This is a genomic window from Sphingobium sp. UBA5915 (assembly GCF_002431195.1).
GTDB classification, from domain to species: Bacteria; Pseudomonadota; Alphaproteobacteria; order Sphingomonadales; family Sphingomonadaceae; genus Sphingobium; species Sphingobium soli.
Genome location: NZ_DJDV01000057.1, coordinates 122,780 through 205,954 on the forward strand (window position 1 = coordinate 122,780; position 83,175 = coordinate 205,954).

The 83,175-nt window shown below is 63.0% G+C and carries 66 protein-coding genes and 1 tRNA gene; 35 read left to right on the forward strand and 32 right to left on the reverse strand.

What is annotated here, in order from left to right; all coding sequences use genetic code 11:
- From B2V90_RS09680 to B2V90_RS09700, 5 genes are all read right to left on the reverse strand, one after another.
- Window positions 1-1,205: exopolysaccharide biosynthesis polyprenyl glycosylphosphotransferase (locus tag B2V90_RS09680; protein ID WP_293921001.1), on the reverse strand; the 1,205-nt coding region annotated here is incomplete at its 3' end.
- 151 nt (window positions 1,206-1,356) lie between these two features.
- Window positions 1,357-1,596, reverse strand: coding sequence for a hypothetical protein (locus B2V90_RS09685; protein WP_228222164.1), 240 nt, complete (start codon window positions 1,594-1,596; stop codon window positions 1,357-1,359).
- Window positions 1,597-1,656: 60 nt separating this feature from the next.
- Window positions 1,657-2,352, reverse strand: coding sequence for a sigma-70 family RNA polymerase sigma factor (locus B2V90_RS09690; RefSeq protein WP_414711593.1), 696 nt, complete (start codon window positions 2,350-2,352; stop codon window positions 1,657-1,659).
- A 56-nt stretch (window positions 2,353-2,408) separates the two neighbouring features.
- A complete protein-coding gene (locus B2V90_RS09695) occupies window positions 2,409-2,540 on the reverse strand; it encodes a hypothetical protein (RefSeq protein ID WP_009821999.1) in 132 nt (43 codons plus the stop codon).
- Between the two features lie 86 nt (window positions 2,541-2,626).
- Entirely contained in the window at window positions 2,627-3,418 is a 792-nt protein-coding gene (locus B2V90_RS09700; RefSeq protein ID WP_009822000.1) for a response regulator, read from the reverse strand.
- 280 nt (window positions 3,419-3,698) lie between these two features.
- Between B2V90_RS09700 and B2V90_RS09705 the strand changes: the two genes are divergently transcribed.
- Together B2V90_RS09705 and B2V90_RS09710 are read left to right on the forward strand one after the other, a co-directional pair.
- Window positions 3,699-3,923 carry a NepR family anti-sigma factor gene (locus B2V90_RS09705; RefSeq protein WP_228222162.1) on the forward strand — a complete coding sequence of 75 codons (225 nt, stop codon included), beginning with the start codon at window positions 3,699-3,701 and terminating at the stop codon, window positions 3,921-3,923.
- A gap of 7 nt (window positions 3,924-3,930) precedes the next feature.
- The gene (locus tag B2V90_RS09710; RefSeq protein ID WP_228222161.1) at window positions 3,931-5,511 is read left to right on the forward strand and encodes a sensor histidine kinase; all 1,581 of its coding nucleotides are present in this window, start codon (window positions 3,931-3,933) and stop codon (window positions 5,509-5,511) included.
- A gap of 3 nt (window positions 5,512-5,514) precedes the next feature.
- Here the strand turns inward: B2V90_RS09710 and tgt are convergent, their stop codons facing one another.
- A complete protein-coding gene (gene tgt, locus B2V90_RS09715; RefSeq protein WP_228222160.1) occupies window positions 5,515-6,645 on the reverse strand; it encodes a tRNA guanosine(34) transglycosylase Tgt in 1,131 nt (376 codons plus the stop codon).
- Window positions 6,646-7,105: 460 nt separating this feature from the next.
- On the opposite strand from tgt, the gene B2V90_RS09720 reads away from it, so the two are divergent.
- A complete protein-coding gene (locus B2V90_RS09720) occupies window positions 7,106-8,059 on the forward strand; it encodes a crotonase/enoyl-CoA hydratase family protein (protein WP_228222159.1) in 954 nt (317 codons plus the stop codon).
- A 9-nt stretch (window positions 8,060-8,068) separates the two neighbouring features.
- Here B2V90_RS09720 and B2V90_RS09725 read toward each other — a convergent pair whose 3' ends face one another.
- Together B2V90_RS09725 and putA are read right to left on the reverse strand one after the other, a co-directional pair.
- Window positions 8,069-9,895 (reverse strand): putative bifunctional diguanylate cyclase/phosphodiesterase, encoded by a 1,827-nt coding sequence (locus B2V90_RS09725; RefSeq protein WP_293921007.1) that lies wholly within the window; start codon window positions 9,893-9,895, stop codon window positions 8,069-8,071.
- 265 nt (window positions 9,896-10,160) lie between these two features.
- Window positions 10,161-13,760: a trifunctional transcriptional regulator/proline dehydrogenase/L-glutamate gamma-semialdehyde dehydrogenase gene (gene putA, locus B2V90_RS09730; protein ID WP_228222157.1), complete on the reverse strand. Its 3,600-nt coding sequence runs from the start codon at window positions 13,758-13,760 to the stop codon at window positions 10,161-10,163.
- Between the two features lie 98 nt (window positions 13,761-13,858).
- On the opposite strand from putA, the gene B2V90_RS09735 reads away from it, so the two are divergent.
- Complete coding sequence (locus B2V90_RS09735; protein ID WP_228222156.1) at window positions 13,859-14,350, forward strand: Lrp/AsnC family transcriptional regulator; 492 nt, start codon at window positions 13,859-13,861, stop codon at window positions 14,348-14,350.
- Window positions 14,351-14,398: 48 nt separating this feature from the next.
- On the opposite strand, the gene B2V90_RS09740 is transcribed toward B2V90_RS09735, so the two are convergent.
- Window positions 14,399-15,013, reverse strand: coding sequence for a PAS domain-containing protein (locus tag B2V90_RS09740; RefSeq protein WP_228222155.1), 615 nt, complete (start codon window positions 15,011-15,013; stop codon window positions 14,399-14,401).
- Between the two features lie 208 nt (window positions 15,014-15,221).
- Between B2V90_RS09740 and B2V90_RS09745 the strand changes: the two genes are divergently transcribed.
- From B2V90_RS09745 to B2V90_RS09760, 4 genes are all read left to right on the forward strand, one after another.
- Window positions 15,222-16,454: a Hint domain-containing protein gene (locus B2V90_RS09745; RefSeq protein ID WP_228222154.1), complete on the forward strand. Its 1,233-nt coding sequence runs from the start codon at window positions 15,222-15,224 to the stop codon at window positions 16,452-16,454.
- A gap of 75 nt (window positions 16,455-16,529) precedes the next feature.
- On the forward strand, window positions 16,530-20,894 hold the full coding sequence (locus tag B2V90_RS09750) for a glycosyltransferase (RefSeq protein ID WP_228222153.1): 4,365 nt from the start codon (window positions 16,530-16,532) through the stop codon (window positions 20,892-20,894).
- A gap of 77 nt (window positions 20,895-20,971) precedes the next feature.
- Window positions 20,972-22,243, forward strand: a complete 1,272-nt coding sequence (locus tag B2V90_RS09755) for an ammonium transporter (RefSeq protein ID WP_228222152.1) — start codon at window positions 20,972-20,974, stop codon at window positions 22,241-22,243.
- A 4-nt stretch (window positions 22,244-22,247) separates the two neighbouring features.
- Entirely contained in the window at window positions 22,248-23,099 is an 852-nt protein-coding gene (locus B2V90_RS09760) for a glycosyltransferase family A protein (protein ID WP_228222151.1), read from the forward strand.
- A gap of 70 nt (window positions 23,100-23,169) precedes the next feature.
- On the opposite strand, the gene B2V90_RS09765 is transcribed toward B2V90_RS09760, so the two are convergent.
- Window positions 23,170-24,501 (reverse strand): MFS transporter, encoded by a 1,332-nt coding sequence (locus tag B2V90_RS09765; RefSeq protein WP_009822016.1) that lies wholly within the window; start codon window positions 24,499-24,501, stop codon window positions 23,170-23,172.
- Between the two features lie 187 nt (window positions 24,502-24,688).
- Here B2V90_RS09765 and cyoA point away from each other — a divergent pair, with 187 nt between their 5' ends.
- The 14 genes from cyoA (at window position 24,689) to B2V90_RS09835 (ending at window position 39,810) form a co-directional block, all read left to right on the forward strand.
- A complete protein-coding gene (gene cyoA, locus B2V90_RS09770; RefSeq protein ID WP_228222150.1) occupies window positions 24,689-25,816 on the forward strand; it encodes a ubiquinol oxidase subunit II in 1,128 nt (375 codons plus the stop codon).
- Between the two features lie 5 nt (window positions 25,817-25,821).
- Window positions 25,822-27,822, forward strand: a complete 2,001-nt coding sequence (cyoB, locus tag B2V90_RS09775; RefSeq protein ID WP_037542334.1) for a cytochrome o ubiquinol oxidase subunit I — start codon at window positions 25,822-25,824, stop codon at window positions 27,820-27,822.
- 5 nt (window positions 27,823-27,827) lie between these two features.
- Complete coding sequence (cyoC, locus tag B2V90_RS09780) at window positions 27,828-28,457, forward strand: cytochrome o ubiquinol oxidase subunit III (RefSeq protein WP_021224799.1); 630 nt, start codon at window positions 27,828-27,830, stop codon at window positions 28,455-28,457.
- A complete protein-coding gene (cyoD, locus tag B2V90_RS09785; protein WP_228222149.1) occupies window positions 28,454-28,900 on the forward strand; it encodes a cytochrome o ubiquinol oxidase subunit IV in 447 nt (148 codons plus the stop codon). Before cyoC ends, cyoD begins: the two co-directional genes overlap by 4 nt.
- Window positions 28,897-29,622, forward strand: a complete 726-nt coding sequence (locus B2V90_RS09790) for an SURF1 family protein (RefSeq protein WP_228222148.1) — start codon at window positions 28,897-28,899, stop codon at window positions 29,620-29,622. Before cyoD ends, B2V90_RS09790 begins: the two co-directional genes overlap by 4 nt.
- Window positions 29,619-30,944, forward strand: a complete 1,326-nt coding sequence (locus B2V90_RS09795) for an ATP-binding protein (RefSeq protein ID WP_228222147.1) — start codon at window positions 29,619-29,621, stop codon at window positions 30,942-30,944. Before B2V90_RS09790 ends, B2V90_RS09795 begins: the two co-directional genes overlap by 4 nt.
- Window positions 30,934-31,470, forward strand: a complete 537-nt coding sequence (locus B2V90_RS09800) for a response regulator transcription factor (RefSeq protein ID WP_228222146.1) — start codon at window positions 30,934-30,936, stop codon at window positions 31,468-31,470. The genes B2V90_RS09795 and B2V90_RS09800 overlap by 11 nt, the downstream gene beginning before the upstream one ends.
- 68 nt (window positions 31,471-31,538) lie before the next feature.
- Window positions 31,539-32,558, forward strand: coding sequence for a PHB depolymerase family esterase (locus B2V90_RS09805; protein WP_228222145.1), 1,020 nt, complete (start codon window positions 31,539-31,541; stop codon window positions 32,556-32,558).
- A 426-nt stretch (window positions 32,559-32,984) separates the two neighbouring features.
- Complete coding sequence (locus tag B2V90_RS09810; RefSeq protein WP_293921050.1) at window positions 32,985-34,211, forward strand: tyrosine-type recombinase/integrase; 1,227 nt, start codon at window positions 32,985-32,987, stop codon at window positions 34,209-34,211.
- Window positions 34,208-35,449 (forward strand): tyrosine-type recombinase/integrase, encoded by a 1,242-nt coding sequence (locus B2V90_RS09815; protein ID WP_228222143.1) that lies wholly within the window; start codon window positions 34,208-34,210, stop codon window positions 35,447-35,449. The genes B2V90_RS09810 and B2V90_RS09815 overlap by 4 nt, the downstream gene beginning before the upstream one ends.
- Window positions 35,442-35,840, forward strand: coding sequence for a type II toxin-antitoxin system RelE/ParE family toxin (locus tag B2V90_RS09820; RefSeq protein WP_228222142.1), 399 nt, complete (start codon window positions 35,442-35,444; stop codon window positions 35,838-35,840). Before B2V90_RS09815 ends, B2V90_RS09820 begins: the two co-directional genes overlap by 8 nt.
- The gene (locus B2V90_RS09825; protein ID WP_228222141.1) at window positions 35,827-36,156 is read left to right on the forward strand and encodes a helix-turn-helix domain-containing protein; all 330 of its coding nucleotides are present in this window, start codon (window positions 35,827-35,829) and stop codon (window positions 36,154-36,156) included. Before B2V90_RS09820 ends, B2V90_RS09825 begins: the two co-directional genes overlap by 14 nt.
- A gap of 532 nt (window positions 36,157-36,688) precedes the next feature.
- The gene (locus B2V90_RS09830) at window positions 36,689-37,090 is read left to right on the forward strand and encodes a hypothetical protein (protein ID WP_293921018.1); all 402 of its coding nucleotides are present in this window, start codon (window positions 36,689-36,691) and stop codon (window positions 37,088-37,090) included.
- 176 nt (window positions 37,091-37,266) lie between these two features.
- Window positions 37,267-39,810: a hypothetical protein gene (locus tag B2V90_RS09835; RefSeq protein WP_228222139.1), complete on the forward strand. Its 2,544-nt coding sequence runs from the start codon at window positions 37,267-37,269 to the stop codon at window positions 39,808-39,810.
- A gap of 92 nt (window positions 39,811-39,902) precedes the next feature.
- Here the strand turns inward: B2V90_RS09835 and B2V90_RS09840 are convergent, their stop codons facing one another.
- The 4 genes from B2V90_RS09840 to B2V90_RS09855 all read right to left on the reverse strand — a co-directional run bounded on the left by B2V90_RS09840 (window position 39,903) and on the right by B2V90_RS09855 (window position 43,049).
- The gene (locus B2V90_RS09840) at window positions 39,903-40,403 is read right to left on the reverse strand and encodes a hypothetical protein (RefSeq protein WP_228222138.1); all 501 of its coding nucleotides are present in this window, start codon (window positions 40,401-40,403) and stop codon (window positions 39,903-39,905) included.
- Window positions 40,404-40,569: 166 nt separating this feature from the next.
- On the reverse strand, window positions 40,570-41,802 hold the full coding sequence (locus tag B2V90_RS09845; RefSeq protein WP_228222137.1) for a tyrosine-type recombinase/integrase: 1,233 nt from the start codon (window positions 41,800-41,802) through the stop codon (window positions 40,570-40,572).
- A gap of 213 nt (window positions 41,803-42,015) precedes the next feature.
- Window positions 42,016-42,089, reverse strand: a tRNA-Gly gene (locus B2V90_RS09850).
- A gap of 36 nt (window positions 42,090-42,125) precedes the next feature.
- On the reverse strand, window positions 42,126-43,049 hold the full coding sequence (locus B2V90_RS09855) for a sugar kinase (protein WP_293921021.1): 924 nt from the start codon (window positions 43,047-43,049) through the stop codon (window positions 42,126-42,128).
- 167 nt (window positions 43,050-43,216) lie between these two features.
- On the opposite strand from B2V90_RS09855, the gene B2V90_RS09860 reads away from it, so the two are divergent.
- Both B2V90_RS09860 and B2V90_RS09865 read left to right on the forward strand, forming a co-directional pair.
- Window positions 43,217-45,178 carry a hybrid sensor histidine kinase/response regulator gene (locus B2V90_RS09860; protein ID WP_228222135.1) on the forward strand — a complete coding sequence of 654 codons (1,962 nt, stop codon included), beginning with the start codon at window positions 43,217-43,219 and terminating at the stop codon, window positions 45,176-45,178.
- Between the two features lie 162 nt (window positions 45,179-45,340).
- Entirely contained in the window at window positions 45,341-46,255 is a 915-nt protein-coding gene (locus B2V90_RS09865; protein ID WP_228222134.1) for an alpha/beta fold hydrolase, read from the forward strand.
- On the opposite strand, the gene B2V90_RS09870 is transcribed toward B2V90_RS09865, so the two are convergent.
- A complete protein-coding gene (locus tag B2V90_RS09870; protein ID WP_228222133.1) occupies window positions 46,245-47,177 on the reverse strand; it encodes an NAD(P)H-dependent flavin oxidoreductase in 933 nt (310 codons plus the stop codon). The genes B2V90_RS09865 and B2V90_RS09870 overlap by 11 nt on opposite strands.
- Window positions 47,178-47,313: 136 nt before the next feature.
- Between B2V90_RS09870 and B2V90_RS09875 the strand changes: the two genes are divergently transcribed.
- Complete coding sequence (locus B2V90_RS09875; protein WP_228222132.1) at window positions 47,314-48,372, forward strand: hypothetical protein; 1,059 nt, start codon at window positions 47,314-47,316, stop codon at window positions 48,370-48,372.
- Window positions 48,373-48,414: 42 nt separating this feature from the next.
- Here the strand turns inward: B2V90_RS09875 and B2V90_RS09880 are convergent, their stop codons facing one another.
- Window positions 48,415-50,010, reverse strand: coding sequence for a M28 family metallopeptidase (locus tag B2V90_RS09880; protein ID WP_228222131.1), 1,596 nt, complete (start codon window positions 50,008-50,010; stop codon window positions 48,415-48,417).
- Between the two features lie 115 nt (window positions 50,011-50,125).
- Here B2V90_RS09880 and B2V90_RS09885 point away from each other — a divergent pair, with 115 nt between their 5' ends.
- Window positions 50,126-50,869: a head GIN domain-containing protein gene (locus tag B2V90_RS09885; protein ID WP_228222130.1), complete on the forward strand. Its 744-nt coding sequence runs from the start codon at window positions 50,126-50,128 to the stop codon at window positions 50,867-50,869.
- Complete coding sequence (locus B2V90_RS09890) at window positions 50,821-51,543, forward strand: GIN domain-containing protein (RefSeq protein WP_228222129.1); 723 nt, start codon at window positions 50,821-50,823, stop codon at window positions 51,541-51,543. Before B2V90_RS09885 ends, B2V90_RS09890 begins: the two co-directional genes overlap by 49 nt.
- A gap of 47 nt (window positions 51,544-51,590) precedes the next feature.
- On the opposite strand, the gene alaS is transcribed toward B2V90_RS09890, so the two are convergent.
- On the reverse strand, window positions 51,591-54,245 hold the full coding sequence (gene alaS / locus B2V90_RS09895; RefSeq protein WP_228222128.1) for an alanine--tRNA ligase: 2,655 nt from the start codon (window positions 54,243-54,245) through the stop codon (window positions 51,591-51,593).
- Between the two features lie 44 nt (window positions 54,246-54,289).
- Between alaS and B2V90_RS09900 the strand changes: the two genes are divergently transcribed.
- Window positions 54,290-55,450 (forward strand): glycosyltransferase family 61 protein, encoded by a 1,161-nt coding sequence (locus B2V90_RS09900; protein ID WP_228222127.1) that lies wholly within the window; start codon window positions 54,290-54,292, stop codon window positions 55,448-55,450.
- Between the two features lie 402 nt (window positions 55,451-55,852).
- On the opposite strand, the gene B2V90_RS23140 is transcribed toward B2V90_RS09900, so the two are convergent.
- The 4 genes from B2V90_RS23140 to B2V90_RS09920 form a co-directional block, all read right to left on the reverse strand.
- A complete protein-coding gene (locus B2V90_RS23140) occupies window positions 55,853-56,131 on the reverse strand; it encodes a CPCC family cysteine-rich protein (RefSeq protein ID WP_414711594.1) in 279 nt (92 codons plus the stop codon).
- 78 nt (window positions 56,132-56,209) lie between these two features.
- Window positions 56,210-57,469 (reverse strand): M24 family metallopeptidase, encoded by a 1,260-nt coding sequence (locus B2V90_RS09910; RefSeq protein ID WP_228222928.1) that lies wholly within the window; start codon window positions 57,467-57,469, stop codon window positions 56,210-56,212.
- On the reverse strand, window positions 57,456-58,082 hold the full coding sequence (locus B2V90_RS09915; RefSeq protein WP_228222927.1) for a glutathione S-transferase family protein: 627 nt from the start codon (window positions 58,080-58,082) through the stop codon (window positions 57,456-57,458). Before B2V90_RS09915 ends, B2V90_RS09910 begins: the two co-directional genes overlap by 14 nt.
- Window positions 58,083-58,175: 93 nt before the next feature.
- The gene (locus tag B2V90_RS09920; RefSeq protein WP_228222926.1) at window positions 58,176-60,287 is read right to left on the reverse strand and encodes a malate synthase G; all 2,112 of its coding nucleotides are present in this window, start codon (window positions 60,285-60,287) and stop codon (window positions 58,176-58,178) included.
- A 104-nt stretch (window positions 60,288-60,391) separates the two neighbouring features.
- On the opposite strand from B2V90_RS09920, the gene B2V90_RS09925 reads away from it, so the two are divergent.
- Genes B2V90_RS09925 through B2V90_RS09935 form a run of 3 tightly spaced genes read left to right on the forward strand, consistent with a single transcriptional unit; the run spans window position 60,392 to window position 64,340 of the window.
- Window positions 60,392-61,315 (forward strand): LysR family transcriptional regulator, encoded by a 924-nt coding sequence (locus B2V90_RS09925; protein ID WP_228222925.1) that lies wholly within the window; start codon window positions 60,392-60,394, stop codon window positions 61,313-61,315.
- A gap of 10 nt (window positions 61,316-61,325) precedes the next feature.
- Complete coding sequence (locus B2V90_RS09930; RefSeq protein ID WP_228222924.1) at window positions 61,326-63,599, forward strand: NADP-dependent malic enzyme; 2,274 nt, start codon at window positions 61,326-61,328, stop codon at window positions 63,597-63,599.
- A 39-nt stretch (window positions 63,600-63,638) separates the two neighbouring features.
- On the forward strand, window positions 63,639-64,340 hold the full coding sequence (locus tag B2V90_RS09935; RefSeq protein WP_228222923.1) for a L,D-transpeptidase family protein: 702 nt from the start codon (window positions 63,639-63,641) through the stop codon (window positions 64,338-64,340).
- Here B2V90_RS09935 and B2V90_RS09940 read toward each other — a convergent pair.
- Complete coding sequence (locus tag B2V90_RS09940; RefSeq protein WP_228222922.1) at window positions 64,337-65,224, reverse strand: EamA family transporter; 888 nt, start codon at window positions 65,222-65,224, stop codon at window positions 64,337-64,339. The genes B2V90_RS09935 and B2V90_RS09940 overlap by 4 nt on opposite strands.
- Window positions 65,225-65,396: 172 nt before the next feature.
- Between B2V90_RS09940 and B2V90_RS09945 the strand changes: the two genes are divergently transcribed.
- A complete protein-coding gene (locus tag B2V90_RS09945) occupies window positions 65,397-66,593 on the forward strand; it encodes an MFS transporter (RefSeq protein WP_228222921.1) in 1,197 nt (398 codons plus the stop codon).
- Window positions 66,594-66,634: 41 nt separating this feature from the next.
- Window positions 66,635-67,777: an aspartyl/asparaginyl beta-hydroxylase domain-containing protein gene (locus B2V90_RS09950; RefSeq protein WP_228222920.1), complete on the forward strand. Its 1,143-nt coding sequence runs from the start codon at window positions 66,635-66,637 to the stop codon at window positions 67,775-67,777.
- 50 nt (window positions 67,778-67,827) lie between these two features.
- Here B2V90_RS09950 and B2V90_RS09955 read toward each other — a convergent pair whose 3' ends face one another.
- The 3 genes from B2V90_RS09955 to B2V90_RS09965 all read right to left on the reverse strand — a co-directional run bounded on the left by B2V90_RS09955 (window position 67,828) and on the right by B2V90_RS09965 (window position 72,625).
- A complete protein-coding gene (locus tag B2V90_RS09955; protein WP_414711595.1) occupies window positions 67,828-70,335 on the reverse strand; it encodes a putative bifunctional diguanylate cyclase/phosphodiesterase in 2,508 nt (835 codons plus the stop codon).
- A gap of 112 nt (window positions 70,336-70,447) precedes the next feature.
- The gene (locus B2V90_RS09960) at window positions 70,448-71,263 is read right to left on the reverse strand and encodes an arginyltransferase (protein WP_228222919.1); all 816 of its coding nucleotides are present in this window, start codon (window positions 71,261-71,263) and stop codon (window positions 70,448-70,450) included.
- 114 nt (window positions 71,264-71,377) lie between these two features.
- The gene (locus B2V90_RS09965) at window positions 71,378-72,625 is read right to left on the reverse strand and encodes a threonine ammonia-lyase (RefSeq protein WP_228222918.1); all 1,248 of its coding nucleotides are present in this window, start codon (window positions 72,623-72,625) and stop codon (window positions 71,378-71,380) included.
- A 98-nt stretch (window positions 72,626-72,723) separates the two neighbouring features.
- Between B2V90_RS09965 and B2V90_RS09970 the strand changes: the two genes are divergently transcribed.
- Window positions 72,724-73,593 carry an NAD(P)-dependent oxidoreductase gene (locus B2V90_RS09970; RefSeq protein ID WP_228222917.1) on the forward strand — a complete coding sequence of 290 codons (870 nt, stop codon included), beginning with the start codon at window positions 72,724-72,726 and terminating at the stop codon, window positions 73,591-73,593.
- Window positions 73,590-75,296 carry an amidohydrolase gene (locus B2V90_RS09975; RefSeq protein ID WP_228222916.1) on the forward strand — a complete coding sequence of 569 codons (1,707 nt, stop codon included), beginning with the start codon at window positions 73,590-73,592 and terminating at the stop codon, window positions 75,294-75,296. Before B2V90_RS09970 ends, B2V90_RS09975 begins: the two co-directional genes overlap by 4 nt.
- 18 nt (window positions 75,297-75,314) lie before the next feature.
- Here the strand turns inward: B2V90_RS09975 and B2V90_RS09980 are convergent, their stop codons facing one another.
- From B2V90_RS09980 to B2V90_RS10010, 7 genes are all read right to left on the reverse strand, one after another.
- Entirely contained in the window at window positions 75,315-77,057 is a 1,743-nt protein-coding gene (locus B2V90_RS09980) for an MFS transporter (RefSeq protein ID WP_293921032.1), read from the reverse strand.
- Between the two features lie 2 nt (window positions 77,058-77,059).
- Complete coding sequence (locus tag B2V90_RS09985; protein ID WP_228222914.1) at window positions 77,060-77,806, reverse strand: FkbM family methyltransferase; 747 nt, start codon at window positions 77,804-77,806, stop codon at window positions 77,060-77,062.
- The gene (locus tag B2V90_RS09990; RefSeq protein WP_228222913.1) at window positions 77,803-78,948 is read right to left on the reverse strand and encodes a glycosyltransferase family 4 protein; all 1,146 of its coding nucleotides are present in this window, start codon (window positions 78,946-78,948) and stop codon (window positions 77,803-77,805) included. The genes B2V90_RS09985 and B2V90_RS09990 overlap by 4 nt, the downstream gene beginning before the upstream one ends.
- Complete coding sequence (locus tag B2V90_RS09995; protein WP_228222912.1) at window positions 78,945-80,246, reverse strand: hypothetical protein; 1,302 nt, start codon at window positions 80,244-80,246, stop codon at window positions 78,945-78,947. The genes B2V90_RS09990 and B2V90_RS09995 overlap by 4 nt, the downstream gene beginning before the upstream one ends.
- Window positions 80,243-80,980: a class I SAM-dependent methyltransferase gene (locus B2V90_RS10000; RefSeq protein WP_228222911.1), complete on the reverse strand. Its 738-nt coding sequence runs from the start codon at window positions 80,978-80,980 to the stop codon at window positions 80,243-80,245. Before B2V90_RS10000 ends, B2V90_RS09995 begins: the two co-directional genes overlap by 4 nt.
- Window positions 80,981-81,042: 62 nt before the next feature.
- Window positions 81,043-82,167: a glycosyltransferase family 2 protein gene (locus tag B2V90_RS10005; protein WP_228222932.1), complete on the reverse strand. Its 1,125-nt coding sequence runs from the start codon at window positions 82,165-82,167 to the stop codon at window positions 81,043-81,045.
- Window positions 82,168-82,175: 8 nt separating this feature from the next.
- A partial coding sequence (locus B2V90_RS10010) for an exopolysaccharide biosynthesis polyprenyl glycosylphosphotransferase (RefSeq protein WP_293921035.1) occupies window positions 82,176-83,175 on the reverse strand: 1,000 nt, incomplete at its 5' end.

The window sequence follows — 83,175 nt, forward strand, 5'->3', positions numbered from 1 at the left end:
TGCCGTTCGGCATAATAGCGCAGATGCTGCTCCAGATCCTCGACGAACTGGCGGCGTTCCGGGCGCGGCCCAACGAAGCTCATTTCTCCCTTCAGCACGGTCCAGGTCTGCGGCAGTTCATCGATGCGCAATTTTCGCAGCCAGTAACCAAGGCGGGTAATGCGAGGATCGTCCTTTTCCGCCCAGACCGCCTGCCCCGCCACTTCGGCGTCCTGCCGCATGGTGCGCAGCTTCACGATCCAGAATTCCTGGCCATAAAGGCCGACGCGTTGCTGACGATAAAAGGCCGGCCCCTTGCTATCCAGCTTCACCAGCAGCGCGCCCAGCAGGATGATCGGTCCGGTCAGGATCAGCAGGATCAAGCTGGCCACGATGTCGAAAATGCGCTTGGCGATGCTGGACAGTCGGCGCCCGGCCGAAAATCCATCCGAAAAGATCAGCCAGCTGGGATTGACGCTGGCAAGGTCGACGCGGCCGGTTTCCCGCTCCAGGAAGCTCGACAGGTCGTTGACATGGACGCCCGTCGTCTTGATGCGCAGCAGGTCCGTCATCGGAATGGCGTTCCGCCGTTCTTCCAGGGCAAGCACGACCTCGCTGGCATTCAGGCGCACGACGAAATCGGCCAGATTATAGACGGCGTCGCGGTTAATGGCTTCGGCAATTACCTGCTCGCCATCGTTCATTGCAATATAGCCGACCACCAAAAATCCCGATCCGCGGCGGCGTTCCAGCTCGCGGATGCGATTGGCGCGATTGCCTGCCCCCAGCACCACCAGCCGTCGCTTGAATGCTTCACCGCCCAGCATCGACCCCAGCAGCAGACGGATCAGCAGCAGCACCGCAACCGCCAGCCCCATCGCGTAAAGCGAATTGGACCGCCACAGGGTGATGGATGGCAGCAGAAAATAGAGAACGGACAGGAAAATGACGCCCAGCGATACAGCCACAAGCAGCCGGGCCAATGCAAATCGGATCGACTGGAGCGATTCAGGGCCATAGACCCCTACAGCGATCATCGCGGTCTGAATGGAAAAGGCGAAGCTCAGGAGTGGTGCCAGGCGCGAGGCCATAGGCTCTACATCCATGCCGATCTGATGCGCACGCAATACCCAGCCAGCTTCGGCCGCAGCGATCAGGAGCAGGAAATCCAGCAGCCCCAGCAGAAGTACCGCATGCGGTACATAATGTTTGAACAGCCTGATCATCGTTGTGCCTCACCCAGCCATCGCCACTAGCGGCTTGGCCCGTCGGAAGCTCCTTACACCCTCTGTAAGAAAATCCGACGCTTGGAAGAGGCTTGGACCAAAATCACAAAAAAAGACTGAATCTGATCAGTTTCAGGGCGAATTTGTTCTTTCAGCGCGCACGGTCCAGGTCATCGGCGGCATTTCGCGCCGCATCGCCCATGGCTTGCACCGCTTCGTCGGCCGACGCCGCTGCCTGCGTAACAGCTTCCGCGCGGCGATCCCGCCGATCATCGTTCGTCAGATAAAAAAAGCCTACAGCCAGCACCAGGGCCAGGGCAACCAGACCCAGCACCACGCCACTATTAGGTCGCGGTGGTCCTGGGGGTTCGGGCGTTTCCGGGTCGTCCATCTCAGCTCTCCATCTCAGGAGACCGGGACAACGGGTAAAATATTCGAGCCGTGTTCCCGATCAACTGTCAGAATTGCGGTCTTCGCCACCGCGGCTCAGGCGATCGACGTCATCCATGATCTCATCGAGCACAGCGGTTTCGGTCGTTTCCTGACTGCGCCGGGAGGGCAGATCGCCATTTTCCAATATCTGTTCCAAAGCCGCGCGCCCGCGCGCGACACGGCTCTTGATCGTTCCGACTGCGACGCCGCAAATCTCGGCCGCCTCTTCATAGGCGAAGCCGCCCGCGCCCACCAAAATCAGCGCTTCACGCTGCGGCTGGGGCAGTTGCAACAATGCGCGCTGCATGTCGCTCAGTTCGACATGCTTATCCTGCCCTGCGGGTGCCGCCAAAATCCGGTCGGCCGTCAGATCGTCCCAATCACCGCGAAAGCGGGACCGGCGCATTTGCGAGAGATAATGGTTGCGCAGAATGATGAACGTCCAAGCGCGCATGTTCGTCCCCGCCTGGAACCGGGCGCGGGCCGCCCATGCCTTGAGCAGGGTTTCCTGCACAAGGTCATCGGCAACGTCGCGATTGCCCGAAAGGGACCTGCCAAACGCACGTAGATGCGGAATAACGGCCGCCAGTTCGCGCTTGAAATCGCTATCCGACAGTGCAGCGCGCTCTTCCGACGCAACGATTTCTTCATTCACGAGAACGACCCCCTTGCTGGCCGCCACTCCTGTCGTCTGAGCCGACATCGTCAAAGCCATACTGCGCCCATATCCTAACTCTTATGTCCCTTAAGACAAATCCTGATTGCTGAGAATCACAGCAACAGCAGAATGATCATGACGATCACGGCGAGGGCGAGCGATGCACCCAGCACGTAACGCACGGTATGCTCGGTCGAACCCCCGCGCGCTTCGTCTGTGGCGACATGCTTTTCCTGATCCACCATGTCTCTCTCCCGATCGTTACGCTTCACTAACGCGAGGTACGGCGGGGAGTTCCGTTGGAGGGCAAACAGATAACCGGACTACCCCATCAGGCCGGGGCTGTGGCCTGATCGAAGAACAGCGCCTGCGAAATCGCAGCTTTGACCGTAGAGCGCTGGAAAGGCTTGGTGATAAGGAAAGTCGGCTCGGGCCGTTCACCGGTAAGCAGCCGCTCGGGGAATGCGGTGATGAAGATGACCGGGACCGAGATTTCCGACAGAATATCCTTCACAGCGTCAATGCCGCTCGAATCGTCTGCCAATTGAATGTCGGCAAGCACCAGGCCCGGCCGCTCCGCCATGGCTTCGCGCACGGCATCCTCGCGCGTTACGGCTATGGCCGTGACATCATGACCAAGGTCACGCACGATCGTCTCGATATCCATGGCGATGATCGGCTCATCCTCGATGATCAGCACCTTCGCGCGCGTTTGGGCCTCAATCTCCGCCAGCGCCTCTTCCACCAGCGCCTCGACGTCGGCTGGGTCCATCGCGATCAGATAGGCGACATCATCGACGGTAAACCCTTCAAGCGCCGTCAGCAGCAGCGCCTGCCGCGGCAAGGGGGTCAGTCTTGCGAGACGCGCCTGCGCGATCGCCTCACGATCATCGCCGCCGCCGGTCGGTTCGTCTTCCAGATGGGAGGACGACCAGATGGCATGAAAGGTGCGGTAAAGCCCAAGTCGGGGATCCACGTCGGCGGGGAATTCTTCAGGAGCGGCGACGATCGCTTCGAGGGTAGCGCGCACATAGGCGTCGCCATGCGTCTGGCTGCCCGTCAAAGCGCGGGCGTAGCGCCGCAGAAACGGAAGATGAGGGTGCAGTTTCTGTCCAAGCGACATGTATAGTCTTCTCCCTGCCCGATCAAAGGCATCGTGTATCCCGGCCCATCATGGCGGGAACAAGAAGAATGGAATGTCCATGCCGCATTGGCAAGCCCGCCCCACTTCGTCCCGCCCGAACCGGCAGCGTCAAAAAAACGCCTCGAAGCCCGGAACCATCGAGTTTGCAATTTGTTTCGCTGCCATATGGATTTTTTGACGATATCGTGATTTTCAACCGGACGACGCGGAACGATGAATTGACGATCCGCGCAATTCCCGCAAATACGGGCAGGCTGGCGTGACACAGATTGCTTCAGAGGGGCAGATTTTGGTTTCTTCGACAACGGAAAAGCAGCCGACGGAAACGGGACGTGACCAGGATTCCTCTCCTGCGCAAAAGCGCGGCGGCAGCAGCCGCAAGGAGGAAGGTCAGGTCTCGCAGGCGCTTCGCACCGTCTATCAGCGCGCCGTTGACGAGGACATTCCCGCGGAAATGCTGGATCTTCTAAGCAAGCTGGACTGAGTTCGTCATGAGCGGGGGCAGCCATCCTCCGGCAGCCCAATCGCTGACCGCATCATTTTTCGGCTCGACCGGCGTCAAGATGTTCCTGATCTTGACCCTGGCGCTCCTGCCGCTCGGCCTGATCGCCCTTGTCGCGTCGCTCCAGGCCATTCAAACCGCCGATCTGGAAAAAGAGGCATTGCTCCGGGTGGCCGTGAGCCAGAGTGCGCGGAAACTCACAGCCGATCTGGAATCCGACCGCACGGCGCTGCAACTGACCGTCAACAATCTGTCAACGAGCCCATCCGACACCGGCATCTGCGCGCGCCTGCAACTGTTTTTGGCGTCCAATGACCGGGAAGGCGGACGATATGCCGTCTATGATCGCGCTGGCCGACGCCTGTGCGCATCGGACCCCGCGCAAGTGCCAATCCTCGGCCCGGCCGAACGCTTCACTGGTCCCGCGGCGCAATTGCTCGATAAAGCCCCCTATCTCCTGGTGCGCGTACGCAGCAGCAACGGGGCGCTCGTCGGGTTCATCTATTATTCCAGGGCGCATCTTGAACGGGCGGCTGACCCGGCGACCGCGCTTCAGAATCGGCGGCTGACGCTCTACGAAGGGCATCGCCGGCTTGACCTCACACAATCGCAGCCGCCCCTTGCCGCAGGGGATGGCATCACCAGCCTTTCAGCCCCGCTGGAACCGCCCAATATCGTGCTGACGATGACGGTGCGCGATCCGCCCGAAACATTGGCGCGCACCCTGTCTCTCTTCCTCCCGCTGGTCATGTGGTTCGCCGCTGCCGCGATCGGGTGGTTCGTGGTCAACCGCCTGCTCATCCGGCCCCTCGTGCTCTTGCGTCGCGCCGTGGCCGCCTACCATCCCGGCGAAGTGTTGGAGCCGATGCAAAGGGTGCGCACGCCGGCGCGGGAAATCATTGCACTGGGCGAAACCTTCCGCGAAATCAGCGAAGATGTCGCCACGCATGAGGCCGAACTGGCCGAAGGACTGGACACACAGCGCAAACTGACCCGCGAAGTCCATCATCGCGTCAAGAACAACCTACAGATCATCGCCAGCCTCATCAACCTGCATGCCCGCTCCGCCCATGAGCCAGAAGCCGTGGAGGCCTATGCCTCGATCCAGCGGCGCGTCGACGCGCTGTCTGTCGTGCATCGCAATCATTTTGCGGAACTGGAGGAAAATCGCGGCGTCGGCGTGCGCGCGCTGATCAGCGAATTGTCAGCCAGTCTGAGAAGCACGGCACCCGTTGCAGCACGCCGCTTCGGCATTCAGATTGACAGCGACGATCTGCATATCAGTCAGGATGTCGCCGTGCCGATCGCCTTTCTGGTGACCGAACTGGTAGAATTGGCGATGCGGCTCGATCCGGCGGGCCGGATGCGCATATCGGTCAAGGCCCAGGGCGATGATCGGGCGCTGGTGACCGTCCTGTCCTCGGGCCTTCACGATACGCCGGACATGAAGGCCTATATGAACGAACGCTATGGCCGGGTCCTGACCGGCCTGTCACGCCAACTTCGCCAGCCGCTTGATCATGACGGGGACGCCGGCCGGTTCACCATCGCGATCACCATCGTTCCCTGACAGTCACACCCGCTGATAATCGCGCCTGAACTGGGCAGCAAAGGCCGCGAAACGGCCAGCCGCGATGGCTTCACGGATCCCTTGCATCAATTCCTGATAAAAATGGATATTGTGCTGCGTCATCAGCATGGCGCCCAGCATTTCGCCGGTCTTGACCAGATGGTGCAGATAGGCGCGGCTCCAGGTCGCACAGACGGGGCAGCCGCAGCGCGGATCGAGCGGCCCCATATCCTCGTTGAATTTCGCGTTTCGGATATTGAGCGGCCCGCCCCAGGTGAAAGCCTGCCCATTGCGTCCCGATCGCGTGGGCAGGACGCAATCGAACATATCGATGCCCCGCTCGACCGCCCCGACAATGTCGTCCGGCTTGCCGACCCCCATCAGATAGCGCGGTTTATCGACAGGAAGCATATCCGGCGCGAAATCCAGGGTGGCAAACATCGCTTCCTGCCCCTCCCCGACCGCCAGACCGCCGACAGCGTAACCATCGAAGCCGATGTCGATCAGCTTGTCGGCCGAAACCCGTCTCAGCGCCTCATTCAGCGACCCTTGCTGGATGCCGAACAGCGCCGCGCGCTCCGCATGGTCGCCGCCAGCATCAAATTGATCGCGCGACCGCTTGGCCCAGCGCATCGAACGCTCCATCGACTGCGCCGCCTCGTCATGGGTGCATCCGTTTTTCGTGCATTCGTCAAAGGCCATAACGATGTCGCTGTCGAGCAGGCGCTGAATGTCCATCGAGCGTTCGGGCGTCAGCATGTGCTTCGACCCGTCGATATGGCTGGAAAAAGCGACACCGTCCTCGCTCATCTTGGTAAGCGCCGACAGGCTCATTACCTGATAGCCGCCGCTGTCCGTCAGGATCGGCCGGTCCCACCCCATGAAACCATGCAGGCCGCCCAGTCGCGCCATGCGTTCAGCGCCCGGCCGCAGCATGAGATGATAGGTGTTTCCCAACAGGATGTCGGCGCCGGCCGCGCGGACCTCGGCCGGTCGCATCGCCTTCACCGTGGCGGCAGTGCCGACCGGCATGAAGGCGGGCGTGCGAATGTCGCCGCGCCGCATCTGGATCGTACCGGCGCGGGCCTTGGCATCAGTGGCGGAAATGGAAAAGGAAAATCGGGGCTTCGTCATGCGCGCGCTCTAGGATCGAATGGATCGGCGCACAAGGATAGCGCGGATCACCCGGCCTTGCGGACCCCGTCAAAGAGCAGCATCGCGTCGATGTTGAACCCTTCGATCCGCCGATAGGCACCGACGAAGCGCAGACAGTCGCGCGATAATCGCAAGGGCCAGGAACGGCCCTGCGAATCCTGGAGAGCCAATGTCACACATTGGGAAGGGTCGGACTGTCTCGCCATGCGCAAATGGTAAATGTCAAAGATTAACAAAGCCCTCCTTGCAGACGGCGAAGGGGAGAACCACCGACTGATGCGACATTTTTGCAACATGTCTTTTAGGACACGAGGATTTGGGGCGGCAAGGAGGCAACACCTGCCAACAAAAATGGTTAAACCTCTATCAATCATGATGCTGCTGACGGCATCATTGCGGCGAACCTGATCCTATCATCATCATAAAAGTGGGGCCGCAAATGATTGATTCGGGACGCTTTGTCGTGACACACAACGAGACAGAAGCCGTGAACGACGATCCGATGGAGGACCACAGCCTCACCGATGCGGCAAATGCCGGTACGGAATGGGGACTTTCGCAGGCGTTCAGCCAATCGACCTTATTCGACCTGGGGCAGATCGACGTTCGCTGGGATGAAGACCTGGCCACCTTGTGGGCCTTCATGACGCCGCTCGAAAGGCCCAATTCGAATCTCGGCCTGATGCGTGACACCATGGCTTGGCAAAGGGAAAGCCGCCGCGTCTTCGGCGACAATGGCCCGCTCAAATTCATGGTGCTGGGGTCACGCTTTCCCGGCGTGTTCAATCTGGGCGGCGATCTGGAAATGTTTGCCGAATGCATCCAGCGGCGCGATCGCGAAACGCTGCTGAAATATGGCGTCGCCTGTTGTGAGATCGTCGATCGTATCTGGCATTGCAACGATATGAACATCATCAATATCGGCTTGGCCCAGGGCGACGCACTGGGCGGCGGGCTTGAGGCGCTGCTGTGTTTCGACGTCATCATCGCCGAGCGGCAGGCGCGCTTCGGCCTGCCGGAGGTATTGTTCGGCCTCTTCCCCGGCATGGGCGCCTGGTCCATTTTGCAGCGCCGGGTCGGCCCTGTTCTGGCGCGTCAGATGCTGTCGGAAGGTCGCATCTACACCGCTGATGAAATGTTCGACATGGGCATCGTCAATCAGGTTGTGGAAACCGGAGAAGGTGAAGCAGCAACAATCCAGTGGATCCGCGATCATCGGGCGCATCATCCCGGTTATGTCGGCATCAACAAGGCCGCGCGGCGCGTCCATCCTCTGACGCTGACCGAATTGACCGACATCGTGGAAATGTGGACCGAAACCGCTCTGTCCCTGTCGGATCGCGATTTGCGCATGATGCGACGCCTGGCGGCCGCGCAAACGAAGCTGCGCTGATTTGACCCGTCAGGCCCTGCGACGGCGTGACTTGATCGCGGGGTCGGGCCGTCCCGTCCCTTGTAGCGGGCCTGCGGCGATCATATCCGCAATCTGGTCGGCCGGAACCGGCCGGCTGAACAGATACCCCTGGACGTTGGTGAAGCCCGCTTCGCGGGCGTGGCCTAACTGGTCGACCGTCTCGATGCCTTCCGCCACCGTGTCCATGGACAGGTCCCGCGCCAGACTGCCGATCGCCTTGACGATGGCGCGATCTTCTGCATTGGCGCTGACGCCGGCCATGAAGCTCTGGTCGACCTTGAGCGTATCGAACCGGTAAGATCGCAGATACGCCAGCGACGAATAGCCGGTGCCGAAATCATCCAGTGCCAGCCGCAGCCCGATCCGTTGCAATTCACGCAGGATCGCATTGGTCTGCCCGCTGTCGTCCAGGAAAATGGACTCGGTCACTTCCAGTTCCAGCCGGCGGGCCGAAACGCCGGTTTCCAGCAACGCGGCGATGACATTGCCGGGCAGTTCGGGCGATTTGAGCGATGCCGGCGATATGTTGATCGCCACCCGCACATGCTCGGGCCATTGGGCAGCCACTTCGCATGCCCGGCGCAGCACCCAGCCAGTCATCGCTTCGATCAGGCCCATATTCTCGGCGATCGGTATGAATTCGGAAGGCGGGATCGGCCCCAGCACCGGATGTTCCCAGCGAAGCAGGGCTTCGCAAGCCTCTATATGTCCGCTATTCAGGTCGACGATCGGTTGGAACATAAGGTTGAGCTCTCCGCCCGAAAGCGCCCGGCGCAGGCCGGTTTCAATCTCGTGCAACCGGTTGAAGCGCTCCTTGAGCGACCAGTTGAAACTGGCCGACCGGTTCCTTCCCTGCCCCTTCGCCTCATACAGCGCCAGGTCGGCATGTTGCATCAGTTCGTCCATGTCGCGACCGTCCTGTGGCCCGACGGCATAGCCGACCGAAGCCGTCACCTGGAGGTGGTTTTCACCGATTTCGAAACCATGGGCGAAATAAGACACGATTTCCTGGGCGATGCCGGCGGCGGTCACCCGATCTGTGTCGGAGCAGATCAGGACGAACTCGTCCCCGCCGAACCGCGCGATCTTGCCACGCCCCTGGACCACTTCGGTCAGGCGTTCGGCCACCGCGCGCAGCAGTTGATCGCCGACCATATGACCCAGCGAGTCATTGATCTCCTTGAACCTGTCCAGATCCATCCACAGGATCGCGACCGCGTCGTTGCGCTTTTCATTCGTCTGGAAAATGTCCCGCAAACGCATCTGCATCGCCATGCGGTTTTCAAGGCCGGTCAGGCTGTCGAAACGCGCCAGCCGCTCGAATTTTTCGGCCAGCAGCGACTTGTCGCGCTTCCCGATCAGCGCCTGAACCACAATCCTGTGCGTCGTGGCGCTGATTTCCGCCAAGCCCAGCACCATCATCACCATCGCGACGGACAGGACGCGATAGCCTGTCGATCCTTCCAGCCACAGCCCCGTCGCGGTCGGCAGCAAAGCGAGGCACACCTGCCCGATGGCGATTTGCACCCGCCCCGCGTTCCGGCCCGAAATGCCGCCTGCATAGCCCGTGGCCATCGATACGGTCAGCATATGGATGATGCTGTTCCCCGAATTGATGAGCGACACGAACGCCATGAGACCCAGCAGGCCTGCGTAGACCCAAGCGCCAAGTTCATAAGCCAGTTCCCAGCCGCGCGAAGCGACGGCCGTGCCCCGCACCAACTGCCTATGAAAGAATATGGCGGACACGACCCGCAGGGTGGCGACCAGGCAAAGCATGGCCACGACCGCGTGAATGGCCCCGCGATCCGTCATACTGGCGACCACCAAACCGACAGCGACGCCCGTTATCGCACCGATGGTCAGGGAAGCGGGCGACGCGTACAGCGATTCAATCAAGCTGGCATGGACGTCAGCATCCTGCGACCGCTTTCCGACGCGTCGTTCCAACAAAGATTTCAAAACGCGCAAAATGGCGGGTCTCCGATTTGGGTCGCCTTTTCGCAATTTCCCTTTATTTTTTGGTTAATCCGGCATCTGGCCTGGATGATTATTCCTGATCCCGATCAAATTTTCCCGGTCATCCGATCATCATCAGGCTGGCATTCCCCCCCGCCGCGGTGGTGTTGATCGACGTCGACACTTCTTCCAGCAGCCAGTCCAGGCAATAGCCTTGACCATGTACATCGACATGGACCGGGACAATGGGTCCGGGCATGTCGGCGACGCATTGCGCGGTAGCCGCAATCTTGGCGCTGTCGCCTTCGACCAGCGCCGCCGCGAAGGGACCGCTTTCGTTCGTCGAAAAGCATGCGGCCACGTCCTGCGGGAGGTCGGCGGGCAACGTCATCCCCTGTACCACGCCGTGATTGCCGGTCGCCAATATCGCCGCCATCTGCCGGAACAGGCCCTGCCGCGTAGCCGGGCGCATCAACACCCGGCCGCGCGGATGCAACGCGTAAAGATTGCGCTCACCCACTGGGCCTGGCAGCGACAATTCGACGCCCAGGGCCGAAGCATCGCCGGTCCGCCGCGCCTGAGCCGCTGCTTCCCCCTCACCCTGGCGGTCCAGCCAGTCGGCAAAGCCATGCAGCGGCGATCGTAGATGCGTTACCCGCTCGGCAAAGACGGGCGGCTTGGTGGTCAGCCGGCCCAGATAGAGCGGGCCACCGGCCTTTGGCCCGGTGCCCGACAAGCCCCGCCCGCCAAAGGGCTGAACCCCGACGATGGCGCCGATGACGTTGCGGTTCACATAGATATTGCCGACCTTTGCCCGGCTTGTGACGCGGGCGATCGTTTCGTCCAGCCGTGTGTGCAGACCGAAGGTCAGGCCATAGCCGGTCGCATTGATCTGATCGACCAGCGCATCCAGTCCTTCCCGCTTGAAGCGCAGCACGTGAAGAACCGGACCGAAGACTTCGCGCTCCAGATCGGCGATGCCGTCGATCTCGATGATCGTTGGCGCGACGAACGTGCCATGCGCGGTTTCAGGCGGCAGGACGCTTTGTTCAACCCCCCGCCCCTTCGCGCGCATCGCGTCGATATGAGCGATAATGCCGTCGCGCGCCTCCGCTGTGATCACCGGCCCGATATCCACGTTCAGCGCATCGGTGCGCCCGATGCGCAATTCGGCCAGCGCGCCCTTCAACATGGTCAGCGTCCGGTCCGCGACATCCTCCTGCAGGCACAAGATGCGCAGCGCCGAACACCGTTGCCCTGCACTGTCGAAGGCAGAGGCTATGACGTCCGCCACCACCTGTTCGGCCAGCGCCGAACTGTCGACGATCATGGCATTCTGGCCGCCCGTTTCAGCGATCAGGGGGATCGGCCGGCCGGCGCGCGACAGACGCGGCGCAAGCTGGCGCTGGATCAGGCGGGCGACCTCGGTCGACCCGGTGAACATCACCGCCGCCGTTTCCGGGGCCGCGACCAGGGCCGCGCCGATCCGGCCTTCGCCGGGCAGCAGTTGCAGCGCATCGGCGGGAACGCCCGCGTCATGCAGCAATCGCACCGACTCCGCCGCGATCAGGGGCGTTTCCTCGGCAGGCTTGGCCAGCACCGGATTGCCCGCCATCAGTGCGGCGGCAACCTGACCCGTGAATATCGCCAACGGGAAATTCCACGGGCTGATGCACACGACCGGTCCCAGCGACTGCTGCTGTGCGCCAAAGGTCGCGTGCGCCTGCCGAGCGTAATAGCGCAGAAAATCGATCGCCTCCCGCACTTCGGCAATGGCATTGGGCAGCGACTTGCCCGCTTCCCGCACGATGAGGCCGAGCAGGATCGGCATGCGCGCCTGCATCGCGTCGGCCGCCGCTTCCAGCATGGCGGCGCGATCGGACACCGCGCTATTGGGCCAGCGCGACTCTGCGGCGCGGATCACCGCGGCACGCGCATCTGCTTCAGTCGCATCCGTGACCCGGCCGACCACGTCCCGATGATCGGCCGGGTTGAACACGGTCCGCGCTGGCCCGGACGCCTTTTCTGGCGCAGCCGTCCATGCGATTTGCGCGCTTTCCCGCAACGCATCGCCAAGCTGCGCCAATTCGGCCTCGTCGCTCAGGTCCAGTCCGTCGGAATTGCGCCGGTCTGGATACAGATCCGCCGGCAGCGCGATCTGGTCGTGCCGCGCGCCCGGATGGAGCATCGCCTTCACCACCTCCGCCGGGTCGGCAATCAGATCGTCGATCGACACGGCCGGATCGGCGATGCGGTTGACGAAACTGCTGTTTGCGCCATTTTCCAGCAAGCGCCGCACCAGATAGGCCAGCAATGTCTCATGCGTGCCGACCGGGGCGTAAATGCGGCAGGGGCGGTTCAGCTTCTCTGCCCCGACCACCTGCTCATACAGCGGCTCGCCCATGCCGTGCAGGCATTGAAACTCATAATCGCCAACCGAAAAGTCCGGTCCGGCCAGATGATAGATGCTGCTCAGCGTCTGGGCATTATGCGTCGCAAATTGCGGAAACACCACGTCGCGCGCCGCCAGCAGCTTGCGGGCACAGGCGATATAGGCGACGTCGGTATGAACCTTGCGCGTATAGACGGGGAAGTCGGGCAGGCCGTCAACCTGCGCCCGCTTGATTTCCGCATCCCAATAGGCCCCCTTGACCAACCGCACCATGATGCGCCGGTCGCTGCGCCGCGCCAGGTCGATGATCCAGTCGATCACGAAGGGGCAGCGCTTGCCATAGCCCTGCACCACAAAGCCAAGGCCATTCCAGCCGGCAAGATCGGGATCGCCCGCCAGGCTTTCGAGCAGGTCGAGCGACAATTCCAGCCGGTCGGCTTCTTCCGCATCGATATTGAAACCGATGTCATACCGCTTGGACAGCAGCGCCAATTGCTTCACCGCCGGCAGCAATTCGCCCATCACCCGGTCCGCCTGGGCACGGACATAGCGCGGATGCAGCGCCGACAATTTGATCGAAATGCCCGGCCCGGCATAAATGCCGCGTCCGGCCGACGCCTTGCCAATGGCGTGGATCGCCCGTTCATAATCGGCAAAATAGCGCCTGGCGTCGGCGGCCGTGGTCGCGGCTTCGCCCAGCATATCATAGCTGTAGGCGAAGCCCTTGGCCTCCATCTCCTTCGCGCGCTTCAGCGCCTGCTGGATCGTCTCGCCCGTTACGAATTGTTCGCCCATCATCCGCATGGCCAGATCAACCCCGCGCCGGATCACGGGTTCGCCCGCACGCGCGACCAGCCGCGTCAGCGCTGCGCCCAGTCCCCGATCGTCAACACTGCCGACCAACTTGCCAGTGACCACCAGACCCCATGTCGCGGCATTGACGAACAGCGATTTTTCACCACCCAGATGCGCGCCCCAATCACCGTCTGCGATCTTGTCGCGGATCAACGCGTCGCGCGTCGCCGTATCGGGAATACGCAGCAATGCCTCGGCAAGGCACATCAGCGCCACGCCTTCCTGGCTGGACAGCGCATATTCCTGCACCAGGCCCTCGACACCGCTCCCCTTGCGATTGGCGCGCAATGCGGTGACGAGCTTGCGGGTCGTGTCGGCAATCGCATCGCGCATCGCATCGGGCACCGTCGCGGCCGCGATCAATGGCTCCAGCGCCTCCGCCTCGTCGCGCCGGTAGGCAGCGGTGATCGCCTGTCGCAACGGCGTAGGCTGGCGGACGGCGGGGGCGAACTGGGCGAAGGGCTTATCGGTCATGACACCATCATATTCCTGGAATGAACATCATTCCGACTTATGAAATGCTAACTTTTAGGGGAATGGACTTATTCAATTGGCCGTTCTAGGCAATATGGATGGCCAACCTGCCCCAAACAGTCGATCTGGATGAATTTGATCGTCGAATCATCGCCGCGCTGGTGGAAGACGGCCGCATGACGGTTACGGACCTTGCCGAAGCGGTTGGTCTGTCGAAAACACCGTGTCAGGTCAGGCTGAAGCGGCTCCAGCAAGCCGGCGTCATACGCGGTTTTCGCGCGATCATCGACCCCGCAAAGCTTGGCCTCGACCACATCGCCTTCACCGAAGTCAAATTATCGGATACGCGCGAAGCGGCCCTTTGCGAATTCAACGCCGCTGTCCGCCGTATTGCGGAGGTGGAGGAATGCCACATGCTGGCCAGCAATTTCGATTATCTGCTCAAAGTGCGGACGGCCGATATCCGCCGCTATCGCATCGTGCTGGGCGAAAAGATCAGCGCCTTGCCCCATGTCGCCAGCACGTCCACCTTCGTGGCGATGGAAACCGTGATGGAGGCCGGGCATCGTCGGACGAAAAGCGGCCGGTAAGGCGCGGTCGCTTTACAATATGCCATGCAAAGGTCGCAGAGCTGAACGTCAATAGCCCGCTTCCACCGCGATCCGGATGGCGTCGGCGGATGTCGAAACACCCAGCCCCTTCTGCAAAGCCGCCTTGTGCATCTTCACCGTCCGTTCCGACAGGCCCAGCGTAAAGGCGATCTGCTTGTTCAGTTGACCGGCCGCCATCTGCACCAGCACCTGTTGCTGGCGCCGCGTCAACGCCGCGACGCGGTCGCGCGCCATCATCTGACGGGTCGGCCCCAGCCCCGGATCAGTCACTTCCATCAGAGAGCCCAGGAAATATTTGAGCGTCCCGGAATCATCGAAAATGGGGGCAATCAGAACCGCATTGCGAAAAGGCGCGCCGCCTTTCTTGTAATTCAAAATCTCGACCAAGATCGGTCGCCTGTCGCTGATCGCCGCGCGAATTTGACTCGTGAGTTCCGGTTCGGTGCCCGCGCCGCGCATAAAGCGGCAATTGCGGCCTATCACCTCTTCGCGCCTATAGCCCGTCAACGCAAGAAAGGCGGAATTGCACTCGATCACGGGCGTATCGGCGGTGGACGGATCGCAAATCAACGCCGCGATCGGGCTTGCCGCGATCAAGTCGGACAGGGGCGTCCCATGCGCTATCAGTTCCGTTCCCGTCATGACGACACCGACATAAAGCAAACACGGGCCCCATTTCAACTGAACTCCGTCGGCCGCGCGGAGCGCCTTGGAGGTCGCTGGACGGCCGGGCGGAAAGTCCATTTCGGACCATCATCAATATTCCCGGACTGCAATTTCCTAATACTCTTCACGGACCAGATGCGTCGTCGAAAACATCGACAGGCACACCGGCCCCAGTGGGAGATATATGATGGCGATCCTCAATCTCGACCTTCTGAACAGCGATCAGACGATCAACAGTGACAATGCGGACGACACCAATACTGTCAATATTGTGGCGCTTGGCACGCATACTCTGACCGTAGACGGAGTCAGTGCGACCGTCTCCGGGCTGGCGGGAGTCCAGGCGGCCTCTTCGCCGACCTTTTCGGCGGTGAATGACGGCAATCTCACGATCGATTATGGCGCGCTGGGCGCCAATACCCTGTCTGGCGTCACTTATAACGTCGGCGACACATCAAACATATCGGTCCAAGGGCCGTCGGTTCTGGGGCTCAACCTTGGCGCTCAGACCATTAATTTCTCCGGCAATGGCGCCGGGTCGTTCACCTATGACAAGGGGCTGATCGACAGCGTCTCGTCCTTCGACGTGAACGGCTTCGACTGGGGGGACAGTGTTGGCGTCGATGGGTATGAATTTGACAGTTTCGACTATGATTCCGTTTCGGGCAGCGCGACGCTCGTGCTGACGAACGGCGCATTGATCGGCGAACAGACTGTCACCTTCAATATGACCGGCGTCGATCCTGAACTGGCGGCGGCAATCCTCGCCGATCCGGCGAGCTTCGTGGACAGCACCGGCCAGTTCGTGGCCCCCGTCTGCTTCCTGCGCGGAACGATGATCGACACCGATCAGGGCGAGGTCGCGGTGGAGGACATCAAGGCCGGCGATCACGTCCTTTGCCGCGGCGGCCTGCGCACAGTGCGCTGGGTAGGCCACCGCCATGATTGGGTCGATCGCATCCCGCAGGCGCATCTTGACGATATGTGGCCCATCCTGATCGAAGCCAATGCCATCAGCGACGCCGTGCCCAGCAGGGATATCCGTGTTTCGCCATGGCATCATCTTTATGTCGATGGTCTGCTGGTACGGGCAAAGGATCTGGTCAATGGCGCCACCATCCGCCCGGACAAGAGCCTCAAACGCATATCCTATCATCACATTGAATTGGACCAGTTCGATGTGATCCGCGCGCACGGCATCTATTCGGAAAGCTATACCGATGGCGGCAATCGGGACTTTTTCCACAATGCGTCCGTCACCCGTATGACGGTGCAGCCACAGCCCCGGCGGGATGGCAGCCGCCCGGGATTCCATGCGGTGCGCGACGCCAGGACCATAAGCGCGATGCAGAAGCGCCTCGCCGACCGGGCATCGCTTATCGCCGCCGAAACCAAACAGGCGCGCCGCGTCGCCTGACCCCGGGTGCCCGCGCCGCCGTCGTGGCGCGGGCATCCCCTGACCTGCGCCTGCGGGCTGCAAAGGCCAATCCTCATGTATCAGCCCGCTGCGGACCAGTTTGACGATCAGACAACGGCCGAAGCCGACCCCACCGCCCACGCGCGTCGCGCTGGCACGTCGTCCAAACGGCTGATCGCAGGGACGACGCTGGTCGCCTATCCCGACTACCGCGCCACCAATCCTTACCAGGATGGGTTGTACCACTCCTTCGGGGCTGACCTGCGCGTTGAATATGGTCCGATCCAGCACGCCATCGACTTGATCGAGCGCTCCTCTGGCAGCCAGCCCGTATTATTTCACCTGCACTGGCCCGACCCGCTTTTCGCCGACTGCACCGATCGGTTCGACTACCAGATCCGCGCGAGTGAGTTCCTGCACGCCATCCGCCTCTTTCAGGCGCGTGGCGGCGCGTTCCTATGGACGGTGCACAACAGCCTGCCGCATGAACCCATTTTCGAGGATCTGGCGCTGCATTTCCACGCGCGTCTGGCGGCCGCCGCGAACGTCATCCATGTGCATAGTGACGCAGCCATTGCCGAATTGCGCCGCCACTATGCGGTCGACGAAAACAAATGCATCGTTGCCCCCCACGGCAGCTATGAAGGCTGTTATGGCCGCGCCTTCGACACCCATCAAAGCCGTCAGCTGTTGGGATTGGAAAAGGTCGAAACGCTGATCCTTTGCTTCGGTCAAATCCGTTCCTACAAGGGCGTTGACCGGCTGGTCCGGGCCTTTCATGGGCTTGCCGCCCGATCAGGACACGACCATGTCCACCTGCTGATCGCGGGCAAGGTCATGGGCGACTTTACCCCCGCCCACGCCCGCCTTCTGGAGGAAGCGCATCCCCAAATCCATGTGATGGACGGCTTTGCGCCCGACGCCAAATTGCCGCTGCTCTTCGGCGCCGCCGATGTCATCGCCCTGCCCTATCGGCAAACGCTGACCTCCGGTGCGCTGATGCTTGCGGCGCTCTATGGCAAGCCTGTGGTTGCGCCCCGTCTCCCGGCGCTGGACGCAGTCGACGCGATCGGGCTGGGCGTCCGATATGATCCTGAAGCCCCCGACGCGCTGGAAAGCGCCCTTGATCGCGCATTGCGCCTGGGCGATCGCCAAAGAGGGGCGATACGTCGCGCCGGTCGCACCTGGTCGAAGGCAATGTCGTGGGACCAGGTCAGTACCGACTTTCACAATGCCATTGCAGAGCGGCTCACGCCCGATTCTCGGCCTGTCGAGATAGACGGCGAGCCACGAACCCTGTCGGTGTTGCGTCGGCCCCAACCGGAAAGGTCTTTGCTGGCGATCGGCCTGGTCAGCAATGATGGCCAAGACAATCTTGCCGCGCAGCTGACAGCATTGGCGAAGCTGCAAGCCGGGCGTCCGCACGTCTATGTGTTCGACTGCAATCCCCGGCATCGTCCCGATTTTGGGCTGCATGCGCGGGTCGATACCCTGCTGTCGATCGACGCACCTATCGGGTTTGCCGCCGCGGCCAATAGGATGCTGGCACTCATGCGCGCGGACGGATGCGAACAGGCGTTGCTGCTCGATCCCACGCTGCATCTGGATGGCGATGCGCTGGACCATCTCCTGGCGCATCCCCGCCCGGACGCGATGGTGGCGCCCCTGACGCTCGGCGACAATGGCCACGTCGCCGCCGGCGGCTATCGTTGCTGCACCCAGTCCGATGGCCATGTGCATTTGGAGCCAATATTGGTTGGCGAAGATCCCCTGCTGAATCGCAGAGCCTATAAGGCGCAGGCGTCCCCCGCCCCGCTGCTGATACCACTTACCCTGCTCGATCGCGTCGGCTTCCTCCCGGAAAATGCGGTCACGGCGCAGGCGATCATGGACTGGACCCTGCGCGCCACGCGCCAGGGCATTCCCCTCGTCATAGAGCCATCAAGTCAGACGCGGCCGGCCGTTGCCGACAATGCGTCACTCTTCCCCGGCATCGAAACCCTCTATCATGATGTCCGTGCGCAGGTTCAGCGGGCCTTGGCCCTCGGCTCACCGGCCGCGCGCGCAAGTCCCCGACTGGTCGCCGATCATGTCGAGCGGCGGCATATCGCGCCACTGCGCAAAGGCCTCGCCAAATCCCATGCCGACCTGCTCGCGCTTTTCGATCGCTGCGTTCGGGCAGGCGTCGAGGACGGCATGGCCGGGGTCACGGAAATGGTTGACGTGCCGGCACGGATCGATGCGGTCGCGCTGGCGAACGAGGCGGCGTGCGAAGGTCGCATCGACCGAAAAAATGCTGCGCACCTGACCGGCTGGGCCGTAGAGCGTGGCGAAGAAGGGGCCCCCTGGCGTCCTGCCGCACTTTGGCTGTTTCAAAATGGTCGGCCGCTCAAGCGCATCCTGCCACATCTGGACAGGGCCGATCTGGTCGCGGCAGGCTATGGAAGCGCGGCGGGCTTCGACTTTGCGATTCCGCGATCCCGTGATGGAGAACCCGAGCGCTTCGATCTTCGCTACGCCGCCAACGGCCGGCGCGTGCCCGTTTCGACAAGTCTCAAGGGCGATATTTGGCATATGCCGCCGCCTGCCACGACGGGCGTGAAGCCACGATTGAAGGCGATGCTGGAAAGCGTCGGCGATGGCCAACTCAAGGGCTGGGCGCTCGACCTTGCCCATCCCGACATTGCCCTTGCGCTCGACATATTCGTCGACAACGAACTGGCCGCGCGCGACGTCATGGCCGAAATTGACCGTCCTGACCTTCGCCGCGCGGGTCTGGGGGATGGTCGCCACGGCTTCAGCCTTCACCTTCCCAATCGCTTTCTGCTACGCGAAAGCCTGTCGATCGAACTGCGCCTGGCGGGAACCGCGACCAGCCTGACAAAGAAAAGTCTGGCGGTCGCCAATGATCCCCGCGGTTTTTCGCCCTATTCCTGGCTTGGCGACCATCTGCGGTGGGGCTTTTGTGAAGACAGAATGGGCGCGGGTCATGCAGACCATGCGCTGACGCTGCTCAGCCAGTTGGAATTGCAAAAACGTTTGCTGGTGGCGCGGGCGCAGGAGGCACAGGCCGACACATTCGTTTCGATCATCATGCCGGCGCTGAACCGCGCGGCCATCATCGGCGACGCGATCGCATCGGTATTGGCCCAGAGCCACGCGCATTTCGAACTCATCATCATCGATGACGGCAGCACCGACGACCTTCCCGCCGTTCTCGAACGATATCCCGATCCGCGCATCCTGCTGATTTCGAACGCCCGTAACGAAGGCGTATCCGCCGCCCGCAACCGAGGGCTGGACCGGGCATCTGGTGAGATCATCGCCTATCTCGATTCCGACAATAGCTGGGACCCCGACTATCTGGCCGTCATGGTCAACGCCCTGGCTGACCATCGCGGCCATGCCTGCGCCTATGCCGGGCAATCCATATTCCAGGCCGTGACCAGCGCGGATGGCGCCGGACGGGAAGAACGCCGGGCCATCCGCCTTTGCCCCTTCAACCGCAGCCGCCTGGAAGAACGCAATTATATCGACCTTAATATCTTCGTGCATCGCCGCCATCTGGTGGCACTGCATGGCGGCTTTGACAAATCCCTGCGCCGGCTGGTCGATTGGGACCTGATCCTGCGGTATACGTCCGAGAGCCCGCCGTTGATGGTGCCAGCACTGCTCGGCACCTATCGCGCAGGGGCGGCCGACAACCAGATTACCGCGACGGAAGATTTCGCCCGCAACCGCCGCCGGCTTCGCATCGCCAGTCCGGCCAGCCGGATTGCGGGCAGCACGCAGGAACCAAGGCCGCTGGACATGCTCGTAAACGCCCGGTCATCGGCGGATCTGTCGGCCTGGGCGGTCGCCAACGCACGGCTGCGCGCGTCGGCCACCGGCATGGTCGCGGGCGTCTGGATGGAGGACGGCCGTACATTTGGCGCGTGGATCGATCCGCAAACGGGACAACTGGGTGATGCAACAATAGTCGAAAGGATCGGCGCCCTGCTTCGCGACAATGAAATGGACAGGCCGATGCTCATCATCGATAGCGCGCATGTGCTCAGTGCCGACTGGGCGAGCGCACTCGATCGCATATCGCCCGCGCGCAGCTATGCCGCAGCGACGGGCAGGCTTTACGGCCCATCGCGGCCGGGACGGTTTGGTAGCCTCTATCACGACATGACCCCCGAACGGATCAGCGCCGCCATTATCGAATGGAGCCTTGGCCCAGCGCTGCACGGCCAGTCCGTCGACCGCCCCCCAAAAGAATATGTCTTCATTCCAGTCGAACATATAAACCGCCTGAAGCTGTCCGCTTCGCTGTCCCGGTCCACTCCAGACATGCTGGACCATTATTTCGACTCCTTCGCGACGGAGCCGGTGTCCAGCCTTTATCTGCCCGACCTCATCGCCTGTCATCGCGATGATATTCCGCCCTGGGCCTGACGCCCCCGGTTAGCTTATTGAAGTCTTTACCCCGCCAGGGGTAGGGAGAACGCAATCCTCCTTCACCGGAACCTGCGATGCGTCTTCTGCCTGCCCTGCCCTTGCTGCTGCTAGTCGCCCTGCCCCAGCCGGCCTTTGCTCAGGTCGCAGCGGCAGACAGCGGCGACACGGCATGGACACTGACCTGTTCCATCCTTGTGCTGGCCGCGGCGCTGCCGGGCGTGATGCTGCGTCATGCCGGGCTTGTGAATGTCCGCAACGCACTGTCGGTGATGGCGCAGGGAACTGCGGTAGTGGCGATCGTTTCGCTGGCCTGGGCGATCGCGGGCTATAGCCTGATCTATGCACCCGGCGGCGGATGGATCGGCGGGACTACCAATCTGATGCTCGCTAATCTTGCGGCGCTGCGCGACGGGCTGACCATCCCGGAATCGGCGTTCGTCCTCTTCCAGATGGCCGCCGCATTGATTGCCGTATCGCTGCTGGTTGGCGCCGTTGCGGAACGCACACGTCTGGCCTGGTTCATGGGCTTTGCCCCTTTATGGTTGCTGATGGTCTATGTGCCCATCACCCATGCGATTTGGGCGGGCGGCTGGCTCGCGCAACTGGGCGTCATGGACTTTGCCGGCAGCCTCGTCGTCCACGCTTCGGCAGGCTGGTCCGCGCTGGCCCTTGCACTGATCGTCGGCGCTCGGCGGCAGCCTCCCGCCGCTGGCCACAGCCCGGTGCTGGCACTGGCGGGCGGCGGGTTGCTGTGGATCGGTCTGTCTGGACTGGTCGGCGGCTGGGCGCTGGGCGCAACCGATGATGCGGCCACCGCACTCCTCAACCATCATTTCGCCGCCTGCGCCGGCGCGCTGCTCTGGATCGCGACTGATCGCCTGCTTGGCGCGCGCAGCAGCGCCACAGGCGCGATGGCGGGCGCGCTTGCCGGCATCGCCGCCATCGCCGCCTCGGCCGCATTGGTGGGAAGCGGCGGCGCAATGCTCATCGGCGGGATCGCCGCTCTCCTATCCCGCCTGGGCTTGGCTGTTACGCAACGCTGGATCGACGATGCGGCGCAGATTTTCGTCATCCACGGCGTTGGCGGCCTGGCCGGGGCGCTTTTGCTGCCGCTTGGCGTCCTGCCGCTACTGGGGGGCGTGGGTTTCGAAGCGGGCATCAGCCTTACCGACGCGATCGTCGGCCAGCTCATCGGCATCATCGTCGTCGCGTTCTGGGCCATGGCGGGGAGCGCAATCGTCGCTCTGGCCATATCGGTGATCATCCCGATGCGCGTTGCCGAACCGGTCGAGAATGAGGGGCTGGACGCTGCACATCATGGCGAACAGAGCTGGGACTTCCGCTAAAGTCATGCCCATCGCGGTCGGCATCTTCGCGCATCAGGAGGAGCGGCGGATCACCGCCTGTCTCGCATCGCTGCCGCTGGACCGACCGGACACGATTTTTCATGTCCTTATCAATGGCACGACCGACATGACGGTCGATCGCGCGAAGGCTGCGGCCCGGGGCCGGAGCTGCGTCATCGTCCACGACATTGCGCGGGGCGGCAAATCCCGGACGTGGAATCACTTCGTTCATGACCTGCTGACTGGCAGGGAAACAACCGTCATCTTCATGGATGGCGATGCCGAAATCGCATCTGGCTCAATCGACGCGCTCGTCGCTGCTCTTGCAAGTCATCCTTCTGCCAATGCAGCCGCCGGCATGCCGATGAACGGCCGCAAAGTGGAAATGTATCGCGCAGGCCTGCGCGCCGAAGGCGGCCTGTTCGGGGATCTTTATGCCCTGTCGGGTCGCTTCGTCGCGGCTATTCGGGCCAAGGATATTCGCCTGCCCGATGACCTCATTGGCGACGATGGGATGGTCGCGGCCTGGGCGCACACCGACCTGGAGGCAGACAGCCAATGGGAGCATGACCGGGTCATTGCCTGCGAAGAAGCAGGGTTTGTAGCGGAACAGGTCAGCCTCTGGCGACCATCGACTTGGATCATGCAATATAAGCGGCTGATCAACTATTCGGTGCGCTTCTATCAGAACCGGATCGTGTCCGACATCATGGCGCGTGAAGGCCCCGGCGGCCTGCCCCGCAGACTTGCAAGCCTCTATGGCCAATGGCTGCCACGCTGGCGGCCGCGGCCCGGTTTGACGGGCTGGTTCGATCGCAAGGCGCTCGCGCGGATGCGCAACGCAGTGCAAGGCTGAAACGGATCGCGCCGCTCGGACCCGGTGATCCGAGCGGCGCGCACAGCCCCTGCCGCTTTGGCTTTACGCTTTAGCGGTCGCGGCCTGCCAGTTCCTTGTTGATATACAGCGCCACCATGGTCGCGATCGCGCCCGAAAGCAGGTACACGCCAGAAGCGGCCAGGCCGAACTTGACCGAGAGCAGCAAGGCCACGAGCGGGGCAAAGCCCGCACCGACCAGCCATGCCAGGTCGGACGTCAGCGCGGAGCTGGTATAGCGCGCCTCCGTCGCGAAGTTGGACGCGACCACGCCGGAAGACTGGCCAAATGCCAGGCCAAGCAGCATGAAACCCAGGATCATGAAGGCGACTTCGCCCAGATCACCCCCGTTGAGCAACAGCGGCGCCATGAGCGCGAAGACCGCGATCCCGCCGGCCGACCAGCCCAGCAGCGAACGCCGCCCGATCTGGTCGGCAACGAAACCCGAAACGACGATCGCCAACAGCCCCACCGCAGCCCCGATCATCTCGATCACCAGGAAGCGCTCGATCGGCTGATCGGTATAGAGCGCGATCCAGGACAGCGGAAACACTGTCACCATATGGAACAGGGCGAAACTGGCGAGCGGCGCAAAGGCGCCGATGACGATGTTGCGGCCTTCGCGCTTGACAGTCGGGAGAACCGGCGATGGAACCAGATCGCGCTGCTCGAACAAGCGTTCAAACTCATGGGTCACGACGATGCGCAGGCGCGCAAAAAGGGCCACCACGTTGATCGCGAACGCGACGAAGAAGGGGTAGCGCCAGCCCCAGCTGAGGAAATCGGCTTTCGACAGGGTGAGCAGGAAGAAGGCGAACAGGCCGCTCGCCACCAGCAGCGCCAGGGGCGCGCCTAGCTGCGGCACCATGGCGTACCATCCGCGCTGATGCTGCGGCGCGTTGAGCGAAAGGAGCGAGGCGAGGCCATCCCATGTGCCGCCAAGCGCAAGGCCCTGCGCCGCCCGTAAAATGACAAGGACGACCGCGGCATAATGGCCAATCGTCTCATATCCTGGTAGGAAGGCGATCGCCACGGTGGAGCTGCCAAGCAGGAACAAGGCGGCGGTAAGCTTCGTGCCGCGACCATAGCGACGGTCGATCGCCATGAAGATCAGCGATCCGATCGGCCGTGTGATGAAAGCGACCGCAAAGATAGCGAAGGAATAGAGCGTCCCGGTCAGCGCATCGACATAAGGGAAGACCAGGCTGGGGAACACGATCACCGAAGCGATGGCGTAAACGAAGAAGTCGAAAAATTCGGAGGTGCGACCGATGATCACACCGATGGAAATATCCCCCGGCGCAACCTTGTGGTCGCGCGCATTGATCCTGCGCGCGTCATCCTCAAGTGACGTGGAGGTGAAGGCTATGGCCCCTGAACTCATCTACATCCGCTCCTTGGCTGGGCCGCCGGTGCGGTATGCTCGTCTTCCAGCGGCCAGGGAATGGCAACATAACAGAAAACCGACAGAGTCTAAGCAGTATCCCAGGCCAGACAGAATTTTTGCGCCTGCACAGCTTTGGACAAATTGCCCACTGGCCGACTCAGACATGAAAGGCTAGGCGCGCGCCATGTCACAGCCACACTCTCCGCTAAGGATCAGGCTTTTGCGCTGGTCCGTTCCGATTCTGGCAGCGCCGCTCGCGGGCTGTAACTGGGTCGTGATGAACCCGTCGGGCGATATTGCACTGCAACAGCGCGACCTGATCCTGATTTCGACGGCGCTGATGCTGCTGATCGTGCTGCCGGTCATGGCGCTCGTCGTCGTCTTCGCCATGCGCTATCGCGCGACCAACAAGGCGACCGATGCCGACTATGATCCCGATTGGGATCACAGCACCAAGCTGGAATTGCTGATCTGGTCGGCGCCGCTGCTGATCATCATCGCGCTGGGCGCACTGACCTGGGTCAGCACGCACAAGCTGGACCCCTATCGGCCGCTCGACCGGATCGACGCGAAGACCGCCGTCGACCCCAAGGTCAAGCCGATGACGGTGGAAGTCGTCGCGCTCGACTGGAAATGGCTGTTTATCTATCCCGACCTTGGCGTTGCGACCGTCAACGAGCTGGTTCTGCCCACCAATGTGCCGGTGCGTTTCGACATCACCGCATCGACCGTCATGAACAGCTTTTACGTTCCTGAACTGGCGGGCCAGATCTACGCGATGCCGGGGATGAAGACGCAGTTGCATGCCGTCGCCAACAAGCCCGTCACGGGCACCGGCTTTTCCGCCAATTATTCGGGCGCGGGCTTCACCCATATGCGCTTCGCGTACAAGGCAATGGACCAGGCCGGGTTCGACGCCTGGGCGGCGCAGGTCAGGGCCAGCAAGGTCTCGCTCGATCGCAATGTCTATCTGGCCCTCGCCAGGCCCAGCGAAAAGGCGCCGGTCGCCTATTTCGGCGCGACCGACCCCAAGCTGTTCGATGCCATCGTCAACCTGTGCCCCAAGCCCGGCCAGCGTTGCATGAGCGAGCTTATGCACGTCGACATGATGGGCGGTGCAGGCAAGGAATCGGCGCACGACACGCAGGGCCTGCAATATGACTTCCCCAACAGCCATGTGATCGAACAGAGCGACCAGAATAAGGGGCAGGAAACCGCCCCCGACGCGCCTGGCGCACCCGGTCCGCACCACGAACCGGCGAACGACCACAGCAACCACAGCGGCGCTGACGCGCACGCGCAGCATCGGTAAGGCCCATGACTGGTACACTCACAACAACCCAGATGATCTTCGGTCGTCTGACCTGGGACAGTTTCCCATGGCATGAACCGATCGTCGTCGCGACCTTCTGCGCCGTCGTCCTGGGCGGCGCGGCGGTGGTCGGCGCGCTCACTTATTTCCGCCTGTGGGGCTATCTCTGGAAGGAATGGTTCACCAGCGTCGATCACAAGAAGATCGGCATCATGTACATGGTGCTGGGCCTCATCATGTTCCTGCGCGGCTTTGCCGACGCCATCATGATGCGCCTGCAACAGGCCTGGGCCTTCAACGGTTCCGAAGGCTATCTGAACGCCCACCATTATGACCAGGTGTTCACCGCGCACGGCGTCATCATGATCTTCTTCGTGGCCATGCCCTTCATCACGGGCCTCATGAACTATATCGTCCCGCTCCAGATCGGCGCGCGCGACGTCAGCTTCCCCTTCCTCAACAATTTCAGCTTCTGGATGACGACGGGCGGCGCGGTGCTGGTGATGTGTTCGCTGTTCCTGGGCGAATTCGCCCAGACCGGGTGGCTCGCCTATCCCCCCCTGTCGGGCATAGACTACAGCCCGGCCACCGGCGTCGACTATTATATCTGGGCGCTGCAGGTGGCGGGCGTCGGCACGACATTATCGGGCATCAACCTGATCGCGACCATCGTCAAGATGCGCGCGCCGGGCATGAGCCTCATGAAGATGCCCGTCTTCACCTGGACGTCGCTGTGCGCGAACGTGCTGATCGTCGCATCCTTCCCGATCCTGACCGCCACCCTGGTCCTGCTCTCGCTCGACCGCTATGTTGGCACAAACTTCTTCACGAACGACTTCGGCGGCAACCCGATGATGTACGTGAACCTGATCTGGATCTGGGGTCATCCCGAAGTCTACATCCTCATCCTGCCGCTCTTCGGCGTCTTCTCGGAAGTCGTGTCGACCTTCTGTAGCAAGCGCCTGTTCGGCTATACCTCCATGGTCTACGCCACCTGCACGATCATGGTGCTCTCCTACCTTGTCTGGCTGCACCACTTCTTCACCATGGGATCGGGCGCCAGCGTCAACAGCTTCTTCGGCATCACGACGATGATCATCTCGATCCCGACGGGCGCGAAGCTGTTCAACTGGCTCTTCACCATGTATCGAGGCCGCATCCGGTTCGAATTGCCGATGATGTGGGCGGTTGCCTTCATGCTGACCTTCACGGTCGGTGGCATGACCGGCGTCCTGCTCGCGGTGCCGCCTGCGGACTTCGTGCTCCACAATTCGCTGTTCCTGATCGCGCACTTCCATAATGTGATCATCGGCGGCGTGCTGTTCGGCCTGTTCGCGGCGATCAACTATTGGTGGCCCAAGGCGTTCGGTTTCCGCTTGAACCAGTTCTGGGGCAAGGTCAGCTTCTGGTGCTGGAACATCGGGTTCTGGCTGGCCTTCGGTCCGCTCTATGTCCTGGGCCTGATGGGCGTCACCCGCCGCATGCGCGTGTTCGACGATCCGTCGCTGCAAATCTGGTTCGTCATCGCCGCGATCGGCGCCGCCATCATCGCAGCGGGCATCGGCGCCATGCTCATCCAGTTCGCCTGGTCGATCTGGAAGCGCAAGGAACTGGCGGTCGAGGGCGATCCCTGGGATGGGCGCACGCTCGAATGGGCGACCAGCTCGCCACCGCCGGAATATAATTTCGCCTTCACGCCGGTCGTCCACGACGCCGACAGCTGGGCGGATATGAAGAAGCACGGCTATCAGCGCCCGGTCACCGGCTTCAAGGCGATCCACATGCCCAGCAGCACCGGCACCGGCGTCATCCTCGCCGCCCTGTCGACGCTCTGCGGCTTTGCCCTCATCTGGTACATCTGGTGGCTGGCAGGGCTTGGCTTCATCGGCATCGTGGCGGTCGCGATCGCCCATACCTTCAACTACAAGCGCGACTTCTACATTCCCGTAGAGGAAGTGACGCGCACCGAGGAAGAGCGTACGCGCATCCTCGCGGCGGGAGTCTGATCCATATGAGCAGCGCAACTGCAAACGCGCCAGCGGAGCCTCGGGCCTATCATCTGCCCGAGGAACCCCACCTCCACGAAGGCCACAGCACCATGCTGGGCTTCTGGATGTATCTGATGAGCGACTGCCTCATCTTCGCCATCCTGTTCGCCACCTATGCGGTGCTCGGCGGCAGCTATGCCGGCGGGCCGGGTCCCAAGGACCTGTTCGATCTCAACCTCATCGCGCTCAACACCGCGATGCTGCTGTTTTCATCCATCACCTACGGCTTTGCCATGCTGGCGATGGAAAAGAACCGCATCAGCGCGACGCAGGGCTGGCTGTTCGTCACCCTGTTGTTCGGCGGCGCCTTCCTCTTCATCGAACTCTATGAATTTTCGCACCTGATCCATGAAGGCGCGGGTCCGACGCGATCGGCCTTCCTGTCGTCCTTCTTCACGCTGGTCGGCACGCACGGCCTGCACGTCACCTTCGGATCGATCTGGCTGGTGACATTGATGGTCCAGGTCGCGAAGAAAGGCCTCATTCCCGCCAACAAGCGCCGCCTGATGTGCCTGTCGATGTTCTGGCACTTTCTCGACGTCATCTGGATCGGCGTCTTCACCTTTGTCTATCTGATGGGAGTCCTGCGGTGAGCGACGCTGTCCATAGCCACAACGCCCATGGACATGGGCATGATCATCATGACGATCATCATGAAGAAGGCGCGCATGGCAGCTTTCGCAGCTACATGATCGGCTTTGCCCTGTCGGTCATCCTGACGGCCATCCCCTTCTGGCTGGTGATGACCGGGACGCTGGCCGATGCGCAGGTCACCGGCTTCATCATCCTGGCCTTCGCGGCGGTCCAGGTGGTCGTGCACATGATCTACTTCCTGCACATGAACAGCCGCGTCGAAGGCGGCTGGTCGTTCATGGCGATGATGCTGACCATCGTGCTGGTCGTCATCGTCCTGTCGGGCTCGATGTGGGTCATGTATCACCTCAATGCGAACATGATGCCGCATGCCGACATGCAGATGGATATGGGTTCGACGCAGGAAATGCGTATGTCCAACGAAATGAGCGAGATGCCGTGACATCGCCCGAGACCGGGGAGCGCCGCCGGCGGTCCCCGGGCTTCCTGATCGGCCTGACGCTGATCGCCCTGCTTCTCTTTTCCGGATTCTGCGCCCTGGGCGCGTGGCAGGTCCAGCGCCTCGGCTGGAAACGGGACCTCATCGCCCGGGTGGATACCCGGATCCATGCCACGCCCGTGCCCGCTCCCGCCAAAGCCGATCCATCCGACGAATATCGGCATATATTCGCGACCGGCACCTTCCTTCATGATCGCAGCACATTGGTTCAGGCGGCGACGGTCCGCGGCGCGGGCTATTGGGTCCTGACCCCGTTGCGGCAGCGGAACGGCGCGCTTCTGATGATCAATCGCGGCTTTGTGCCGCCCGATGCGAAGACCCGCTATGATCGTCCCGCAGGGCAAGTGACGGTGACGGGCCTGCTGCGCCTGTCCGAACCGGGCGGTGGTTTCCTGCGCGCCAATGATCCATCCAACGATCGCTGGTATTCGCGCGACATTGCCGCGATCGCCACCGCGCGGCGGCTGGCGCCAGCCGTCACCAGCTATTTCATCGATGCGCAGGCTGGCCCCTTCCCCGACCGGTTGCCCGTTGGGGGGCTGACCGTGGTCCGCTTTCCCAACAACCACCTGCAATATGCAATCACCTGGTTCGCTCTGGCGGTCATGACGGTTGCAGCCTACATCATCGTCATGCGGCACACGGCAACCGACAAGCGCCCATGACCAGCCCCGCGCCGACCCGCGCGCGCTGGCTTCCCAGCCGCTGGCCGGCCGACGCCGCCGGGCGCAAGAATATGGTCCTGCTGGTCCAGCTGCGCTGGATCGCCATTGCGGGGCAAATCGCCACCATCCTGCTGGTACATTTTGGCATGGGCATCCGCCTGCCGATCCTGCCCATGCTCGTCGTCCCCTGCATCGCGGCGGCCATGAATTTGGGCAGCATATTGGTTGTGCGCGGGCGCACCGATATCAGCCATGCCGAATTGTTCCTCGCCCTCCTCTTCGATGTCGTGGCTTTGACGACGCAGCTTTATCTCAGCGGCGGGGCGACCAATCCCTTCATCTCCCTCTATCTGGTGCAGGTGGCGCTCGGCGCCATGCTGCTGCATCATTGGAGCGCGTGGGGCATCGTGGCCATGTCGGCGCTCTGCGCTGCCGGGCTGACCTTCGTCTACCGGCCGCTCGACCTTACCGAAATGCTCGAAGGCCATTTGTTCGACCTGCATATCCTTGGCACCTGGGTCTGCTTCGTGATGATCGCGGTGCTGCTGGTGCTGTTCATGACCCGCATCAACCGCAATCTGCAGGATCGCGAAACCTATATGGCCAAGATGCGGCAACACGCGGCGGAAGAAGAGCATATCGTTCGCATGGGGCTGCTCGCGTCGGGCGCTGCACATGAACTGGGCACGCCGCTCGCGCAACTAGCTGTCGTGCTGGGCGACTGGCGGCACATGCCCGAAATCAACCGCCATCCGACCCTTATGGAAGAGGTCAGCGAAATGCAGGCCGCCGTCCAGCGTTGCAAAACGATCCTCAGCGGCATCCTTCTGTCCGCGGGCGAAGCGCGCGGCGAGGCGCCGATGGTAACCGACGTGCGCGCGTTCATCGACCACATCGCCCAGCAATGGCGTGATGCTAATCCTGACCTGCCGCTGCGGTGCGATTTCGGCCCGCATGATTATCCGCGCATCATCGCCGATCCGGTCATCCGCCAAGCCGTGACCAATCTTCTCGACAATGCGCGCGAAGCCGGGGCGACCTATATCAATCTGATGGTCAGCCGGGACAGGGAATGGCTCCACATGGCGGTCCGCGACAATGGTCGGGGGTTCAGCCCAGACATGCTGGCCGATTTCGGCAAACCCTATCGATCGAGCAAGGATCGGCAGGGCAGCGGCCTTGGCCTGTTTCTGGTCGTGAATGTCGTGCGCAAACTGGGCGGCCGCGTGGACGCCAGCAATGGCGCGGACGGCGGCGCGATGGTCCAGATGCGTCTACCGCTTTCGACCGTCGCTCTGGAGGAGGATGGCGATGTCGACTGACAAGCAATTGCTGATCGTGGAGGATGACGAAGGATTTGCGCGCACGCTGAAGCGCTCCTTTGAGCGGCGGGGCTACGACGTCTTGTCGGCCAACAGCCTGGAGAGCGTGACGGCCCTGCTGGCGTCACACCGCCGCCCTGGCTTTGCTGTCGTCGATCTCAAGCTTGGCTCGCAATCGGGCCTTGCCTGCGTCCAGGCGCTGCACGCGCATGACCCTGCCACGGTGATCGTGGTCCTGACAGGCTTTGCCAGCATTGCGACGGCTGTCGAAGCAATCAAGCTGGGTGCCACCAACTATCTCGCCAAACCCTCCAACAGCGACGATATAGAGGCCGCTTTCGCGCGTTCGGACGGAAACCCGGATGCGCCGCTCGCCCCTCGGCCAACCAGTATCAAGACGCTGGAATGGGAGCATATCCACGAAGTGCTCAAGGATAGCGACTTCAACATATCGGAGGCGGCCCGGCGCCTGGGCATGCATCGCCGCACACTCGCGCGCAAGCTCGCCAAGCGTCAGGTCGGCTAGACAAGGCCGGATCGTTGTTCCGCCACTGACGTTATGGTTGGATGCCGACAGGCGCAAAGGGGGACAGCATGGCCGACATGTTCAAGACATGGCGCAAGGCGACACGGCTGGCGCAGAAGCGGCGCCCGATTTCAGCAGCTTTGGCCTTACAGGATTTGTTCAAGCCCGCCGCTTCGGCGCGCGTTCGCAAGCGGTCCAAGCCGCAACCAGGCCCCCAGGAAACGCGGCCGAACCCAGGCAGTTTTATCACCGCAAAGCATAAGAGCCGATATGGCGTCATCGCCTACCGTCTTTACACTCCGGTCGGCTCGTCCCGGCGTCGCATGCCGCTGCTCGTCATGCTGCACGGCTGCACCCAGACGGCGGAAGACTTTGCGACAGGCACGCGCATGAATCAGCTCGCCGACGAGCTTGGCGTGCTGGTGCTCTATCCCGAACAGTCGCAGAAGGCCAATTTCGCGCGCTGCTGGAATTGGCACACACCCGAAAATCAAAGTGCAGGCGCTGGTGAAGCCGGCATGATCGCTTCGCTGACGCGCCACGTCATCGGCCTTTGCAACGCTAATCCTGCCCGCATCTATATTGCCGGCATATCGGCGGGCGGCGCGGCCGCGGCGATCATCGGCGCCGCCTATCCTCGGCTATATGTCGCGATCGGCGTCCATTCCGGCGTTGCTGTGGGAGATATCCAGACCCTGCGATCGGCGCTGACGGCCATGCAGGGCAAGGGGGGCGCGCGGCCAACGGGCAAGCTCCCGCGGCAATTGCCCACCATCGTCTTTCACGGCGATCAGGACAAGGTCGTACACCCGTCCAATGCCGGGGGCTTCCTACATAATCTGGAACGCGCCGCCATGGGACCGCTGACGCTGCGGACCGTAACGGGCACGTCCGACGGCGGCCGCGCCTTCACGCGCCGTGTCTTTCAGGGTCGAGCGGGAAGCGCCTTGTTAGAGGAATGGATCGTCCACGGCAGCGGCCATGGCTGGTCGGGCGGCAGTCCGCTGGGGTCGCATACCGATCCTGCCGGACCGGATGCATCGCGCGAGATGCTGCGCTTCTTTCTCGCTCGCAGACGGGGCGTCTGACCTGCTCCCCGCCTCCATAAACCGGCAGCGATCGGCCACTAGACACCGCAGGTCCGCCGCGCTGGCGCTTCCGAAAGAAACCGTGAGAGGTGAGGGGAACCGCTAATTGGCCAATAAACGGCGTAAATGAGCCATTTTGACGGCATCCGTTTTTCAGAACACCCCCAATCATACCCCCACACGCGTTAGCTAGGGGTGAATTGTGGCTTGCAGATCGCAGCCGATCATCAAGCGCCGTACGCCAGTGCCTTGCAGGTTCGTCGGTCTGTATCGGGCAAGGTGACCGGCTCCGATACATAAGCTTGGACTTACACACCCTACGCCGCCATGCGGCAGAAAGAGATTGTTAAGCAATAGGTTACGCGAAGTTGTTCCTCTACAAAGAGGAGCAAGTCAATGCAAGCAAATGGCTATCTGCTACCAGCAATGGAAGCCTCGAATCATTCCTCGACCCGATCCGGTGATTGGCGTGGGAGTGGTGAAAATGCAAAGCCGAACAATCGGGTTAGGCTCAATGGCAACATCGTCCGGCGCAAACCGGGCAAGCGCATCAGGGAGTATTGGGATATCGACCTGCCGGGCTTTGGCCTGCGGGTAAATCCAGGCGGAAGGCGGACATGGTTCGTGCTCTTCCGCCAGCGCGGCAAGCTGCGGCGCGTGTCGCTGGGTACCTCCCGTGACATCTCGCCCGCCACTGCCCGCCGCCTCGCGCGGGCGAAGCTGGCCGAAGTGGCGCTCGATGGGTTGCCAACGCGCAAGAAGGCCCGCGCTGCGCAGAAGAGCGATGCGCCCCTGCTGCGCGACTACGCCGAACGCTTCTGGGCCGACTACGCGCGGCACTGGAAACCTTCGACCCGCAAGCGCAACGAGAGCGCCATTTTCAAGGAAATCCTCGGCGCGTTCGGCGACCGGCGGATCGACGACCTGGCGAAGGGCGACATCCTCTTCTGGCGCGATAGCTTTGTCGAGCGCCCTGGTGTTTTCAACCGCACCTTGCCGGTGTTCTCGGTGATGATGGGCTATGGCGAGCGCCTTGGCCTGCGTCCGCGCGGCTCCAATCCCTGCAAGGGCACGCCGCGCTACAAGCGCAAGCCAATTGAACGGTTTCTGTCGCCACACGAATACGCGCGGCTAGCCACGGCATTGCGAGACTACGAGGCCGAGCAGCCGCTCTATGTCGCGGCGATCCGCCTGCTGATCTTCACCGGCGCGCGTTGCGGGGAGATCGAGCAACTGCGCTGGGAATGGGTGCAGGAGCCGCGCCTGATGCTGCCGGACAGCAAGACCGGCGCGAAGATCGTCTATCTTAACCGGCAAGCTGTGGATGTGATTGCATCGCTCCCGGACCGGAAAGCAACCGGCCTGCTGTTTCCCTCGTTCCGCAATCCCGCCAAGCCGATCAGTCTTGGCGTTCACTGGTCGAAGATCCGCAACCGAGCGGCCCTTCCGGATGTGCGGCTCCATGATTTGCGCCACAGCTTCGCCTCGGTCGCAATCCGCGACAGCATCTCGCTGATGGTGATCGGCAAGCTGCTGGGCCATGCGCTGGCAGAAACGACGACCCGATATGCCCACCTGTCCGACGAGATCGTCGCCGATGCCGCCGAGCGCGTATCCGGCTCCATCGCGCGCCTGATCGGAGTCGGGCAATGACCGCGATAACCCTGCGAGGGATCGTTGCCGAGGAACTGGGTAGTCTCCGACTCTATGTCAAAGGCAAGTGCGGTGGCCTGGGTGAGCTGCGCAAGACGTGCTGGACGCGCGAACTGCCGGGATTCGGCACCCGGCATTATGCCAGCGGACGCAAGGTTTATATCGTCCAGGCGCGAATGGAAGGGCGCACCCGCACCGTGACGATCGGCAACACCAAGGTACTGAGCCGTGCGCAGGCAATGGATGTGGCACGCCGTGTCCTGCTCCGCGCCCAGACCGGCGAGAACCCGGCAGAGGAGCGCAATCGGCTGCGTAAAGTTCCCTCCTACCGGGAATTCCTAAAGACCTACTGGGAGCGCGTGTCGCCCAAATGGAAACCGTCCACGCTCTACACGCATCGCTACTATAAGCGGAAATATCTCGATCGCGCGTTCGAAGGCCTGTTCCTCGATGAGATCGAAGAGCGCCATGTGCAGGAATGGTTCAACCGGATCACCAACACGGGCGGCCCCGGCGCGGCCAACCGTTGCGGTGAAATCCTGCGCGCTATGTTCAACAAGGCCGAGCAATGGGGTGTTCGCCCCGAAGGCTCGAACCCCTGTCTCTACATCCGCAAGAACAAGGGGCGGAAGTGCGAGCGATTCCTGTCCGATCAGGAGTTCAAGCGGATCGGAGAAGTGCTCGACCGGCACGGCAAGACTTTCCCGCTGCATTGCGCGGCGATCAGGCTGCTGATCCTGACCGGCTGCCGCAAGTCAGAGATCACCTGCCTTCAATGGAGCGAGGTACGCGGGCGACGTTTGCTTCTGACCGACAGCAAAACCGGGCCGCGCACGGTCTGGCTGGCCGAAGCGGCTGCAACCATCCTCCACGCGCTGCCGCGCCGTGAGAAGCAGCGCTATGTGTTCTGGAACCCGGTCACCCAGCGCCCGATCACGGACATCGGCAATTTGTGGAGCAAGCTGCGCGACGAGGCGGGGCTACAAGGCGTCCGAATTCATGATCTGCGGCACAGCTTTGCCAGCCATGCCGCCGCCCACTCTGAAACCCTGCCGATGATCGGCAAGCTGCTCGGCCATGCCGATGTGCGGACGACCACCCGCTATGCTCATCTTGACGACGGGCATGTCATCGAGGCAGCGCAGCGGATCGGCGACCTGATCGAGCATAGCATGAGCGGCTCATATTCATTGAGCCGTAACACTAAGTATGATAGTGGGCCGTTGCTGCATGACTGAGAACCCGCGCATCCGCATCTACGCCAACCGCTGGTTCGCCAAGTTCGCGGCAAAGGAAAAGATCAGCGATGCCACGCTTGCTGATGCCGTAGATCGGGCCGAATCCGGCCTGATCGATGCCGATCTTGGCAGCGGCCTCATCAAGCAGCGTATCGCGCGCCAGGGCGGAGGCAAGTCGGGCGGTTATCGCTCGATCATGCTCTTCCGCTCGGGCGAGCGGGCCATATTCGTGTTCGCCTTCGCCAAGAGCGACAAGGCGAACCTGAGTGCGGCGGAACTGAAGGTCTATCGCAAGGCTGCCAGCATCATGCTGGAACTGGGCGATGACCAGATCAAAACGGAAGTTGAAGCAGGCCGATTGGTCGAGGTGAAAGACGATGAGCAAGGCTAAGGCAAAGACCTACAAGAGCGAGGCGATGGCCGCCGTCCACGAGATGATGGAGGGCCTTTACGACGCGGGCAGCATCGACAAGCGCACCATGCGCGAGTTCGACGAAGCCTGCCTTGCGCCTGCGCCCGTCCTGTCGCCCGACGAGATCAAGGCCATCCGTGAAGCAGAGCATGTCTCGCAGCCGGTCTTTGCCCGTTATCTCAACGTGTCGAAGAACCTCGTGTCAGACTGGGAACGTGGAGCGAAGAAGCCGGGAGGTCCGGCACTGCGGTTATTGTCGATTATCCAGCGTAGTGGGCTGGATGCGGTGGCTTAAGCGGAGTCCGCCAATTCAGGTTTGCCGTAGTGCGCCCCCTATCATGCAATCTAGCTAAGGGGCTGCCTGCCCCGTACACGGCAAGAAAGCTGGACCTTGAAACGCCGAACGCTTTGCGCGACATATTGGTATGACTCTCGACAAGCGCGCTGTTAATATTTTGAAGGCCACGTTTTGGTCGGCATCCGGGTGGCGACCCAGCCCATCTGTTACAGACGAAGAGTTCTCCTACGCCCGATCCAAGGGCCTCATGTTCGACCCGATTGAGCTATCTCACGACGAGGCGGTTGCTGCAGCGCGAAGTGCGGTAAATGCTACCTCCCGCCAAACTGTCACGCACGCGTTCCTTGCGAGCCTAAGTTCACGGCGCTTGGACTTTCGGTCCGCTCTGGGTAGTTACGCGGTCGGTCGTCATCTTTCGTCTCATCCGCTTGTCAGTTGGGCCGGGAGTCCGGGTTGCTCATACTGCGGTGCGTATGCCAAATCGGACAATCCGAACATCCTAAACTTCGAGCGGATCAAGTGGGGCGGCGTGCGGCACACCAACCCAAGATACATCGCGCTCGACCTCGAACTTCTCGTGGCGCAGGAGTTACCAGCGCCATGTGACGATGACATCGCGATCTTCCACTCCATTCTTGCTACAGCCAGAGGAATGGACACGAGGGCCCGGCTTAGCGACCTTGCGAAGGCATTAGCAAAGCTGCTTCCTTCGAACGATGCTGAGCGGAGGGCGCTCATCGGCGTTCTCGGTTATGCGGGTATCCTAATAGATCCTGACCGACCCGATTTTCGGGAACAGTTCGTGCCTGCTAGTGAGCGGGAGCAGACACCTTTCCATAAGGACGATTGGCCTTATCCCGTCCAGTGGTGGAATGGCGCGCGCGGTGTCAACGAAGCCGCCGTCGCCGATTGGTTTCCTGAGTTTTGTTGACGTTCAGATTGCTCTTCAATTCCCGCCATCCAACCGGCCATCGCCGCATTCTGCAATCGAAAATGGCGCTGTACGCCCGCTGATGCGAAAAGCGCCAAGGATCAAAGAACTCGACTTCATTCAGTTGCCCGCTATTTTCTCTCTAGCTTGCAGAAAGTTAGTGGGAGAAAATCAACGTGGCGGCTTTGCAAGGATCAAATCTGCGAGCAGGTCTGTGCCTGTCGGCGCTGCTTCTCGGCTTCTCCGCGCATTCTCCCGTTATCGGTCAAGAACGCGCGAGCGCGGAGGCCGTCTCGATGGACGAATTAATTTCGGATACCAACGGCTCGCTGAAGAATCTTTTCGCCACTGATGACAAGGCGCTTCGGACGAGCGTCGTCAGATCGAAGAAGGACATCATTGACGAAATCCCGGCAACAGCGCCGACTGAATTTCACGCTTGGATGAACGACCTTTTGATTGCGTTCGAACGCGGTGATCTTGCCGCTACCAGCCGCACCATCGCGCAGAATCATGCTCTCCCCGAAAATGCCGTGCGCCAACTCGTGCGCAGCTTTGCCCTTGTGCGAGCCCATAAATATGACTTTTTTGGCGACGAAGCGAAGGACGTCCAGAACCGGACGCGGCTGATCGAAAACATCAACGAGGGGCTGGACCGAGCTGGCCGTAACCCACTTCTTGTCCAATTTGCGGCCTTCACTATCTATCAGGCCAATCTATGCGACAAGAGCTTGATGACGCTGCAAGATGCTGCAGCGGATCGCGCTGCCTCTTTTCGCTCCATTGCCGCCGTGACCGGTTGCAGCGAGCCGCTATTGGAAGCCGTCAAAGTTGATCCTTCGCACCAGGTCGCCGATTTGGCGATGCTGAGCGAAGTCCTGCAAAATCAGCCAACGCTTACCTTATGGTTGCTGCGCCCCGAATTGGAGCAGCACATTGCACCGGAGGCACAGCGCGCGTTCCAATTGGCGTTCACTCGCAAGGCAATTGAGGATGCATTTGCGGTGGGTGCCGATGCGCGTGGACTCGCCTTGTATGATGCACTTGATCCAGGAGGACGGGGTGCAATGCTGGCAGACACGCAGGATGGATTTGCCGCAACAATCGACAGTATCCCCGTAGTATTCGGCGCGAAAGACCATACCAGCCTTACCACCAGCCTTGCTGCAGCGATGTTCCTGGCCGGCCGGGCTGATGAAGCGCGAGCGCTGATCGAAAAAGACCCGGAACTACCGTCAGAGCGCAAGCTGGTGGACTGTCTATATCGAGCGCGCACAGCGAAAGATCCTGCACGAGATCTAAAGACGTGCAGCGACGGCGAAGACCAGCATGGAAGCGATCCCAATGTCGACAGCCTGATCCTCTCATGGGCGCTCAGTGCCCCGCTGACCGACCCGTATCCGATGCTTGAGGCGGGTTTCAGCGGCAGCATGAGTTCCGGTGCAAACGCCCCCATTGCGAGATTCTATTGCTCAGTGTTCGAAGTTGGAGTGGCTGGTCGCGTTTGTGCTGATGCAAGACGCTCTGTGGTCTACAACCTCAAACCCGATAGATACGAAAGCGAGGAAGAGCCCGAAGCGCGAAGCGCTCTCGCTGCACTCAACCTGCCAGACTGGAATTCGATTGATGCACGACTTGAAGGCGAACGCGTTGCAGGTCTCGCCGCATTTGACGACGGCGATTCACATGAGGCTTATGCGGACCGGCCTCCCATTGAACCAATCCATCCCGCTTTCACTCAACACGCACTGCCTTCCGAGCTAATCTCGCGACGCTCTGACAAACAATCAGATGGCGGGGACAACATCGATTGGCCAAAGGGCTGGACCGGTCTGCCACAGGGATTCGAGCCGGTCCGCTGGCAAAGCGAAGGAACCCGCACGGTTGCGATTAGCCAGTCCGGCTTGCTTGACCGAGGCGGCGAAGTGGGCCGCGGCGGCTACTGGATTCATCTAAGCAACGATGGCGGGAAGACATGGGGTCAGCCGCTCTATACCGGTCTTGCGGCTCGCTTTCCTTACGTGATCGAGCCCACCTCAAAATTACCTTTGTTGAAGGATGACCACCTCCAGATCGAAGTCACTTATGCGCTGCTCGATACTTCCAGCATCACTTATCCTCCGGTAGGACTGCGCACGTTACGACGGGAGCCAAACCTCTGGCTGGATATTCCGATCGAGGCGCTTACCAAAGACAGCAACGGTGACGGTCTCAGTGATATTGTAGCCGCCCACATTGGCATCGATGGCCCCACAGACGAGGCACCTTCCTTGGTGGGTTCAGACGCGGCCACCTGTAAACGTGGAGAAGCAGACCCAGTCGCTTCCGTGCGCCGCAAGGTACTTCTCATGCTCACCGGTATTGATGAAGCGGCGATACGTGAGCCGATTGATCGCGCGCCTGACGCGCCGCTACTTTCTGGACTTACGCGCGCATCGACCGGTGAAAAATGGCCTCTATTTGTCAAAGGCCAAGCTGCCGATTTGGTCTGCACGGCACCTTTGCCGATGCCGGTGTTGGTTTACGGTTCGCAAGGCGAGAAGGCTCTTCAGCGCCGTTCGCCGGACTTCCGTCTGATCGAACTGCCCTCGCTCGTCATGAACCGCGAAAAGTCCCGGGGCTATGCGATTTGGTCAAGCGGTTGGGCCGGAGGAACCATCATGTTCTGGCTCGACGGAGGTAAATGGCGCTTCGCGACAATTTCCAGCTGGGTGACATAATGAGAGACAATCGTGACGCACAGATCACCGTTGGGGAATGGCTATCTGCTACAAATCACCTCTTTCAACACGAAATTGCGGGGCAGAGCTGGCTATCCTTCAAGCGCCGGATAGGCTAGGAAATCCGCGTGAAACCAAAGCCTTTGCCATCGAAAATCGGGCGGGGAAGTCCCATTCAAGATCAGCAAGCTGCAAAGCGCCCGAAACCACTGTACGGAACCAACGGCGAAATCTCGAAGCAGATCATGGCTTGGTGGAAGGCTGTCCAAGGCGTAGTTCAAGCCATTTTCTTCGCGATCCCATTGATCGGCGATGATCTGGCAAATGCGCGCAATAGGAGGCGCATATTCATACGGTTCGGTTTGTAGCCTCAGTAGCTCGAAGGCATCGCCCCCGCTGATCCACTCAGGTTCTGGAAGCCAGTCGCGGCCCGGCCTTTCGGGGTCTTTCGGGGACAAGGGAATGGTCGAGTTCGAAACGCCATGCTTCGCCCAATGATCGCGCAGTACAACTAACTGCTTTTGCGCTCGACCTACGGGGTCAGCGCGCATTGCCTCAGTCAGAGGATTGGTTTTCTTGGTATCGTCGTCCAATCCGCTTCCCTCGCGGCTCCCAAGTTGAAGCGGGGAAACACGTGGGATGCGCGCTTGTCGGCTGGCCTGCCTATCCCCGGAACGCAGCTTACGAGAACAGACGGGGAATATTCAACAGGCGTTGTCGTGCAGCACAACAAAGGCGGGGAAAATGAATCCTAATAGATCAGGCAGCGCCGTGCGTATGCAGCGCCACGATTTCCGCCCCCTTACGCAACCGGTCCAGATAATCCGACCACCACTGCGCCATATCGACGCGCTCTTTCCAATGCGCGCCCCGGTGATAGGCCGCGCGCACCTTGTCGGTATCGCCGTGGGCAAGTGCCCGTTCGATTGCGTCCGGGTTCCACTTTCCGCTTTCGTTCAACAGGGTGGAAGCCATCGCCCGGAAGCCATGCGCCGTCATTTCATCGGTCGCATACCCCAGCCGCCGCAGTCCGGCGTTGATTGTGTTTTCGCTCATGGGGCGGGTGCGGGTGCGCACGGAAGGGAAGACGTAGCCGGACGGGCCAGTGATCGCTCGCACTTCGCGGAACAAAGCCACCGTTTGCCGTGAAAGGGGGACGTGGTGCGTCTTGCGGGACTTCATCTTGCCTGCCGGTATGATCCAGAGCGCGCCGTCCAGATCGATCTCGCTCCATTCGGCATGGCGCAGTTCACCGGGGCGGACAAACACATGAGGCGCAATCTGCAAGGCGAGCTTGGTAATCCCGCTGCCCTCGTAATCATCGATGGCGCGCAGCAGTTCGCCCGCCTTCTTTGCGTCGGTGATTGCACCGTAGTGGGTGACGGTCGGCGCAGTCAGTGCACCGCGCAAGTCGCGGGTAGGGTCTGACACCAGCCGCGCCGTTGCCACGGCATAGCGAAACACGGCCCCGGCCAGTTGCAGGCTGCGCCGGGCGCTTTCAAGCTTCCCCTTGCCTTCGATCCGGCGAATGGCCGTCAAAACGTCCGCCGGTTCAATCTCGCCAATGGGCAGTTTGCCGATGGACCCGCAGACAAGAGACAGCAGATACTCGCTGCGCGTGGCGGTCGCGGGTGCCCAACCTTTCGTGCCGTCGCGCCGCCGCTTCTCGCAATATTCATCGCAGATCGCCTTGAACGTATCCGCCGCCTGAATGCGGGCGCGCACCTTCTCGCGCTGCTTTTCCCGCGACGGGTCTTTGCCTAGCGCGATCAGTTCCCGCGCTTCCTCGCGCCGCCTGCGAGCTTCACCAAGTCCAATTTCAGGATAGGCCCCGATGGCCAGCAGCTTCTCGCGCCCATCGACACGATACTTGAGCCGCCAGAGCTTTCCCCCGGCTGGCGTGATCAGCAGGAACATGCCGCCGCCGTCTGCCAGCTTGATCGCCTTTGTGTCGGGCTTTGCATTGCGGATGGCTACATCGGTCAAAGCCACGGGATTGCCTGCCTTTCAGGGGGCTATACCCCCAATATACCCCCATGCGTGGGGGTATCGACTTGGCCGTTTTGCATATACCCCCCCAATCATACCCCCAGCGACTGGTGGCTGAATGCGAACGCGGGCGAACGCTTGCGGCCTGATAACCGCTAAATACCTTGGATTTTTGGGGTTTGTCTAGACGCCTGCAAACATCGGCGGACAGGAAAATGGAGCGGGTGAGGGGAATCGAACCCCCGTCGTCAGCTTGGGAAGCTGCTGCTCTACCATTGAGCTACACCCGCGAGGCTGAAGCTCAATGGCGCAGCGGCCCGATACTGTCAACGGGCGTCATATGGGGCGTTGGCGTCCTTGTCCGGGATCGCGCCGCGCCGGCCGATATTCCATCCGGCAAGGCGATGGCCGGCCAAAGCCGCTTCGAGCGGAGAGGATCCGGCGAGCCGGGCATGAAGATAGCCGGCATTGAACGCATCGCCCGCGCCACTCGAATCGACCACGTCAATCCGGCGTGGTGGAGCGACCTGCTGGCCATCGACCAGACACCCGGCGCCGCCCAGTTTCACGATGATTTCACGCCCCTCACCCGCGCCCCAGCGGGCAGCCGCGTCGGCCCCGTCGTCGGCCTCGCCCATCTCGACCTCATCGGCCAGCGTGGGCAGGCCCATATCCGCCATCGCGATCGCGCGATCCCTCCAGTGCCGCGCCGTCGCTACATCGGGCCAGAGCCGCGCCCGGTAATTGCCGTCGAACGCCACGCGCCCGCCATTGGCCCGCACTTGTTCGCACAGCGCCAGCAGCGCTTCGCGCCCTTCATCGGGAAGAATGGCCAGCGTGATGAGCGAGAAATAGAGCAGGTCAGACTGCGCCGCTTTCGCCACCATCATATCGCTGTCGGGCAAGGCGAACATGCGCCGCGCGGCCGCTTCACTGCGCCAATAGTGAAAGCTGCGTTCACCCGCGGCATCCGTCTCGATCGCATACAGGCCGGGCAGGCGATCGGCCGCAGCCAGAACGAGCTGCGTATCCACGCCTTCCGCCTGCCATTGCGCGATAAGATGCGCGCTCATCGGATCGGTGCCAAGCGCGCTCGCCAACCGAACCTTATCCCCGAAACGGGCAAGATGAACGGCCGTATTGATGACGTCCCCGCCATAGCGCAAATTCCAGCTGTCGCCGTCACCATGGCTGAGTTCCAGCATCGCTTCGCCGATGACCGTGATGACCGTCCCTGCCTTCATTTCCATGCCTTGGCTGCTCCTTGATCCGCGCCTGCGTGGTGGGCAGAGGTGGTCGCCAAGTCAAGTCGCCTTGCCCGGCGCACCCGCATCTCGACGGGAACGATCGGGGACACGGGACGTTTTGCTCAGGCAAAAGCAGGTTCGCGCGGGCCAGCGAACCATAAGGGGACTAAATGAACACCCTCCCATCGGAATATAGCGGCAACCGGTTTGAATTATTGGTTCAGAGCGTGACGGATTATGCGATCTTCATGCTGGATACCGATGGCCGGATTGCCAGCTGGAATGCCGGCGCGCGCCGCTTCAAAGGCTATGAGCCCGACGAGATTATCGGCCAGCATTTTTCCCGCTTCTACACACCCCAGGATCAGGCCGCAGGGATACCCGCTGCCGCGCTGGCGACGGCACAGCAGGAAGGGCGATTTGAAGCCGAAGGCTGGCGCGTGCGCAAGGACGGCACCCATTTCTGGGCCAATGTCGTGATCGACCCCATCCGTGATACCGATGGGCGATTGCTGGGCTTCGCAAAGGTCACGCGCGATCTGACCGAACGTCGCGCGGCGGACGAAGCGCTGCGCAAAAGCGAGGAGCGGTTTCGCCTGCTGGTCGAGAGCGTATCGGACTACGCCATTTACATGCTCGACCCCGTTGGGACCATCACGAGCTGGAACATGGGTGCCGAGCGCGCCAAGGGCTATAAGACGGATGAGATTCTGGGTAAGAATTTCGCCCTTTTCTATTCCGAGGATGATCGCATTGCTGGCCTTCCTTCCCGCGCCCTGCACAGCGCCGAGCGCGATGGCCGATTCGAATCGGAAGGCTGGCGCATCCGCAAGGATGGCAGCCGCTTCTGGGCCAATGCCGTTATTGACGCCATACGCGATTCCGCAGGACAGCTGATCGGATTTGCCAAGGTCACGCGTGACCTGACCGAAAGGCGCGAATCCCAGCTGGCGCTGGAGGATGCCCGCGCAGCGATCATGCAGGCGCAGAAAATGGACGCTATCGGCAAATTAACGGGCGGCGTCGCGCATGACTTCAATAATCTGCTTGCCGTGATCGTCGGTAGTCTCGAACTGGCCCGGATGCGCCTTGCCCAAGGCGGCGACATCGAACGTTTCCTGGACAATGCCATGGCTGCGGCAGACCGGGGCGCCACCTTGACGCAGCGCATGCTCGCCTTTGCCAGACGGCAGGAATTGAAGCTGCAAAGCGTCGATTGCCTGGCGCTGGTCCACGGCATGACCGACATGCTGCAAAGCAGCGTCGGACCGGGCATCATCATCGACAGTCTGTTCCCGAAAAGCCTTGCGCCCGCTCATGCCGACACCGGCCAACTGGAAATGGCCTTATTGAACCTGGTGGTCAATGCGCGCGATGCGATGCCCGACGGCGGGCGGATCCTGATTAGCGCCAGTGAGATGCTGACGGCGCAGGGGACCGTTCCAGGCCTTGCGAGCGGCACCTACGTCAAGCTGTCGGTGATCGATGAAGGCCAGGGCATGGACAGCGCGACGCTGGAACAGGCTCGCGAGCCGTTCTTCACGACCAAGGGCGTCGGCAAGGGCACGGGCCTTGGCCTTTCCATGGTCCATGGCTTTGTCGAACAATGCGGTGGCGCGCTGACCATCGAAAGCACCGTTGGCGCAGGCACGACCGTCTCGCTATGGCTGCCCGTCTCGCAGGAGGAAGAGACATCGATCGTCGGGACCGACACCCCGGAAGGCCCACTGATGCAGACTCCGCTCGTGATCCTGGCGGTCGACGACGACGACCTGGTCCTGACAAACACCGCTGGCATGCTGGAGGATCTGGGACACACCGTCTTTCGGGCCGGAAGTGCGGCCGATGCGTTGCGCATGCTCGAACAATCCCGCATCGACATGGTGGTCACCGATCATGCCATGCCCGGCATGACGGGCGCGCAGCTGGCCGACGCCATCGAGGAGGCCCATCCTCACCTTCCGGTCATTATCATCACCGGCTTTGCCGAACTGCCAGCCCATTCCAGCAGCCGGCCAAGACTGGACAAACCCTTTCGCCAGGCGCAACTGGCTCGCCTGGTCAATCAGGTCGGCGCACTTTCCTCAGGGAAAGAGCGCATCTCCTTTGGCCCATCGACCGATCCACTTTAACGACAATCATTGTCTTTGATCTTGCCGCAAGACGGCAATTTCACCGCATGGCGCTCCGAAATCACGGAAAATGCGCCTTATTGTTTATTCGCGCTTGCAAGATGCAGTGGGCGCGCCAATGGTCGTGCGGACATGCAAAACGCTACCGCAGGATCCTGGAACATGCCGGCTGTACCTACTCCGACATCGCATTTCTTCACCTCCCTGCGGTCGCGCCTCCATTATCTGGACTGGGGAAATCCTTCTGCCCCTTTGTTGATCCTGGTCCATGGCGGATTCGATCATGCGCATAGCTGGGACTGGACCGCGCGTGTCCTGGCGCAGGATTTTCACGTGATCGCGCCCGATTTGCGGGGACATGGGGACAGCGCCTGGTCGCCCACCGGGGCATATCCGATCGCCCATTTTGTCTATGACCTTGCTCTGCTCGTCGATCTGCTCGACCGATCGCCAGTGACGATCATGGGGCATTCGCTGGGCGGATCGATCAGCCTGCGGTTCGCTGGCCTCTTTCCGGACAAGGTCGATAAGATCGTGGCGATCGAGGGATTGGGTCTGTCTCCCGACGCCGTCGCTCAACGACAGGAACAGGCAGCGCCTGACATTTGGGTCGACTGGATCGAAGGTCGCCGGGCCCGCGCGCATCGCACGCCCCGTTCCTACCCGACGCTGGAGGCCGCAGTGGGCCGGATGCGCGAACGTAACGAGAAACTGACGCTGGAGCAGGCGATGCATCTGACCCAGCATGGCATCAATCGCAACGAAGACGGCAGCTATAGCTGGAAATTCGATCCTTATATGAAAGGCATCGCGCCGGAGGCGGCATCGGACTCAGAACTGCCGGCTTTCTGGAGCCGGATCACCTGTCCGGTCCAGCTGTATCTGGGGCGCGACAGCTGGGCGTCCAACCCGGCCAAAGACGGGCGCATGACGCATTTTCGCGATGCCAGCCTGACCGAGTTCGACAATGCCGGCCATTGGCTGCACCATGATCAGTTCGACCGCTTCATTGCCGAGACGCTTCGCTTCCTGCGGCCCGACATCCCGTCCGGCGCCGTCGCGCGCGTCAGGCCGTAAACCCCTCCACCGCCGCTCTATAGTCAGCCTTCAGCCCGGCAATGAAATCGGCGGCCGGCTGAACCTTCGCGATGGCGCCGATGCCCTGCCCCGCGCCCCAAACGTCGCGCCATGCCTTTTTTTCTCCACCCGTCAGGCTGGCGAAATCCATATCCTTCGCCTTGGGCAGCGCGTCGGGATCAAGTCCCGCGGCAACGATGCTGGGGCGCAGATAATTGCCCAGTACACCGGTAAAGACATCGGAATAGACGATATCCTGCGCGCTGCCGTCCACGATCATTTGCTTGTAGGCCGCCTGCGCATTGGCTTCCTCGGTCGCGATGAAGGGCGTGCCCATATACCCAAGGTCCGCACCCATCATGCGCGCGGCCGCGATCGCCCGGCCCGTCGCGATCGATCCCGACAGGGCGAGCGGTCCATCGAACCACGCACGGATTTCCTGAATCAGGGCGAAGGGCGACAGCGTGCCCGCATGGCCCCCTGCCCCTGCCGCAACGGCGATCAGGCCGTCCGCGCCCTTTTCCACCGCCTTGCGGGCGAAGACATTGTTGATGACATCATGCAGGACGATGCCGCCATAGCTGTGAATGGCGTCATTGACGTCTTCCAGCGCGCCAAGTGACGTGATGACGATGGGCACGCGATAGCGCACGCACAGCGCCAGATCCTCTTCCAGCCGGCTATTGGTGCGGTGGACGATCAGGTTGACGGCAAAGGGCGCATCGCTTTCGCCCAGCGCCTCCCCCAATTGCTGCAACCAGCTTTCGAACATGCCCGCCGGTCGGGCATTGAGCGACGGGAAGGCGCCCACGATCCCGCTGCGGCATTGCGCAATGACAAGATCGGGCTGCGAAATGATGAACATCGGCGAACCGATCAACGGCAGCGACAACCGGTCCCTAAGCAACGGCGGCAAGGTCATGAACAGCGTCCTCTCTTATCGATCGTTCCGCGCTAACATCGGGAAAGTCGCAGAAAAAGCATAAAACGACTGTATTGATTGAATAATACAGTGATGCTAATATTCCGGCATCGAACCCTTTCGGGAAGGATAAGCCATGTATAGCGACAGCGATTTGCAGGATGCCGTAACGGCCGGCATTCTGTCTCCCGAGGCCGCACAGGCGTTGCGCGATCATGTCGCGCAATCGCGGGCGACCGTCGCGGTGGATGAAGAACAATTCCGGCTACTGACTGGATTCAACGACATCTTCGTCGCTATCGCCAGCGTCATCCTGCTGGTCGCGCTCGGCTGGCTGGGCGACAGCCTGCGATTCGGAGCACCCGACCATCATCCCACCTTCATGTCCGGCCTGCTGGTCGCGGCGGCGAGCTGGGGCCTTGCGGAATATTTCACCCGGCAGCGGCGTATGGCCCTGCCCTCCATTTTATTGCTGTGCGGCTTTGTTGGGGGGATTGCGTTCGCTGCGGGCGCGCTCGGCGCGCAAATCTGGCCCGGATCCGGCGATCGCGCCGAATCCCTGATCCTGTCGGCCGCAGCCGCCGTCGGCGTGGCTGGCGCGGCCCTGCACTGGCGGCGGTTCATGGTCCCGATCACCGTAGCCGCGGGGGCAGCGGCCGGCGCCGGCGTGGTGGCTGGCCTCGTCATGGCCGCGTTCCCCGATAACCGCACTCTGCCCTTCCTGATGCTGCTGGCATCGGGTCTGGTGATTTTCCTGCTGGCGATGCGCTGGGACATGACCGACCGGGCGCGCCTGACGCGTCGATCGGACGTTGCTTTCTGGTTGCATCTGGCCGCAGCCCCGATGATCGCCCATTCGCTTTTTCATCTGTTGGGCGTTTTGAATGGGGGCGAAATTGGTGCCGGCCGCGCCTTGCTTGTCGTCGCGCTCTACATCGCCTTTGGCCTTGTCGCGCTTGCGATCGACCGGCGCGCTTTGCTGGTCTCCAGCCTCGCCTATGTTCTCTTCGCCCTCTACGCCCTGTTCAAGCAGGCGGGCGCAGTGGAGCTTTCCTGGGCGCTCACCAGTCTTGTGATCGGATCGGCCCTGTTGCTGCTTTCCGCGCTTTGGCATCAGGCGCGCTCGATCATCGTCAACGGCCTTCCGTCGGTGCTGACCGACCGCTTGCCCTATCTCGATCGAGCGCCAGCCTGACGTCCATGGCCATGGGAGCCGGCTCCTGATCGGCACCGGCTTCTATTGCGCGAACCGCTTGAAGAAGCTGTCCGCATTCCACCTTGGGCGTTCCGGTGCATTGGCCACGCGCAGCGCCACCGCCGTGACATAGGCGTTCAGCTTCGCGGTTTCCGCCGGTAGCACCGGTTGGTTGAGATCATCAAAGGGCGAATGATAGAGATTGGCGCGCCATGCCTTTTCCACCACAGCCTCAGGCGTCCCGGCCTTAAACCCATATTTGAAGAATAAAGCGGGAATGCCTTGGCGGATGAAGGCATATTGGTCCGACCGGATGAAGACGTTCCGATCAGGGAACGGGTCCGGCGTAATAGGCAAGTTCATCGCCGCGCTCACGGTAGAGGCGTCTTCGCCCAACGAGCTTTGATCATAGCCGATCGGCGTGACGCTGGTCAGCGGAAAGATGGGCAGCGCCATGTCGAAATTGAGGTCAGCGACCATCGCATCGGCCGGCACTGTCGGCCGCCGGGCGAAATAACGAGACCCAAGCAAACCCTTCTCCTCGGCCGTGACGATAGCAAAAAGAATGGAGCGTTTGGGCTTTTGCTCCGCCTGTTGCAAGGCGCGGGCGATCTCCAGCAGGCTGGCGACACCCGACGCATTGTCGAACGCGCCATTATAGATGGCGTCGCCCTTGACCGGCGTGCCAATGCCATAGCCATCGAGATGCGCGGAGAGGACGACATACTCATCGCGCAGATTGGGGTCGCTGCCGGGCATGACCGCAATGAGATTGGGTGACGACAGGTTTCGCCGCGTCGCCGCGACCCGCGCACTCAAACGCTGGGCCAAAGGAAAGCCGGCGATGGGCGCGGAAGCATCAGCTGCGGCGGCGATCGCCGCAAAATCATGACCCGATCCTTCGAACACAGACTGCGACCGGGCCGGATCGATCTGCGCGTTCAGGAAGGGCCGGTCGCTTTCGCGCAAAGCCGCATCCGCATAATAGAGAGCGGGCGCGCCGGCCAGATTGACGCGCCGCTTCCAGGGGATTTCGACCTGCCTCGGCGTCACAAGGCTGATCAGCCCGACCGCCCCCTTCGACGCCAGATATTGTGCGCGCTCGGACCGGGCATGAGATTTAAGCGCGCCGGAAATCGTTGCCGGCCCGCCTGAAACCACCACCACGACCTTCCCCTGAAGGTCAAGGCCGGCAAAATCGTCATGCCCTTCTTCGGGCAGATGCAATCCATATCCGGCAAAGACCATCGAGGCGTCGATCCGCTCGGGAACCGGACCGCCGCCACCAGAAAAAATGAGGTCGCCAGGAACGGACAAAGGCGTTTCCCCGCCCGAACCGAGCAGGACAGCGCTGCTGCTGTCGGATCGAATGATCTGCTCGACAAAGGCAACCGGCTGCTTGTAGCCATCGGTCCCCATGGGCTTCAGACCGAGCGACTGGAATGCGCCGATGACATAGTCCGCAGCCCTGTCATAGCCGGGCGTGCCCGTGCCGCGCCCTTCCATATCGTCGCCGGCCAGCACCTGCACATGACCCCACCAGCGCGTGCCATCGTCCGGGGCGGCATCTTCGGCGCCGACTGCCGCGGGATTGAGCATGAGCGCCGCAAATGGCAGTGTCAGGGCTAGGCGCTTCATGGTCACACTCCGCTTTTCCAAAAGTCCATTGATCATCAAGAGCGCCGACGAACAAGAGGCTTGGAACCGCCATCATCTTGTGTATTATATAAGCAATACACATCAGGAGATTGCGATGTCCCGGTCCTTCCCCCTTCTGACATTTGCGCTATCGAGCCTGCTTCTGTCCACGAGCGCCTGCTCGCGTACCGATGATATGCCTGCGGCCGGTGGCGTAGCATCGAAAACACAGAATTGGTCCGGCCTTCGCGATTTTACCGCCATCGACGCAACCGGCCCTGACAATGTCAAAGTTACGATCAGCCCCCAATTTTCCGTCCGGGCGCAGGGCGATGAACGGGCAATCGCCGACCTCGATATCCGGGTGAAGGGCGACAAGCTGCTGATCGGTCGCAAGTCCAGCACCACATGGTCCGGTCCTAAAAGCGCGAATCGCGCCACCATCCATGTGACGATGCCTGCCATCACCGGCGCGGACCTGACCGGTGCGGGCGACCTGGATCTCGACCGGGCGGAAGGCGACAGCCTGACCCTGTCGCTGACCGGCGCGGGCGATTTTCGCATCGCCGAGGTGAAGCTGAAATCCTTGACCACCGACATTACCGGCGCGGGCTCGATCAAGATCGCCGGCGCGACTGACCGGGCCAAACTGTCCATCACCGGCGCGGGCGACATTGATGGCGAAGCGTTGAAGATCGGGGACGCCGACGTGTCCGTTCTGGGTGCCGGCGACATCGACTTCGCGTCGGACGGCAAAGTCGCTATCAACATCATGGGTCCGGGCGACGTGACGGTGAAAGGCAAGGCGCAATGCACGATAAAAGGGCTTGGCCCCGGCGAGGCGCGCTGCGCGCCCTGATCCTGTTCGGGCTGGCGGCGGCATCGCCGGCGACGGCGGCAACGCGCGGCTATACCATCACTAGCTTTGACAGCATTCGCATAGACGCTCCGGTCAATATCATTCTGGCCACCGGGCGGGGACCATCTGCTCGTGCCGAGGGCGATCAGGCTGTGCTTGACCGCTTGCACGTTGATGTGTCGGGGCGCCAACTCACCATCGGAATGGACAGGCTGCGTCCGGGCGAGAAAAGCGGCGGCGCTGCGACCTTGCGCCTGTCGACCGGGATGATCGACCGCGTGATGCTGACCGGCGGCGGTTCCGTGCAGATCGACCGCATGAAAGGGCTGCGGGGCCAGATCGTGCTCGGCGGCAATGGCGACATCACCGTTAGCGATGTGCAATTGGACCGGCTTGACCTGCTGCTGGCCGGTGGCGGGCGAGCGACGCTGGCGGGACGCGCCGGGGTCGCGAACATCCATGTGAACGGACCGGGCGAAGTCGCCGCGCAAGGCCTGCGCGCGCGACAGGCAGAGGTCGGGAATGACGGGCCGGGCAGCGTGGCGCTGACCGGGGACGTCGCCGTCAAGATCGTCGCCAGTGGATCAGGCGACGTTCAGATTGACGGCAAGGCCGCCTGCACCATCGATCATCGGGGCACCGGCCGGGTGCTGTGCGGCGGGGAAAGCTACTGACCCCGTCCTGATTACCCAGCAATACGACCCGGCCGGGCTAAGCCTGTTCAGGCCGGCACGCTGGCGAGCGCCGTCCTCACCGCGTCCAGCGCCGCCGTCGCCTTGTCGCCATCGGGGCCACCGCCCTGCGCCATGTCGGGACGGCCACCGCCACCCTTGCCGCCCAGCGCCTCAACACCGGCGCGGACGAGGTCGACGGCGCTGATCTGGCCTTTCAGGTCATCGGTGACGCCGACTGCGATACTGGCGCGGCCGTCGACCACCGCGAGCACGGCGGACACGCCGCTACCCAGCGTCGCCTTGTTCTGATCGACGATGCCGCGCAATTCCTTGGGGTCGAGCCCTTCAATGACCTGGCCCAGAAAATCGATGTTGCCAATTTTTTCCGGTCCCGCCGGCTGAGCCGTGCTGCCGCCACCCAGCGCCAAAGCCTTTTTGGCCTCGGCAAGTTCGCGCTCCAGCTTGCGGCTCTGTTCGACCAGCGCGGCAATGCGGGTCGGCACATCCTCCGGAGTGGTCTTGAGCGCGGCGGCCGTCTGCCGCAGCTTGTCGTCGCGTTCGACCAGCCACAGGCGCGCGGCCTCGCCGGTCAAGGCTTCGATCCGGCGCACGCCCGAGGAGACGGCGCTTTCCGACACGATCTTGAACAGAGCAATGTCGCCGGTCGCGCGGACATGGGTGCCGCCGCACAGTTCCACCGAATAATGCGCATCGTCCCCCCGGCCCATCGACAGGACGCGAACCTCGTCGCCATATTTTTCGCCAAACAGCGCCATGGCGCCCGCCGCGACCGCGTCGTCCGGGGTCATGAGGCGGGTCGTCACCTCCTCATTATGGCGCACCTGCGCGTTCACATCCGCCTCGATCGCGGCGATCTGCGCATGCGTCAGCGCTTCGGGATGCGAGAAGTCGAAGCGCAGGCGATCAGCCGCAACCAGGCTGCCCTTCTGCGTCACATGCGCGCCCAGTTCCTTGCGCAACGCGGCATGAAGCAAATGGGTGGCGCTGTGGTTGGCGCGAATGCGGTCCCGGCGGTCGACATCGACGCTCAGATGCACGGTGTCGCCCACCTTGATACTGCCCGCCTCGATCGTCGCGTGATGGGCATGGACGCGGCCCAGCGGCTTGGCCGTATCATCGACCACCGCGACAAAGCCGCCCTGTGTCGTGATCCGGCCCGCGTCGCCCATCTGGCCGCCGCTTTCGCCGTAGAAGGGCGTCTGATTGGTGACGATCGTGACGGTGTCGCCAGCCGCAGCACTGTCGAAGTTCACACCATCCTTGACGATGGCCAGAACCTCGCCCTCGCCCTGGGTGGTGGCGTAGCCGATAAATTCGGTGTTGCCTGCCTTTTCCGCGATGTCGAACCAGATTTCGTCGGACGCCTTTTCGCCCGATCCCTTCCAGGCTGCGCGCGCGGCGGCCTTCTGTTCGGCCATGGCGGCGTCGAAGCCGGCGCGATCCACCGTCAGGCCGCGCGAGCGCAGCGCGTCTTCGGTCAGGTCATAGGGGAAACCATAGGTATCGTAGAGCTTGAAGGCGGTTTCACCGGCAAGCGTGCCGCCCTCATCCAAACCGCCGGTCGCTTCGTCCAGCAACTTAAGCCCGTTCTCCAAAGTCTTGCGAAAGCGCGTTTCTTCGCGCAGCAGGGTTTCCTCGATCAGCGGCTGGGCGCGGACCAGTTCGGGATAGGCGCCGCCCATTTCCGATACGAGGCTGGAGACGAGGCGATACATCAGCGGCTCCTTCGCGCCGATGATGTGCGCGTGGCGCATGGCGCGGCGCATGATCCGGCGCAGCACATAGCCGCGTCCTTCATTGGCCGGCAGCACGCCGTCAGCAATCAGGAACCCGGTCGAGCGCAGATGATCGGCGATGACCCGATGGCTGGCCTTATGCGCGCCGTCGGTCGCGGTACGACTGAGCGCCCCGCTTTCGACAATCAGCGCCTTGAACGTGTCGGTATCATAATTGTCGGTGACGCCCTGCATCACGGCGGCAACGCGCTCCAGCCCCATGCCAGTGTCGATGCTGGGCCTGGGCAGTTCCGAAACGATCTCGTTCGCTTCCTGCTCATATTGCATGAAGACGAGGTTCCAGATTTCGACGAAGCGGTCGCCATCCTCCTCCGGCGATCCGGGCGGACCGCCCCAGATATGGTCGCCATGATCGTAGAAGATTTCCGAGCAGGGACCGCACGGGCCGCTGTCGCCCATTGCCCAGAAATTATCCTTGGTCGCGATGCGGATGATGCGCTCTTCGGGCAGGCCCGCAATCTTCTTCCACAGGTCGAACGCCTCGTCATCGGTATGATAGACGGTCGCGGTCAGCCTGTCGGCGGGCAGCCCCCATTCCTTGGTCAGCAGCGTCCAGGCATGGGTGATTGCCTGTTCCTTGAAATAATCGCCAAAGCTGAAATTGCCGAGCATTTCGAAGAACGTATGGTGGCGCGCGGTATAGCCGACATTGTCGAGGTCATTATGCTTGCCGCCCGCCCGCACGCATTTCTGGCTCGATGTCGCGGTTTTGTAGGGGCGTGTTTCAAGCCCTGTGAACACATTCTTGAACGGCACCATGCCTGCGTTGACGAACATCAGCGTCGGATCATTATGCGGCACCAGCGGCGCCGAGGGAACGATGGTGTGGCCGTTGCCTCCGAAATAATCGAGGAAAGAGCGGCGAATGTCGTTGGTCGAGGTCATGGACGCGATTTAAGAGGAAGCGGCCCGCCGCACAAGCGGGGGATTTGATCGCTTCTCCACCAGCGCAGCAGCGTCTTGAAAAAGCGACCAGCCTTGTCATTCAGGCCGACGCCTGCAATGGCGTCCACACGTTACGCAGAAGTTGGAGTTGGAACAGCATGACGGTACGAATTTTCGCCGAATGGGAAAGCGTCCGGAAAAATCAGGCTGTTCCCATGCTGTGGAATGATGGACTAACGCCGCTAATTCAGCAGCGGCATGCGTATCCAGTTGAGACTCCCGCTGCAACCATCTGGGCGTTTGAAGATGTACGCATCATTGGCCCATGCATTCCATTAATATTCGACGGACTGAAGCCTGAGTTAAAGAATGCTCTGTTCCCTGGTTACGTCGTCCAAAAATACGAAGACCCCGTTTTCATTAGCCAAGTGACGTCCACAGCCACGCGATCCCGGCATATCGATCGGGCCTGGGCCGTGTGGAATTACAATTGCATTATTTACGGTCACTTTCTGCTGGAAGCAGTATCGCGTCTGTTGCTGATGCGATCTGCCTATCGCGATGATCCCTCGCTGTCCGACATTCCGATCCTTCTGCCCGCCAATGCACCGGCATTCGCACAGCAATGGATCAACTTGCTGCTTCCGGATTTCCGCATCGAATTAAAGGAAGCTGATGAGGACCTCGTCATCGGGCAATTGATGGTACCAAACTGGGGCAGAGGCTATATCTATTCCGATCGGGTGCAAAATGAACTGAACAATCTTGCAGCGCCATACCGAACCGAAGGCGGCCCCACCCGGCGTATTTTCGTGGAACGTCGGGTGCAATCCTATCGCGTCCTTGCCAACGCCGATGCCTTGCGCGACATCGCGACTGTTTATGGCTTTGAAGCGGTCAGTCCCGAAAAGCTGACTCTTCAAGAGCAGATCGCCTTGTTTGCCGACGCGCGTCATATTGTCGGGGAATTTTCAAGCGCGCTGCACAATGCGCTATTTTCGCCCATGGGATGCCGGGTTATGGCGATGAACTATATTACCGAATGCCAGTCGCGCATCGGCAATTTCAGGCAGCATAGCGTTGGCTATATACTGCCAGCGGAAGGTGCGATCAGCTATGATCCTAATATTCCGGGCGAACGGCATTTCATCATCGACCCGATGTTGTTCGAAAAAAAGCTGAAGATCATGCTTGGCATCGCGTGAGTGAAAATAGGACCTGTTGACAAAGTTGGGTAGCCATCGGCGGATGGCTGCGAGATTTAGGAAGCTGGCGAACGACAGGGCAGTTTTATCGTAACGGGTGGCAATGCGCCGTTGATGCTTGAGGTGTCCGAACATACGCTCATGCGGTTTCGATCCCGGTAGCGGCGGAAGTCGCATGCGATGGGTTCACGTCGATTGGCTTTGGGCGGGGTGATTGGCAGAACATGAAGCATACCGTCGAGAAAACGTCGATTGTCGTGGGAGGGGCGAGACTTGCGTCCGCGCTCCGCCGGCAACAGCACCTCGATTACGCCCCATTCCTCGTCCGTCAGATCGCCACGCGCCATTACCGCTCCCCGCAAGGAGCAGCCTTGAATCAGAGATCAACCCATTTATGAATCGTCAGAGTTCGGTTTCTTTGGGTGGGCGGACGTATTGACGATGGCGCACATCACCTGCGCCGATTTGTGCGAAATTGATCCGCGCCTTAAGCAATGACAGCGAGCCGTTCGGACCGCCCCGGACCAACTCAGCGTCAGGGTCATCTTGGCCGTCGTCTTCCCAAAAACACACGGGGCAGATCTCATAGCCGCCTCGTTCCGAAAGCGTGGCGCAACGGCAGCATGGACATCTGAAAGTCCTTCTCACCGCATGGGGCTCAATGACGTTGCGAAATTTCACTCACACAGCGTTGCCGTGGCAACCTACGTTGTCAACAGAACCTAGGCTGCTGGCGGCATCTATAGATGTCAGCGAAGTCTATTCTACCGGCTCCTCAATCGACACCGGCGGTTTCGAGAACCAGGCGGGTCCCTGCTGCGTCATGTGGAAGCAGTCCTCCATGCGGATGCCCATGGTGCCGGGCAGATAGAGCCCCGGTTCGTTGGAAAAGCACATGCCGATGTCCAGCTTCGTCGTTTCGCCATGCACGAGGTTGACCGGCTCATGCCCTTCCATGCCGATGCCATGGCCGGTGCGATGGGAGAGACCGGGGAGCGCGTAGCCGGGGCCGTAGCCGCTTTTCTCATACCAGCCGCGCACCGCGTCATCGACCGAACCGGCCGGCGCGCCGAGTTGCGCCGCGGCGAAGGCGATTTGCTGGCCGTGCGCCACGTCGTTCCAGACCTTGCGCTGCTGCGGCGTCGGGGTCGCGTCATGGACCCAGGTCCGGCTGATGTCGGACTGATAATCCTCCACCGTGCAACCACAGTCCATCAGCACCACATCGCCGGCGCGTACGGCCTGTGGCTTGCCGGAACCATGGGGATAGGCGGCGGCTTCGCCCAGCAGGACGAGGTTGAATTCGACCTTGCCGCCTAGCTGCCTCGTCGCGGCGCTCATCAAAGCGCCGATGTCGGCGGGGGTCATGCCGGCCGTCACCTGGGGGTAGGTCCAGCGATAGGCGGCCATGGTGACATCGGCCGCCTTTTGCATCAGGGCGATTTCGGCCGCGGTCTTGCGCATGCGCAGCGCACGGGTGACGGGGTCCTTCACCAGCGTGGCGGTGGGTATGGCAGCCTTCAAACCATCGACCGCGAAATAGCGCACCGTCTCCTCGATGCCGATGCGCCCCTTGGCCAATCCCTTCGCCGTCAGGAAATCGGCGATCGGCGTATAGGGGCTTTCATGTTCCTGCCAGACGCGGACCTCTGCGGGGATTGCGAGCGATTCGTCGATCGAGGGCTTTTCAAAAAAGGGACAGACGACGAGCGGCGCGCCGCTGGCCGGGATCACCAGCGCCGTAAGCCGTTCCGAGCGATGCCAGCGGATGCCGCTATAATAGATGAGGCTCGCCCCCGGTTCGACCAGCAAGGCGTCGATGCCCGCTTCCCGCATCACTGCCTGCGCGCGGGCCAGTCTGCCGGCGCGCTCGGACGTGCCGATGGGCGTAACCTCACCGGTCATCGAGGCCAGCATCTCACCCGCTTTCTCCTGCGCGAACAGGCGCGGGCTGACGATGCCGACACCGATGCTGACAGTTGCAAGACGCAGGACAGCGCGGCGGTCAGGCATAGGCATAGGGACCTCCCGCCGCCAGCGCCGCCTGATAGGCGGGCCGGCCGTGCATCTCGTGCAACCAGCGGATGAGGTGCGGGCGGCTTTCGTCGAGGCCACCGCGGGCGCGGGAGGCTTCCAGCGGAAAGCTCATCATCATGTCGGCGGCGGTGAAATCATCCCCGGCGAAATAGGGTCGGGTCGCCAGTTCGGTTTCCAGCCAGTCCAGATGATCATCGAGCATTTTTTGCACCGTGGGCCTGGCCGGGCGACCGAGCAGGCCCAGCTTGCCGACCACGAGCAGCGCCAGCAGCGGCGGCATCATCGACCCTTCGGCATAATGCACAAACTGACGATAGCGGATCGCGTTTTCCGCGTCCGCCGGTGCGCCGAAGCGATTGCCGGACCGCGCGACGAGATACTCCATGATCGCGCCGGTTTCGATCAGGCGGTGGCCATCGACCTCCACCACGGGCGAGCGGCCGAGCGGATGGACAGCGCGGAGCGTGGCGGGGGCGCGCATGGTCCTTGCGTCGCGTTCGTAGCGGCGCACCTCATAGGGCTCGCCCATTTCCTCCAGCAGCCAGAGGATGCGTTGCGACCGGCTGTTATTGAGATGATGGACGATGATGGTCATGACGGCCCTTCCCGTGCTGCGGAGCGTGATGGCTAACGCAGCATGGGGCCGTTGCCAAGTTCAGGCCAGCGCCTTGTCCTTGACGATATGTTTTCAGGCGTCTTCCAGAACTTCCAGCTTCTTCTTTGCGCGAAAGGCGTGGAGCAGGGGCTCGGTATAGCCGTTGGGTTGTTCGACCCCCTCGAACACAAGCGCGCGGGCGGCCTGATAGGCGAGGCTCTGCCCTTCCCGACCGCTCATCGGCTGATAGAGCGGGTCGCTTTCATTCTGCGCATCGACCTTCGCCGCCATGCGGGTGAAAGCGGCGTCGATCTGGTCCGCCGTGCAAACGCCATGCAGCAGCCAGTTGGCCATATGCTGCGACGAGATGCGCAGCGTCGCGCGGTCCTCCATCAGGCCGATGTCGTGAATATCGGGCACCTTGGAACAGCCGATCCCCTGATCGACCCAGCGGACGACATAGCCAAGAATGCCCTGCGCATTATTATCCAGTTCCTGCGCAATTTCGTCTTCCGAGAAGTTGCGGCCGAGGGCGACGGGAATGGACAGCAGCATGTCCAGCGGCGCGACAGCTTCCGCCTTGCGCTCCGCCTGACGCGCGAAGACGTCGACGCGGTGATAATGGGTGGCGTGCAGCGTCGCGGCGGTGGGCGACGGCACCCAGGCGGTGTTGGCGCCGCTCATGGGATGGCCGATCTTCTGCTCCAGCATGTCGGCCATGCGGTCGGGCGCGGCCCACATGCCCTTGCCGATCTGCGCCCGGCCACTGAGGCCGCAGGCAAGGCCGATCTGGACATTGCGATCCTCATAGGCGGTGATCCAGTCGCTCGACTTCATCTCGCCCTTGCGGATCATGGGACCAGCCTGCATCGACGTATGCATTTCGTCGCCCGTGCGATCGAGGAAGCCGGTATTTATAAAGACGATGCGGTCCTTCACCGCATGGATGCAGGCCGCCAGATTGGCAGATGTGCGGCGTTCCTCATCCATGACACCGACCTTGATCGTGTGGCGCGCCATGCCGAGCATATCCTCGATCGCGTCGAACAGACTATTCGTGAAGGCCGCTTCGTCCGGACCGTGCATCTTGGGCTTGACGATATAGACGCTGCCGGTGCGGCTGTTGTCCCTACGACCCTTAAGATCGTGTAGCGCGATCAGGCTGGTGACAATGCCGTCGATAATGCCTTCGGGCGCGTCGTCGCCATTGGGCAGGCGGACGGCCGGCGTCGTCATCAGATGGCCGACATTGCGGACGAACAGCAGGCTGCGGCCCGGCAGCGTGAAGCTGCTGCCATCCAGCGCGGTGTAGGCGCGATCAGGGTTGAGCGCACGCGTCATTTGTTTGCCGCCCTTCTCGAACGTTTCGGTCAGGTCGCCGCGCATCAGGCCCAGCCAGTTGGCATAGGCGGCGACCTTGTCCTGCGCGTCGACGGCGGCGACGGAGTCTTCCAGGTCGCAAATGGAGGTCAGCGCGGATTCGAGGATGACGTCCGCGATGCCGGCCGGGTCGGTCGCGCCGATCGGATGGTCGCGGTCGAAGACAACCTCGATATGCAGGCCGTTATGACGGAACAGCTTGCCCTTTTCGCTGGTGCCGATGAACTGGGCAGGATCGCGCAGGACGATGTCGGCGCTGGTCAGGTCAGCCCAGCGGCCGCTCGCCAGCGGGATGGCATCGTCAAGGAACGTCTTGGCCCAAGCGATGACCTGCGCGCCGCGCGCAGCGTCATAGTCTTTTCCGGCCGGCGCGCCCGTGATGGCGTCAGTGCCGTAGAGCGCGTCATAGAGACTGCCCCAGCGCGCATTGGCGGCGTTGAGCAGGAAGCGGGCGTTGAGGATCGGGACGACCAGCTGCGGTCCGGCAAGGCGGGCGACTTCGTCATCGACATTCTCGCTCCGGATCGCGAATGGTTCAGGTTCGGGAACGAGATACCCAATGTCGTGCAGAAAGGCCTGATAGGCTTGCGCATCATGGGGCTGGCCCCGGCGCTGTTCGTGCCAGCTGTCGATCTGCGCTTGCAATGTATCGCGCTTGCGCAGCAGGGCGACGTTTTCCGGGGAGAAGCGGGCAAGGATGTCCGCCGTTCCGGCCCAGAAGGCGTGCGGGTCGATCCCGGTGCCGGGCAATGCGCGCATTTCGATGAAGTCGGCGAACAACGGCGCGACCATGAGGCCGGACTTGTCGATCATGCGGTCGGTCATGGCTCTTCTCCCAGCATCAATATGTCGCCCCACCCCCTACCCTATCGCCATTATGCCGTGTAGCCGCTATTATGCGAACATAGTCATTCCTGTGGTGAACGAATATGATGGACCCGGACCATGACCTGTTCGTGACCGTCGTCGATGAGGGCGGGCTGGCGGCGGCCGGGCGGCGGCTGCATATTTCCCCGGCGATGGTGTCAAAGCGCTTGGCGCGGCTGGAGGACCGGCTTGGCGCGAAACTGCTCCACCGCACGACGCGGCGCATGGCGCTGACCCCGGCCGGCGAGCGGCTACATGCCGACCTGCGGGGCATATTGGCGGCGCTCGATGAAGCGGAGCGGCGGGTGTCGGGGCAGTCGGCGATGGTGAGCGGCCCACTGCGCGTGACCGCGCCAACCTCCTTCGGGCGCATGCATCTGGCGCCCTATCTGCAGGGCTTTCTCGACGCCTATCCGAAGGTCGCTCTCACCATCGACCTGTCGGACGCGTTCGTCGACCTGATCGAGGCGCGGGCGGACCTGGCGCTGCGCATCACTGCGGATCCCGGGCGCGGCCTGTCTGCGACGCGGCTCGCCACCAATCGCCGCATCCTGTGCGCTGCGCCGGGCTATCTCGATCGTCATGGCGTGCCGGACACGATCGCGGCGCTCAAAGCCCACCGATTGCTCGCCGCGGACGGGCAGATGCCGTGGCGGCTGATCGGCGCCAGGGGACCCGTCAGCATCGAAGGGCAGAGCCATGTGCGCACCAATAGCAGTGAACTGGTGCGCGAATTGACGCTGGCGGGCGGCGGCATCGCGCTGCGATCGCTCTGGGACGTTAGCGACGCCTTGGCATCGGGCGCGTTGCGCCAAGTCCTGCCGGCCTATGCCGGGTCGGCCGATGTTGCCCTGTTCGCGGTGCACCTGCCGCAAAGCCATCCGCCGCGCGCGATCAGCGCCTTTATCGCCTTTCTGGCCAGCCTTTACGGGCCGGTGCCGCCCTGGGAACGCTCCACCATTGCCCTAGCGGAAGCAAGCCTCTAAGGCCGCGTCCATGGACGACAACACCCGCCGCGCGGCACTCGACTATCATCGCTATCCGCAACCCGGCAAGCTTCGGATCGAACCCACCAAGCGCATGGTCAACCAGCGCGACCTGGCGCTGGCCTATTCGCCCGGCGTCGCCGCGCCCTGCGTCGAAATCGCCGCTGATCCCCACAAGGCGCTGGACTATACCGCGCGCGGCAATCTAGTCGCGGTCATATCGAACGGCACAGCGGTGCTGGGGCTGGGTGCGATCGGCGCGCTGGCGTCCAAGCCAGTGATGGAGGGCAAGGCCGTCCTCTTCAAGAAATTCGCCGACATCGACGTGTTCGACATCGAAGTGGACACGACCGATCCCGACCAGTTTGTCGAAGCGGTCGCGCTGCTGGAGCCGACGTTCGGCGGCATCAACCTCGAAGACATCAAGGCGCCCGAATGTTTCGAGATCGAGCGGCGACTGAAAGAGCGGATGAACATTCCGGTCTTCCACGATGACCAGCATGGGACCGCGATCGTCGTTGCCGCCGCCGTGCGCAACGCGCTGGTGTTGCAGGGCAAGACGCTGGCCGATGCGAAGCTGGTGACGTCGGGCGCGGGCGCGGCGGCGCTGGCCTGCGTCGATCTGCTGGTGTCGATGGGCCTGCCGATCGAAAATGTCACGATGACCGACAAGGACGGCGTCATCCATGCGGGCCGCGAGGGCATGTTGCCCAATATGGCGCGCTATGCCCGCACTACCAATGCACGCACGCTGCCCGACGTGCTGCCGGGCGCGAACCTGTTCCTGGGCCTGTCGGCGCCGGGCGTTCTGAAGCCCGAATGGCTGCCGTTGATGGCGCCCAATCCGCTGATCTTCGCGCTCGCCAATCCAGAGCCGGAAATCCGCCCCGAAGCCGCGCGCGAGGTCCGCCCCGACGCGATCATCGCGACCGGCCGGTCGGACTATCCCAATCAGGTCAACAATGTCCTGTGCTTCCCCTATATCTTCCGCGGCGCGCTGGACGTGGGCGCGACGCAGATCAACGAGGCGATGAAGGTCGCCGCCGCCGATGCCATCGCCGCCCTCGCCCGTATGCCCGCGCATGACAGTGTCGCCCAGGCCTATGGCGGGCGCAGGCTGGTGTTCGGCGCGGATTACATCATCCCGACCCCCTTCGATCCGCGCCTGATCGGTGAGATTGCGGTCGCCGTCGCGAAGGCCGCGATGGACAGCGGCGTCGCGAAAAAGACGCTCAATCTGGACGATTACAAGCGCAACCTGAACCACCAGAATACCCGGTCGGGCCAGTTGATGCTGCCGGTGTTCGAAGCCGCGCGCGGCAGCGGCACCCGCATCGCCTATGGTGAGGGCGAGGATGACCGCGTGCTGCGCGCAATTCGCGATGCGCTGGACGAAGGGATTGTCCGCCCGACCATCGTCGGCCGCCGCCGCATCCTGGAACAGAAGCTGCCCGAACTGGGGCTGAGCTTTGACCTCGACCGCGATGTCGAGGTGATCGACCCGGAAACCGACCATCTGGTCATGGGCGAACTGGTCGAGGCCTATCGCGCCGTCGCAGCGCGCAAGGGCGTGCCGGCGGACGAAATCCTGCGCCATGTCTATCGCCGCCCGACCGTCACCGCCGCCATGCTGCTGCGCACCGGCAGGGTCGACGCCGCGCTGGTCGGCGGTCGGTCGGAATATTGGGGGCAGGTCGAGCATGTGCTGCGCATCATCGATCGGGTGCCGAGCCACAGCCGCGTCTACGCGCTGTCCGGGCTGATCCTGGACGCGGGCGCGCTGTTCATCACGGACACGCATATGGTGCCCGATCCGACCACCGAGCAGATTGCTGAAATGACGGTCGCGGCCGCCGCGGAAGTCGCGCATTTCGGCCTCAAGCCGCGGGTTGCGCTGCTGTCCCACTCCAATTTCGGATCATCGCACACCGACAGCGCGCGCAAGATGCGCCGTGCCTACAAGAAGGTGCGCGACATGGCCCCCGAATTGGCGGCCGATGGCGAAATGCATGCCGACGCGGCGCTCAGCCAGGCGCTGCGCGATCGGCTGATCCCCGACTCGCGCTTTGAAGGGTCGGCAAACCTGCTGGTCATGCCCAATCTGGACGCGGCCAACATCACGCTGACGGCGCTGTCGGCATCGTCCAGTTCGCCTACGGTCGGCCCCATGCTGATGGGCCTTTCCAAGCCGATCCATGTGCTGACGCCCGGCGTGACATCGCGCGGTATCCTCAACCTGACGGCCATTGCGGCGGCCGAGGTCGTGCGGGAAGGCGTCACTTAACCTTTGCCTGCTAGCCTGCGCGGCGAAAGGAGATTGCCAATGGCATCATGGTTCAACGCGATGGCGAAAAGCATCGGTCCCAAGCTGGTGATCGCCCTTGGCCTGGGCGGTGCGGCGTGGGGGGCGATGCAGATGCTGGATCGGCCGACCGCGCCCGATGCCGAACCGATCGCGGCGCAGGCAGCCTCCCCCGCTGCCGAGGCCGCCGCGCCCCCCACAACGTCCGCCCAGCCGGTCGAACGACGCAGCGACCAGCCGATGGAGATCGACCCGCGCGCGCTGACCGTGAAGCGCGTGCTGGCCATCGACGGACCGTTTCGTCATGGCGATTATGTCTGGGATGAAAAGGGCGCGCCCGCAACCGGGCCGGTCATCATCACCATCGACCTCAAGGCCGAGACGCTGTCCGTTTTCCGCGATGGCTATGAAATCGGCGCAGCGGTCATCCTCTATGGCGCGACGGACAAGCCCAGTCCGCTCGGCGCCTTTCCGATCACGCAGAAGGACGCGGATCATGTGTCCAACCTGTATGATGCGCCCATGCCCTATGCGCAGCGACTGACCAGCGACGGCGTCTTCATCCATGGCAGCGATGTCGAATATGGACGCGGCACCCATGGCTGCATCGGCGTGCCGACGGAATTTGCCAAGAAGCTGTTCGGCGTGACGAAGATCGGCGACGTCGCGGTCATCACCAACGGCAAGATGCTGAATGTCGGCAAGGCGAAGGTCGGCGCCTAGAGCGGCGTCGTTTCGATCCGTGGCCTGGGCGCGGCGGTCAGCGCGCTGCCGGCCGAAGCGACCATGATGCTGAGCATCGCGATCCACTGAATCGACGTCAGCCGCTCGCCCAGCACGGCAAATCCCGCCAGCGCGCCGATCGCGGGCGCTGAACTGAGCAGCAGCCCGAAGGTCGGGGCGGACAGCCGCCGCATCGCCTCCATTTCCAGCGTGTAGGGAAAGGCGCTGGACAGAAAGGCGACGGCGAGCGCGACAAGCAGCAGGTGGGGCGAATGAACCGCCGTATCGATAGCGCCGACCGCCGCCGGGCTGATGATGACGGCGGCGACCAGCATCCCCCAGGCGACGGCATTGCCGCCGATCCCGGCCGACACGCGCTTGCCCGCGAGGATGTAGAGCGCCCAGCACAAGGCCGCGCCGCAGGCAAAGGCGACGCCCACGGGATCAAGCCGCGCGTCGGCGCGAATGGGGAGCAGGATCAGCAGGCCCGCCACTGCTGCGGCCAGCCAAACGAAATCGCGCGGACGGCGCGATCCGAACAGCACGATGGCGAGCGGCCCCGTCACCTCGATCGCGATGGCGGTGCCGAGCGGGATCCGAGCGAACGCCTGATAGATGGACAGGTTCATAAGTGCGAGCGTCGCGCCATAGGCCAGCAGCGGCCAGCGCAGGCCAGGCGGCACCGCCTGCCGCCAGGGCCGACGAAAGGACAGGAGCAACAGTGCCGCCAGCACGATCCGCAAGCCCGCCACGCCCGGCGCGCCGACCAGCGGAAACAGCGTCTTGGCGAAGGCCGCGCCCAAATTCATCGACAAAAGCGACAGCATCACTGCCCCGGTGCCGATCAGCGCGTCATGCGCGCCCTGTTCTTCGCTGCTGGCCATCGCCGGGCGCTATAGCCTATCGCGCGGACGGCGCCATGATTCTGATCGTCGTACGATTGTGTACATTGCGGAGGCAGGTGCAACAAAGTCATACGAATGCAGGATTGACCAACGCTGTCATCGCGCCCATCTGCATCGCTTCTGTATATTGCACTGCAACATGGAGCCGGCGATGAACGCCCACCCCCATCAGGCGCACCCAGCGCTTGTCCTGTTTGCGCTTTCGGTCGGCGCCTTTGCCATCGGCACGACCGAATTCGCGGCGATGAGTCTGCTGCCTTTCTTCGCGCGCGACCTGGGCATCGATGCGCCGACGGCGGGCCATGCGATCAGCGCCTATGCGCTGGGCGTGGTCGCCGGCGCGCCGGTGATCGCGGCCTTTGGCGCCCGGCTGCCGCGCCGGACGCTGCTGATCGGCCTGATGGCGATGTTCGCGCTAGCCAACGGGTTGTCGGCGCTGTCGCCCAGCTATCACTGGATGCTGCTGTTCCGGTTCCTGTCGGGCGTTCCGCATGGGGCCTATTTCGGCGTCGCTGCGTTGGTTGCCGCCAGCCTGGTGCCGATCGAAAAGCGGGCGCAGGCTATTGCGCGCATGTTCGCGGGTCTGACGGTTGCGACGATCATCGGCGTGCCGGTGGCGAACTGGATGGGCCAGGCGCTCGGCTGGCGCTGGGGCTTTGGCGTCGTGGCGGTGCTGGCGATCGCCACCGTGGCCCTGGTTGCCATTTATGCGCCACGCGACAGGGGCGACCCCAAGGCCAGCCCGATGCGCGAGTTGACGGCGTTGCAGCGCCCGCAGGTGTGGCTGACGCTGCTGACCGGGGCGATCGGCTTTGGCGGGCTGTTCGCGGTTTACACCTATGTCGCCTCAACCATGATCGAAGTGACGCATGTGTCGGAAGCCTATGTGCCGCTGGTGCTCGCCATATTTGGCGTCGGCATGACATTGGGCAATCTGGCGTCGGCCTGGTTGGCGGACCGGGCGCTCAATCGGACCGTCATCGGCATCATGCTGTGGAGCGCCGCGTCGCTGGCACTGTTCCCGCTGATGGCGGGCAATGTGTGGACGCTGGGGCTCGTCATCTTCATGATCGGACTGGGCGGCGGCCTTGGCACGCCGTTGCAGGCGCGCTTGATGGACGTGGCAGGCGACGCGCAGACGCTGGCCGCCGCGCTGCATCACAGCGCCTTCAATGTCGCCAATGCGCTTGGCCCATGGCTGGGTGGCCTGTCGATCGCCGCCGGCCATGGGCTGGTGTCGACCGGCTGGATCGGCAGCGGGCTGGCGCTGGGCGGCCTTGCAGTGTTCCTGGTCGCCATCATGCTGCAACGGCGCGCGGCCCCCATGATCGCTGCGCCGGCCGAATAAAGGCGCTTTCGCGGGCCGCCGACGCCGACTAGACAGGCGCGATGACAGATACGGGACGGGAACGGGCGCTGGCGGACGCAGCGATGGCGGCGCTGCGGCAGGGCGATGCGCAACGAGCACTCGCCACCTTGCGCGACATGCAGGAACCGCCGCCCATGCTGCTGGCGCAGGCCTGCAATCGCAGCGGCGACCTGGATGGCGAGGCGGCGGCGCTGCTACGCATCCTTGACCAGGACATTCGCAATCTGCCCGCGATGCTGGCCATGGGCCAGAATGCCGATCGGCGGGGCGACGCGCGCGGCGCGACCAGCTGGTATCGGTCCGCGCTGGCCCAAGCCGCGGCCACAGGCGCGCCGCCCCAGCTCCAGCCGTTGTTGCACAAGGCGCAGGACTATGTCGCACGGTCGAGCCGGACTTTCGAAGACCATCTGATGGATGCGATCAGCGGACTGCCGGCCCTGCCCCGCATCCAGCTGGCGACCGACCTGCTGCTGGGCAAGCAGAGCCTGTTCCTGCAACAGCCCAGCATGTTCTATTTCCCCGGACTGCCGCAGCGCGCCTTTTACGAGCGGTCGGAGTTCGACTGGGTGGCTCCTATGGAAGCGATGACTGGGGCCATCGTCGCGGAACTGGAGCAGGTGCGCGCGCAGGAGGCCGCTGCCTTCGCCCCCTATGTCCAGACGTCCCCGCTGCGTCCCGCGCCCAATAACCCCTTGCGCGACGATGATCGCTGGGGGGCGCTGTATTTCTGGCAGAATGGCGAGCAGGTCGCGGCCAATGCGGACCGCTGCCCGGCGGTGATGGCGGCCTTGGCTTTGGCGCCCATTCCCGTCATCGCCGGACGGTCGCCGATGGCGCTCTGGTCGCTATTGAAGCCCGGCACGCATATCCAGCCGCATCACGGCCTGCTCAACACCCGTCTCATCTGTCACTTGCCGCTGCTGACGCCAGACGGATGCGCGCTGCGGGTCGGTGCGGAAACGCGGACATGGCGCACGGGCGAGATGCTGCTGTTCGACGACAGCATCGAGCATGAGGCGTGGAACCGCAGTTCGGACACGCGGGTCGTGCTGTTGTTCGAGATATGGCGGCCTGAAATCGAGGCAGAGGAACGCGACGCGCTGACGCAACTGTTCCAGGCGATCGACCGGTTCGGCCCGGCGCAGGTCGATACGGGCGGCTGAATGGAACGTTCGCGGCAGCGCCGACCGCGAGAGTGCAACCTGGAAATGCTCTAGCGCATCTTGGCGGTGACGACATCAAAAGGCTGGGGCCGGCCCAGATGAAAACCCTGGCCGATGGGGCAGCCATGGGCGAGCAGCAATTGCGCCTGAAGCTCCGTCTCGACGCCCTCCGCCACGACTTCCATGCCGAAACTGTCGCCCAGCTTGACGATCGCATCGACAATGGCCGCGTCGCCCGCGTCATTGTCCATGTTGCTGACGAAACTGCGGTCGATCTTGAGCACATCGACCGGATAATGTTTGAGGTGGCTGAGCGAGGCATAGCCGGTGCCGAAATCGTCCAGTGCGACTCGCACCCCTTCCTTGGCGAAACAGCGCAGCGCGGTGGCGACCTGATCCGCGCCCCGGCCCAGGAACACGGTTTCCGTCACCTCCAACTCAAGATGGCGCGTGGGGATATTGGCTAGACGCAGTCGCTCCAACACCGAATCGGCAAAGCCGGCATGAGTGAAATCGGCTGCCGACGCGTTGAACGCCACGCTGCCCGGATCAAGCCCCGCATCGAGCCATCGGATGATATCGCGCAGCAGCTTGTCCAGCATCGTCTGGGTCAGTCCGACCGCGATCTCCCCATGGTCGAAGGCGGCAGCGATGCTGCCGGGCAACTGCACGCCCAGGCGCGGATGACACCAGCGCAACAGCGCCTCATAGCCCGTGACCATACGGGTGCGCAGGTCGATCTTGGGCTGGTAATAGGGCATGATCAGGTCGTCGGCGATGATCTGGCGCGCCATTCGGATCATGGAGCTGCGCTGCTGCGCCTCGGCGCGCAGACTGGAATGGAACAGCGTCAGCCGCCCGCGCCCGGCCGCCTTCGACGCGTAAAGGGCCAGGTCAGCGGCCTTGAACAGCTCATCCCCTTCGCTGCCGGCGTCGCCGCCGAACAGCGCCGCGCCCATGCTGACGCCGCAATCGAGCGAGCGCCCTTCATGCATATGCGGTCGGCGCAGGGTTTCGATCAGCGCCTTGCCCCAGGCTTCGGCGCGGGTCGCATCACTCAACGTGCTGGACAAAAGGCCAAATTCGTCGCCGCCCAGGCGACCGATGACCGCATCGGGCGGAGCCGCGGCCTGCAACCGCTCGGCAAAGGCGCACAACAGCGCGTCGCCGGCATCGTGGCCCAGTGAATCATTGGTCCGTTTAAGGTCGTCTATGTCCATCAAAAGAAGGGCGAAACTGTCCCCCGACCGGCGCGCCGCCTTGGCCATGTCGTCCAGCGTCTGTTGCCATGACGACCGGTTGGGCAGCCGCGTCATGGCGTCATGCGTGGCCGCCCAGCGAATACGCCGTTCGCTGTCCTGCTGTTCGGTCACGTCCAGAAACGTGATGATGATGCGAACCGACCCGTCGGTGTCGCACCGCGTCGTCCAGCCCGTGCTCTTGATCCAGCGAAGCGCGCCGTCGGTGGCGCGATATATCCGCAGCATGTCTTCAAAATGCGCTGGCAGGCCGCCGCCGGCAACCGCGGCCAATTTGTCCTGCAAGCGCGGGCGATCATCCGGGTGGACGAGCGACAGCGCCAGTTCGGTCGTCGGCGTGACATCTGGCGACACGCCCAGCATTGCGCGCAATTCCGGCGACCAACTGCGCTGTCCCGTCCTGCTGTCAAAATCCCATATCCCAAGTCCGGCCGACTGGATCGCCAGCCGGAACCGCTCCTCGCTTTGGGCGAGATCATGCTCGGCCATATGCCGTTCATGCACGTCTTCCAGCGATCCATACCAGCGAATGATCCGGCCATCCGCGCCGCGCCGCGCCGCCGCGCAGGCTCGCATCCAGCGATAATGGCCAGAGCGCAACCGCACGCGATATTCGATATCGACCGGTTCCCCATTGGCGAGATGCCGATCCCATATTCCCAGCACGCGGGTCTCATCCTCTGGATGCAACACCGTGGCCCATCCCTGGCCAAGCGCTTCGTTTTTCGAAATGCCGGTTATTTCCGCGAATCGAGGCCCCACTTCCTCGATCGCTCCGTCAGGCCCGGCAGTCCAGGGAACCTGCGGGCTGAGCGCGACCGACCAGCGATAATGATCGCGGCTTTCGGCGACAGCTGCGGACAGCAATTCATGATAGGGCTGAGCATCCGCCACGATGCCGTAATAGCGCCAGTCCCCGCCGGGCAGGGGATGACGCCGCATCTCGACGCGGCACCAGCGCGGGCGGCCCGGTTCGAGCGACAATGTCACCATGAGGGGGGACGGCTGCCGTTCCTTGCTGGCGGCGATCAGGGCGCGGCGATCAGCCGCGTCCAGCAGCGCCCGCCAGCCACGGCCGACAGGATCGACCGCCGGTCGCAGCGACGGCCCCGATACCGACCACCATCCGATCAGCCGACCATGCCGGTCGGCCACCCATCGAATGATGCGCGGCGACATCTCGACGAAATCGGCAGAGGGCGCCATATCGACGCCAGCGAGCAACGGGTCGGCGCCGACATAGCCATGTCCGGCCATGTCCCAACCCTGCAAAAACCGGTGGTCAACGAACCGGTCCACCGCTCCTCTCCCTCCAGGCACATTCCTGCGTCATGGAGACCCGTTTAGAGGAAAAGGTTAAACAATTTGGATATTTTCCAGCCTGGCGGGCAATCCCGGCCGGACCAGCGGCCTATCTGCGCAAAATTGTCGCGAGATCGGCGGTTCGTGGCGCGCGCTCTGGTGCTGCACCGACAGCTCCCGGATCGCTTTCGATCGGATCGAAGCGTGTCCAGCCATCGCGGCCGAGCTTTTCGAGCGGCTGGTACCGCACCTTATACTGCATCCGCGCCGCGCCCTTCACCCAATAGCCTAGATAGACATAAGGCAGGTCCGCGGCGGCCGCGCGCAGGATATGGTCCATGATGATATAGTTGCCCAGCCCGGGGCGATCCGGGGACTGGGTGTCGAAGAAACTGTAGATCATCGACAGGCCGTCGCCTTGCCGGTCCGTGAGACAGGCGCCGACCAGTTTGCCCGGCCGGCCATTGCTGCCGGGCTCGCGATATTCGACGACATGGCTATCGACCGGGGTCTGTTCGACCATGTCGGCAAAGTCCATTTCGTCCATTTCGGTCATACCCCCGCCGGGGTGGCGTACGTTCAGATAACGCTGGAGCAGCGCGAACTGCTCCTGCGTCGACCAGGGCTTGCAGGCGCTGACCACCAGATCCTCGTTCCGGCGCAGCAATTTGCGCTGGGTCGCATTGGGCCGGAATTCGTGCGTGACGACGCGGACCGACACGCAGGCGGTGCAATCGATGCAGCTGGGCCGATAGGCGACATTCTGGCTGCGGCGAAAACCGATGCGGCCAAGCGCGTCGTTGAGTTCCGCCGCATTGTCGCCGTTGAGTTCCGTAAAGACCTTTCGTTCGCTCCGGCCAGGCAAATAGGGACACGGGCTGGGATTGGTCACGAAGAAGCGCGGGAAGCGAAATGGCGCGGTCACGCGGCTCCCCCCGATCCTGTGCTGCCAAACCCATGCGTCATGCGCTCGTTATGCCGCTCCCGCGCGCGCAAGAAAAGCGCATTTACTATCAAAAAATGGGGGCTGACCGTCCCATTATGCAACCTCGATCGGCGCGACCTCATAGCCGGCGGCGCGCAGCGCGCCGAGCAGGTTCTGGAGATGATCGCGGTCGCGCGTTTCGCATTCGACGTCGAGGCTGAGGCCCTTGGCCGGCAGGTTGGTGAAGATGCGCTGATGCGACAGTTCCAGGATGTTGACCGCTTCCTGGTCGAAGATGCGCGCGACGTTGAACAATGCGCCCGGCCGATCCTGCAAGATAATGCGCAGCCGTGCCAGCCGGCCCGAACGGGCTAGATCGCGCAGCAGTACATTGGCCAGCAGGCGCGTGTCGATATTGCCGCCGGTCAGCACCAGTCCGACCTTGCGCCCGGCAAATTGATCGCGATGCGTCAACAAGGCGGCAAGGCCCGCACCTCCTGCCCCTTCAACCACCGTCTTTTCGATCTGAAGCAACAGGCTGAGCGATTCCTCCAGCCGCCGCTCATTCACCAGCACGATGTCGTCGGCCAGCCGTTCGACAAAACGGCGCGTGACCGAACCGGGCTGCTTGACGGCAATGCCCTCGGCTAGCGTGTCACCGTCGCAGGCCAGGTCCGTGCTTTTCAGGAAGCCGTACATGGACGGGTAAAGCTCCGCCTGCACACCGATCAGGCGAATATCCGGCTTCATGGCGCGCGCCGCCGTGCCCATGCCCGAAAACAGGCCGCCGCCGCCGATCGGGATTACCAAAGTGTCGATCTCCGGCGCATCCTCCAGCATTTCAAGCGCGACCGTGCCCTGCCCCGCGATGATGTCGGGTTCGTCGAAGGGATGAACGAAGGTCAGCCCCTGCGCCGCCTCCAGTTCGCGGGCATGGGCATAGGCATCATCGAACTTTTCGCCAAATTGCACCACGGTCGCGCCGTGGCTGCGGGTCTGCGTCACCTTGATGATCGGCGTGGTCGTGGGCATCACGATGGTGACGGGCACGCCCAGCCGCTTGCCATGATAGGCGAGGCCCTGCGCGTGATTGCCCGCCGAAGCGGCAATGACGCCCTTCGCCTTGGACGCATCGTCCAGTTGCAGCAAACGGTTGAGCGCGCCGCGTTCCTTGTAGGCGGCGGTGAACTGGAGATTTTCGAACTTCAGATAGACCTTGCAGCCCAGCATGTCGGACAGCGTCTGGCTGATCAACGTCGGCGTCTTGACGATCGCTCCGGCAATGCGGGTGCGAGCGGCCAATATGTCATCGACGGTGACGGGCAGCGGCAGGGCGCTTTCGATCTTCGCGAGCGTGTTCATGCCCCGCCCCCTAGACCAAAAACAGCTGCGAAGAAACTGGAACTGTCCCGGCACTGGCCCTATGGCGGAGGTCCAAGCACGCAAATATATGAGGCGGGATGGCTAGGATCGCGTTTATCGGCCTGGGGACCATGGGGGCTCCGATGGCTGGACATCTGGCGAAGGCCGGGCATGAGCTGACGGTCTACAACCGATCCATCGGCAAGGCGAAAAGCTGGGCCGAAGCCTATGGCGGCGCGGTCGCGATCAGCCCGGCCAAGGCCGCAGAGGATGCGGACATCGTCATCAGTTGCGTGGGCACCGACGATGATCTGGCGCAGGTGGCGCTGGGGCGCGAAGGCGCGTTCCGATCAATGCAGCCGGGCGGCCTGTTCATCGACCACACCACCGTATCCGCGCGCATCGCCCGGCAATTGTTCGTGGAAGGCGAAAGCCGGGGCATCCACTGCGTCGACGCGCCTGTCACCGGCGGCCATTCGGGCGCGCAGGACGGCAAGCTCGCCATCATGTGCGGGGGCAGCGAACCGGCGGTCGCTGCGGCGAAGATCGTGATGCAGGCCTATGCCACGCGCATCGTCCATGTCGGCGGCGCGGGCGCGGGCCAGACCGCCAAGATGGCAAACCAGATCTGCATCGCCGGCATTATCCAGGGCCTGTCCGAAGCCTTGCGGTTCGCGCAGGCGGCGGAACTGGATCTGGACGCGGTGTTCGAGGCGATTTCGGGCGGCGCTGCGCAAAGCTGGCAGATGGACCGATATTGGGGAACGATGGCGCGCGACGAATTCGACTTCGGCTTCGCCGTCGACTGGATGCGCAAGGATCTGGGACTGGCGCTGGACGAAGCGCGCGCCAATGGCGCGACATTGCCGGTGACGGCGATGATCGATCAATTTTACGCCGATGTGCAGGCCATGGGCGGCCATCGGCAGGACACGAGCGCATTGGTGCGGAGACTGACCCGAGCATGAAGATTTTCGTTTCGAGCGCCGCGATCGCGCTCGCCCTGTGTCCGCCGCCGGTTCTGGCGGCGGGCGTCATCGACAATGTGAATGGCATCGCGCTGGACGCCAATGGCAAGATCGTGCGCTTCGGCGCGCTGATGATCGACGATGACGGCAAGGTCGAAAAGCTGATCGAGGGCCGCTATAAGGAACCGGAATATAAACGGCCCAAGAAGCGCAAGAAGGGCGAGCCCTGGCCCGAGCCGCCCAAGGGGCTGGCGTTCAAGCTGGACGGCGGCGGCAAGACGCTTATCCCCGGCCTCATTGACGCGCATGGCCATGTGATGGGCTATGGCCTGTCGCTGATCACGCTCGACCTGTCGGACACGACATCGCTGGCGCAGGCGCAGGAGAAGATCCGCGCCTATGTCGCCGCCAATCCGGGCCGCAAATGGATCATCGGCACGGGCTGGAACCAGGAACAATGGGGTCTGGGCCGATTTCCCACCGCCGCTGACCTGGACGCAGCGGTCAGCGACATTCCCGTATGGCTGGAACGGGTGGACGGCCATGCCGGCTGGGCCAACAGCGCCGCCATCCGCGCGGCGGGGATCACCGGCGCGACCAAGGCGCCGGCGGGCGGGAGGATCGAAATGGCGGGCGGCAAGCCTGCGGGCGTGTTCGTCGACCGGGCGATGGACCTGATGCAGAAGGTCGTGCCGCCGCCTGCGCCCAAGGACCGCGATCTGGCGCTGGAGAAGGCGCAGCGCGCCCTGCTGTCGATGGGCATCACCGGCATTGCCGACATGGGCACCAGCATCGAGGATTGGCAGGCGTTCCGCCGATCGGCCGATCGCGGCGCGCTGCGCGTGCGGATCATGTCCTACGCCATGGGGCTGGACAATATGGTGCTGATCGCCGGGCCGGAACCGACACCGTGGCTCTATGACGACCATCTGCGCATGGGCGGGATCAAGCTTTTGCTGGACGGCGCGCTGGGATCGCGCGGGGCGTGGCTGAAGGCCGACTATGCCGATGCGCCGGGCCAGAGGGGGCTGCGCATGATCCCCGACACGCAATTGCGCAACATCATGAGCCGGGCGGCGATGGACAATTTCCAGGTCGCGATGCACGCGATCGGCGATGCCGCCAATGGCGAGGCGCTGGACGCGATTCAGGAACTGGCCGAAACCTACAAGGGCGACCGGCGCTGGCGCATCGAACATGCGCAGATCATCGATCCGGCCGACCTGCCGCGCTTCGGTCCGCTGGGCGTGATCGCGTCGATGCAGCCGGTGCATGAAGCATCGGACTGGCGCATGGCGACGGCGCGGCTGGGCGAAGCGCGGCTGGCGGGCGCCTATGCGTGGAAGACGATGCTCGACAATCGCGTGCCGCTCGCCTTCGGCTCCGACGTGCCGGTGGAAAGCCCCAATCCCTTCCCCGGCATCGCGGTCGCCATGTCGCGGGAGGATGCAAAGGGTCAGCCGGTCGGCGGATGGATGCCGCAGCAACGCGTGAGCTTTCAAGCGGCGCTCGACGGCTTCACCCGGCAGGCGGCCTATGCTGGTTTTGCGGAAAAGAAGTTCGGCAGCTTGGTCCCCGGCCAGCGCGCCGATTTCCTGCTGATCGACCGCGATATTTCGACCGCGCAGCCGGCCGATATTCGCACGACGCAGGTGCTGGAAACCTGGATCGGCGGCAAGCGCGTCTATGTGAAGGGGCAGTAACGCCCCTTCCCTGTCGCCTTACATCGCATTGTCGGCGGCGTTGAACGCCTCTTCCATGGTCTGGGGCAGTGGCGGCTGGACCGGCTTGTCGCAGCCCGCTTCCTTCATATGCGCGCGCAGCATGTCCATGCGGTCGAGGTTCCAGCGCGCCAGCGGCACGCCCAGCGGCCGGAAGTCGGCGCGCTCGAACAGCTGCACCACATAATTGTGGCACAGTTCATCGACCTGCTCGATGGTCAGCATGCCAAGGTTCATGACCATCGGCCGCCCCGGCACGCCGTTGCGCCCCCGCACCAGGTCGGTGACATAGAGGCCGCCGCGCGGGTCGACCAGCACGACGTCGGCTTCGCTCGAATCGATCAGCCGGTGGCTGGCGGCATAGGGCGCGACAAATTCATAGGTACGCCAGACCAGGTAGCCGCCCGACAATATGGTGATGAGCAGGCCGATGAGCACCGGCCGCATCGCGTCGCACGGGCGAAAACGCGCCCAGCCCAGCCCGGCAAGCAGGCAGAAGGGGCCGATGAAGCCATGGGCGTAGCGAAAGCCCCAGCCATAGCCCTGCGCCAGCGCCAGCCCGCACCCCGCCACGCAGCCCAGCGCGAGCGGCAGCGCGATTTCCCGCCCGGCCAGCAGCGCGCGCCAGCGCATCGCGGCGACCACCAGCGCGGCGAGCGGCGCCATCAATATGTTGTTCCAGGCGATATAGCGGGTGAGGTTGACCAGCGGCTGCCAGCGATCGCCCAGCCGTTCGAACAGGCTGCCAATCTTGTCCGCCACCCCGGCCGACGGGCGAACATCCGCCGGCGCGCCCAGCGCATGCAAGAGGAAACCCGGCCATAGCTTGGCCCAGACTACGACGATCGCCACCAGCGTCAGCGCATGGAAGGCCGCCACCTGCCAGCGGCGCGCCAGCAGCATCCACAGGATGAAGGGCGCGATGAACAAGGGCGGGAAATGCCATTGATGCAGGCCCGCCGCGATCAGCGCGACCAGCCCCGCCGCGCCATGGCCCAGCCATCCGCCGCGCAGCACCAGCGCCAGCCAGACGAGGTTGAGCGCGAAATGCCCGGTCATCGCATAAGGGGTCATGGCCGTGACCCACAACTGGCAGGATGAAAAGGCGAGGATCAGCGTGACCCAGACCGCATCGGGCCGGTCGGGCATCAGGCGCAGCGCCACGCGCCACAGGGCGATAAGGCCGGTCATCAGCAGCACCGGCCCGGCCAGATTGGGATCGCCCAATTGCCAGAACAAAGCCTGGATCGCGCTGTTCACTGGCAGATAGGCGGCAGTCCAGTAATCCGCTGCGCCGAAGGGCGAGAAAAATTCGGGCATGATTGCCCGGCGATAGGGTTCCCATTCGATCGGGATGGGCCGGGCGAACAGCCCTTCGCGCATATAGGCGGCGGCGAAGCGGGCGACTTCTTCGTCCCGGCTGATCGCATAATCCTGAAACAGCGCATAATGGCCGGTCCAGGCGGCAAGGCCCAGCAGCACGACCAACGGTATCACGATCCGCGCGGTAGGCGGCGGCAGGCTGAAACCACGCCCTTCCGCCCAGGGCGCGGCGAGCGCCAGCAGCGCCAGAGCGCCGAGCAGCGCGGGCAGATCCTGATCGAGAAGAAGGATGACGGCCAGGCTGATCCCCTGCCGGTAGGTGACATGCCACAGGAAGGTGCCGATCACCCACAGCGTCAGGCACAAGGCTCCCGCCAGGAACAGGCGTCGCGCGGACACGAACGATCCGGGCGCGCCCATGGTCAGTCGCGCACCAGCGTCCGGTTGACGAAAATGCCGTCCATTTCGACCAGCAGCGGGAAATGCCCCTTATTATTGGCAAAGAAGGCCGATGGGACGAAATCGCGCGCTTCCAGCCAGTCGATCATCGTCCGATAGCCGGTGCCGCCGTCATAGATAGGGCGCACGCCCAGTTCGGTCTGGACGCCCAGCATCCGGCCGATGGCATCCCCCGCCCCTTCGCACACCGACAGGTCGTGGCCCTGCGTGTCCATCTTGAGAAACGGCCGGGCAAAGCCATGCTGCGCGAGCAATTCCGGCAACAGCGTATCGAGCCGGCGGCACTGCATCTCGACCGTCTTCGTCACCTTGTTGCGATCGGCGAAGATGGCGTCCTGCACACCCGAAGGCTTTTTCAACGAACTGAACTGATCGGCCGCCATGATGTTGAAGCTGGCCGTCCCGTCGAAATCGGACAGCGCCATGTTGAACACATGCCAGCGCGGATCGGCGGCGGCGCGCTTTTCCAGCAGCGCGAAAATATCGGGATTGGGCTCGAAGGAGAGGATGAGGCCTCTGTAGCCGGCATCCAGGCGCGCCATGATCGCATATTGGCCGCGATTGGCCCCGACATCGAACAGGCAATCGACGGCGAAGGTCGTGAGGAACCGGCGCAGCGCCTGCACCTCCGGATATTGGTGGACGCGGCCCGCCGCCGCCAGCCGCATCGCCAGCAGCCGATCGCCCAGTTCGCGGCGATAGCGGCTCATGCCCGCTGCTCCAGCACGCACTGATAAATGTCGATCGTCGTTGCCGCCATTTCCCGCCAGGACCCCATAGTATCTCCATAGGCGCGCGCACGGGCGCCCTGTTCCCGCCTGATGGCGGGGCTTTCGATCAGGGGCAAGAGCGCTTCGCCCAAGGCCGCTGCGTCCCCGGCCGGCGCGCGCGTCGCGACGCCATCGGGCAACTGGCCGAACATGCCCGCGTCCGACGTGACCATCGCCTTGCCATGATGGAGCGCGGAAAGAAACGCCCCGCTCGAATCGATATGGCGATAGGGAAAGGCGATCATGTCCGCGCGCGCCATATGCGCGTCGAGCCGGCCTTCGGTCAGAAAGCCCAGATCCGTCACCAGCCGGTCGGCAAAACCGGCGCGCGCGACGGCCTCGATCATCGGCATCATGTCGATGAAGGGCTTGCCCGCGATCACCAGTTCAAAGCCATGACCCTGCCGCCAAAGGGAAATGCAGGCGTCGACCAGCACGTCCACGCCCTTATAGGGCCGGATGGTGCCGAAAAAGAGCAGACGCGGCAGCATCGGTTGCGGCACGGCGGCAAGGTCCGCCTGCGTCGCTGTCGCGAGGCGCATGGGCGGGTGTGGCGTCACATGGATGCGGGCCGGGGCGATGCCCTGCCCGACCAACGCGGCGCGGGTCGTTTCCCCATGAACGATCAGCGCATCGAAGCCGTCAAGCAGCGCGCGGTAGCCGCGTCCCTGAACCCCCGCATCGGCATGATAGGCGTCGGCATTGTGGACGGTGTGAACCAGCGCTACGCGGCCCGCCAGTCGCTTCAGCATCAGCCGGTCGGCGGGTCCGAGCGGCAGCCACTGGACGTGGACGACATCGGCTTGCGTCAGCAGGCGCAGATCGCCTAGCGCGCAGGCCAGCCCATATTCCGCTGCCTTGGCCAGGCGAAAGGCGCGCCCTTCGCCCAGCCGGTCGCGCAGCGCCTCGCTGCGGCGGAAAAAATGCGGGCGATAGCGATAGCCCTGCGGCGCGATCGCATCGGTGGGGCGCATCGGGCGACCGAGCAACGTTACCTGCGCACCCTGCGCGGCCAGCGTCGCGCACAGGCTGTCGTCATAGCGCCCGGTGAAGAGCGACGGATCGAGCATCGCGACCTTCATGCGCGCGCCAGCGTCCGCAGCGAGAGAAGATGCAGCGCCGCCACCGCGATCAGGGTCAGCGCATAGAGCGTCAGGAAACCGAGATCGAAGCGGCCGGGAAACAGCGAGAGGGCGAGCGGCGCGCTTGCCAGCGATCCGGCAAGAAAGGGCAGCGACCGGGCGAGCAGATGCGTGAAACGGCCCAGCGCCGCCTGTACATAGACCGACACGCTGACGACCGTGAGCGCGGCGAGCGCCAGCAGGATGAGGCCGATGTCCGCGCGGTCGATGCTCGCCTGCCCGTCGAACAGGATCGTGAACAGCCGATCGCCCGCCCCCCACAAGACCGCCGCCAGCGCCAGCGCGAACAGCATCGCGGCAGCGAGCGCGCGGCCCAGCAATTGCCGCAGCCGCGGCCGGTCGCCGGCATGATAGGCGCGGGTGACGCGGGGCAACACCGCCTCCACCAGAGCGCGGACCAGCATCGACAGGGCGCGCGCCATCTTGAAGAAGAAATCGAACACCAGCATCGGCCGCGCGTCCGACGTCACCACCGCAATGGTGAAATAGGGCGCATTATAAGCGATGATGTCCGACACGGTGAATGCCGCCGATGCGCCGATGTCGCGCATATAGTGGCTGCGCACATGGCCCCCGCCCACGCGCACGGCCAGCCAGTGACGCCGGCGCATCCCCAGCCGCCGGTGAACATGGCCGATGGCGACACCGATCATGATCACACTGACGACCAGTTGCAGCGCGACCGACAGGCGCGGGTCGAGGCCCGCAAGAATGGCGAGCAGCAGTGCGATGGTGACGACGCGGCGCGCGCAATCGAGCGCTTCCCACAGGAAATTGCCATCGACCGCCGCCAGCGCGCGCTTTGCAAGCAAGGCTGGCAGGTTGAGGCAGGCAGACAGGAAGAACAGCAGGAACAGGACAGGCATGGCCGTCGCCAGCCATCCCATCGCCAAGGCGACCAGCAGGATCAGCGTCCCGCCCGCGACCAGCAGGCCCAGGAACAGGAACAGTACGCCCATTTCCTCCAGCCGGAAGCCGCCATCGTCCGTGCCCTCGCCGCGCCCCAGCCAGTGCCGCCGCAAGCGGGCGTAGATGATGCTGGTGAGGCCGAATTCCGCCGAAATGGTGAAATTGCCGAACGCGACCAGCAGCAGGAAGGCCTGAAATTCCGCGATCGGGAGCACGCGCACGAACACGAAGGTGACGGCAAAGCCCCAGATCAGCACCAACCCGACATTGGCGAGTTTCACCAGGGCCAGGATGCGGGCGCTGCCCTCCAACCGGGCGAGGCGGCTCATCGTGGCTTGCGCGCCCTGAACAGCCGGTCGTCGAGCGCGTAGAAATGACGCAGGTCGGGGTCGATCAACGCGGCGTCAATCTCCTCCAGATCGAAGCCCGCGGCGCGGATGCGGTCGGCGAAATCGGGGCCATACTGGCGGACATGGTCCCACTGGCCAAAGCGCCGTTCCCGCTCGCGCGGGGGCATGGCAAAACTGCCATCCTCGGTCGGCTTGTCCCATAACGGGACAATTAGCCAGGCCTCCCCGCCCGGCTTCAGCGCACGCAGGATATTGCGCAGCACCGCCCTATCGTCGGGCACATGCTCCATCACATGGCTGGCGTAGAACAGGTCGTAGCGATCGACTTCGGCCAATTCCATCAGGTCGACGCGCTGCATTCCGGGAACGGTGTAGCGCGCGGGGTCGAGATCGGCGGGGACATAGTCGGCGGCAGTGGAAAAGCGGCGGACCAGGCTTCCCTCATTGGGGGCCATGTGCAGCACCGCGCCATCGACCGGCACGGTCAGGCGGCCTTCCCCGATCAGCCAGTTCATCAGCCGCTCGCGCGGGGACGCGCCGCAGGCCGGGCAGCCCCATTCGGGGTTGTCGCCATAGCGGAAGAATCCCACAACCGTCCTGCCGCAGGCCGGGCAGCCACGCGAGGCGCGCGCGCCCAGCGCCTGGCGCAGTTTCAGCGCGGTCCGGGTCAGATGCTTGCCGGCGGCCTTGGCCACCCGCTGGACAGTAATCACGTCAGTCTCCGCATGGGGTCAGGCCAGCGCCTATACTATATCGCCGCGCAGAAGCGAGAGGGTCAGCGCGATTGCGCCGGGTTCCAGATGGTGACGGTGCGCCCGCGCATCGCCTTTGTCACGCCCTGCAAGGTGGCGGCATAGGCGATCAGCATGTCGACCAGCGCCGCCACGGGGCCGCGGCGCGCGCGGATGCCCGTCAGGACGGCGAAGGCGACGACAGCGACGCCGATGACCAAAAGCAGCGGAGAGAGACGCCAGGCGAGGATCGCGGCCGCCAGCGCGCCGGTCAGGATGAATGCCCCGCCGAACCACCGGACAATCTTGCGCGACGCATATTTGAAGCGGTCGATCGCGGCCATGCGGCGCAATTGCGGGCGAAGGTAACGGTGCGTGTGCCAGGCGCGCGCGGCGATGCGGACCTTGCGCCGATATTCGTCGCCGCGCGCCGTCACCAGCCGTTCGCGGGCGATGACATCCTGCGCCTTGATGAGCCGCCGGCCTGCGAACACAACCGCCATCGACACGGTAAGGTCGTCCAGCACGCTTTCGGGAAATTCGGGATAGAGGCTGCGCCGGATCGAGAAGATGGAGCCGTCCGCGCCCAGCACATTGCCGGTGCGCGATTCCTCGTCCTTCAGCCGTTCCTCAAGCCGCCAGTAGAGCGACCCGACCGATGCGGTGGCGCTTTCGTTCGCGCCGACATAGTGGAGCGATCCGAGCACGCCGCCAACCGCCGGATCGGCATAGCGGGCGAGCAGCCGGTCGATGGCGTCGGGGTCCAGCAGCACATTGGCGTCGGTGAAGATCAGCACTTCGCCGCGCGCGCTGGCGGCAAGCTGCTTCATGCCATGCGCCTTGCCGCTGCGGCCGGGGCCGCGCAGCAGGGTGACATGACCAGCCCCCGCGATCAGGTCGCCGGTGCCGTCGCTCGACCCATCATCGAAGGCCAGGAATTCCAGATCGGGATGACGCTGGCGCAGCATCGCCAGATTGGCGAGCTTGTCCGGCATCGCCGCGGCTTCATTATAGGCGCAGAAGAGGAGCGAGGCACTGGGGGCCTGCACTGCGACCGGATGCTCCGGCCGGGTCGGCAGCGCACGCAGGACCAGCGGATAACAGAGAAACGGCCAGGCGACGGCGATCAGGCACAGCGCCAGTATCACCAGCAATATCAGGTCGATCATTGCCATGCTTAATAGGCCTTGTGATGGACGAGCACGCCCAGCGTCGCGACAATGATCCGCATGTCGCGCCAGATCGACCAGTCGCTGACATATTCCAGGTCCGACTGGAGCCGGTCGATCAGGTCCTGATGATGATCGGTGGAGCCGCGATGGCCGCGCACCTGGGCAAGGCCGGTCATCCCCGGCTTGATGCAATGGCGCGCCCAGTAACGCGGGTCGACTTCCCAATAAAGGCTGTTGCCCGCCTTGGCCGCCGCGGCATGGGGACGTGGGCCAACAATGCTCATGTCGCCTTTCAACACATTGAAAAGCTGCGGTAATTCATCAATGCTGGTGCGCCGGAGAAAAGCACCGACACGGGTCACGCGATCATCGTCGCGCCGGGTCAATGTCGCGGCCTGATGATCGCTCGCATCGGTGCGCATCGAGCGGAATTTGTAGATGGAAAAGGAGCGCGCATCCTTGCCGATGCGTGGTTGGCGGAACAGCGCCGGGCCGGGGCTGGTCAGCCGCACCGCCAGCGCCGCACCGATCAGGACGGGCGACAGCAGGATCGTGGCAGCGCCAGCAACGATCAGGTCGAACAGGCGCTTGATCAGGCGATCGCGAAACTGGAGCGGCCCACCCGCGACGATGATCGTGGGCTGGCCATCATACTCATCGACCCGCGCAGGGGCAAAGCGCAGCAATTCGGGCACGACGATTTCGCCGCGCGCGGACAGCGACTTGAGCGCCGCCGACCAGTCGTCCATGCGCTCCATCGGGCAGGCGACGATGACTCGCTCCGCCATGCCCACCGCGCCGGCCAGCCGGGCGGCCATGTCGGCGTCATGCCGTTCGGGGTGCAGATTGGCGGCATCGGCATCGATGATGCTGGCGTGAAAGCCCGTCGCGATCGTCACCCCATCCAAAATTACGGCGGTCAGATGCGGCACCCCCCCCCGCAGGCTGACCGCCCGCCGCGCCACCGCCACCCCGACCCGCGCCCGCGCAACCGCGCCCCGCCCC

What these genes read in the sequence shown, in the direction of transcription:
- B2V90_RS09685 (WP_228222164.1), bottom strand. Translation starts at nt 1,596, where the DNA reads ATGGACGACCCGGAAACGCCCGAACCCCCAGGACCACCGCGACCTAAT.
- B2V90_RS09690 (WP_414711593.1), bottom strand. Translation starts at nt 2,352, where the DNA reads ATGGCTTTGACGATGTCGGCTCAGACGACAGGAGTGGCGGCCAGCAAG.
- B2V90_RS09695 (WP_009821999.1), bottom strand. Translation starts at nt 2,540, where the DNA reads ATGGTGGATCAGGAAAAGCATGTCGCCACAGACGAAGCGCGCGGGGGT.
- B2V90_RS09700 (WP_009822000.1), bottom strand. Translation starts at nt 3,418, where the DNA reads ATGTCGCTTGGACAGAAACTGCACCCTCATCTTCCGTTTCTGCGGCGC.
- B2V90_RS09710 (WP_228222161.1), top strand. Translation starts at nt 3,931, where the DNA reads ATGAGCGGGGGCAGCCATCCTCCGGCAGCCCAATCGCTGACCGCATCA.
- tgt (WP_228222160.1), bottom strand. Translation starts at nt 6,645, where the DNA reads ATGACGAAGCCCCGATTTTCCTTTTCCATTTCCGCCACTGATGCCAAG.
- B2V90_RS09720 (WP_228222159.1), top strand. Translation starts at nt 7,106, where the DNA reads ATGATTGATTCGGGACGCTTTGTCGTGACACACAACGAGACAGAAGCC.
- B2V90_RS09725 (WP_293921007.1), bottom strand. Translation starts at nt 9,895, where the DNA reads ATGACGGATCGCGGGGCCATTCACGCGGTCGTGGCCATGCTTTGCCTG.
- putA (WP_228222157.1), bottom strand. Translation starts at nt 13,760, where the DNA reads ATGACCGATAAGCCCTTCGCCCAGTTCGCCCCCGCCGTCCGCCAGCCT.
- B2V90_RS09735 (WP_228222156.1), top strand. Translation starts at nt 13,859, where the DNA reads ATGGCCAACCTGCCCCAAACAGTCGATCTGGATGAATTTGATCGTCGA.
- B2V90_RS09740 (WP_228222155.1), bottom strand. Translation starts at nt 15,013, where the DNA reads ATGACGGGAACGGAACTGATAGCGCATGGGACGCCCCTGTCCGACTTG.
- B2V90_RS09745 (WP_228222154.1), top strand. Translation starts at nt 15,222, where the DNA reads ATGATGGCGATCCTCAATCTCGACCTTCTGAACAGCGATCAGACGATC.
- B2V90_RS09750 (WP_228222153.1), top strand. Translation starts at nt 16,530, where the DNA reads ATGTATCAGCCCGCTGCGGACCAGTTTGACGATCAGACAACGGCCGAA.
- B2V90_RS09755 (WP_228222152.1), top strand. Translation starts at nt 20,972, where the DNA reads ATGCGTCTTCTGCCTGCCCTGCCCTTGCTGCTGCTAGTCGCCCTGCCC.
- B2V90_RS09760 (WP_228222151.1), top strand. Translation starts at nt 22,248, where the DNA reads ATGCCCATCGCGGTCGGCATCTTCGCGCATCAGGAGGAGCGGCGGATC.
- B2V90_RS09765 (WP_009822016.1), bottom strand. Translation starts at nt 24,501, where the DNA reads ATGAGTTCAGGGGCCATAGCCTTCACCTCCACGTCACTTGAGGATGAC.
- cyoA (WP_228222150.1), top strand. Translation starts at nt 24,689, where the DNA reads ATGTCACAGCCACACTCTCCGCTAAGGATCAGGCTTTTGCGCTGGTCC.
- cyoB (WP_037542334.1), top strand. Translation starts at nt 25,822, where the DNA reads ATGACTGGTACACTCACAACAACCCAGATGATCTTCGGTCGTCTGACC.
- cyoC (WP_021224799.1), top strand. Translation starts at nt 27,828, where the DNA reads ATGAGCAGCGCAACTGCAAACGCGCCAGCGGAGCCTCGGGCCTATCAT.
- B2V90_RS09795 (WP_228222147.1), top strand. Translation starts at nt 29,619, where the DNA reads ATGACCAGCCCCGCGCCGACCCGCGCGCGCTGGCTTCCCAGCCGCTGG.
- B2V90_RS09800 (WP_228222146.1), top strand. Translation starts at nt 30,934, where the DNA reads ATGTCGACTGACAAGCAATTGCTGATCGTGGAGGATGACGAAGGATTT.
- B2V90_RS09805 (WP_228222145.1), top strand. Translation starts at nt 31,539, where the DNA reads ATGGCCGACATGTTCAAGACATGGCGCAAGGCGACACGGCTGGCGCAG.
- B2V90_RS09810 (WP_293921050.1), top strand. Translation starts at nt 32,985, where the DNA reads ATGGAAGCCTCGAATCATTCCTCGACCCGATCCGGTGATTGGCGTGGG.
- B2V90_RS09815 (WP_228222143.1), top strand. Translation starts at nt 34,208, where the DNA reads ATGACCGCGATAACCCTGCGAGGGATCGTTGCCGAGGAACTGGGTAGT.
- B2V90_RS09820 (WP_228222142.1), top strand. Translation starts at nt 35,442, where the DNA reads ATGACTGAGAACCCGCGCATCCGCATCTACGCCAACCGCTGGTTCGCC.
- B2V90_RS09825 (WP_228222141.1), top strand. Translation starts at nt 35,827, where the DNA reads ATGAGCAAGGCTAAGGCAAAGACCTACAAGAGCGAGGCGATGGCCGCC.
- B2V90_RS09855 (WP_293921021.1), bottom strand. Translation starts at nt 43,049, where the DNA reads ATGGAAATGAAGGCAGGGACGGTCATCACGGTCATCGGCGAAGCGATG.
- B2V90_RS09860 (WP_228222135.1), top strand. Translation starts at nt 43,217, where the DNA reads ATGAACACCCTCCCATCGGAATATAGCGGCAACCGGTTTGAATTATTG.
- B2V90_RS09865 (WP_228222134.1), top strand. Translation starts at nt 45,341, where the DNA reads ATGCCGGCTGTACCTACTCCGACATCGCATTTCTTCACCTCCCTGCGG.
- B2V90_RS09870 (WP_228222133.1), bottom strand. Translation starts at nt 47,177, where the DNA reads ATGACCTTGCCGCCGTTGCTTAGGGACCGGTTGTCGCTGCCGTTGATC.
- B2V90_RS09875 (WP_228222132.1), top strand. Translation starts at nt 47,314, where the DNA reads ATGTATAGCGACAGCGATTTGCAGGATGCCGTAACGGCCGGCATTCTG.
- B2V90_RS09880 (WP_228222131.1), bottom strand. Translation starts at nt 50,010, where the DNA reads ATGAAGCGCCTAGCCCTGACACTGCCATTTGCGGCGCTCATGCTCAAT.
- B2V90_RS09885 (WP_228222130.1), top strand. Translation starts at nt 50,126, where the DNA reads ATGTCCCGGTCCTTCCCCCTTCTGACATTTGCGCTATCGAGCCTGCTT.
- B2V90_RS09890 (WP_228222129.1), top strand. Translation starts at nt 50,821, where the DNA reads ATGCACGATAAAAGGGCTTGGCCCCGGCGAGGCGCGCTGCGCGCCCTG.
- alaS (WP_228222128.1), bottom strand. Translation starts at nt 54,245, where the DNA reads ATGACCTCGACCAACGACATTCGCCGCTCTTTCCTCGATTATTTCGGA.
- B2V90_RS09910 (WP_228222928.1), bottom strand. Translation starts at nt 57,469, where the DNA reads ATGCCTATGCCTGACCGCCGCGCTGTCCTGCGTCTTGCAACTGTCAGC.
- B2V90_RS09915 (WP_228222927.1), bottom strand. Translation starts at nt 58,082, where the DNA reads ATGACCATCATCGTCCATCATCTCAATAACAGCCGGTCGCAACGCATC.
- B2V90_RS09920 (WP_228222926.1), bottom strand. Translation starts at nt 60,287, where the DNA reads ATGACCGACCGCATGATCGACAAGTCCGGCCTCATGGTCGCGCCGTTG.
- B2V90_RS09925 (WP_228222925.1), top strand. Translation starts at nt 60,392, where the DNA reads ATGATGGACCCGGACCATGACCTGTTCGTGACCGTCGTCGATGAGGGC.
- B2V90_RS09930 (WP_228222924.1), top strand. Translation starts at nt 61,326, where the DNA reads ATGGACGACAACACCCGCCGCGCGGCACTCGACTATCATCGCTATCCG.
- B2V90_RS09935 (WP_228222923.1), top strand. Translation starts at nt 63,639, where the DNA reads ATGGCATCATGGTTCAACGCGATGGCGAAAAGCATCGGTCCCAAGCTG.
- B2V90_RS09940 (WP_228222922.1), bottom strand. Translation starts at nt 65,224, where the DNA reads ATGGCCAGCAGCGAAGAACAGGGCGCGCATGACGCGCTGATCGGCACC.
- B2V90_RS09945 (WP_228222921.1), top strand. Translation starts at nt 65,397, where the DNA reads ATGAACGCCCACCCCCATCAGGCGCACCCAGCGCTTGTCCTGTTTGCG.
- B2V90_RS09950 (WP_228222920.1), top strand. Translation starts at nt 66,635, where the DNA reads ATGACAGATACGGGACGGGAACGGGCGCTGGCGGACGCAGCGATGGCG.
- B2V90_RS09965 (WP_228222918.1), bottom strand. Translation starts at nt 72,625, where the DNA reads ATGAACACGCTCGCGAAGATCGAAAGCGCCCTGCCGCTGCCCGTCACC.
- B2V90_RS09970 (WP_228222917.1), top strand. Translation starts at nt 72,724, where the DNA reads ATGGCTAGGATCGCGTTTATCGGCCTGGGGACCATGGGGGCTCCGATG.
- B2V90_RS09975 (WP_228222916.1), top strand. Translation starts at nt 73,590, where the DNA reads ATGAAGATTTTCGTTTCGAGCGCCGCGATCGCGCTCGCCCTGTGTCCG.
- B2V90_RS09980 (WP_293921032.1), bottom strand. Translation starts at nt 77,057, where the DNA reads ATGGGCGCGCCCGGATCGTTCGTGTCCGCGCGACGCCTGTTCCTGGCG.
- B2V90_RS09985 (WP_228222914.1), bottom strand. Translation starts at nt 77,806, where the DNA reads ATGAGCCGCTATCGCCGCGAACTGGGCGATCGGCTGCTGGCGATGCGG.
- B2V90_RS09990 (WP_228222913.1), bottom strand. Translation starts at nt 78,948, where the DNA reads ATGAAGGTCGCGATGCTCGATCCGTCGCTCTTCACCGGGCGCTATGAC.
- B2V90_RS09995 (WP_228222912.1), bottom strand. Translation starts at nt 80,246, where the DNA reads ATGAGCCGCCTCGCCCGGTTGGAGGGCAGCGCCCGCATCCTGGCCCTG.
- B2V90_RS10005 (WP_228222932.1), bottom strand. Translation starts at nt 82,167, where the DNA reads ATGATCGACCTGATATTGCTGGTGATACTGGCGCTGTGCCTGATCGCC.